A 103,604-nucleotide genomic window follows, 5' to 3' on the forward strand; every position below is an offset into this window, starting at 1 on the left:
CGTCGAAAACGTGCCGGAAGGTGCCGACGCCGAGCGGGTCATCCGCAACATGGCCAAGGGCGGCTACGACCTGGTGTTTGCCACCTCGTTCGGCTACATGAACCCGACTGCCAAGGTCGCCAGGCAGTTCCCCAAGGTCACCTTCGAACACGCCACCGGCTACAAGCAGGACAAGAACCTCGGCACCTACCTGGCCACCTCCTATGAAGGCCGCTACGTCGGCGGTTACCTCGCCGCGAAAATGACCAAGAGCAAGAAGGTCGGCTACGTCGCCTCTTTCCCGATCCCGGAAGTGCTGCGTGACATCAATGCCATCCAGCTGGCGCTGGACAAGTACAACCCCGGCACCGAGATCAAGGTGGTGTGGGTCAACTCCTGGTTCGACCCGGGCAAGGAAGCCGATGCGGCCAACGCCCTGATCGACCAGGGCGTCGATGTGCTGTTCCAGCACACCGACAGCCCGGCGCCGATTCAGACCGCCGAGCGCCGTGGCATCTACGCGGTGGGCTACGCCTCGGACATGGCCCACTTCGGGCCCAAGGCGGTGCTGACCTCGATCGTCAACAACTGGGGCCCGCATTACATCAAGAGCACCCAGGCGGTCATGGACGGCAACTGGAAGCCGCAGGACTACTGGGGTGGCCTGGCCGACGGCACCGTCGAGCTGCCGATCAGCGACCTGGTGCCGGCCGACGTGAAAAGTGGCGCCGAGCAGATTATCGCCAGCATCAAGGATGGCTCGTTCCACCCGTTCACCGGGCCGATTCTTGACCAGAGTGGTGCAGTGAAGATTCCTGAGGGCGCCGTGGCCAGCAATGCCGAACTGGCGGGGATGAACTACTACGTCAAGGGCATCACTGCACAGCTGCCCAAGTAAGGCCAGCGCTGTCTCTGTGGGAGCGGCCTTGCGTCGCGAAAGGGCCGCAACGCGGCCCCAGAGAATCAGCACAGATGCACAGATTGCCGGGGCTGCTTTGCAGCCCTTTCGCGACGCAAGGCCGCTCCCACAAGAGCCGTCTGCAACTCACTTTACCGGAGGCCGGATGAACACACTGCCCATCATCGACATCGCCCCGCTGTACCAGCACGACCCCGCCGCCCGCCAGGCGGTGGCCCGGCAGATCGACGCCGCCTGCCGGCAATGGGGCTTCTACTACATCAAGGGGCACCCGATCCCGGCTGCGCGCATTGCCGAACTGAAAGCCGCCGCCGAAGACTTCTTCGCCCGCCCGGCCGAGGAAAAGCTGCGCATCGACATCACCCGCAGCGCCCACCACCGCGGTTATGGCGCCATCGCCACCGAGCAGCTCGACCCGAGCCGGCCGAGTGACCTGAAGGAAACCTTCGACATGGGTTTCCACATGAGCGCCGAGCACCCCGATGTGCTCGCGGCAAAACCACTGCGCGGCCCCAATCGCCACCCCGCCATCCCCGGCTGGGAAGCGCTGCTGCAACAGCACTACCAGGACATGCACGCCCTGTCCCTGACCCTGCTGCGGGCCATGGCCGAGGCGCTGGGCATCGAAGAGGACTTTTTCGACCAACGCTTTGCCGAGCCGATCAGCGTGTTCCGCATGATCCATTACCCGCCACGCCAGACCGCCAGCAGCGCCGACCAGCAAGGCGCCGGCGCACACACCGACTACGGCTGCGTGACCTTGCTGTACCAGGATGCCGCTGGCGGCTTGCAGGTGCAGAACGTGAATGGCGAATGGATCGACGCGCCACCCATCGAAGGCACCTTTGTGGTGAACATCGGCGACATGATGGCGCGCTGGAGCAACGACCGTTACACGTCCACACCGCACCGGGTGATCAGCCCGCTGGGCGTGGACCGCTACTCGATGCCATTCTTCGCCGAACCGCACCCGGACACCGAGATCAGCTGCCTGCCCAACTGCTCCAGCGCGGACAACCCGGCCAGGTACCCGGCCGTGTCGTGCAGCGCCTACATGCTGTCGCGCTTTGCCGAGACCTATGCCTATCGCCGCGAAGCGGCCGAGGCCTGAGCGGCCTCAGTCGGGCACGTCCATCAGCGGCGTGCTCGACAGCTTCACCGCGCCGTCTGCGGTGATCAGCAACTGCTCCTCCAGCTTGACGCCCTCGGCGCCGCCTTGTTCGCCGATGTAGCTCTCGACCGAGATCACCATGTTCTCCTGGAACACCCCGTCGTAGCCCCACGCTTCGAAGTCGACGGCATAGGCCACGCTGGGGTATTCATCGGCCAGGCCACAGCCGTGGACCATCATCATGTAGCGGTTGTGCTCGTACTGCCTGGGTACCGGCCAGCAGCGCTCGGCGAACTCGCGGAAGGTCAGGCCCGGGCGGATCAGGTCGATGTTGTGGCACAGCTGGTCGGATGCCGTGCGCAGCAGGTCGCGCTGGTAGGCGGTCGGTGCCTTGCCCGGGCAGATGAAGCTGCGCGAGATGTCCGAGAGGTAACCGCCCGGCCCGATCATGTCGGTGTCGAAGCCGACCATCTCGCCCGGCTGGATCACCTTGTCGGTGGCGTCCTGGAACCAGGGGTTGGTCCTTTGCCCCGACGTCAGCAGGCGCGCCTCGGCCCACTCGCCGCCGTGGGCCACGTTGGTCGAGTGCATGATGCTCCACAACTGGTTTTCGCTGATGCCCGGCACCAGGTTCTGGCGCATGCGCGCCACGCCCAGGTCGCACACCGCCATGGACACGCGATGGCTGGCGATTTCCTCGGCGGACTTGATCAGCCGCGCCTGCTCCATCAACGGCTGGGCGTCGAACAGCGTGATGCCCTGGGCCTTGAGCCTATCGGCGCCCCACGGGTCGCAGCGGTCGACCGCCAGGCGGGTATTGGTGCCGCCATGGGTCTTGATCAGGTCGGCCATCTCCCGCGCCCACAGCTCGGCCTTTTCATCGACCCGGGGGCCGGCCAGGAAGTAGATCCACGGCGTGGTCGGGCGAATCTCGTCGATGGTCTCGACATGCTCGCTGTTGTGCTTGCTGCTGGTGAAGTCGAACAGCACCACCGGCCCGTCCGTGGCGATGTACACATAGCGGCTGGGGGCATGCATCACCCAGACGCCCAGGCTCAGGGTATCGGTGGCGTAGCGGATGTTCAGCGGGTCGGCCAGCAGGATGCCGGCGTAGTCATGCTGGCGCAGCTGCTCGCGGATGCGGGCCAGGCGATAGGCCCGCAGGGCCTTGCGGTCGATGGCCGCATAGGCCTGGATGATACTGTCGTCCACCGGTACCAGCGGGTGGGCGCGCACGGCCTCGTCGGCCCTGTAGTTGAGATGGACCTCATCATCGAGCCGGAATTTCTGCGTCGGTGCTTTCTGTGTGGCTACTGTCGCACTCGCCATGACGGTTCCTCGAATGGCTTGCTGTTATGAACAAAGCAATGAACGAAGCAATGAACGAAGACAAACCTCGCAACGCCCTCAACCCAGTACGGCCTTGACCTCCAGATACGCCTCGAAGCCGAACTCGCCGCACTCGCGGCCGTTGCCCGATTGCTTGTAGCCGCCGAAGGGCGCACTGGCGACCCAGGCCGGCTGGTTGATCTGCACCTGCCCCACGCGCAACTCGCCGGCCATGCGCAGCAGCGCCTGGCGGTCGCTGCCTTGCAGGTAGGCAGCCAGGCCATAGGGGGTGTCGTTGGCCATGGCCACGGCATGTTCAGGCGTCTGGTACGGGATCAGGCACACCACCGGGGCGAAGATTTCTTCGCGGGCGATGCGCATGTGCTCGGTAACGTTGGCCAGCACCGTGGGTTTTATGAAGAAGCCTTGCCCGACGCCGTCGGGCAAGCCCAAGCCGCCAGTGACCAGCACGGCACCGTCGGCCAGCGCTTCGGCGATCAACGCCTGGGCGCGGTCATGCTGGGCCTTGTTCATCACCGGGCCGAGGGTGGTACGCGCATCGAACACATCGCCGACCACCACGCTTTGCGCCGCCTCGCGGGCAATCGCCACGGCCTGGTCGTGCAAATGCGCCGGTACCAGCATGCGCCCTGGCGCCGTGCAGGACTGCCCGGCGTTGCGGTAGGCGGCGTGCACGCCGTTGGCCACCGCGCTCGCCAGGTCTGCATCCGCCAGCAGGATATTGGCCGAGTTGCCACCCAGCTCCTGGTGCACGCGCTTGACCGTCGGCGCTGCCAGTTGCGCGACGCTGACCCCGGCCCGGGTGGAGCCCGTGAAAGAGACCATGTCGATATCGGGATGGCTGGACAGCGCCTGCCCCACTCCGGCACCGTCGCCATTGACCAGGTTGAACACCCCGGCGGGCAGTTCGGCCTGGTGCAGCAGCTCGGCCAGCAGCATCGTGCTCAGGGGTGAGTATTCGCTGGGCTTGAGGACCACGGTGCAGCCGGTGGCCAGCGCCGGAATCAGCTTGGTGATGACTTGCAGCACCGGGAAGTTCCACGGCGTGATCAGCCCGCACACGCCGACCGGCTCGAAGCGTAGCTGCACGCCGTCGGACTCGCGCTCGAAGGCAAAGCCCTCGAGAATTTCGATGCCGTTGCGGATATGCGCCAGCGAGCCGGCCACCTGGGCCTGGCGCGAGAAGCTGATCGGCGTGCCCATTTCCAGGGTCATGCGCTGGGCGAGCGCTTCCTGGTGCTCGATGCACAAGGCCTCGAAGCGCTTGAGCACGGCCAGGCGCTGTTCGCGCGGGGTGCGCGACCATGGGCCGAAGGCACGCCGGGCGGCGGCGACCGCCGCGTCGACGTCCTCGGCGTTGCCCAGGGCGATGCTGCCCACCGCCTTGAGGGTGGCGGGGTTGATGACCGGGCGCCGGGTCCGGCCGCTGGCCTCGACGAAACGGCCATCGATGTAGAAGTGATCGAGGTAGTTCAAAGTCTGGCTCCTGGTTACGCTTGGTGAATGTTGAGCCCTGCACGGCAGGCCGCTGCAGGTGGCTGTAGCGCAGGTTTGCCGGCCTGGCCCGGGAGGATCGCCCGGATCACGTCGCGCAGGTGCAGGACCCCTGCCGGGTGGCCCTCGCGCATCACCGCAAAGGCCCGGTCCGGGTCGCCTTCGGCCTGGGCCAGGGCATGCTCCAGGGTCTGTGTCGCGTCGATGCGCTCGAGGCGGCGCAACTCCTCGACAGATGCCGGCTGCGCCAGGCTTTCCACACGCAGCAGGCGGGCGCGGTTGATGTCGTTGACGAAGCGCTCGACGTACTCGTTGGCCGGGTGCAGTACGATGCTCTGCGGGTCACCCTGCTGCACCACCTCGCCATCCTTGAGCATCACGATGTGGTCGGCGATGCGCAGCGCCTCGTCGAGGTCGTGGGTGATGAACACGATGGTCTTGAACAGCTCGCGCTGGAGTTCCAGCAGCAGGTCTTGCATGTCCTTGCGGGTCAGCGGGTCGAGCGCCGAGAACGCCTCATCCATCAGCAGTACGTCGGCATCGGACGACAGCGCGCGGGCGATGCCCACCCGTTGCTGCATGCCGCCGGAGAGCTGGTGCGGGTAGCGGTCCTCGAAACCGGCCAGGCCCAGCCGCGCCAGCCAGCGCCGGGCATCGGCCTCCACCTGCGCAGCCGGCTCGCCACGCACGCGCTTGGCCAGGCAGACGTTCTGCAGCACGGTCTGGTGCGGCATCAGCGCGAAGTTCTGGAACACCATCGAGATGCTCGACCGGCGCACTTCGCGCAGTTCATTCGCCGACAGCGCCGTGAGGTCGACGCCATCGAGCAGGATTTCCCCTGCGGTCGGCGCGATCAGGCCATTGAGGTGACGGATCAGCGTGGACTTGCCAGACCCGGACAGGCCCATGATCACGGTGATCTGCCCGGCACGCATGTCGACGTTGATGTCGCGCAGCCCGCACACATGGGCGTGTTGCTGCAGCAGCTCGGTCTTGCTCATGCCGGCACGCACCCGTTCGACCATCTGCTCTGGTGCGCTGCCGAAGATCTTGTAGCAGCCGCGCACGGCCATCTTTATTGCCTGGTTCATGGGTTGTACCCCTTGCTCTGTGCGCTCAGCCGAGCCATGGAGGCCTTGGTCACGCGATCGAAGGCAATCGCCAGCAGGACGATGGCGAGGCCAGCCACCAGGCCGACGCCCAATTCGAGGTTGTTGATCCCGCGCAGCACCAGCACGCCCAGCCCCGGCGCCGACACCAGCGAGGCGATCACCACCATCGACAGCGCCATCATGATGGTCTGGTTGACCCCGGCCATGATGCTCGGCAACGCCAGCGGCAGCTCGACGCTGGTCAGGCGCTGCCAGCCGCTCATGCCGAACGACTCGGCGGCCTCGCCGACGCTGCCATCGACCTGGCGGATGCCCAGGTCGGTCAGGCGCACCACCGGGACGATGGCGTAGAGGATGATGGCAATACCGTACAGCTTCGGCTCGGTGATGCTGAACAGGAAGATCAGCGGGATCAGGTAAACGAACGATGGCAAGGTCTGCAGCATGTCCAGCACCGGCAAGGCGGCGCTCTTGAAGCGCTCGCTCCTGGACATGAGGATGCCGATGGGCAGCCCGGCGAGTATGCAGATCAAGGTGCAGGTGAACACGATGGCCATGGTCTGCAGCGCGTAATGCAGGTGATCGACCAGGCCCAGGGCCAGCAGGATCGAGCCCGCCAGCGCGGTGATGCGCAACGACCGCGACAACCACCACGTCAGCGCCAGCAGCGCCAGGATCATCAGCCACCAGGGCACCAGGTCGACGACTTTCAGCGACAGCTCCAGCAGCCACGACAGCGGCTGGGTCAGGGGGTCGAGCACCACCTTCAGGCCGTCACGCACCGTCAGGAAGCCATGCTCGATGGCTGACGTCATGTCGCGTGTGCGGGGGATGGCCGGGCAGGCGCTGTTCAGCGCATCCAGCGACGGGAACGGCAGGCTGGCCTCCCCCGCGCCTGCCTGGTTGGCCTTGGCCTTGGCCAGCAGTTGCGCCAGCGTCACCGGCCCGCCCTGCGTGCCTGCACTGCACCAGCCCTGCAGGCCGAGGCTCTCGAATACGGCGTTGTATCCACTCATGGCAATGTCCTCGGCGAAGGCCCGCGCACAGGCGGGGCGCTTCGCCACACAGCGGGTTACTGAATGATGGCGTCCAGCTTGCGGCCGGCCTCGTCTGAGACCCAGGCTTGCCAGACGCTCTTGTGCTGGGTCAGGAAGTAGGCTGCGGTTTCATCCGCGGTGGCCTTGTTGCTCTCCTGCCAGGCCAGCAGCTCGCCCATCTGCGTGTTGGTGAAACTGACCTTGCTCATCAAGGCGACGATGTCCGGATGGCTATCGTGGAAGGCACGGGACATGGTGGTCAGCACGGTCGCCGTCGGCCAGCTGGTCTTGCCCGGGGCTGCGCAGTCGATGCGCGCATTGCACTTGGCCTTGTCGGCATCCAGCGGCCCCATGTCGACGCTGACCATCGGGTACTTGCCCAGCAGCCCGGTGGGTGCCCAGTAGTAGCCGAACCAGGGCTTCTTGCTTTCGTAGGCCGAGGCCAAGGACGCGGCCAGGGTCTCGCCCGAGCCATGGTTGAACACCTTGATGCCATGCTGTTCAAGCTCGAAGGCCTTGATCAGGTTGTCGCTGGACACGCGCCCGCCCCAGCCGCTGGGGCCGTTGTTGAACTGTCCGCCCACCCATTCCGGATGGGCCATGATGCCCGCCAGGGTGGCGGCCTCGGGGTGCTGTTCGACCAGGTACTTCGGCACCCACCAGCCATCCTGGCCGCCGTCGGACAGCACATTGCCGACCCTGACCAGCTTGCCCTGCTTTTCCAGGGTGAAGTAGACGTCCGCCACCGCCGGCCAGATTTCCGTGAGGATGTCGGGTTTGCCGGTTTCGGCCAGAGAGGTCAAGGCCGGCACCGTGGAGGTCGGCACCTTCTGTACCTGGCAGCCGTAGCCCTGCTCGAGCAGGAAGCTGGACACCGCGGTGACCACTGCGCCAGAAGCCCAGTTCATCTCGGTAATGGTGACCTGGCCGCAGTCTGCCTGGGCCGAAGCGTTCAGCGATATCAATGCAGCGGTAACAGCGCCAGCAAGGGACACACGCAATCTCATGAGGTTATTCCTTCTTATGACAACGGGTCAGTGAGTCGAATCGGCAGCGAAAAGCGCGTAATGCCAGGATCACCTCCCGGTCCTTCAGCGGTCATTGCGGCGCCTTGCGGCAACCTCGACTCTTGTTGTAACGCACACGCAAGTGTGGGCAATCGCCCGGTACCGCTACTTTGCAGGTGCGACCTCGGCACGCTTGGCCGGCGCCTGGTGCACCGCCCGCGACACGCCCTGGGCGCGCTGGGCATGGCTGGTGAGGATCATTTCGGCGCCTTTCTCGCCGATGGCCAGGCTGATCGCGTTGAGGTTGCCGCTAGGGATCTGCGGAATGATCGACGAGTCCACCACCCGCAGGCGCTGCACGCCGATAACCTGCAGCTGCGGGGTCACCACGGCGGCAGCGTCGACGCCCATCTTGCAGGTGCCGCAGGGGTGGTAACTCTGGCTGGCGTTCTCCTTGAGGTAGGCATGCCACTCATCATCGCTCTGCACGTCCTTGCCGGGTTTGCACTCGCCCAGCACATAGGGCGCGAACGCCTTCGACTGCAAGGCCCGACGCGCCATGCGCCCGCCACGGATCAGGGTGGCGACGTCGTAAGGGTCGCTGAGCATGTTGAACTGGATGCGCGGCGGCGCCAGCGGGTCTGCCGAGCGCAATTGCAGGTAACCGCGGCTGCGCGACTGGTTGACGTTGGGTTGCAGGTTGATCGAGGCCTCGTCGAGCAGGCTGATGCCCTGCGGGGTGTAGGCCGACGAGAAGGCGCCGAAGTGGTACTGGATGTCCGGGTACTCAAGCTCGGGCAGCGTGCGCACCAGGCCGAGGCCGCAGTAGGTGAAGGTGGCCTGGCCGGTACGGGTGAGCAGGAACTGCAGGCCATGCTTGAGCATGCCCGGCAGGTTGAACTCCTGATTGGCAGTGCGCACGTTGACGAACGCCTTGACCTGGCAACTGGGATGCTCCTGCAAGTTACGCCCCACGCCAGGGCTGTCCTTGACCACCGGGATTCCCATGGCCTGCAGGTGTTCGGCCGGGCCGATGCCCGACAGCATCAACAGTTTTGGCGAGTTGATGGCGCTGGCACTGAGGACCACCTCACCGTGGCAGCGTTCGCTGCGGGTGACGCCGCGGTGGTCGAATTCCACGCCCACGGCAGTATCGCCTTCGAACAGCACGCGGCGCACCAGGGCCCCGGTGAGGATGGTCAGGTTGCGGCGCTTCTTTATCGGGTCCAGATAACCCTTGGCGGCGCTGAAGCGCAGCCCGCGGTGTTGGGTGGAGTGGAAGATCGCCGCCCCTTCGGTGTCCTCGGCGTTGTAGGAGGGGTTGCGAGGGACGCCGATCTCCTCCATCGCGTCGAGGTAGACGTGGGCCAGTTTCGGCACACCACGGATCTCGGTGATGATGATGGCGCCGTCTTTGCCGTAGGTGTCTGACACGCCATCACGGTTGCTTTCGACCTTGCGAAAGTACGGCAGCAGTTCGTCGTACGACCAGCCGACGTTGCCCAGTTCCGCCCAGTGGTCGTAGTCACCGCGGTTACCGCGCACATACCAGGTGGCATTGATCGAACTCGAACCACCGAGCAAGCGGCCACGTGGCACCACTTCGGCGCGGTTGTTGCGGGTCGGGTCGGGCTCGGCCTGGAACATCCAGTCGGTCTTCGGGTTGCTCATGGCTTTCATCGCCAAGGCCGGGATCTGGATCACCGGGTGCTTGTCGCTGCCGCCGGCCTCCAGCAGCAATACCGTGTGCCGCGGGTTGGCGCTTAGCCGGTTGGCCAGCACGCAGCCCGCCGATCCCGCGCCGATGATGATGAAATCCCAACTCATGCTCCGACCTCTCTTGTCATACGGCCATCTCGCGCAAGGCTTGCCTGTTGTCACGCCATTCGATCATGCATGGGCCACGCCAGCTACTGCCTGGCGGCCGAGCAAGCGGTCCAGGGTGGCCAGGGTGATCTTCAGCTCATGGGCCGAGGTGCCGGCCAGCTGGGCCTTCTGAAAGGCGTGCCAGCGGTCGCGGATGGCGATGCGTGAACGCTCGCCCAACGCGGTCAGGCGCAAGCCGCCGTCGCTGTCGCGCAACAGCATGGCCCTGCGCTGCAACTCGGCCAGGGCATCCTCGACATCGCGCTGGCCGAGGTAGGTTTCCCTGGCCAGTGCCTCGACGCCGACCCCGGGGCGGGCATACAGCGAGGCCAGCACGCGCGCGACCGCGACGCTCACGCCTTCGGCCCGGCGATGCTCCTCGAAAGCTTCCGACAGCGCATGGTGGGCATCGAAGATCGACGACAGCAGGTTGTATTCGGGGCGTGGCTGGCTTCCCGCCGACTCCGGCTCCCCGGACAGGTCCGGGTGCACGTCGGCGATGCTGTACTGGCCCTGGCTGAACAGCAGCGGCGTGCCGGCATAGCGGGCGATGCGGGTGACGCGCCCGACCAGTACCAGGTGGTCGCCACCCTCGAAGGTCTGTTCCAGGGTGCATTCCAGGTGCGCGATGCAGCCGGCCAGCAACGGCGAGCCGTGCATGCCGGGCTGCCATTGCGCGGCGCTGAAGCGGTCTTCCTGCTTGCTGGAAAACAGCTGCGACAGGTGCATCTGGTCGGCGCCCAGCACGTTGATCGCAAAGCTCTGGCACTGGCTGAAGAAGGCGAAGCTGCGCGAGGTGCGGGCAATCGACCAGAGCACCAGTGCCGGCTCCAGCGACAGCGAGGCGAACGAGTTGATGGTCATGCCATTGAGCTGTGCCCCGCTGCTCGCGGTGACCACCGCCACACCCGTGGCGTACTGCCCCAGGCAACGGCGGAACAGCCGCGGGTCTGCGGCAGGATCACCGGTTTCCAGCGCTACCGGGGTCAGTTCGGTTTGAATCTGGGTCTGCGACATGATGATGTCTCTCCGGGCAGGGATCAGGCGAAGCGGCTTTTCGGCACGCTCAGGCCAAGGTTCTCGCGCAGCGTGCTGCCTTCGTATTCCTCGCGGAAACGCCCGCGACGGCGCAGCTCGGGCAGCACGTACTCGACGAAGTCATCGATACCATGGGGCAGGTGCGTGGGTGCGATATTGAAACCGTCGGCGGCTTCTTCATCGATCCAGGCCTCCATCTGGTCGGCCACGTCCTGGCCGGTGCCGACCACGGTCAGGTGCTCCTGGGCCATGCCGATGCGCTTGTACAGCTGGCGAATGCTCAGGCCTTCGCGCTGGGCGGTCTCGTAGTACATCTGCGCGCTGCTGCGCAGCCCTACGTTCTCCAGGTTCGGCGCCGGCACCGGGCCGTCGAGGTCCATCGCCGACAAGTCGCCGAACGAGCGCTTGAGCATCGCCAGCCCCACCAGCGGGTTGATCAGTTCCTGCAACTGTTCGTACTTCTCCTGGGCGTGGGCCCGGCTGGAGCCGACGATGGGGGTCAGGCCGACCATCATCAACAAGTCTTCGCGACGCCGCCCGAAGCCGGCCAGGCGGTCCTTGACCGAGGCGTAGTACTGCTGGGCCGAGCCGATGTGCTGCTTGGCGGCGAACACGATGTCGCAATGCTGCGCGGCAATCTGCTGGCCGACCTCGGAAGTGCCGGCCTGGACCAGGATCGGCCGGCCCTGGGGCGAGCGCTTGACCGACAGCGGGCCACGCACCGAGAAGTGCTTGCCGACGTGGCCGAGCACATGCAGCTTGCCCTCGTCGTAGAACACGCTGCTGTGCTTGTCGTGGACGAAGGCGTCCTGGTCCCAGCTGTCCCACAGGCCGGTGACCACCTCGACGAACTCCTCGGCGCGCTCGTAGCGGGTGTCGTAGTCCAGGTGCTTGGCACGGTTGAAGTTCCAGGCCTCCTGCTCCGACCACGAGGTCACCACGTTCCAGCCAGCGCGCCCGGCGCTGATCATGTCCAGCGAACCGTACTTGCGGGCGATATGGTAAGGCTCGTTGTAGGTGGTCGAGGCGGTCGCGACCAGGCCGATGCGCTGGGTGCAGGCGGCGATGGCCGAGAGCAGGGTCAGCGGTTCGAGCTCGGCATTGTGGCTGGAGCGGCACAGCGAACCGGCCGGCACGTCATCGGCGCGAATGCCGATGCCGTCGGCAAGAAACAACAGGTCGAACTTGTTGCGCTCGGCGGTGCGGGCCACCTCCAGGAACGACTGGAAATCCGACGCCGCGTCGACCTTGAGCTCCGGGTGGCGCCAGGCGCCCACGTGGTAACCCATGTAACGCATGGAAAGGCCGAGTTTGATCTGTTTCTTGCTCATCCGGTGTGCCCCTGCTGGTCTGTTGCAAAATCCAGGCTGAACGGGCCCGCGCAAGGCCACGGATGGCTCACGGGGAAGGTTCGGTTGACTGGACGTTGATTGGGTAACTTCACCCCGGCGCTAACGGCCGGGTGGCTGCGTTTTCAGGTCAAGGGCCGGCGTTGTTCTTTTCCTGATGCGGCATTTCCTGTGAAGGCAGGCTCATCCTGCCGCGATCGTTCAGGCCTGTAAACGTAGGATTTTCAGTGCTGTTTGCGTAAGAAAAACTTAACCAGAAAGGCGCCGCGCACCCTTCCGGTGCACGCTTGGCGACCCCGCTTCATCGGGGTTCGCCGAAGGTCTGCGTGATCCACTCGCCGACCTGCACGGCGGCCGTACTTTCGCGCGCCCGCGCCGGCCTTACCAGATGAAAACCGTGGCACAGCACCGGCTCGGTCTGCAGCGGCTGCACCAGCAGGCGGTTGGACAGGAAGCGCTCCATCAGCGGCGGCCCGATCAGGCCAAAGCCCTGCCCGTCGAGCACGGCCTGGACCAGGTTGGTGTAGGTGTCCACGGTGATGCTGGCTTTCGGCTTGGCCATCGCCACCTGCTTGGAGGCGAACCAGGTCGACCAGCGCGTCAGGCGGTCGTAGGGCCCTTCCAGGTGAATCAGCGGGTGGTCGAACAGCTCCTCGATGCTGCGCGGCGGCTCGCGGTGTTCCAGGTACGCCGCCGAACAGGTCGGGGCGATACTCTGGCGCACCAGCAGGGTCGACTGCCCACCGGCAAACGGCGGGTTGCCGTACGCCACCACCAGGTCGGCGTCGACCTCGTCGACCGAGGTGCGGTCGAGCACGATCAGGCGCAGTTCGACGTGCGGGTGCTGGGCCCTGAGCGTGCCCATGTTGGGCATCAGCCAATAGGTGATGACCCCGGCCGTGGCGCTGACGGTCACCACATGGCTTTCGGGGCGACGGGTCAGCGCCACCGTGGCTTCCAGGGCCATTTCCAGCGAAGCGGCGATCGCGGCGTGGTAGCGGGCGCCCTCGGGGGTAAAGCGGATGGTGCGGTCTAGGCGCTGGAACAGCTTGACCCCGAGGAACCGCTCCAGCCCGTTGATCTGCTGGCTGACCGCGACGCGGGTGACATGCAGTTCGAGCGCTGCGCGGGTGAAGCTCAGGTGTCGCCCCGCCGCTTCGAAGGCGATCAGCATGTTGGGCGGTGGCAACGTGGTCTTGAGCGTACTCATCGGGTCGGGTCCTGGGCAGCGACGGGCGCTATCGGACCCGCAGTGTCCCAACGGCGGCCTGTGGAATCAAGCGCACCGCGCCGCCCGCGACGCCTTCAGCTCTGCCTGCGTCGTACCCTTCACATCTCGACCTGGGTACCCAGTTCGATCACCCGGTTAAGCGGCAGCTGGAAGTACTTGAGGTTGCTGTTGGCATTGCGCAGCAGGAAGGCGAACAGGTGCTCGCGCCAGCGGGCCATGCCCTTCTGCTTGCCGGCGATGACCGTCTCGCGGCTGAGGAAGTAAGTGGTGCGCATCGGGCCGAATTCCAGGTCCGGGTACGGGCAACGGCTCAGGGCCAGCGGCACGTTTGGCTCTTCCATGAAACCGAAGTGCAGGCTCACCCGATAGAAGCCATCGCCGAAGGCCTCGACTGCAAAGCGCTTGCCGGCAGTGACCCGCGGCTCGTCCTCGAACACCACGGTCAGCAGCACCACCTGCTCATGCAGCACCTGGTTATGCAGCAGGTTGTGCAGCAGCGCGTGGGGCACGGCTTCAGGCCGGGCGGACAGGAACACCGCCGTGCCATTCACCCGGTAGGGCGGTTGCGCCTGCAGGCTGGCGATGAACAGCCCCAGCGGCAACGCGCTTTCGTCCAGCCGCTCGACGATGATCGTGCGCCCGCGCTTCCAGGTGGTCATCAGCATGAACAGCGCGACCCCGGCAATCACCGGGAAAGCACCGCCCTGGAAGATCTTCGGGGCGTTGGCAGCAAAGTACAGGCTGTCCACCAGCAGAAACGCCAGCAACATCGGCACTGCCAGCCAGCGGGGCGCCTTCCACAACAACAGCACCACCGCCGAAGCCAGCAAGGTGGTGATCAGCATGGTGCCGGTCACCGCCACACCATAGGCCGCCGCCAGTGCCCCGGACGACTCGAAGCCGACCACCAGCAGCACCACGCCGACCATCAGCGCCCAGTTGACCATACCGATGTAGATCTGCCCCTGCTCCTCGCTGGAGGTGTGCTGGATGAACATGCGCGGCACATAGCCCAGCTGGATGGCCTGGCGGGTCAGGGAGAATGCGCCGGATATCACCGCCTGGGAGGCGATGATGGTCGCCAGCGTGGCCAGCCCGACCATGGGCAGCAGGGCCCAGTCCGGCGCCAGCAGGTAGAACGGGTTGCGCACCGCCTCCGGGTTGCCGAGGATCAAGGCGCCCTGGCCGAAGTAGTTCAGCACCAGCCCCGGCAGCACCAGCAGGAACCAGGCGCGGGCGATCGGCTTGCGGCCGAAATGCCCCATGTCGGCGTACAGCGCTTCGGCGCCGGTCAGCGCCAGCACCACGGCACCGAGAATGGCCACGCCCATGCCGGGGTGGTAGACGAAGAACTTCACCGCCCAGGCCGGGTTGAGCGCCTGCAGCACCTCCGGGCGTTGCACGATGCCGTGTACGCCCAGCGCACCGATTACCACGAACCACAGCACCATGATCGGCCCGAACAGAATGCCGATGCGCGCGGTGCCGTGCTTCTGGATCAGGAACAGCGCCACCAGCAACAGGACTGCCAGGGGCACGACCCAATGCTCGATGCCGTCGAAGGCCAGTTGCAGCCCCTCGACGGCTGACAGCACCGAAACCGCCGGGGTGATCATGCTGTCGCCGTAGAACAGCGCTGCGCCGAACAGGCCGAGCAGCACCAGCATCCTGCTCAGCCGCTTGTAGGGCGCCGCCGCACGGTGTGCCAGCGCGGTCAGGGCCATGATGCCGCCCTCGCCCTGGTTATCGGCGCGCAGGATGAACAGCACGTACTTGAGCGATACCACCCATAGCAGCGACCAGAACACCAGTGACAGGACACCGAGGACACCGGCGGTATTGGCCTGGACGCCGTAGTGCCCGGCGAAGACTTCCTTGAGGGTGTACAGGGGGCTGGTGCCGATGTCGCCATAGACCACGCCGACGGCAGCGACGAGCATGCCGATGGCAGCGGGCTTGCGGGAATGGGGAGGGTTTGCTGCGACGGCGAACTGGCTCACGGAAGGGCTTCTCTGGACTGGCGGGTAGAAGTGCATGCCATCCTTGAGCATCGCGAGATAAGTATCCCTTCGGGCAAGCAGGCCAGTCGTAAAAAGAGCGTAAAAAAATCAGGGGGTCGCCTTGGGAGGTTCGACGCCTGTGAGATCGAGCGCCGCCCGCGCGGCGCATCGCGGATAAATCCGCTCCCACAGTCTGTTTCGGGCCAGTCCCTCCTGTGAGGTCACCACTGTCCGCCTTGTTTGTCCCCTTCGATAACCGAGGTGGACGCAACGGCTTTCCATTGATTTTCAGTCATGCACCAAGGCGGGCAGCGGTAATTGCACAGGACAGCTTGGCCCGAAACAGACTGTGGGAGCGGATTTATCCGCGATGCGCCGCGCGGGCGGTGCTCGATCTCACAGGCGCTGCAAATCTCCCGCCAGGCAAATGTGCTGTATGGTTGTCACAAACGAGTAACCCCCGGAGACCTTCATGTTCCGTGCCTTTGAACGCTGGCTCGACCCCTTCCCGCCCGACGAGGTGCCGCCGCCCCCGGTCGGCCTGCTGCGCTTCCTGTGGGCCTGCACCCGCGGCGCACGTGGCTATATCCTGGCGCTGGCACTGTTCAGTGCCGCGGTCTCGATCTACGAAGCCTGGCTGTTTTCCTTCCTCGGCCAGGTGGTGGACCTGCTCTCCAACTGGCAGGCTGGCGGTGATGTGAGCCCCGAAGAAAGCCGTGTGCTGTGGGGCGTCGGCCTGCTGCTGATCGCCAGTATCGTGCTGGTGGCCTTGCGCACACTGATGCAGCACCAGGTGCTGGCGATCAACCTGCCGCTGCGCCTGCGCTGGGACTTCCACCGGCTGATGCTGCGTCAGAGTCTGTCGTTCTTCTCCGACGAGTTTTCCGGGCGGGTCACCACCAAGGTGATGCAGACCGCGCTGGCCGTGCGTGAAGTGCTGTTCACCCTGATCGAGATCGTGCCGGGCATCGGTGTGTACTTCATCGCCATCATCGCCCTGGCCGGTGGTTTTGCCGCCAAGCTGATGCTGCCGTTCATTGCCTGGCTGGTGCTGTTCGGCCTGGCCATGCTGTACTTCGTTCCGCGCCTGGGCAAGGTCGGCCAGGAACAGGCCCATGCGCGTTCGTCGATGACCGGGCGGGTGTCCGACGCCTACACCAACATCACCACCGTGAAGCTGTTTTCCCACTCCAAGCGCGAGGCGCACTTCGCCCGGGCGGCGATGGAAGACTTCAAGCAGACCGGCTTTCGCCAGATGCGCCTGGTCAGCCAGTTCGAGATCGTCAACCAGGCGCTGGTGGTCGGGCTGATCTTCGGCGCGGGCGGCTACGCCCTGTGGCTGTGGCACCAGGGCCAGGTCGGTACCGGTGCGGTGGCCGCGATCACGGCCATGGCCCTGCGTGTCAACGGCATGTCGCACTGGATCATGTGGCAAATGACCTCGCTGTTCGAGAACATCGGCACCGTGCAGGACGGCATGGCCACCCTCACCCGTGGGCCCAAGGTACAGGACGTGCCGAATGCCGCCGTGCTGGAAACCCGTGGCGGCGCGGTGACCTTCGACAACGTGCGCTTCAACTACAACGGCGAACGCCAGGTGCTCGATGGCCTGAGCCTGAGCATCCGCGCTGGCGAAAAAGTCGGCCTGGTGGGCCGCTCCGGCGCGGGCAAGTCGACGCTGATCAACCTGCTGCTGCGCTTCTATGACGTGGACAGCGGCGAGATCCGCATCGACGGGCAGAACATCGCCCACGTCACCCAGGACAGCCTGCGCAGCGCCATCGGCATGGTCACCCAGGACACCTCGCTGCTGCACCGCTCGATCCGCGACAACATCGCCTACGGCCGCCCGGACGCCACCGAGGCGCAGATCCAGCGCGCCGCCATCAACGCCCAGGCCGATGGTTTCATTCGCCAGCTCAGCGACCGCGACGGCCACAGCGGTTACGACACCCTGGTCGGTGAGCGCGGCATCAAGCTTTCCGGCGGCCAGCGGCAACGCATCGCCATTGCCCGGGTGATGCTCAAGAACGCCCCGATCCTGCTGCTGGACGAAGCCACCAGTGCGCTGGACTCGGAAGTCGAGGTCGCGATTCAGGAGAGCCTGGACGAGATGATGCAGGGCAAGACCGTGATCGCCATCGCCCACCGACTGTCCACCATCGCCGCCATGGACCGGCTGATCGTCATGGATGAAGGGCGCATCATCGAGCAAGGTACGCACAGTGAGTTGCTGGCGAAGAACGGTACTTATGCGCGGCTGTGGCAGCACCAGAGTGGTGGGTTCCTGGGTGAGGATCAGGGGGTGGCCGAGGCAATGGAATAGTCACGCGCTGTCAAGGTAATGACCTTGCTCAGTATCTGAAGGTCGGAGCCATCCTTGCAGGAGCGGATTTATCCGCGATGCGCCGCGCGGGCGGCGCTCGATCTGTGCCCCCCGCATCACTCAGGCAACCCCCTCTGCGCCCTGATGCCATCACCCGACATGCACCTGCAACCAATAAACACGCAGAGCGGGCATTCTTGGGTGCACGGCTTGAGCATCGGATAAGGCTGGAGGGCTTGCCTTGACATGTTCTGCGCTTATGAAATCGAGCGCCGCCCGCGCGGCGCATCGCGGATAAATCCGCTCGTACATTTGTTGCAACGAGCCAGACTTGCTACGCCAGGGTTGCCTGCCTTGGTGCATGACTTGAGCCTTGTAAACGTCTGACAACCATGGCCTCACAGGCATGACCACGTGGCAAAAAATGTAATCGATGGACGCGCTCGCAGAGGCATCACCGTGCCACGGTGGCGTTCAGCGAGACGTCTCGACCTTGAGCACTTCGGTATGCACGGCATCAACGGTCTGCCCCACCTGCAGGTGCGGAATGTATGCCTGCACCTCAGGGTTCTGCACGGTAATGACCTGCTCCTGCCCGTCAGGCTCGAGCACGGTCACCTGGTGGTTCGGCCCGTCGATGTGGGTGATTTGCGAGGTCACCTTGACGGTCCGGTACAACTCACCGCCCGGCATGCTGGCCGGGTCGGCGCGGTTGACCCAGGCATCGTTGCTGACACTCGGCGCACCTTCGAGGCTGGTGTCCAGCACGTAGTCGATCGAACGGGTGATACGCATGTCGACCTTGTCACCGACTTTCAGGTTGCGCGCGGCCTTCGCCTGGTCAGTGAGTTGCAGAACGACCGGCCGCTTGTCCACCCCCTCCAGGGTGACCTGATGCTTGGCCGGGTCGACGGCGAGCACATGGGTTTCAAAGCGCTCGCTCAGCGCATCACTGGCCAATGGCACCTGGGCGGCATGGGCGGTGATGCTGGTGGCGATGACAAGCGCAAAGGCATAGCACGGAAAATGGTCGGGCAACAGTTTCATAGGCCAGCTTCTCCAAGCGAAGTCAATCAGGTGTCAGAATTGCCAGATGGGCCCGTAGGTGCCATAGCAAGCGTTCTCCAGCGCATCGCTGCGCACGCCGTGGCGGGTAACCGCGCCCCATGCGTCGACCTCGAACACCAACTGCGGCTCACGCACCTCGCCATTGCGCAGATGAACACTGTCATAGACCTTGATGCCCTTTCCCGCGCTGGCAACGCGGGTCTCGATCCAGGCGTTGGATTCGTTCTCCTTGTACAGGCGTGCCAGCAGGGCGTTATGCAACGGCAGGTAGCGACCGTCCATGGACCGGCAATCGATATTGATGCTCTGCACCGTACGCTGTGCCTGCGCATCGCTGAAATGCAACCGCGCCGCGAAATCCCGCTGCAGCCGTTGCACATAGGTCAGGCCATCGCCCCCCGCGGTCTTGGTCGGCGAAGTGGTTTCAGGCTTTCGCTGCAAGTCCCGCTGGCACAGCGCGGGTTGCTTGTAATAGCGATGGGCGACGTGCTCGCCAGAGGGTTTGTGTTCGGCAGACAGCACCAGCACCTTGCCTTCCTCGAACAGCATCGAGGTTTCGCGACCGTAGTCACCTGGCGGGTTCCAGACAGACGCCGGCAAGCCGGCATCCAGCTGCACACATTGGGGCCCCGTAGGCGTGGCGCGCAGTTCGTATAACGGTGGCTGAAGGAAGGCTTGCGGCGTTTCAGCGTAGGCTGAACCGGCCAGCGATGCGAAAACTGAAATGCAGGTTGCGGGAATAAAAGAAGTCCAGTTCACGGTGCTCTCATGCGCAATCAGGTCGTCGAGATCAGCATAGAAGGCCTTTACCGTTTCATTGCCTTTTCTTTAGCCGACCCCGGCGGGTCCCCCGGCCTGAGCGTTCCATCAATCATGTTGATGAATACTATCGAGTGTCTCTCCTGTCGAAACGCCGGCGTTATTTCCTACAATCCCTTTCCGTTTTCCCTCTTCCCCTCGTCTGCAACAGGCGACCTCACCTTGGAATCAGGAACATGCCAAGCGTCAGTCAGGCCTCTCACGGCCGTCCCGAACATGATCAACAAAGCGTCAGGCAACAGTGGCTGGCGATTCTCTCAGTCGCCGTCGGTGCCTTCGCCCTGGTCACCAGCGAGTTTCTGCCGGTGGGCGTGCTCAACGATGTAGCCAGTGACCTGGGCATCAGCGCCGGCCATGCCGGGCTGATGGTGACCCTGCCCGGCATCATGGCGGCCCTCGCCGCGCCGCTGCTGTCGGTGGGCATCGGCGCCCTGGACCGGCGCTACCTGCTGATCGGCCTGACGCTGATCATGATCATCGCCAACGCGGTGGTGGCCTACGCCAGCGACTTCAGCCTGCTGCTGTTCGGTCGCGTACTGCTGGGCATCAGCATCGGTGGCTTCTGGGCCACCGCCATTGCCCTCAGCGGCCGCCTCGCGCCCAAGGGGGTGAGCGTGGCCCGCGCCACCTCGATCATCATGGCCGGCGTAACCCTGGCCACCGTGCTGGGCGTGCCCGTGGGCACCTGGCTGAGCGGCCTGATGGGCTGGCGCATGACCTTCCTGGCCACCGCGCTGCTCGGCGTACCGGTACTGGTGGCGCAGCTGTTGCTGCTGCCGCGGCTCAACCCGGACAAGGCGATCCGTGTCAGTGACCTGCCGGCGCTGTTCATCAACCCGCAAGCCCGGGTCGGCTTGATCGCCGTGCTGCTGATCGGCCTGGCGCACTTTGCCGCGTACACCTATGTCGCGCCGTTCTTCAAGCAGAGTTCCGGCTTCGATGGCTCGACCATCGGTTCCCTGCTGCTGCTCTACGGCGCAGCCGGGGTGATCGGCAACCTGTTCGCCGGCTATGCCGCCAACCAGAGCGTGCGCCACACGCTGTTGCTGGTGGCGGTGATGATTGGCGTCAGCACCGCGCTGTTCCCCTACTTCGCCACCGGCCTCACCGGCGCGGCGATGCTGATCGCGCTCTGGGGCTTCGCCTTTGGTGCGTTCCCGGCCTGCGCCAGCATCTGGATGTTCGTCGTGGCACCCAAGGACGTCGAGCGCGGCATGCCGCTGTTCGTGGCCATGTTCCAGGTGATCATCGCCCTGGGCTCATTCTTCGGTGGGCGCATCGTCGACCAGCTGGGCAGCTCGGTGCTGCTGAGCCTGGCCACGGCACTGGTGGGCTGCGGGTTCGTCACGGTATGGGTGCTGGGGCGCAAGGTCAGCAACAGCCTGGCGGCGCAGGCTGGTTGAGGGGATGACCGTTCGCGATGGATCGCGGGACTCTAGCAGGCGTCGGGGACTTGATGCAGATTCATCTCCAGCCAGTCGGCAAGCGCGGCGACATGGGTCGCCGCTTGCTCACCCAAAGGCGTCAGATCGTACTCGACATGCGGCGGTATCACCGGATAGGCAGTCCGGCGCACCAGACCATCGCCTTCCAGCCGCTGCAGGGTCTGCGACAACATCTTTTCGCTGACGCCGTTCACTTTGCGGCGCAGTTCACTGTAACGCAGCGTGCCGTCAAGTAACGCCATGAGGCATAGCATGCCCCACAGACTCGTCACGTGAGACAGCACTTCCCTGGCCTTGCATTTGCCAGTGAACACGTCGCCGCGCCTGAGCTTGGCCGTCAGTGTGCGCTCATCAGGTGCTGATGGATTCTGGGCTTGGGCGGCGTTCAAGCGAGTGTGCATGATACTAACCAAAAGGTGCGTACTTCCGTGGGTGGGCGTAGCGAACTTATAGTGCGCGTCGAGAACCGGTCAAGCTCAGGTGAACGACTTGCAACGTCCCACATTCAACAAAAGCTGGATGCCCGTCCTGGCCATCGCGTTCATCGTCGCAGCCTTGGCACTGTCATTGGTCTGGGCCGCAGGGCTGCTTGGCGGCCGCACGACCACCCGGACATTCCTCGGCGACTCGCTGGACCACTTCGAACCGGGCTATCGCCGGGCGCATGGCAAGGGGATCTGTTTCGCGGGGGTCTTTCATAGCAGCAAAGCGGCGGCGACGCTCTCGACGGCCCGGGTATTCGCTCAGGATCAAGTCCCGGCCGTCGGGCGCTTCTCCATCGGGACCGCAGACCCCCATGCCGCGGACACGTCTACCACGACCGTGAGCATGGCCTTGTTGTTGAGTGCCGACGACAAGTCTCAATGGCGGATGAAGCTGAACAACGCCCCCTACTTCCCTACGCGTGATGCCGAGGGGTTCCTCGCGCAAAGGCGCGCTTTCGAGCCGGACCCGGCAACTGGGCAGCCTGATCCCGCGCGTGTCGCGGCGTTCTTCGAAAAGTACCCCGAGGCTCGCAAGGCAGTCGAGTACAAGGCGACAGCGCCTGGGCCGAGCAGCTTTGCGCAGGCCCAGTACAACGTCATCAACGCCTTCATCCTGCTCGCGGCAGATGGCAAACGCCAGCCAGTGCGCTGGTTCATGCGGCCGCATGCCCCGTTCCATGGCCTCTCCGTGGAAGACCGGGCGCGACTCGGCCATGACGTTCTGTTCGACGAGATCAAGCAGCGGGTGGCGCGAGAGCCCGTCTACTGGGACTTGGTACTGCAATTGGCGCAGGCGGGGGATCCGGTCGATGACCCGTCACAACCCTGGCCCGCCGAGCGACAGCAAGTGGTCGCCGGTACGCTGGAGGTGACGCGTGTTCGCGACCAGGCCGAAGGTGGCTGTCGCGATATCAACTTCGACCCGACCCTGGTGCCGTCCGGTATCGCGCTTTCCGACGATCCTGTGCTGGCAGCGCGGGCGGGTATCTACTCGCACTCCTACAATGCACGCCTGCGCGAAATCGCGTTCGGCAAGGCCACCGACGCCATTGGCAAGAAGGATGACCAGTGATGCAAGACGCACCCACCCCCCGCAGGCGCCCCCCCCGGCATTTCAATCTGACCGCCAGGCTGCTGCACTGGGTGATGGCGGTCGCCATCCTGGCCATGCTGTTCATCGGCGTCACCATGATGAGCTCACTGACCCTTCGCCCCGTGCTGATCGATTTGCATCAACCTTTGGGGGTCGCCATCCTCTGCCTGGCACTGGTGCGCCTGGCCAATCGTCTATGCCGGCCGGTGCCGGCACTGCCCGCCAGCATCCCGCGCTGGCAAGCCGCAGCCGCGCATCTGTCGCACGGCGTGCTCTACCTGTTGATGCTCGGGTTGCCATTGCTCGGCTGGGCGGTGCGTTCGGCAGGCAACTGGCCCGTCATCCTTGTGGGCGACTGGCGCTTGCCCGCGATCATCCCGGAAAACCCGCTGCTCTATGCATGGCTCCGGCTGGCGCATGGCGCGCTGGCATGGCTGCTGTTCGCGATCATCCTGGGGCACCTGGGTGCCGCACTGATGCACGCCTGGGTTCTCAGAGACGGTGTCTTTTCCAGCATGGCCCGGGGTAACAGCAAAGCACCCACCAAGCCTGAATCCGGCTCAAGGCCAACGTCTTGAATCGATGGCGGTCAGCTGTCACTGACCGCCATCGGCTTGCGCGAGGCAGCCTCAGATGCCGAAGAAGCCCCGAGCGTTGTCCGCACAGATGCGCGCCTTCTCCTGATCGCTCAGCCGAGGATGTTCCAGCACACCGGCGCCAATGGCCTGTTCACCCAGCGGGAAGGGAGCATCGGAACCGAGCATGACGCGATCCGCCCCCATGACATCCACCAGCAAACGCAGCGCACCCGGGTCGAAGACTGCCGAGTCGACGAAGAAACGTTTGACATAGCTGGACGGCAATTGCGGGCAATCTTCGCGAACAATGTCCCGATGGCGCCAGGCGTTATCGACACGCCCCAGCAGGAAGGCGAAGCCGCCCCCGCCATGGGCGAAACAGATGCGCAGGGACGCCGGCAAGCGTTCGAAAGCGCCAGACAGGATCAGCGACAGGATACCCAGCTGGGTTTCCGCCGGCATCGCGACCAGCCAGGGCAACATCCATTTCTTCATGCGCTCGCCGCCCATCATTTCCCACGGGTGCACCAGCAACGGGATATTTTCCACCGCGCAGTGGTGCAGGAAGGTGATCAGGCCCGCTTCGTCCAGATCGTGGTTGCCCACGTGATTGCCGATTTGCACCCCGACATGGCCACAGGCCTTGGCCCGGCTGGCCTCGAGGCACGCCGCCTCGATATCTTGCAGAGGTACCTGGGCCAGCACCTTGAGGCGACCGGGTGACAGGGCCGTCATCTCCAGGGCCCGATCGTTCATCATCTGTGCCCACGGCAGCGCCTGCGCGATGGGTTGGTCATAGCCGAACATCACCGGCGTCGCGCACATCACTTGCACGTCCAGGCCCTGCTCATCCAGGTGTTCGATGCGGCGCTGCGGATCCCACAGCACATCATGTACCGGACGGAACGGTTTATCGCCGAGCATGATCTGCCCCTGGCGCCCCTCAGTGTGCAGCCAAGGGCCACGCTGAGGACTCAGGCGGGCGGCCTCGGCTTGCGTAATGCGGGGGAAAAAATGCGAGTGGATATCGATTTTCATAAGCCGTGGACCTCACGCAGCGTCGTGTGCCAGGTCTGCCAGTCGCGGCCTGGGTGGATTTCGCCGCAACCAGGGCAACGACGCTCTTCATCGGTGGTGGTATAGAACTGGTCGTATACCGGTGGAAGATCGGCAACGATGCTCTTGAGCCTCAACTCATAGCGCCGGACCACGGTGCCGCAGTGCGCACAGGACCACTGCAAGGCGTCGGACTGCCCTTGCGGGCGGCGATGCTCCACCACCAGGCACAGACTGCCGGGCTCAGGACGCTGCGGCGAATGGATGACGTGGGGGGCCATCAGGTAGATGTCGCCTTCCTTGAGGTCGACACGCTCGTAGCGACCTCGGTCCCAGACGTTCAGGTAGGCATTGCCCTTGAACTGGTAGAAAAACTCCTCCACCGGGTCGTCATGGAAGTCGGTGCGCTGATTAGGCCCACCCACCACGGTGACCATGTAATCGCTGTCCTGCCAGATCTGCTGGTTGTTCACCGGCGGCTTGAGCAGGTGCGCGTGCTCCTCGATCCAACGGTTGAAGTTGAACGGGGCGCTGAAGTGATGCTTGTCCATGGTTGTTTTCTCCCAGCGGTTCAGCGACGACGCGGCGCGTACGCTATGGCCTTGATCTCGATACGTAGATGGGGGTGTGGCAACTGGTGTACGGCTACGGTGGTGCGGGTCGGGCCGCTTTCGTCAAAGTATTCGGCGTAGACGTCGTTGTAGCCGCCGAAGTCGTTCATATCGACGAGGAAGCTGCTGATCTCCACCACGTCTGCAAGGCTTGCACCTGCAGAGGCGAGGATGTCGCGCATGTTCTCGATCACGGCGCGGGTCTGCGTCCGAATGTCCAGCCGGGTGGTGCCCATGGCATCCACCTCGACGCCGACAAAACTGTTGTCCGGGCGCCGTGAGCTGGTACCGGAGACGAACAGGAAGTCACCCGCTCGCTTGATATGCGGGAAGCGCCCGCGCGGTGTGGCCTTGCCGGCGACGACCGTGGCCTTGACGTCACTCATGGCTGTTTCCTCGGTTATCGCCGCGAACGCTGAAACTGCTCTGTCCCAGGCCCTGGACTTCAACACTGACATGCCCCCCTGGGTACAACGCCACCGCCGCACTGGCGGCGCCTGCCATCACCAGGCTACCCGCCGGCAGTTCGAGTTCGGCGGCGTGCAGCAGACGCGAGGCTTGCACCAGGCTGCGCAGCGGATTGCCGAGGATCGCGGCAGTGGAGCTGGCCTGCGCCACACGGCCATCCAGGCGCAGCACCACACCGGCATTGTCCAGCCCAGAGAAGTTGCGCGACCAGGGGCCAAGGGTGAGGCCGGCCGAGGAGCAGTTGTCCGCCACCACATCCTCCAGGCTGAACCTGAACGCCTGGTAGCGTGAATCGATGATTTCCAGTGCCGGCGCCACCGCCTCGACATGGTTGGCCGCTTCCAGCAGGGTCAGCGGGCGATCGATCGCACGGCGGGTGAGAAAGCAGACCTCTGGCTCGACACGCGGGTGAATGTAGCGCGCCAGGTCGACCAGGCCGCCGTCCTCTTCCACCATGGTGTTGCTGAGCCACCCCCAGATCAGGCTATCGACCCCCATTTGCTCCATCTTCGCGCGGCTGGTGAAGCCCAGCTTGATGCCGATGCTGTGCTCACCATCGGCATAACGACGCTGCATGGAAGCGCGCTGGATGCGGTAGGCGTCATCCAGGGAAAAGGCGGTGCTGCCACTGAACTGCGCCAGTGGTTCGGCGCTTCGCGCCGCCCGGTCAAGGGCTTCGGCGATACGAGCAATATCGGTATTCATGCACGCTTCTCCAGCGATGGCTTCAATAGGTCGAGTGCGACGTCAACGATCATGTCCTCCTGGCCACCGACCATCCGCCGCTTGCCCAGCTCGACGAGGATGTCCACGGCCTTGATGCCATAGCGGGCAGCCGCCACTTCGGCATGGCGCAGGAAGCTCGAATAGACCCCGGCGTAGCCCAGGGCCAGGGTTTCACGGTCCACCCGTACCGGGCGGTCCTGCAGCGGGCGCACCAGGTCGTCGGCGGCATCCATCAACGCGTACAGGTCGGTACCGTGCTGCCAGCCGAGCTTGTCGGCAGCGGCGATGAACACTTCCAACGGTGCGTTGCCGGCGCCGGCACCCATGCCGGCGAGGCTGGCATCGATGCGGTCGCAGCCCTCCTCCACGGCGGCGATGGAGTTGGCCACGCCCAGGCTGAGGTTATGGTGGGCATGGATACCGGTGTGGGTGGCCGGGTCGAGTACGGCCTTGACCGCACGGAAGCGCGCGCGGATGTCGTCCATGTTCATCGCCCCGCCCGAATCCACCACATAGATGCAGGTGGCGCCGTAGCCCTCCATCAACTTGGCCTGCTGCGCCAGCCCTTCAGGCGTTTGCATGTGGCTCATCATCAGGAAGCCGACGGTGTCCATGCCCAGCGTACGGGCATACTCGATGTGCTGGCGCGAAACGTCCGCCTCGGTGCAGTGGGTGGCCACGCGGACAATGCGGGCCCCGGCGTCGTAGGCGTTCTTCAGGTCATGGAGGGTGCCGATCCCTGGCAGCAGCAGCGTGGCGATCTTGGCGTGGTTGACCGCGTCGGCCGCTGCTTCGATCCATTCGAGGTCGGTGTGGGCACCGAAACCGTAGTTGAAGCTGGAACCCTGCAGGCCATCGCCATGGGCGACTTCGATGGCGTCGACCTTGGCGCGATCCAGCGCCGTGGCGATGGCGCGCACGTCGTCCAGCGAATACTGGTGGCGGATGGCGTGCATGCCGTCGCGCAGGGTTACGTCACTGATATAGAGTTTCTTGCCGTTCATGCCGAGGCCCCCATTGCTTGCGCCATGCGCTCGGCGGTGGCCAGCGCGGCGGAGGTCATGATGTCGAGATTGCCGGCGTAGGCCGGCAGGTAATGGGCGGCGCCTTCGACTTCGAGGAACATGGAGATCTTGAGGCCGGTGAAGGTGCCCTGCCCCGGCAACTTCAGGCCGCACACCTGTTCGAACTGCACCTGCTGTTTGAGGCGGTAGCCCGGCACGTAGGCCTGCACCGCGGCAGCCATTTCCTCGATGCTCGCCGCCAGTCGCTGTTGGTCGGCGGTTTCGCTGAGCACGTACACCGTGTCACGCATCATCAGCGGCGGCTCAGCGGGGTTCATGATGATGATCGCCTTGCCCTTGGTCGCGCCGCCGATCACTTCGATGGCCTTGCTGGTGGTCTCGGTGAATTCGTCGATGTTGGCGCGGGTGCCGGGGCCGGCGGACTTGCTGGCAATCGAGGCAACGATCTCGGCGTAGTGCACCTTGGCTACCCGCGATACCGCCGCGACCATGGGGATGGTCGCCTGGCCACCGCAGGTGACCATGTTGACGTTGGTCGCCTGCAGGTGCTGCTCGAGGTTGACCACCGGCACGCAATACGGGCCGATGGCCGCCGGGGTCAGGTCGATCATGCGCAGGTCGGCCTTGTGCTGGCGCAGCAAGGCGTCGTTGGTCACGTGGGCACCGGCGCTGGTGGCGTCGAAGACGAAATCAATGTCCTTGAACACCGGCAGGCGCGTCAGGCCCTGCACGCCTTCGTGGGTGGTGGCTACGCCCAGGCGAGCGGCACGGGCCAGGCCGTCTGAGGCCGGGTCGATGCCGACCATTGCGGCCATCTCCAGGTGCTTGGCGTTGCGCAGGATCTTGATCATCAGGTCGGTGCCGATGTTGCCGGAACCGATGATGGCAACTTTGCGTTTCTGGCTCATTCAGGCCTCCTTACTCGGCTTGCGCAAAGGACGCGGTGACGCGGCCCAAGCCCTGGATCTCAGCGGTAAACACATCGCCCGGGCTCACCGGCACCATCGGCCCCAGGGCACCGGTCAACACCACGTCACCCGCACGCAGTGGCTCGCCGAGACGAACCATGGTGTTGGCCAGCCACAGCGCCGCATTCAAGGGGTTTTCCAGGCAGGCTGCGCCGGCGCCGACCGATACGGGTTCGCCGCGCAAGCTCAGGCGCATGCCACAATTGACCAGGTCCAGTTGCCCGAGGGACACCGGCTGGCTGCCGAGCACGAACAGCCCGGACGAAGCGTTGTCGGCGACGGTGTCGAGCAAACTGATGTCCCAGTTGGCAATACGGCTCCCAACGATTTCGATGGCTGGCAAGGCGAAGGCCGTGGCACGGATGATGTCAGCCAGGGTGTGCTGCTCAAGGCACAGATCACGCTCCAGAACCAGGGCGATCTCTGCCTCGGCCTTGGGCTGCTGGCAGTCACTCCAGCGGATCGACTGGCCATCACCTCGCGCCATCTGCGCGAACAGCCGACCGAAGTCTGGCTGGTCCACCCCCAACTGGCGCTGGACCACGCGGGAGGTCAAGCCGATCTTGTGACCTACCGGGTTCCAGCCAGCGGCAATGTCGGCGGCGTGGTTGTACTGCTGCACGGCGTAAGCCTGCTGGAGTGCGGGTCCCTCTTGCTCGGCGGCCGCACGCTCGATGAGGTCGCGTACTGGCGCACAGGGCCTGCCCTGTTCACGAGCCTGACGCAGACACGCTGCTGCTTCGGCGATTGCTGGATGCATGGCGTACTCCTGTCCTTACGGATTGACACAAATGGTGGTGAGCTCGGAATAGAAATCCAGCGAGTGGCGACCACCTTCGCGGCCAAGCCCGGACAGGCGTGCACCACCAAAGGGCGTACGCAGGTCACGCAGGAACCAGGTATTGACCCACACCATGCCAACATGGATACGTCGAGAGAAACGGTGAGCCCGCCTCAGGTCGCGGGTCCACAGCGAAGCGGCCAGGCCGTAGGCCGAATCATTGACGCGCTGCAGCACGTCCTCATCGCTGTCGAAGGGGGCGATGTGGCAGACAGGACCGAACACTTCTTCGCGCATGCAGCGCGCATCATCGGCAAGCCCGGTCCAGATGGTCGGCTGGACAAAAGCCCCGTGGTCGCGCTCGTCACCGAATTCCGGCACACCGCCACCACTGACCACCGTGGCGCCCTCGGTCAGCGCCAACTGGAAGTAGCCCAACACCTTGTCGCGGTGCTTATGGGAAATCAGCGAGCCCATGTTCACGCCGTCTTCGTCGGGATAGCCGATTTTCAGCTTCTCGGCCCCTGCTTTGAGCGCCGCGACAAAGCGCTGGTAGATCGACCGCTCGACATAGACCCGCTCGGTGCACAGGCAGACCTGGCCAGAATTGGTGAAACTGGAACGCAGCACACCGGCAACTGCCGCGTCAAAGTCGCAATCGGCGAAAACCACTGCGGCATTCTTGCCACCCAACTCGAAGGACACTTCGCGTACGCCCTCGGCAGCGGCGCGCATGATGGTCGAGCCGGTGCGCGACTCACCGGTGAAGGTAATGGCATCGACCTCAGGGTGGCGGGTCAGGAACTCGCCGGCAGAGGCAGGACCGAAGCCATGCACAAGGTTGAATACCCCCGCCGGCACACCGGCCTCGTGCATGACCTCGGCCAGCAGCGTGGCACTGGAAGGCGTATCTTCCGACGGCTTGACCACCACGCAATTACCACAGGCCAATGCTGGCGCGACTTTCCAGGTGAGCAGCAACAGCGGCAGGTTCCACGGCGAGATGATGGCCACCACGCCGTGCGGCTTGCGCACGGTGTAACTGAACACATCCGTGCCGTCGCCAGTGCGCATTTCAAAGAGTTCGCTGCCGCCTTGTCGCACCAGATCCGCGAAGGTACGGAAGTTCTGCACGCCCCGTGCAACATCCAGGCTGCGCGCCTGATGCACGGGCCGGCCGGTATCAGCGACTTCGGCAGCCACGAACTCATCGAAGCGACGCTCGATGCCGTCGGCGATACGCCCGAGCAACTCGGCTCGCTGGGCAGCGCTGAAGCCTCCCCAGGGCCCCGACTGGGCGAGTTTCGCCGCTTCGACGGCAGCATTCACTTCATGTTCGCCAGCTTCACACACCTGGCCCAAGACGCGCCCGTTGACCGGCGAGACATTGTCGAACTTACGCTTACTGTCAACGAAAGTTCCCGCAATATAGTGACGATATAAAAGATTGGACACAGCAACCCCCTGAACAGGATGTTTTCCGTTTGTCGTTGAAGATCGCCTATACATCAGATTGAAAGATCTTCAACTTTGTATAAGAAGCAGGCGCGACTATTCTCAAGTCGCAAACTTGTCAGACATGTTTTCAGCCATTGCGCGCCAACATGAACTTGGCGCAAACAACGTGTTAATCCGAATGCGTGATTATCCGGAGCCGCTCACAAGTAGCGGGCGAAATCGGCCTGTACCGTTGTCCGATCAACCGCGAGCTTCTGCGCCACCTGCAGCGCCATGGGGTCTGGATAGACTTCAACGGCACCGCTGGCCAACCCCGTCACGATCGCTTCGGCCACTTCCCGGGGGCTGGCCTTGGCCCCCGCGACGCCATGGCTCATCGCCGTATCGATCACACCGGGGAGCACGGCCATCACGTGCACCCGGCCGGCCAGCTCGGCCCGAGCGGCCTCGGTCAGGCGCAACGCGGCCGCCTTGGACGCGCACAGCGACCCCATTGCTGGCAAGGCCACCCGCGCCAGGATCGACAGGACGTTGACCATCGCGCCCGCTCGCTCGATAAGGGTCGGAGCAAAGGCACGCATCATCGCCAGCGTGGCGAAATAGTTGACGGCCATCTCCTGGTCGGCGGCTTCGGGTTCGTCGGTACCCAGCAACCGCTGCTGCCGATTGACGCCAGCGTTGTTCACCAGGATATCGATCCCGATCCGCCCCGCGACCTGTGCTACCTGCTGCGGCTGCGTCACGTCCAGAGACACGGCTTCTACCTGCGGGTGATCGAACAGCAGACGCTCAGGGTTGCGGCAGGCGGCGTAGACACGCCGTGCCCCGGCGGCCAGAAAGGCCTCGATCAAGGCAAGGCCCAGCCCGCCGTTGGCGCCGGTGATCAGCACCTCCTTGCCCATGGCAGTGGTAGCGTTCACAGGTGCTCGCTCGTGGCCCAGCGGGCCATCAGCGTGTTCGAGGGCAGCGATTCATCCAGCAATTTCTTGGCCGTTTCGATACCCGCCACCGGCAACCCTTCGGGATCGAGCAGGCCGATCTGGACCAGCACCGACGCCTGGTCCCAGTAGATATGCTCGTGATAAAGCTTGTCGCCGCGGAAGTTGACCACCGCCACCATGGGGATTTCTACGTATTTGCCGGTGGGTGCTATCCCGGGCAGCATGTAGTCCATTTCGCAGGTGTGGGTGAAGGACATGATGAATTCGTCGACGACCTGGTAGGCGCCGACCGTGCGGGAAATCGGAATCATCTTGGTGTCCTCGGGGTTGGCGTGGACAAAGTGATGCTGATAGAAGCGCCCGAGTTGCTGGCTGCCCACCCCACCGGTCAGGGTCGGAATGTGGTTCACGTAAGGCTCGGCGACCATGGTCGCCAGGGTAGCCGGTACGTCTCGGGTAACGAACTCATGGTGGATGTGCTCGTCCCACAGGTCTGAGAGGTTGTAGGCCGGCCCGATGCACTTCTTCAAGGCTGCGATGGTGCGCCCATGGGCCATGAGCGCCGAGGGTTTGTGGAAGTGATCGCTGCCCAGCCGGGCGAACGCATGGTCGGCCCCTTCGTAGGTATACAGCTCTACGCCTGGGCGGCCACGCAGCACCTCGGCGATCTGCGCACGGGTCGCGGCGTCGCACATGCCATCGAGTTCGCCATGGTGCAGGACCAGGCCGCCGCTCAGGCCATCGGCTTCATCCAGGTACTTCTCGATGCCCATCCCGTAGTAGCCCACCGCAACAGCGACATCGGTACGGGCGGCGGTGAGGTAGGCCAGCTTGCCCCCCAGGCAGTAACCGACGAAGCCCAGGGCCGGCCCGGTGACCTGGTCAAGGGCCCGCAGCGTGTCGAAGGCAGCTGCGATGTCGTCCACGGCCTTGTTCAGGTCCAGTGCGGTGTAGAGGCCCAAGGCCTTGTCGAAGTCAGCGGGGGTGTAGCCCAGGTCGATACCTGGCTCCAACCGCCAGAACAAGTCCGGCACCAGGACCACATAGCCTTCCTCGGCATACATCTGCGCCACCTCACGCATGTTGGCGTTGACGCCGAAGATCTCCTGGCCCAACACGATGCCGGGGCCTTTGCCCTCAGGCGGCAACGCCAGATAACCCTTGAAACTTCCAGCCTGGTCTCGCGCCAGAATATCGATGTATTGGCTCATCTCATTGCTCCTTTTACGGTAAGCGGATCAGGTTTTGCCCTGCAGGAATCTTTTGCCGAAGCAGCCGTTGTCGAAGCGCTGCCAACGGCGCGCTTTACAGCAACTTGAAAGGTAATTCGGTGATCAGGCGAATCTCGTCCATGTCACCGCGTGGCTCGGCCGAGTTACCGCGGTGCACGCCGTAGCGCGCCCTCAGGCTGAGGTTTTTTGCCGGCCCGCTTTGCACCACATATTGCAACTCGATATTGCGTTCCCAGTGGCGCCCGCCATCCTGAAAGCCGAGTGAAGCGTAGGAACTCTCCGGCACGATATTGGAGCCCTTGCCACCCTGCCCCTGGATGTAGCGAATCATGCACTTCAGGCCAGGCACGCCACGCGCGGTGAAGTCATAGTCGTAGCGAACCTGCCAGGACCGATCGTTGGGCGCGTTGAAGTCACTGAGCTGCACGTTGTTCGCCAGGTGCGCCACGGTGGTTTGCCCGTCACGGAACGCCAGGTAGTCGAAGGGCGTGTCACCCTGCACCTTCTGGTAGGCAAGCATGATGGAGTGAGCACCAAACTTGACGCCCGGGGCCAAGGACCAGGTCAGGTTGTCGATGGGCCCGCCATGGGCGGCACCGATGTCGACCGTGCGGTACAGGCTGAAATTCACGGTCGGGGTCAGCCCCTCGACCAGGGCAGGCAAGTAGCGAAACCCCAGGTAATCCTGGCGCCAAAGGTCTTCGGCACGTTGAGTGCCGAGGTAGCCTTTGACTGCGCCCTGCTCGTAATTCAGGCTCAGGTAATCGACCGTATCGGTCTGCGTGGCGCCGTACAGCGAGCGCAACGTGCTGTCGTTGCGGTTTTCCGACGGCGCCTTGCCGGCAGTGATGTGGGCGGCATCGAAGGTCAGCGGCTGCAGGTCACGGCTGGTGAGCTGCCATGCCGTCACCGTTTGCGGCAACAGGCGCCCGGAGCCACCGTCGGTCATGAATACCGGGGAGGTGCGCAATTCCATGGACCCGTACTTGAGCACCGTTTCACCGACCTTGAGCTTGAGCGCACCACCGCCCACGCTGTACTCATCCGCCACCTCCCCGTCGTTCTTGACGTGCAGCAGGTTGGTGCCGGTCCTGCCACGGCCACTGTCCAGTTTCAGCCCCCCGTACACATGCGCATCGAACCCCAGGCCGACAAGGCCAGGCGTGAACGCGGAGGTGTAGTCAAGGGTCAAGCCTTGGGCCCACTCGGCGCGGTAACCGTTGACGGTGCCGGGTCGGCGGTTGGCACCGCCGTTGCGAAAGTCGCGGTTGAGGTAAAAGTTGCGGGTAACACCGCTCAGGGCACCCTGCTGCAAATACCGTGCGGCATCGGCCCATGGGTCATCCGCCAAGGCCTGCTGGCAGGCCAGCGCCAGCCCCAGGCTGGACGCGAGCCGGTAATCGATTGCTGAAGGCATAACCACACTCCTGGGTACTCGTGTACACCACGCGCAAGGCCCTGGGGCCGTGCATGGTCAGTGGTTGACTGGCTGAACGCAGGCCGACGGCGCCCGCTTCGGCGGGCGAAGTCGGCTCGACCGTGTGGGTTACACGTCGCGGCAGGCCGGCTGGGCTACGATTCGCCGGTGCTCATCGATGGCGACGTCGACCAGGGTGCCGGGGGGCAAAGGCCCTGAAGTCTGGGCAATGACCACGGGGCCTTCGAGCAGCTCGACACTGGCCAGGTGCAGGAGCTCTGCGCCCGCCATGCCGACCCGCGCGCGCACCACGGTGGCCTGGGCAACCCGGCCGACCTGGGCAGAGACGTCCTGCCACTGCGCCTCACCGCAGCGCGGGCAGCTGTAACGCGGCGGGAAACTGGCCTGGCCGCAACCGACACATTGCTGGATCATGAACGCCATGCCACACCCCCTTGCCACCGTTCGAGCACCACCGCGTTGGCGCACATGCCGTAGCGGTACTGGACCATGCCATAGCCGGTCACCACCGCCAGGCGCGCATCGCTGACCTGGCGTTGACCGGCGTCGCCAAGCAGCTGGGTAATGGCTTCGACCAGCCCATGCATGCCCCCCGCCGCGCCCGCCTGGCCGGCCGAGAGCTGCCCGCCCGAGGTATTGACCGGCAGTTCGAAACGGCCTATCCGCCGCAGCACTCGCCGGTAATCGTCGTCGGGGACGAAGCCCAGGTCGGCAAGCTGGATCAGGGCCATGACCGGATAGTCGTCATACACGCACGCCAGGTCCATGGCCTCAGGCCCGGTATTGGCGCGGTCCCACAGTGTGTCGGCAATCTTTGCCAGCGGCGTCTGCAGGCCATCACCAGCCTGGTGGTCATCGTTGTGCAGCGCCTTTACTGCACGCACCGCCACGTTGACCCTGTTGCGGGCGAGGTCGGCGCGGGTCAGCAGGATGGCGTTGGCGCCATTGACTACTGGTACGCAATCAAACCGGCACAGCGGGTCGGCCACCATGGGCGCATCAAGGTACTGCTCGAGGGTCAGCGGCTCGCGGTAGACCGCCAGCGGGTTGCGCTGCGCCCAGGCTCGCTGGGCAATGCACAACTGTGCATAGTCTTCGCGGCCAAGGCCGGTGCGTTGCGCATGGCGCTGGGTGAGCATCGCGAACACCCCATTGGGCCCGCCGTGCTGAAGCGGCTTGAGGTACTCCTCGGTGGTGCGGTTGTAATGGTCGACCAGGTTCCTGAAATCCTCCGGAGTGAACGTATCGCCGGCCACCAGCACGATCACGTTGGCATCACCGTGCTGGATGGCACGCACGGCATGCTGCAGCATATTGATCGCGCTAGCCCCGCCATTGCGGTCATCCATGCACCAGGTCAGGGTCAGCCCGAGGCGCCACGCCAGATCGATGGCGTTGTCCGGCCGGTGGGTGAAGGATGCCACGCCCAGGCCGTCGACCTCATGCGCTGCCACGCCTGCCTGGCGCAGCAATTGCTGCACCGCCCTGCCGAGCAGTTGCGACGTCGACTCGCCCGTGCCGCGCCGGTTGTAAGGTACCTCCAGGGCCCCGGCGATCAGCGCCACGGCGTCATTGCTTGCTGACCGGTTCATGACCGCCCTCCCTTGGCCCGCACGCGGGTCTCCTTGGTGAAACACAGAGAGATGACCGTGACCAGCCCCAGCGCCATCATCATCAGCGACACTGGCCAACTGGCCTGGTAATGCGCCAGCAATGCGGTCGCGATCATCGGCGACAGGCCGCCGGAGAACACCGAGGCCACTTCGTGCCCCAGCGCCATGCCGGAATAGCGCACTTCAGTGCTGAACAGTTCCCCCATGAGGCTGGGCTGGGTACCGATCATGGCGCCATGGCAGATGGCATTGCCGATCACAAAGGCCAGCCAGATCCAGGCAGGCTCTCGGGTCTCGAGCAACCAGAAGAACGGAAATGCCATCAGCACCATCCCTACCGCGCCCACCATGTACACCGGCTTGCGACCTACGCGGTCCGACAGGCGCCCCCAGAACAACATGGTCACCAGTTCCACGCAGGTGGATACCGTGACCCCCGCCAGCATCACGCTATTGGGTACGCCGAGAAACTTGCCGTAGACCAGGGCGAACGCCAGCATGAGGTAGGAGCCGCCGTTTTCAGCCACCCGCAAGCCCATGGCCATCAGCACTTCGCGTGGATGTTTGCGCAGCACATCCAGCACCGGCATGTGCGACGTCTTGCCGGTGGCCTCGGCGCGCTGGAAATCCTGGCTTTCGGGCAAGGAACGGCGGATGTACACGCCCAGGCCGAATATGACGATCGAGACCAGAAAGGGAATGCGCCAGCCCCAGCTGTGGAAATCCTGCTCCGGCAACAGCTGGACCACATAGAACGCCCCGGCGGACAAGACAAACCCACCGCCCACGCCGATCTGACTGATCGACGCGAAGAAGCCGCGGCGCTCGGGCGGTGCCGACTCACTGATCATCAGCACGCCACCGCCCCACTCACCGCCCGCCGCGATGCCCTGCAGGACACGTAACAGCAGCAACAACACAGGTGCCCACACCCCCGCCTGAGCGTAGGTGGGCAACAGCCCGATCAGGAAGGTTGCGCCGCCCATGATCGAAAGCGTCAATACCAAGGCTTTCTTGCGCCCGTACTTGTCGCCGATATGACCGAAGATCACGCCACCGAAAGGCCGGGCGAGAAAACCCAGGGCGAACCCGGCCAGGGCCGCGATCGTACCGACCAGCGGATCGGTGCCCTTGGGAAAAAACAGTTCGCCGAAGATGAGCGCCGCCGCGGTGCTGTAGAGAAAGAAGTCGTACCACTCCAGCGCGTTGCCTGTGACCGAAGCCAAGACAATCTTGCGAAAGGTTTTGCTGTCGATCGGTGCGCGGTTATCAACCCCTGCGCCAACATGACTCTGCACTGACTGGGTGTCAGAAAGTTCAAGCGAATGCGTGCCCGTCATGGCGGTCTCCGTCAATGACTGAATAATTATGAACGCTGTTGTTATTGTTGTTGCATCGTTTGTTATTGCACGGCAGTCAAAGCCAAGTAATCAGGCGCGTTTAAGCCTATAACCGGAGCCCTCTAGGTCCCACGCAGTGGCGGTAACACCGAGTGCTCTCAATTTATATTTCTGCACTTTGCCGTTTTCGGTTTTCGGCAATTCGACAACAAAGTCCAAATAACGCGGCACGGCGAAGTACGCCAGCCGGGATTCGCAATATTGCGTCAGTTCCAGTGGGTCGAGCCGCGCGCCTGCCTTGATGACGATCGCGGCCATGACTTCATCTTCGGCCAGCTCCGACTTCACCGCATAGACCGCTGCCAGTTCCACTGCCGGGTGGCTCAACAGCACCTGCTCCACCTCGAAAGACGAAATGTTCTCGCCGCGGCGCCGGATCGCGTCCTTCAAGCGGTCGACAAAGCGGAAATAGCCGTCGCCATCGCGCACCACCCGGTCGCCGGTGTGATACCACAGGTTGCGCCAGGCTTCGACGGTCTTTTCCGGCATACCGAAGTAACCGCAGGCGAACGCGAAGGGCTGCTCGGCGCGCAGCAGCAGCTCCCCCGGCTCGCCATCGGCTACCGGCCGATCCTGGCTGTCCACCACGCGGGCACTGAAGCCTTTGGCCAATCGGCCCATGAAACCAGGCCGCTGCAGCGCCAGTGGCCCGCCAATAACGGCATTGGTTTCGGTGGCGCCATAGCCATCGATCAGGCCGATACCGGTGCGTTGGATAAACGGCGCGTGGAACTGCTCCGGTACCCCTGGCGCCAGCGCGACACGCACGTTGTGGGCGTGCTCTTGCTCATGGTGCGGGCGGCTGAGCAGGATAGGCACCATGGCGCCCAGCAGGTAGGTCACCGTCGCCCCTGTCTGCGCCAGCGCCTGGTAAAAGCCGCTGGCGGAAAAGCGTTTGTCCACCACCAGCTGGGCGTCGTGCAGCAATGCCTGGAAAAAGGCGTTCAACGCATTGGTATGGAACAACGGCAGGCAGGTGTACAGCACATCGCCGGGCACCACCTGCAGGTCGCCACCGGTATTGATGCCCCACCAGTAGAACTGCGCGTGAGGACAGATCACTCCCTTGGACAGCCCGGAGGTGCCGGAGGTGTAGAGGATAACCAGCGGGTCGCCATCCTCCAGCACGGCAGGTGCAGCCCTGGACGCACTGGCGGGCGGCATCGACTGCACGCGCAGACGCCCCTGCCATACCGCGTCAACAGCGCACTGGGGCGAAACGACCCACAGGGTATCGACAGCAAGCGTTGTGTAATCCTGCGCCGCGAGCACCTCCAGGTGGGCTTCTTCGCTGACCAGCAAGCGCGCCCCGCTATTGGCCAGCACATGAGTCAGCTGCATGCCGCGACAAGCCGTGTTGACAGGCACCGCAATCGCCCCCAGCCAGCCGCACGCCAACAGCACCTCGAGGAACTCGGCGCGGTTGGCGCACATCAACGCCACCCGGTCGCCACGTTGAATGCCATGTTCCACCAGGGTTGCCGCCCGCCTGGCTATCGCATCGACAAGTTGCGCCGCGCTCCAGGTGCAACTGCGGTCGGAAAAAAGTGCAGTGTCAGGGCTGCGTTCAATACGCGTGGACAACAACACCGGAAGTGTAAGTGCGCCGCCACTTGCTAGTTGCTTGCAAAAACTTTCGTCCATTACCCAACGCCTCGAATTGTTGTATCACCTCGTTGTTGTTCCGAAGTCTATGAACCTGTAACCTATAAGTCAAATTCATGACTATTATATAGTTAATAAACAGGATTTATTCGAATGCGCCATTTGAATGACGTTGATCTGAACTTGCTCAGGGTGTTCCAAGCCATCATGGAGGAACGCAGTCTGACCCTCGCGGCGGGTCGCCTGGCGATTACCCAACCGGCTGTCAGTTATGCCTTGGGGCGTCTTCGCAAGCTGTTTGATGACGCGCTGTTCGTGCGCACGCCGGAGGGCATGATGCCGACCCAGACCGCCGAGCGCATTGCCCTGCCGATCGGGCGGGCACTGACGGCCGTACGCGACGCCCTGAACGAAACCGAACCTTTCGAGCCTGGCACCAGCGACCGAGAGTTTCGTTTGTGTATGTCGGACATTGGCGAACAGGTTTTCCTGCCGGCACTGTGCGAACGGCTTCAGACCCTCGCGCCGCAGATCAAGCTGTCATCCGAGCTGGTACCTGTCGCCATGGTGGTCGAACGCATGCGCATGGGGCAGCTGGACTTTGCCATCGGCAACCTGCCCACGCTGAAGACGACTACCCGCTACACATCCCTGTTTCATGAGCAGTACGCCTGCATGACGCGCAAACGCGAGGGGCTTCCAGCAGGGAATATCAGCGTGGAGCAGTTCCTTGCCCTCTCCCACGTCAGTATCACGTCCACCGACAGCAGCCACGTGGCCATCGAGGAAAACCTGGCTGCGCGCGGCCTGAACCGCCACATCGCGTTGAGGGTTCCGCATTTCACCGTGGTGCCGCAGATCCTCAGGCATACCGGCTGGATGGTCACCCTCCCCGAGGGCGTGGCCCGTGCGCTCAACCATTCCGAAGACTTCGTCATCTACCCCTTGCCGGTGGAGATGCCGGGGGTCGAATCCACGGTTCACTGGCATGCTGCCTACGATGCCGATGCCGGCAATCGGTGGTTCAGGACATTTCTATTCGAGACCTTGCGCAGGTAGGGTGAGGTTCACCTGCGCGGCGGGGTCCACTGGGTCAGGAGACTTTGATGACGACTTTGCCGAAGGCGCCCCTCGCCAGGTGTTCGAACGCGTGGTGCACCTCGTTGAAGGAATAGACCCGATCGATCACTGGCCGAATCGCGTGTTCGTTGAGGAATGCGTTCATGCGGTCGAACGACGAGCGCGGCGCCACGGCGATGCCACGAATCGTGGTCTGGCGAAAGATGAGCGGCATGAGCGCCAAGGAGGTGGATTGCCCCGTCAGAAAACCAATCTGGGCGATTTTGCCGGCGGCCTTGGTTGCCAGAATGGACTGGTTCAGGCCCTCCCCACCTGCCACATCCAGAAGCAAGTCGACGCCTTTGCCGGCGGTGAGTTTCAGGGCTTCCTCCTCCCAGCGCGGGTTGGTCCGATAGTTGATGCCAGCCACCGCGCCGAGCTTTTTCACCGCCTCCAGGTTCGCATCGCTGCTGGAGGTGACGATCACCTTGGCCCCCAGTGCAGTGGCCAACTGAACGGCAAAAATCGATACCCCGCCGGTGCCCTGCACCAGCACCGTCTGGCCGGGCTGGACCTGGCCATAGTCGACCAACGAATACCATGCGGTCAGTGCCGCAATCGGCAGCGTCGACGCTTCTTCGTCGGACAGGTTGTCCGGCGCCCGTACCGCGCTTTGCTCATCAATGATCATGAATTCGGCCAGGCCACCTGGCAGCGGCATGCCGAAGCAGTAGGCCGGTTCGTCAGGCCCTGGCTCGCCGTCGATCCAGCGCGAGTAAAGATGCGAATTGACACGGTCGCCCACCTTGAACCTGCTGACGCCCTCCCCCACGGCAACCACTGTGCCCGACGCATCGCTGACCGGTATCAATGGCTTGGGTACCAGGTGAGGTTCGTAAAAGCCATCGACGATGGCCTTATCACGATAGTTGAGCGAAACAGCGCCGATCTTGACCAGCAACTCGCCTGCCTTGGGGGTGGGTGTGTCGACTTCGCCGAGTGCCAGATTATCCAGCCCGAAATCGTTCAAAAGCCATGCTTTCATGTGCCTGTCTCCAGTTGGTGTGTGCCACTGACGGCATCTTCCCAACGAAGTGAGGCTCGATAAATGCCACGCCAGGCAAAGGATTGTTATTTCCAGAGGCAACAATCACACTTTGCACATCATCCAAACCGGCAACAGACAATCGACCTGAGAAGACGCGATGGAACTGCTCCAGTCCATGCAAGTGTTCACCCGGCTAGCCGAACTCGGCAGTTTTACCCGCGCAGCGGACGCCATGCAGATTGGCCGTCCGCAAGTCACCCGGGCAATCCAGGCATTGGAAACCTCGCTGGGGGTGAGGCTGTTCCAACGCACCACCCGTGCAGTCAGGCTCACCCCCGAGGGAGAAAAGTATTACGCGCGCGCTACGCAGATTCTTGCAGACGTGGCGGCTGCTTCGACGATGTTCTCATCGCCAGGTTCGACCTTGCGCGGTCGATTGCGGGTTGATATCCCCACCGCGTTTTCGCAGCCTGCGCTGATAGAGCGATTGAAAGCCTTTTCAGATTTGCATCCTGCCATCGAGTTGGCGCTTGGGGTCACGGACAGGACCGTCGACCTGGTCGCAGAAGGCGTAGACTGCGTGCTTCGAATCGGGCCATTGCCCAGCTCCAGCCTGGTGGCCGCCCGTATCGGCATGGCTACCATGGTGACGTGCGCAGCGCCGCGCTACCTGCGCGAACATGGCGAGCCGAAAAGCCTGGAGGAGCTGAGCGCGCACCTCGGTGTGACCTTTATTTCCGGTCAGAACCAACGCCCACTGCCATGGCACTTCATGGATGGCGGTCAGGAGCATTCCTACATCAGCCGTCAGGGCGTCACGGTCAACGAATCCAATGCCTATGTTCAATGTGGCGTAGCGGGCTTCGGCTTGCTTCAGGCCCCTGGCATCGTGCTGGACCGTTTTCTGGCAGACGGCACGCTGACGGAGGTGTTGCAAGCCTATCGGCCGCCGCCCAGACCCGTATCAGTGCTGTACCCCAGCCGATCGCACCTGGCGCCGCAGGTCGAGGCGTTTGTTTGCTGGGTACGTGAACAATTGCCCAGACTGTATGGGCAGTGGCTCGAGCTTTAGCCAGCTCAACGAGATGCACCAACACGTTGTATAACTGCTGCGGTTCGCTTCGACTCCACGGTATTCTTGCTGCATGCCAGGAATGGCTATGTGCCATGGCCTTCCGCCATTGAGCGCCAACGTCGAAATCCGGACTTCTCTCAGGTACTAACGTGAAGCGTGACATTCACCTCGTTGTCCTTTTGCTAACGGTCATTGGTTGCTCGCTCGCTTCGTTGACGCTATGGAAGGTCATGGCTTCTCGTGAACAGGCACTGGAAGACATCAACACCCATGGCCTGAACCTCACCCAGGCGCTTTCCACCTATTCCGAAGGCATCGTGCGGCAAAGTTCGATGATCCTGCTCGGCCTGGTGGAACGCCTGGAGACCGAAGGCAGCGGGCCGGCACAGATCGAACGGCTGAGCCAGCTGATCAACCGGCAACAATCGCTGATGCCACAGATGAGCGGTATCACCATCTACGGGCAGGACGGGCGCTGGCTGATGTCGTCCAATCGCCCGATCCCGGTCGGTGCCAACAGCAGTGACCGGGCCTACTTCATCCATCACCGCGACGACCCTTCGCGCGAGTCGTTCATCGGTCCGCCCATCCGCAGCCGCGCCAACCAGGAATGGGTCATTACCATCAGTCGTCGCTTCAATGATGCCAACGGCGATTTCGCCGGCGTGGTGGCAGTCACGCTGGGGATCGAGAACTTTCTGCACCTGTTCGGCCAGATCGACGTCGGCCGGGATGGCGCCATCGGGCTGACCTATACCGACGGCACATTGCTGGTGCGCTACCCGTTTCGCGAGCAGGACATGGGGCGCAACTTCTCCCAATCGCCGATCTACACCAAGTACCTGGTCGACAAAACGGTCGGTACCGCCTCGTTCACCTCCAGCCTGGACGGTGTCGAGCGCCTGTATGCGTTTCGCAGGAGCGACCAGCTGCCGCTAGTGACAACCGTCGCCCTGGGGCAGCATGAAGCCCTGGCAGCCTGGCGGATGGAGGCACAACTGTCGGTGCTGGTGGTGTGCGCGCTGCTGGGCCTGACCGGCACCATCGGCTGGCTGCTGATCCGCGCCATGCGCCGACGCAACCTGGCCGAGGATGACCTGCGGGTGGCCCAGCAACAGCTGCTCGACAGCAACCAGCAGCTTGAACGCCTGGCCATGCACGACCCCTTGACCGGGCTGGCCAACCGCCGCAGTTTCGACCAGGCCCTGGCCCAGGAGGCAGGCAGGGCCCAGCGCAGCGCTGGCTCGCTGAGCCTGCTGATGATCGATATCGACCACTTCAAACGCTACAACGACACCTACGGCCACCCGGCGGGTGATGCCTGCCTGCAACAGGTGGCCAAACGGCTGGCAGCCTGCATGCGTCGCCCGCCCGATCTGCTGGCCCGTTATGGCGGCGAGGAACTCGCGGCGATCTTGCCGGGCACCGACAGCGCTGGCGCGGCCGTTGTTGCCCAGGCAATGCTCGAATGCCTGAGCAATGAGCCTATCGCTCACCAGCAAAGCCCGTTTGCCCGGGTCACCGTAAGCATTGGCATCGCCTGCACCCAGGGTGGTGAACTGCACAGCTACCACGACCTGCTCGTGCGCGCCGACCAGGCGCTGTACCAGGCCAAAGGTGCAGGCCGCAATGGTGTGCACATCGGCTGAAACCGGCAGCCAAGGTCAACGGCTCGCCGGTCGCCGGGAGAACACGCTTGGCTCGGCTGCGGGTTTCACAGGCGCAACAGGTGCACCGCCAGGCCTGCCAGTGCGCAGGCGAACAGCACCTGGATCACACCGCGCCCGAACCTGAACAAAGCAATCGCAGCGCTGAGCGCAATCACTGCGGATGGCCAGTCGAACGCCCCATTGAAGCCCGTTGGCCAAAGCACGTGGTAGCCGAAGAACAGGGCGAGGTTGAGGATCACCCCCACTACGGCCGCCGTGATGCCTGTCAGCGGTGCAGTGAACTTCATCTCGTTGTGGGTCGATTCCACCACCGGGCCTCCGGCAAGGATGAAGATGAACGACGGCAGGAAGGTGAACCAGGTGACGAGGCTCGCCGCGACTGCACCGGCAAGGAACGGGTGCTGCGCACCGAACATCGGATGCACGTACCCACCGATGAAGCCGACGAAGGCGACCACCATGATCAGTGGCCCTGGCGTCGTTTCGCCCAAAGCGAGGCCATCGATCATCTGGGTGGGGGTCAACCAGCCGTAATGCCCCACCGCTCCCTGATAAACATAGGGCAGCACCGCGTAGGCGCCGCCAAAGGTCAGCAGTGCGGCCTTGGTGAAGAACCAGCCCATCTGCGTCAGGGTGCCGTCCCAGCCAAACGACAGCGTCAGCAACCCCATGGGCAACACCCACAGCCCTGCGCCGACCAGCAGCAGGCGTACCAAATGAGCCCATCTGAAACGTGCATGTTCCGGCGTTGGGGTGTCGTCATCGATCAGCGCCGGGCCATAACTGTCTTTTGCCGCACCATGACCGCCACCGGTCACGAATTTGCCTGGGGCGAAGCGACCACCCACATAGCCGATGATGCCGGCCACCAGCACGATCAGCGGGAACGGCACGTTGAGCGCGAAGATCGCCACGAACGAGGCGCCGGCCATGGCCCACAGCCAGCCATTCTTCAGGGCTCGTGAACCAATCCGGTGGGCGGCATGGACGACAATCGCGGTGACCGCGGGTTTGATGCCATAGAAGATCCCTGCAACGACCGGCACCTCGCCGAAGGCAACGTAGACCCAGGACAGGCCGATCAGGATGAACAGCGAAGGCAGCACGAACAATGCGCCGGCAATCACCCCGCCCCAGCTGCGGTGCATGAGCCAACCGATATAGGTGGCGAGCTGCTGGGCCTCGGGGCCAGGCAACAACATGCAGTAGTTCAGCGCGTGCAGAAAACGCTTCTCGCTGATCCAGCGCCTGCGTTCGACCAGCTCCTGGTGCATGATCGAGATCTGCCCGGCAGGCCCGCCAAAGCTGATGAAGCCTAACTTGAGCCAGAACAGGAAGGCTTCATACAGGCCGATCGGCTGCCGGGTCGCTTGCGATGGCGGCTGCTCGCTTACTGCTGAGGGGGTGTCAACCATTTTGCGATTCCTCACTTGCAAAAGCCGCCAGCAGGCCATCGAAGATGCCCCCGGCGACCACGGTCAGTTGATCGTCATCGTCAATGCTCGCTCTCAAGCCTGCGAGGACACGCTCGATACCGGCGGCCTCGGCAGGTTGATTGCCGCCTGCATCCAGGTAATGAATGACGCCGGCCAGGCGTGCCAGGCCTGGCTGCTGCACGGCAAAGCTCTCGATGAGGGTTTCGAAGGAAACCCGCTGGCCCACGTGGCTGAACCTGGCCCCATCAAAATCGAAGCCCAGTGCATCGCTTGGGCAGTCGCCGGGATGGTTCAACCAGATGAATTGGGCGTCAGCGTCGATGAAGCGACGGATCAGCCAGGCACAGGCCAACCGATCCACCCAGGGGCGTTTTCGGGTTGCCCATCGTCGTCCCTGGTAGTCGGTGCGGCTGAGTCGAGTGATGGCTTCGTCGTGCGCACGCGGCTCATCGGCGGACAGCGCCCGGCTGATAGCGGTCTCAAGGTCTTGCAGGGCCGCGTCGGCATGAGCCTTGAGCAGGCCCGGGAAGAAATCGATTGCTGCCAACTGGCCAAAGGCCTTTCTGAGCTTGCGTGCCTGCCGTGCAACGTGAAGCGCATTATCCGGCGTCAGCTCAGCCCGGCTGCCGGCAACGTCTTCCATCAGCCTGGTGTACTCATCGCTCCTGTCGAACAGCCCGCTGAAGCGTTCCTCAGGTTCAGACAGCGAGAACAGAAACGCTGTGCCGTTGCTGGCCAGTACATCACGCTCCACGGCTTCGAAGGTTTCTCGGCCCACGTGAGTTTCTGGCAGCAGGTATACGCCATCGCGCAGCACTGCTGCGCCAGAGGCTTTAAGGGTTCTCCAGGCACGCATTCGCTCGGTGGCGTTGGCCGTCGGCAACCCAAGGATCAATAGCGACCACTGGAGCATGTAGAGTATTCAACAAAAAATGTACTTACTTCTACATTAATACAGGTTTATCCAAAAGCAACGTTTATTCTTGGAGCGTGCTGAAAACAGGGACGCTACTTCTGATTTGTCCGCAGACCGGGCGTGGGATGCCGGCTACCGGGGGCGTCAGATCGGTGAGAACATTGCCGCCGGCCAAGGGTCCCCGAGCAGGCGATGGCCGGCTGGCTGGCCAGCCCTGGGCATTGTGCCAACCTGAAGAACCTGATGTTCACCCAGGTTGGCGCGGCCTTTGTCGCGAATGCGAGCAGTGATGAGGGGGTGTACTGGACGATGCTGTTCGGCGCGCCTTGAACGGGGCGCCAACCTCGGCGCCGATCAGTCGTCGTCGCGCCAGTCGCGGTGATGTTTGCGCCAGCCATAGTGATGACCGCGGTCATGATGGTGACGGCGCCAGCCACGGTCGTCGTCATCATCGTCATAGTCGCGACCACCGCCGCGATGACCACTTTCATCGTCGTATTCGCGGCCCATGTGGTTACCCAGGGCACCGCCCAGGCCGCCACCGGCTGCTGCACCGATCATGCTGCCTGTAGTGCCACCCATCTGCCGACCCACCACGTTGCCGCCGGCGGCGCCCAGTGCGCCGCCAATGGCCGCTTCGCCACGGCTGTGCTTGTTGGCCCCCACCGCACCGCCGGCCGCGCCACCCAAGCCTGCGCCGATTGCCGAGCCGGTGCTGCCGCCGATCGACTGACCGACCACCGAGCCCAGTACCCCGCCCAGCGCGCCGCCTATGCCTGCTTCGGTATTGCCGCCTGCCGAAGCGACGCCGCTCAACAGGCCAAGTGACAACAAGAGAATCGAGGAGTACTTCATGGATGAGAGCCTCAAGGGAATGCCGAGGCGATCCTGAGGCTCTGCACGGAGGCTTTCAACGGAAATCCGACCAGTAACACGGCTTGCAAAAATTCTCTAAGTTACTGTTTTTCGGGTGAAACTTTGCGACATTTTGACGGTCTTTGGCTACTTGGCACTCAGCAGTTCAAAGCCCGCCAGCGCCTGACGCAGCTGCTGCTCGTCGACAAAGCGCACGGCTTGCATCCCCTGCGCTTTCGCCGCATCCACGTTCTTCTGCACGTCGTCGATAAACAGCGTGCGCGACGGATCGAGTTCATACCGGCGAAGCAGCAACTGGAAAATCTCCGGTTCGGGCTTCATCAGGTTTTCCCTGCCCGACACCAGCACCCCTTCGAATTTCTCGAGAAACGCGAAACGCTGCTCGGCATGCGGAAAGGTCTCTGCCGACCAGTTGGTCAAGGCAAGCAGCCTTACACCGGCAGCGTGCAGTTCGTCCAGCACCTGGACCGTGCCGTCCATGGAACCGGCCAGCATTTCCTCCCAACGCTCGCGATACGCCCTGATGTGCGCCTCGTGCGCCGGGTGCTCGGCAATGGTCTCCTCGATCGCGGCCGCCCATGACCGGCCGCGGTCCTGGCGCTCGTTCCAGGCCGTGTTGCAGACGTTGGCCAGAAACGCCTCCATCGCCGCTTCGTCATCCACGAAGATCTTGCGAAACAGATACCGTGGGTTCCAGTCGACCAGCACGCCGCCCAGATCGAATACCACCGTATCGATGCCGTTGACAGTTTCATGCATCCATCGATTCCTCCCTGGCTGGGCCTGAAGGGGCTTCAGGCAAAATGCCGCAGTGCGCTGTCATCCCATTCGTGGCCTGCATGCGACCAGCCATTGTCCATCGGCAACGGGAACCCGGTACGGCAATGCCCCTGCTTGGCTTCGAAGTCGAAGACTGCGTGGGGGTAGTCGTTGATCAGCAGCAGCGCCTTGCGGTGGTCTTCTGACCAGGCAATCTTGACCTCCGAGGGCTTGTCACGATCCGAGACGCTTTCCACGTCGTAGATGTGCAGCGCATTCTGGATCGGGTTGCCGGCACCTGAGGTATCCAAGGCGTAGAAATAACCGGTGTCCTCATCGTCCTCGAACACCACGACGAAGGGCCCTTCCGCGGCCGGCGCCTCGACTACCAGGCCGTCCCCTACGAGCAATTCGTTCTGCGCAGCAAGATAGGCAGGCATGTTGGCGATCCTTTCCTTTGAGAGAAGACCTGATCATGCCCAGCAACGGATACCCGCTGCAAGCAAAACCGGGCTGCACTGGTTTGGGGTCATCCAGGCACCTTCCTTTCACCCTCCCAACCACCTCCCAAGGCCGCCATCAGCCCGATCCGCGCCTCCAGCTGGCGGGTCTGCAGATCCTGAAGCTTCTGCTTCTCCTGCAACGCATCGAGCTGAGCGGTCAGCACATCCAGCAGGCTGACCGCGCCCTGCCGATAACTGTCCATGGCAATCTGCTCGGCGCTGCCTGACGCCTGCGCCGCTTGCCGCACATCATCCGCTTCCCGGGCAAGGTCGTGCACCTGCGCCAGGTTGTCTTCGACCTCGCGCACGGCCAGCAGCACCTTGCCGTGATAAGCCGCCGCCGCCGCCTCGAACTCGGCCTGGGCCCGGCGCTCCTCGGCCGAACGACGGCCGCCGTCGAACAGCGGCAGCTGCAGCACCGGGCCGATGGCCCAGTAGCGATTGGCTGCCGCCAGCAGGTTGCCGCTACCCTGCGTCTGCCCACCCACCAGCCCCACCAGGCTGAAGTCCGGGTACCAAGCGGCACGGGCCACGCCGATCGTGGCGTTGGCGGCAAATACGCGACGCTCGGCGGCGGCCACATCCGGCCTGCGCAATAGCAACGAGCCGGGCAACTGCGCGGGTACTTGCGGTACGTTGAGCGGTGCAGCGTCCGCTGCCAGCGCGAACTCGCCCGGCAAGGCGCCGACCAGCTCGGCAATGGCATGTTGCGCCAGGGTGCGCTGGGCGACCACGTCATCCACGGCAGCCTTGGCCTCGGACAGCCTGGCGGCCGCCCGATCGAGGTCAAGCTCCGAGGCGATATTGCCGTTGAAGCGCTGCTGAATCAGCGCCTGCAACCGGGCACGGTCGGCCACGGCGCGGTCGAGCAACTGGCGTTGCGCGTCCAGGCCTCGCGCACGAACGTAGAGCACCGCCAGTTGCCGCTGCAGGCTCAGGCGCGCATCGGCCAGGTCGTCCGCCGAGGCCTGCGCTGAAGCATCCCCCGCTGCCACCTGGTTGCGCAGCCGGCCCCACAGGTCTAAATCAAGATTCAGGCTCAGGCCGACGGTGTCGCTGTCGTAAATCGAGGGCTGGGTAGCACCGCGCAGCGGCCGGCGATCCGACTGGCGCTGGCGTACCGGTGTAGCACTTGCGCGGGCTTCGGGCCACAGCCCGCCATGCAGGCCCTGGGCGTAGGCTGCGGCGGCATCGTAGTGCGCCACCGCCGCGGCCAGGTTCGGGTTGGATGCCTCAAGCTGTGCCTGCAGCGCGTCGAGACGTTGGTCATCGAACAGCTTCCACCATTGCTCGGGCAACTGCCCTTGCTCACCCACCCTCTGCCAGGCACATGAGCGCTCGCCGTAATGCGCCGGTAACTGCACCACAGGCGCCTGGTAATGGGGTGCCAGCGAGCAGCCTTGCAGGGCCAGGCACAGCAACAACCCGCCACGCTCAAACCGAAGGCGCATGCCCACCTCCCGGTGTTACGCTGCGCACCGCATCATTGTCACGCAGGGCATCGGGCGGGTTGTCCACCACCAGGTCCTTCAGGCCCAGGCCGCCATCGACGATCAGCGTGCTGCCCAGGTCCTGGGCAATGTGAATGCTGCGCAGGTGCGCGTGGCTTTGCCCATCGAGCACCGCCACCTGCGGCCCCTGGGCCCTGAAGATCAGCGCACTGGCGGGAATGCTCACGGCCTGGGGATTGCTGTGCAGGGTGAGGTGGGCGTTGGCGTAGTCGCCCGGCAGCAACGCCGCGCTGCTGTTATCCACTGCGTACTGCGCGAGCAGCGTGCCCGACCCCTGGTCGACAGCGGTCGAGGTGCCCAGCAACGCGGCCATGAAGTGCTCGCCGGGCCGCTCGGGCACCGACAACTGCACCTGCATGCCGGGCAGAATCTGGCTGGCGTAGTTCTGCGGCACCGGCACGTACAGGCGCAGGCGGCGCGTGTCGGCGATGTCGAACAGCGAGGTGGCACTCTCGCTGTCGGCCTTGATCAACTGGCCGACCTGCGCGTGGCGGGCGGTAATGGTGCCGGAGAACGGTGCCCGGATGACCTTGTACGCCGCCAGGTCCTTCAGCCGCGCATAATCCGCTTCGGCGGCCTGCGCATCGGCGCTGGCGACCGCGGCAGCAGCTACCTTCTCGTCGACTTCCTGGCGCGATACCGAATGGCTGGCCAACAAGTGCTGCCAACGCGCGGCAGTGCTCTGCGCCAGCGCCGCACTGGCCTGATGCTGCGCCAGCCTGGCCTTGGCCTGGGCCAGTTGCTGGTCGAGTTCGGGACTGTCGATTTCAGCGAGCGGCTGGCCGGCCTTGACCGCCGTGCCGATGTCCACCTGCCAATGCTTCAGATAGCCGCTGACCCGGGCGTTGACCCGCGCCATGTTCCAGGCCTGCAGGTGGGCCGGCAGGCTGAGGACCTGGCTGGCGGCATTCATCGAAGGCGTAAAGGTGACCACGGCAGGCGTTGCCCGGCTCTCGGTCCACGCCTGCACCGCAGCGGCCTGGTGCTGCCGGGCATACACCCCCAGTGCAACCACCAGGGCAGCGAGACCCAGGCCGGCGCCCCCCAGGCGTTTCAAGCGCCGGCGATCAGTGATGGAACGGCTAGGCATGCAGGTTTTCTCCAACGACAGCGTGAGGGGTTGAGCGGCGGTGGGCCAGGCTGAACACGACGGGGACAAACAACAGGGTCGCGCAGGTGGCGACCACCAGGCCGCCAATCACCGCCCGGCCCAGTGGTGCGTTCTGCTCTTGGGACAAGGCCAGCGGCAGCATGCCGATGATCATCGCCAGGGCGGTCATCAGCACTGGCCGGAAGCGGGTGAAACCGGCTTCCATGGCAGCCTTCACGGCATCGCCGTGCACCGCCAGGCGCTCGCGGCAGAAGCTCACCACCAGCACCGAGTTGGCCGTGGCGACACCCATGCACAGGATCGCGCCGGTGAGCGCCGGTACCGACAGCGTGGTGCCGGTGACGAACAGCATCCAGACGATCCCGGCCAGCGCGGCGGGTAAGGCGGTAATGATCACCAACGGGTCGATCCAGGACTGGAAGTTGACCACGATCAGCAGGTAGATCAGCACCACGGCCCCCAGCAGGCCCAGGCTCAGGCCGTGGAAGGCCTCATGCAACGCGCTGACCTGGCCGTGCAGGCTCACGGTCGCGCCTTTGGGCCGCAGCTGGGCGGTGTCGTCGATGACGTGCTGGATGTCTGCGGCGATGCCGCCCAGGTCACGGCCCTGGACGTTGGCATACAGGTCCAGGGTCGGGGTGATGTTGTAGTGGCTGACCACGTCGGCGGTGTGGGTCCGCGCCAGGCTGGCGATGCCGCCGAGCACGGCGGTATGCCCATTGCTGCCGGTGATCGGCAGGGCCTCCAGCTGGGCGATGCTGCTCATCTGGTACTGCGGGGTGGCGCCAACCACGGAGTACGACACACCGTTGGCCGGGTTGAGCCAGTAGGTCGGCGCCGTCTGCGAGGTGCCGGCCAGCGAAGCGCCCAGGCTGGCCGTGACATCGCGCTCGGTGATGCCCAGCTCGGCGGCGCGCTTGCGGTCGACGTTGACCTGCAGCGACGGGTAGCTTTCCGACTGCTGCAGACGCAGGTCGGCGATGCCCGCAACGTGCTGCAGGCGGCGCATCACTTCGGCGGCGTAGGCGCGGTTGGCAGCATCGTTGGGGCCCGAAATCTTCACGTCGAGCGGTGCTGGCGAGCCGAAATTGAGGATCTGGCTGCTGATGTCTGCCGGCAGGAAGGCAAAGGTGGTGCCGGGGAAGCTGTCCGGCAGTATCTCGCGCAGGCGCCTCACGTAATCGGCGGTCGGGCCTTGGCCGGCCTTGAGCGCAATCTGGATGTCACCGTCCTGCGGCCCGACCGTGCCGCTGGTGTTGTAGGCCATGTCGATGCCGCTGATGGGCAGGCCGATGTTGTCGATGATCGACGCCACCGCCTCTGCCGGCAGCACTTCGCGGATGCGGCTTTCGATGCGGTCGAAGGCCGCCGCGCTTTCTTCGATGCGCGTACCCAGCGGCAGGCGCACATGCAGTGCCATCGCCCCGGCATCGGTCTCGGGGAAGAAGTCTTCACCTAACGTCGGCAGCAGGGCAAAGCTGGCCAGCACGCAGCCGAGGAAGCCAAGCAGGAAGCGCTTGCGGTTTGCGAGTGCCAGTTCGAGCCACCCTTGGTAGCCGTCACGCAGCCGCGAAAAGCCCACTTCGAAACCGGCTTGCAGGCGCACCAGCGGGTTGGCCGCCTGGTCGCCTTCATGGTGATTGAGATACGCGTCCTCGGGGTGCCGCCCTTCGCCCTGCTCCACCCGGTGCGGCTTCAGCAGGAACATGGCCAGGGTCGGCACCAACGTGCGCGACAGAATAAAAGAGCTCCCCATGGCGAACATCACTGCCAATGCCATGGGCCGGAACAGGTATCCGGCGATGCCCTGGAGCATGAACATCGGAACAAATACAACGCAGATGCACAACAAGGCCACGAAGGCAGGGCCGACGATCTGCCTGGCGCCATCGAGAATGGCCTGGCGCACCGACTTGCCCTGCTCCAGGTGCCAGTTGATGTTTTCGATGGTCACCGTCGCGTCGTCGACCAGGATGCCCACGGCCAGCGCCAGGCCGCCGAGGGTCATCACGTTGAGGGTCTGCCCGCTGAGCGCCAGCAAGGCGATGGCCGACAGCACCGCCAGCGGAATGGACGCGGCGATGATCAGGGTCGAGCGCCAGCTGCCGAGAAACAGCAGGATCATCGCGCTGGTCAGCAAGGCGGCGATGAGGCCTTCGCGGGCCACGCTGCCGACCGCTTGCTTGACCACCGTGGAGGCATCGCCGAGCAGCGAGGTCTTGAGCTCCGGCGGCAGGGTTTCATTGATGCGCGGCAGCATGCCGCGGATGCCGTCGACGATCGACAGGGTCGAGTTGTTGCCGTTCTTCAACGCCGGCATCAGCACCGCACGGCGGCCGTCGACACGCACGATATTGGTCTGTGGCGGCGCCCCGTCACGCACGTGGGCTACCTGGCCGATGGTGATCTGCGCGCCGTCGACGACCTTGACCGGCAACGCGTTGAGCTGGTCGATGGCCGTCGGGCTGTTGTTCAGCAGGACGGTGAATTCGTTGCGGCCGATTTTCGCCGTGCCCACCGGGATGATCTGGTTCTGCGCGGCCAGCGCATTGGCCACGTCCTCGGCGGACAAGCCCTTGGCTGCCAGAGCCTGGGGGTCGAGGTCGAGGGTGATCTGGCGCTGCTTGCCTCCCATCGGGGTCGGCATCGACAGGCCGGGTACCGAAGTCAACGGCAGGCGGATGCTGTTCTGCACCAGGTCGCGAATGCGCGCTTCAGACAGCGTCGGGCTGGAGAAGGCCATCTGCAGGATCGGCACGGTCGAGGCGCTGTAGTTGAGGATCAGCGGCGGCGTGATGCCCGCCGGCATCTGCTTGAGCACGGTCTGCGAAACCGCAGTGACCTGCGCGTTGGCGGTGCGGATGTCGACACTGGGCTGGAAGAAGATCTTGACGATGCCCATGCCCGGCAATGACTGCGATTCGATGTGTTCGATGTCGTTGACCGTGGTGCTCAGTGCCCGCTCATAGGTGTAGATGACCCGCCCCGACATGGCGTCCGGGGCCAGCCCTGCGTATTGCCACACCACGGCAATTACCGGTATGCCGATATCGGGAAACACATCACTGGGCGTGCGCACTGCCGCCAACGGACCGACGATGCAGATCACAATTGCCAACACCAGAAACGTGTAGGGTTTGTGAAGTGCCGTTTTGACCAGACCGAGCATACCCTGCCCCCGAAAGTTGAACGGGGCGCAGTCTTCCACGGACTTTCAGGTGCGTCGGTTAAACCTGCATTAACGTTTTTTAAGCAAAATCCAGGGCCATATTCATTTGCAGCGAAGCGGCTTGGTGACCATCCTGTGCGAATCATTCGCAGCTGCAATCAGAGGTCGTAGATGGGTACAAGATGGCGGGTAGTGATACCTCTACTGGGAGCACTCGGGGTGCTGGGTGGCTGTGCCGGGCCAATGCCCAAGGCCGCTCCAGACGAGGCATGGGTGAGCCTGCGCGAAGAGCCGACGACCACCCTCATGGCCGAGACACTGGATGGCAAGCGGCTGGCTGACGGGCGCTTTTTCGAGGTCCCCAAGGGCCAGCATACGCTGGGCAGCACACTGTATGTCGAGGGTGATGGGGACAGTAACGGCAGTGCCTGCAATGCCAACATTACTTATAAGGACTTCAAAGCCGGCAAACATTACACCTTGGTGGAAAGTAGCCTTGGGCAACAATACATGCTGACACTTTACAGCAGCACCCATCGTCCATTGGCCCAAACTTCGGATATAGACTGCATGGCCGGATAGTTGATCGGCCTCAAACTTTCAGCGCACGGGAATGTTCAATCCAGCACCGGTTTGAGCAACCCCTGCGCCTCATACAACGTCGCCAGGTAGCGCAGGCGCATCTCGTCAATGCTCAACCGCGACGCATGGGTGGTAATCGTCAAGGTCGCCTTCAATTGGCCGCTGCGGTCGAGCAGCGGCACGCCCAGCACACGCATGCCGATTTCATATTCCTGATCGACGATGCTGTAGCCTTGCGCCCTCACCCGCTGCAACTCCGCCTCCAGCAATACCCTGTCGGTCTGCGTGTAAGGCGTCAGCGCCTGCAGCGGGTTGCGCGCGAAATATTCCTCGCGCTGCTGCGCCTCCAACCACGCCAGCCAGACCCTGCCACTTGCCGTGCAATACATCGGCACCCGCGACCCGGGGCGGATCGACAACGAAGCGATGTGGCTGTAGCGGCTGCGCACCAGGTGAATGATCTCGTCGCCATCACGGCTGCCCACCGACACATGTTCCTGGGTCTGCCGCGCCACCTGCTCGACGATCGGCCGCAACATGCGTGGCAACTGCGCCGAGTCGACATAGGCCTGGCCGAGGCGCAGGGCCTTGGGCGTCAGCCAGTAATGGCGGTTGTCGGTCTCGGCAAAGCCTTCGTGCACCAGCGTCAGCAGAAAGCGCCGGGCGGCACTGGGGGTCAAGCCGGACAGCCTGGCCGCCTGAGGCACGCTCAGGCGCGGGTGTTCGGCGCTGAACAGCTGCATGAGCGCCAAGCCTTTTTGCAGGCCGGCGATCAGGTCGCGGAGGTGGATCTCGGTCTGGGACATGAGTTCGGCTCGTGGAAAGTGGCTATTGATGCGATTACCGAAAGATGACTGCGATTATCGCATCTAATGCCCGATAAGCGCATTGTCGATGAAATCGCCTCGCCACAAGCTTGCCTCCACAACAACAGTCATGAAGGAGGTCAGCATGATCCGAGGTTCAACCGAACTGGTCGCCATCGTCGGTTCGCCTATTGCTCAGGTGAAGTCGCCGGAAAACTTCAATACCTGGTTCGCCAACAACGCCCGCGACCTGGCGATGCTTCCCATCGACCTGCAGGAAGCCGCGCTGGATGCCTTCGTCGACACCCTGCGCGGTTGGCGCAATGTACGCGGCTGCGTGGTCACCGTGCCGTACAAGCAAGCCCTGGCCGCGCGACTGGACAGGCTCAGCGCACGCGCCCAGGCACTGGGTTCGGTCAACGTGATCCGCCGCGAAGGTGACGGGCGCCTGGTTGGCGACAACGTCGATGGCGCGGGTTTCCTCGGCGCTGCCCGCCAACAAGGCTTTGTGGCCAACGGCAAGCGTGCGCTGGTGGTGGGCTGTGGCGGGGTCGGCAGTGCCATTGCCTATGCGCTGGGTGAAGCGGGCCTTGGCCAGATCACCCTCAGCGACCCGTGCGCCGAACGCGTCGGAGCGCTGGGAGAAGTGCTCGGCAGTGCCTTCCCGGCACTGGCAATCGCCACCGAATACCACTCGCTGGAGGACTTCAACCTGGTCGTCAACGCCTCGCCCGTCGGCATGGGCAACAGCGGCGATCTGCCGCTGCCGGTGACACTGCTGGAGACCCTGAAAGCCAGCACGCTGGTGGCCGACGTGGTCACTTCGCCAGAAATTACCCCGCTGCTGCACAAGGCGCGTGAACGCGGCTGCCCGATCCAGACCGGCGCCCAGATGGCCTTCGCCCAACTGGGCCACCTTGGCGCCTTCATGGGCGCCACCCCGCTGGAGATCTGAAACCATGAACACTAGCGAACAAGCCGTGTTCGACCTGGTGGTGCTCGGCAGCGGTGCCGGAGGGTTCGCCACGGCCGCCACGGCTGCCCGCCACGGGCTGAAGGTGCTGGTGGTGGAAAAGGCCGAGCACTTCGGCGGCACCTCGGCAATCTCCGGCGGTGCGGTGTGGATCTACGGCAGCGATCAGGCACGGGCCGCCGGGGCCAAGGATTCCCCCGAGGCCCTGCGCACCTACCTGAAGGCCATCATCGGCGCAGGTTACAACCCCGCGCTGGTGGACGCCTTCATCGACCGGGGCCAGCAGGCCCTGCGCTGGCTGGAGCACCACACCGAACTGCGTTACAGCCTGCGCCCGCATTCGCCCGACTACTACCCCGACGCGCCTGGCGCTACCGAGTTCGGCCGCGCCCTGGAAATGGTCGAGTACGACGGACGCCATCTCGGTCCGCGCTTCAAGGACCTGAAAATGCCGCCGCCGGGCATGTTGTTGTTCGGTGGCATGATGGTCAACCGCGTCGACATCCAGCACTTTCTCAACCTGCGCCGCTCGCCCGCCTCGCTGTGGCACTGCCTGAAGCTGATGGCACGCTACGCACGGGATCGCCTGAAGCACCCGCGGGGGACCCGCCTGACCACCGGCAACGCCCTGATCGCCCGCCTGGCCAGCAGTGCCTTCGCCGACGGCACGACACTTTGGCTGCGCAGCGAAGCACAAGCGCTGATCGTCGAACGCGGCGTGGTAACCGGCGTGATCGTGCAGCGCGAGGGCCGACGGATACGGGTGCAGGCCCGCGGTGGGGTGGTCTGTGCCATGGGCGGCTTTGCTGCCGGGCAGCTGGCGGCAGGTTACCGTCCGGATACCTCAGCGCCACACCTGAGCATGTCGCCGCCCACCAACGACGGCGCCGCGCTGCGCCTTGGCGAGGCGGTGTCGGCAGCCCAGGGCGAAGGCCTGGCGGCCAATTTCTTCTGGGCGCCAGTGTCCGAGCTGCAGCATGCCAATGGCCAACACGAGCGCTTTCCGCACTTGGTCACCGACCGTGCCAAGCCTGGGGTGATCGCGGTCGACCCGGCCGGGCGGCGCTTCGTCAACGAAGCCAACTCCTATCACCACTTCGTGCAGACCCTGTTCGCCAACGGCATCGGCCATTGCTGGCTGATCTGCGACGCCGAGGCGATGAACCGTTACGGCCTGGGCCTGGCGCGGCCCAAGCCGGTGGACAATTCGGCACTGATTGCCGCCGGCTACCTGCTGCGCGCCGACAGCGTGCCCGCCCTGGCTGCGGCCATCAGCGTCGATGCGCAAGCGTTGCTGCAGACACTTGAGCACTTCAATGCCGACGCGCGCAACGGCATCGACCGTGCATTCGGCAAAGGCGGCAACAGCTACAACCGCTACATGGGCGACCCTCAGCACCAGCCCAACCCGTGCCTGGCTCCGCTGACCAAGGCGCCGTACTACGCCATCCGCCTCCATACCGGCGACCTCGGCTCGGCGCGCGGCCTGGTGACCGACGCCAATGCCAACGTGCTGAACCGCAGCGGCGCACCGATTGCCGGGCTGTATGCGGTGGGCAACGACATGAATTCAATGATGAACGGCACCTACCCCGGCCCCGGAATCACCCTGGGCCCCGCCCTGACCTTCGGCTGGATCGCTGCCAGCCATATCGTCGAGCGCCTGCAGGCGCCAGCCAGCCACCAGGAGAAACCCGCATGTACTACGAACTGAGAACCTACACCCTCGACCCGCTGAAGATGGCCGACTGGCTGGCGCTGTACCAGAGCCATGCGCTGGCGGTGCAGCGCGAGCACCTGGGCAACCTGGTGGGCTTCTTCACCAGCGAATTCGGCGAGGTCAACCAGGTGGTGCACCTGTGGGCCTATCCCAGCCTCGACGAGCGCATGGCACGCCGTGCCGCAATGGCCGCCGACCCGCGCTGGGCGGAGTTCTCGCGGCGCAATCGGGAGCTGGGCGCGGTGCTGCAGCTGCACTCGCGGCTGCTGCGCCCTACCGGCTTTTCACCGCTGCAATGAATGACCCCTTCCCTAACCTGAGCGGGCCCCCAGCATGCAACCCCTCGATTGTGACGTACTTGTCATCGGCTCCGGTGCCTCTGGCCTGGCAGCTGCCGTTACCGCCGCGCATCACGGCCTGCGGGTGATTGTCGCGGAAAAGGCCAGCCAGCTTGGCGGCACCAGCGCGTGGTCGGGGGGCTGGCTGTGGATTCCACGCAACCCGCTGGCGGTTGCCGAAGGCATCGTCGAAGGCGACGACGCCCCGGAACGCTACCTGCGTGCCCAGACCCACGTCACCGAACTGGACCCTCGCCAGCAAGCCTTCCTGCGCCATGGCCCGGAAATGGTGGCGTTCTTCCAGCAGCACACTGCCGTGCAGTTCCAGTCCGGCAGCAAGATGCCCGACATGCAGGGAGGCGATGGCAGCGCGAGCGGCGGGCGCTCGCTGTGCGCGCTGCCGTTCGACGGTCGGTTGCTTGGCCCATGGCTACACACGCTGCGCCCGCCGCTGGACATCGTCAGCCTGGCGGGCATGGGCATCGCCGGGGGTGCCGACATGGCCGCCTTCTTCAATGCCCGCCGCTCGCCGCGAGCGGCCTTGCACGTTGCCAAGCGCCTGCTGCGCCATGGTCGCGACCTGCTGCTGCATCGGCGCGGCCTGCAGCTGGTCAACGGCAACGCCCTGGTTGCCCGCCTGTTGCGCAGTGCCCTGGACCTTGGCGTGACAGTGCTCACCGACAAAGCGGCTGTCCGCTTGCTCGGCGATGGGCGCATCGACGGCGCGCAGTTCGCCGATGGCTGGGTGGTCCGGGCACGCCGTGGCGTGGTCCTGGCCTGTGGCGGGTTTGCCCATGATCGCCGACGCATCGCCCAGCTGATGCCCCACGCGCCCGATGGCACACAGCATCACTCGGCGGCGCCGCCAGAGAACAGCGGTGATGGCCTGAACCTCGGCGAACAGGCCGGGGCCCAGCTCGGCACGCTGGTGCAGGCAGGCGCCTGGGCACCGGTTTCCCGGGTGCCACGCCGTGACGGCAGCGTTGGCCACTTCCCGCACCTGATCGACCGCGCCAAGCCTGGCTTCATCGCCGTGCGCCGCAATGGCCGACGTTTCGTCAACGAAGCGGACTGCTACCACGATTTCATGAATGCGCTGTTTGCCGCCACGCCAGCGGGCGAAGCGCACGAAGCCTGGCTGATCTGCGACCATGCCGCACAGCGACGCTACGGTATCGGCTGGGCCAAGCCGTTCCCTTTCCCGACAGGCTTCTATCGGCGCCGCGGCTACCTGTTCAGCGGCCAGTCCCTGGCAGAACTGGCGCAGCGCTGCGGTATCGATGCCACGCAACTGCAGCGCACCGTGGCCGACTTCAATCGGCACGCCGCGCTCGGCGAAGACCCGGCCTTCCAGCGCGGCGCCTCGGCCTACAACAAAGCCCAGGGCGAACCGCTGCATGGGCCAAACCCTTCGCTGCGCCCCTTGCTGTACGGTCCTTTTCATGCGGTGAAACTGCTACCTGGCAGCCTCGGTACCTTTGTCGGCCTGTGCACCGATGCCTCGGCACGCGTGCTCGATCATACGCAACAGCCGATACCCGGCCTGTTCGCGGTCGGCAACGACATGCACAGCGTGATGGCCGGGCATTATCCTAGTGGCGGTATCACCTTGGGGCCGGGCATGACCTTCGGCTACTTGGCGGGCAAGGCGCTGAGCTGCCCGTGAGCACGCGCTATTGTTCGGTTACCGAACAATAGCCCCCTCCCCTGAATTGACGCTCGCCGATTCACTGCTCACCATGCACCGGCCTTGCGTGTACCCCCTGCCTGGGGCCAGGTCACGTTCGAGAAAAAGCCGTCCATTACAATTTCAAGAAACGACCCGGATATGAATCACTCCAAGCTCACAACCGCCAGCTCACGGCTGCCCTGCGCCGGCATCGGCGACAAGATCCGTGGCGCCTTCGCCGTCGGCAAGACCCGTTGGGGCATGCTCGCCCTGGTGTTCTTCGCTACCACCCTGAACTACATCGACCGCGCCGCGCTCGGCATCATGCAGCCGGAACTGGCCAAGGCCATGAGCTGGACGGCGATGGACTATGCCAACATCAACTTCTGGTTCCAGGTCGGCTATGCCGTCGGCTTCGTGCTGCAGGGCCGGCTGATCGACAAGGTCGGCGTCAAGCGTGCCTTCTTCGCCGCCGTGCTGCTGTGGAGCCTGGCCACCGGTGCCCACGGCCTGGCCACCTCGGCGGCCGGTTTCATGGTCTGCCGCTTCATCCTCGGCCTGACCGAAGCGGCCAACTACCCGGCCTGCGTGAAGACCGTGCGCCTGTGGTTCCCTGCCGGCGAACGCGCCATCGCCACCGGGCTGTTCAACGCAGGCACCAACGTCGGCGCCATGGTCACTCCGGCCCTGCTGCCGCTGATCCTCACAGTCTGGGGCTGGCAGGCCGCATTCATTGCCATGGGTTGCCTGGGCCTGGTCTGGCTGGTGTTCTGGGGCCTGAAGTACTTCAACCCGGAAGAACACCCCAGCGTGCGCCAGAGCGAACTCGACTACATCCTGCAAGACGTTGAGCCGCAAGTCGCGCGTTTGCCCTTCAGCCGTATCCTCGGCATGCGTGGCACCTGGGCCTTCGCCGTGGCTTATGCGATCACCGCGCCGGTGTTCTGGTTCTACCTGTACTGGCTGCCACCGTTTCTCAACCAGCAATACAGCCTGGGCATCAGCGTCACCCAGATGGGCATCCCGCTGATGTTGATCTGGCTGACCGCGGACTTCGGCAGTATCGGCGGCGGCATCCTTTCCTCGTGGCTGATCGGCCGCGGCGTGCGCGCCACCACGGCACGCCTGGTGTCGATGCTGATCTTCGCCTGCACCATGGTCAGCGTGACCTTTGCCGCCCATGCCAGCGGCCTGTGGATCGCGGTGCTGGCCATCGCCCTGGCAGTCGGCGCGCACCAGGCCTGGACCGCCAACATCTGGAGCCTGGTGATGGATTACACACCCAAGCACCTGATCAGCACGGTGTTCGGCTTCGCCAGCATGTGCGCAGCGATAGGCGGGATGTTCATGACGCAGATCGTCGGCAGTGTGCTGATGGCGACGAACAATAACTATGCCGTGCTGTTCACCATGATCCCGGCCATGTACTTCCTGGCGCTGACCTGGATGTACTTCATGGCACCGCGCAAGGTCGAAGCCCGATAAGGGCGGGTTTCACTGACCTCGAAGGGGCCTTGGCGGGCCCCTTTTTCATGCCTGCCCGGTTAGCGCAGGTATCGAACCCGGGCGAACCGGTACCCAGCCCTGAACCGGGCAAGCGGCGTCAGACCGCCGTTCGTCGTGATTAACTGATTTACATACAACCTTCATGCTCCGGACCTCCTTCTAACTCAGCACAACAAAACATTCGGCAACAATTACGGGACCGGGCGCATGGTAAAGGGAACTTCCACAGCCGCACGACTCATCGGGCTGCTGATGCTGGGCATCATCACGCTACAGCTTACGGGCTGCGATATGGTGCTGTTCAACCCAAAGGGCCAGGTCGGGCTGGAACAACGCAATCTGATCATCCTGGCCACGCTGTTGATGCTGCTGGTGGTCGTCCCGGTCATGGTCATGGCGCTGGTGTTTTCCGTGCATTACCGCGCCTCCAACGAAAAGGCGCGCTATACGCCCGAATGGAGCCACTCGCGCGCAATCGAGGCCGTGGTCTGGGGCGTGCCGCTGGTCATTATCATCGTGCTCGGGGTCGTCACCTGGCGCTCGACCCACGCGCTCGACCCGTACCGCCCACTCGATGCCGACAAGGCGCCGGTCAAGGTGCAGGTCATCGCCACGGACTGGAAGTGGCTGTTCGTCTACCCCGAACTGGGTATCGCCACGGTCAATGAAATGGCCATGCCGGTGGACACACCCGTGGATTTCCGGGTGACCTCCGATGGCGCCATTACCTCGTTCTTCATCCCTGCACTGGGTGGGCAGATCTACGCGATGGCCGGCATGCAGACCCAGCTGCACCTGATTGCCAACGCGCCGGGGCGCTACACCGGTATCGCCGCCAACTACAACGGCCCCGGCTTCTCCGACATGCACTTCAATGCCCTTGCACTCGACCAGGCCGGTTTCGATGCCTGGGTGGCCAAGGTGCGCAGCTCGCAACGCCAGCTCGATCAGAGCCGCTATGCGCAGCTGGCCAAACCCAGCGTCGCTCACCCGGTAGAGCATTACGCTGCGGTCGATGCCGGGCTGTTCCAGTCGCTGATCGACAAGTACCAGGGTGTCAACCGGTCCCGCGAGGTCGAGGAGCGCCTGGGCGCCCCTCAGGGTCAATCGCCGCAAGGCAGCAAGGAGTGAGGCACATGTTCGGAAAACTGACCTGGGATGCCATCCCCCTCGGCGAGCCCATCATCATGTATACCCTTGCGGTGGTCGGGCTGATCGGCTTCGGCGGGGTCGCAGCCATCACCTTCAAGCGCAAATGGACCTACCTGTGGAAGGAGTGGTTTACCTCGGTCGACCACAAGCGCATCGGCGTGATGTACATCGTCGTCGCCCTGGTGATGCTGCTGCGCGGTTTCGCCGACGCGTTGATGATGCGTACCCAGCAGGCCATGGCTTCGGACGGTTCGCCCGGCTATCTGCCGCCAGAGCACTATGACCAGATCTTCACCGCCCACGGCGTGATCATGATCTTCTTCATGGCCATGCCGTTCGTGGTCGGCCTGATGAACATTGTGGTGCCGTTGCAGATCGGCGCCCGCGACGTGGCCTACCCGTTCCTCAACGCGGTGAGCTTCTGGCTGTTCGTTTCCGGCGCGGTGCTGGTCAACCTCTCACTGGGCATTGGTGAGTTCGCCCGCACCGGCTGGGTCGCCTATCCGCCTTTATCCGGCATCGCCTACAGCCCCGGAGTGGGCGTGGACTACTACATCTGGTCACTGCAGATATCGGGGATAGGCACCTTGCTGACGGGGCTCAATTTCTTGGTCACCATCCTCAAGATGCGTACCACGGGCATGACGCTGTTCCGCATGCCGGTGTTCACCTGGACGGTGCTGTGCACCTCGATCCTGATTCTGGCCGCATTCCCCATCCTGACCGCCACCTTGTTCATGCTCAGCCTCGATCGCTACCTGGGGATGCATTTTTTCACCAACGAGCTGGGCGGCAACCCGATGATGTACATCAACCTCATCTGGGCCTGGGGCCACCCCGAGGTGTATATCCTGATTCTGCCGGCGTTTGGCATCTTCTCGGAAGTCGCCTCGACCTTCTCGCGCAAGCGGCTGTTCGGCTATTACTCGCTGGTATGGGCGACCATCGTCATCACCGTGCTGTCGTTCATCGTCTGGGTGCATCACTTCTTCACCATGGGTGCCGGGCCGAACGTGAACGCATTCTTCGGCATCATGACCATGATCATCGCCGTACCCACGGGGGTGAAGATCTTCACCTGGCTGTTCACCATGTACCGCGGGCGGGTGCGCTTCGAGACACCGATGCTGTGGACCGTCGGCTTCATCGTCACCTTCAGCATCGGCGGCATGACCGGCGTGCTGCTGGCCGTGCCAGGCGCCGACTTCCTGTTACACAACAGCCTGTTCCTGATCGCGCACTTTCATAACGTGATCATCGGTGGCGCAGTATTCGGCTACATGTGCGGGCTGACCTACTGGTTCCCCAAGGCGTTCGGCTTCAAACTCTACGACCCGCTGGGGCGCGCTGCGTTCTGGTGCTGGCTGGTGGGGTTCTATTTCGCTTTCATGCCGTCGTACTTTCTCGGCTTCATGGGCATGACCCGGCGCCTGAACCATTTCAACGTGCCCGAGTGGCGGCCGTTCCTGCTACTGGAGATGGTCGGCGTGCTGATCATCCTCTGCGGCGTGGCCTGCCAGCTGATGCAGCTGGTCGTGAGCATCCGCAAGCGCCACGAAAACCGCGACCACACCGGCGACCCCTGGGACGGCCGCACGCTGGAATGGGCCACTGCGTCACCGCCGCCGTTCTACAACTTCGCCGAGCAACCGGTAGTACACGGCATCGACGCCTATTGGGGCATGAAGGAACGCGGGGTCAAGACCCTGATCGAGGCGGATTTCCGCAAGATTCACATGCCCTGCAACACCAGCTTGGGGGTGGTGATCGGCGCGTTGAGCACGGTGCTGGGCTTCGCCTTGGTCTGGCACATCTGGTGGCTGGTGATCGCCAGCCTGCTGGCCACGGTGGCAGCATTGATCGTGCGCAGCTACGACCAGCATACCGAGTACTACGTGACAGCCGAGGAAGTCGAACGCGTGGAAACCGAACGGCGCCAACTGATGGCGGAGGCCTGATCCATGTCGCATATCGTCCTGAACGAAACCGCCCATCAGCAAGAGCAAGGTTACGAGGATGCGGGTTCCCTGAGCCTGTTTGGCTTCTGGATCTACCTGCTGACCGACTGCATCCTGTTCGCCACGCTGTTCGCCACCTACGCCGTGCTGGGCCAGTCGGTGGCAGGCGGCCCGGGTGCGGCAGACATCTTCGAATTACCCTACGTGCTCGCTGAAACCAGCCTGCTGCTGTTCAGCAGCGTCACCTACGGCTATGCCATGCTCGCCAATCACCGCAAGGACAAACGCCGCGTGTTGCAGTGGCTGGGTGTCACCTTCGCGCTGGGCCTGGGCTTCATCGCCATGGAGGTGAACGAGTTCCATCACCTGATCGCCGAGGGCTACGGGCCGCAGCGCAGCGCGTTCCTCACCGGCTTCTTCACCCTGGTCGGCACCCACGGCCTGCACGTGCTGACAGGCCTGGTGTGGATGGCCCTGCTGATGATTCAGGTGCAGCAGCGCGGCCTGTGCTGCGTCATTTCCACACGGCTGAGCTGCCTGAGCCTGTTCTGGCACTTCCTCGACATTGTGTGGGTGTGCGTGTTTACCGTCGTTTACTTGTTCGGGGTGATCCGATGAGCAGCGAAAGCCAGGTTCATAGCAGCGCAGGGGCCAGCCAGTCCAGCCACAAGTCCTACAACGTCGGCTTTGTGCTGGCTGCATTGCTGACGCTCGTCCCCTTCGGGCTGGCCATGTATCCCAGCTTGTCGCGCAGCGCCACGTTCCTGCTGGTGCTGGCCTGCGCGGTGATGCAGATTCTGGTGCACATGGTGTTCTTTCTGCACCTGACCACCGCACGCGAGCAGCGCTGGAGCCTGGTGGCGCTTGTTTTCACCATAGTGATCATCGTGCTGCTGGTGGGGTTGTCGCTTTGGATCATGTACTACGTGCATTACAACATGCTCGGTTTGTGACAGCTGACCGGCCTGTGGCCAGGTCGCCGAGCGGTAATGCTTGACACGCCAACAGGCCTTGAAGAATCCGCGCCCGCCAGGCTGTGGCTCTTTGACTCCAAAAAAAGGCCCGCACTGGGCGGGCCGAAGACCTGACGTGGAGAGTCGAACGAACTCTACAACTGTTTTGATGGACGTCTTCGTCGAGGGTTTTTTCCTGTTTGCAGAGCCCCGACGGACGGATGGATCGTGTTTGCAGCTTAAGAGCGGATCTCAGGTGAACGACCTTGGCCGCTGTGCCGCTCGCACTCGGCAAGCGAGTCCGAACGCCTCGAAAATGGCGCGATATTGTGGATGGAACATCACCTGCCACTCAGGATGCCACTGCACGCCGAGGGCGAAGGAGCGGCTACCTTCCACCGACAATGCTTCAACGAGGCCATCCATGGCCACAGCCTCGATGCGCAGACCTTCCCCGACCCGTTCTATCCCCTGCCCATGTACCGAGTTGACTTCGATCACTTCGGGAAACCCCAGCCCATGTAACACGCCATCTGGTCGAACCGTAAGCCTGTGGGCGGGTGCGTACTGGTCTTCAAGCGGTTCGTTGCTTGGCGGCTCATGCTCTATGCCAGGTTGATGGAGCTGCTGGACGAGCGTGCCGCCAAAGGCCACATTCATTTCCTGGAAGCCCCGGCACACGCCTAGCACCGGCAGCCCTGCTTCTACGGCCGCTCGCCACAGCGGTAGCGTGAGGTGATCACGAGCGGCATCTTTTTGCGTACCGGGTGGACTCGGTGGACCGTCGTAGTGGTGAGGCTCGATATTGGAAGGTGAACCGGTGAAAAGCAGACCATCCAGTCCATCGATGATGTCTGCTATGTTCAGCAACTCTGGAAACATCGGTAAGATCAACGGCAATCCATGGGCAGCAGTGGCCACTGCGCGGGCGTTTTTATCGTCATTCAATTGAACTGCATGCGGGCCGACCTTGTAGCTACAGGCCGTCACCCCGATTATTGGCAGCCGCAATGTCTTCTCCCCCTCGCCAAGCCGCTTGTCGCTGTAGCCCCAGTCATCAAAACCAGCGATTGCCTCGAGGAAAGTACAGGTATCCGACCCTATGAAATTCCCGAGGCAGATGAAGCGCGAATCTACTGGGTTGAACCTGACGCAGTCGCATCGGTTCACCCCGATTGACGGTTGGCATATCCACAACGGTTCAATACGCCAGGCAGGCCCCCATGAGCGACATTGAAGTACTGTCCGTCTCTCCAGACGGCCGCTACCAGGTCCAGGCGACCCCGTGGGAAGCAGGCAACTCGCACTGGGTGTTTCCGCCGCAGATCATGGACCTACGTAGCGGGCACGTGGTGTTCGGCTTTAAAGACCCTCTGTGGTCGGCAGACCTCAGCAACTGGACAAGCCCGACCCAAGTCGAACTCACGCTGCGCAAATACCCCGGCCATCGAGCACCTCGGGGGCTCAAGGTAATCATTGAATGTGCGCTGGGGACCGCAGAGTATGGCGACGGCATGCACATCGAACTGGCCCGTCTGGAAAGCACCCTTGAGCGGATGCTCGATCTGCTCGGCTGAACTGTACCTCTGCCAGCGACTTGGCCAAGGCTCAAGCGGTAAATCACGCTGCCCAGGTTTCATGGAGATGGCGCCACAGAACGCGGTCTCCCTGAAGGCTGAACAGCGCCGTCGAGCGCCGTGTCGTCGCGTCCTGACCGGGCAACCGATGGGTCTCTTGATAGCGGACCATTGCACCCTCCGGCCATTGCGCCAAGGTTTCCAAGCCAGAGAGCTCGATGGTCAACCCCGGCTGGCTACCAGCACGCGTGGCGAACAGGTTGGCGACATCCTGCAGGCACACCTGCAAGCCAGTTGGCGTGATCATGGAGAACTCCGCCGTGAAGCGCTCGACCATGGCCTCGACCTGGCCCTCTCCTCTGGCGAAGAGCGCCTCGATCAACACGTGCAGGTCGATGACTTCCTGTAGATACGGATTCATGGTGTTTCAGTCCTGGTTCGATAGTTGCGAGCCTACTTTTCACTCACTTTTTCTAAAGCGGCAAGTAACTCTCGGTTGCTTCCCCCAAGCAGGCCTGTCGCCTGGGCGGCACGCTTCAACACCATCAATCGAGCCGCTTGCAGCTGATCCTTGTTGAACCGCTCGGATGGGCCCGACAGCGTCAAAGCACCTTTGAACTCGTGGGCGACGCCGAACACAGGGGCCGAGATCGACGATGTATCGGGGTCGCGCTCACCAAATGAGGTCGCCCAGAACTGCTCCCTGACCTCAGCCAAAGCGCGATCTGCTGGCGGGCCAAATGCCCTGAGGATCTTTCCGGAAGCGCCGGCATGCAGCGGGAATCGGTCGCCCTCATGGATGCTGAAGCGCACTGCTCGCTTGGGTTCCACCCGGAATAGTACAACTCGGATATCGTTCTCGATCACGTAGAACGACGAGGTCTCCCCGCTCTCTTCGGTAAGTGCCTCGAGCACCGGGTAAATCGTATCGCGTAGACGGAAGGAGGATTGGTAAATCTGAGCCAACCGCAGGGGCTCATGGCCCACAGCGTACTGCCCGTCAGCCAGGCGCCTGACAAATCCAGCCCTTTCCAGGGAGCTCATGAGTCGAAGGATGGTGCTTTTGTACAAACCCGTGCGACGAGCGATTTCCGCTAACGGTAGCGTGCTTCGATCAGGCTCGAAAGCCCCGAGGATCGCAAAGGCCCGATCAACCGCTGCCACCCCTCCGTCAGCATTGTTCTTGGAAGCTTCAGCTACCGCTGGCTCATTTTTTGGCGACATCGGACTTCATCTCGACACTCTCGTGAAAAAGCGGCCCCTTGCAGGGGCCGTTCAGATGGCTGATACCTTACCTGTGAGCACGGTCAGCAGCTAGTCCATTGTCCAGAACAACGTTCTGCATTACCGACACCAAGCGTCAGGCATCCCGCATGAACAGTCGCAGGGTCAATGCCATGATGGCGGCAAAGAACAGGATGCATCCCATGACCACCAGGCCCGCCGTGAAGGAATGGGTGTAATCCTTCAGGAAGCCCATCAGATAGGGCCCGACGAATCCACCGAACGCACCGATGGAGTTGATCAGGGCGATACCCCCTGCTGCAGCCTGGCCACTCAGGAACTTCGCCGGCAGCGTGTAGAAGATCGTCTTCGCCGAGATCGTCCCCACCAGGGCCAAGGTGATGCCTGCCAATGCGGGTATCAGAGCATTCATGTTTACCGCAAAGATCAATGCCATACCGGCCAATACCAGCGCGATGATGAGGTTCAGAATGCCGCGTCCGCTTCGATCAACATGCTTGGCCCAGAACAGCAAGCCAACCGTCGAGAAGAAGTAAGGTACCGCAGCGACCCAACCAATCAGGCTCACTTCGACACCCTGGGCCTTCAGCATCTGCGGCAACCAGATACCGATGCCGTAGGTGCCGATGGTGAAGCTGAAGGTGATGGCGCTCAGGATCCAGACGCGCGGATCCTTGAGTGCTGCACCTAGACCGTGGCTCTTTTGGGTGCCGGCCTTTTCCTTCTCCAGCATTGCGGTAAGCGCATCCTGCTCTTCCTGGGACAGCCACTTGGCCTGCGCAGGCCGGTTGGCCAGTACCTTCAACGTGATGAGCCCCAGGATGCAAGCTGGCAAACCTTCAATGATGAACATCCACTGCCAACCCGCCAGCCCCCAGGCACCATGCATCTGAAGCAGGTAGATGGAAAGCGGGCCTCCAACAAGGAATGAGATCGGCGTTGCAACCGTGAACCATGCCAGCACCCGCGTACGATATTGGGCAGGAAACCAGAGGGTGAGGAAGAAGATCACGCCAGGGAAGAAGCCCGCCTCGGCTACCCCCAAAAGGAACCGAACAGCATAGAAGCTGTAGGGGCCGATCACGAAGGCAGTGGCCGCTGCGGCAAGCCCCCAGGTGATCATGATGCGGGCCATCCAGAGGCGCGCACCGAACCGGTACATGGCGAGGTTGCTCGGGACTTCGCAGAGGCAATAGCCCACGAACATGATCCCTGCACCCAGGCCAAACTGCGCTGCGGTGAGCCCTAACTGATCAGTCATCTGCAGAGCCGCGTAACCGACGCTGGTGCGGTCCAGGTAGTTGAAGAAATAGGCCAGCGCCAACAATGGGATAAGGCGCCAAGCGGCCTTCTTCATCGCGCGTTGCTGCAAGGCAGACGTGGCTTCAGGCTGTGGCAGGGGAAAATGGGTATCCGGGGTCGTGACATTAGCCATGACTGTGTCCTCGGTTTTGTTGTTATGAATACCGTGGCTGGATCGGCCATCGGAGCGCGCAGACCGTGGTACGTCCCATACCTTGAGTGCTGCTGATTTCGCCCGAGAGTCAGTTCGTGCTGGGCGTAAAACTCATCGGGAGCGGGCCGTCAAAGGAGACCCGCCCCAATCTGATCAAACGGTTTTGATCGTGCCGCTGGATTCGAGCTGACTGATCTCGTCGTCGCCATAACCCAGCTGTGCGAGCACCTCTCTCGAATGGCTGCCCAGGGCCGGGACATTGAGACGAGCACCGAATCGCTGGCCGTTCATCTCGATAGGCAGCATCGGCACCTTCACCTGCTCACCATCAGGCAATGTCAGCTCTGCCATACCGCCAGACTGATTGAGGTGCTCATCCTCAAACATGTCTTCCGGTCGCTGGATAGGGGAAAACGGCAAGCCGGCTTTTTCACAGAGCGCCATCACGGTCTGCTTATCCATGCCACACAAGCGCTCTCGCACCATGGGAATGATTCGGTCGCGTGCCTGAACGCGCAGATTGTTCCGACTCAGTTCGGCGTCACTTCCCAGTTCAGGGAAGTCGAAGGTTTCGCAGAAGGCGACCCACTGACTGTCGCTGACGACACCCATGAAGACCTGCTCACCTTCCTGGGCAGTCTCGAACACGTCATAGATGGCCCAAGCCGAAATCCGGCTTGGCATGGGTGCAGCCGCTTTACCGGTTACGGCTTTCTGCATCATGTGCTGAGCGACCAGGAAGGCCGAGTTTTCAAACAGACCGGTCTGTACGAACTGACCGCGACCCGTCTCTTTGCGCTGCAGCAGGGCGGCAAGAATCGAGACAGTGCTGAACATACCGCCCATCACATCGTTGACAGAGGCTCCGGCGCGCAACGGGCGCCCGACAGGCCCCGTCATGTAGGCCAAGCCCGTCATCATCTGCACCACCTCATCCAGCGCCGTGCGCGTCTCGTAGGGGCCTGGCAGAAAGCCTTTCATCGAGCTGTAAATGATGTCCGGCTTGATGGCCTTGACCTGCTCATAGCCCAGGCCCAGTTTCTCCATGGCCCCAGGGCGGAAGTTCTCTGTGACGACATCTGCCGTGGCCAGCAACTTCTTCACGGCAGCCATGCCTTCTGCGGACTTGATGTCCACCGCAAAGCTCTTCTTGTTGCGGTTGTAGGTCATCCAGTAGCCGGCACCGGACCCCATCAGACGGCGCGTGTTATCACCCTCCGGAACGGGTTCCACCTTGATGACCTCAGCGCCGAGATCGGCAAGCAGTAATCCGCAGGTCGGGCCCATCACCATGTGCACAAACTCGACCACGCGAATGCCTGCCAGGGGCAGAGACTGCTCTTCACGCTGGCTCATACGGCCTCCTTCGCGTAGATGAAATTCTTGCCAACACCGGCATCTGGGATGAAGCCATAAACAGGCTCTCCCGGCAGCCCACGGCGAAGCACTTCACGCGCCGCAACGAGGCGATCGATGTCTACGCCGGTTTTCAGGCCCATGGACTCGAGCAGATACACCAGGTCTTCGGTGACGATGTTGCCCGAAGCACCCGGCGCGTAGGGGCAGCCGCCCAAGCCGCCTTGCGAACCATCGAACGTCTTCACGCCAGCTTCCAGTGCAGCGACGACGTTGGCCAGCCCTTGGCCGCGCGTGTTGTGGAAATGGGCGCTGCCTGCGAGCGGGCCGAGCTCTTGGAACAGGCGAGTGAAAAGTCGACGCACTTGAACCGGGTTGGCGTAGCCGACCGTGTCTGAAAGGCCGACCTCGTCGACCCCCAGTTCGGCCATTTTCAAGGCAATCGCCAGGGTCTCGTCGTCGGTCACGACGCCTTGAAGTGTGCATCCGAAGGCAGTCGAAACGCCCGCTTCGATCAGGACGTTCGGGAAGCGTTCATTACGCAAGGCAACCACCGCCTGAACCTCATCGAAGACTTGAGCGTGTGTCTTGCGGATGTTCGAGATCGAGTGCTGCTCGCTTACGGAGATGGGCAGCGTGATCTTGTGCACGCCAGCGTTGAAAGCAGCTTCGGCCCCCTTGAGATTCGGCACCAAAGCAGTGACGTAAAGATCTGGCAGCGTCAGGGCATGGGCTACTACCTGGGCAGTATCTGCCATTTGCGGCAGCAGCTTTGGCGATACAAAGGATCCGACCTCGATTTCTCTCAAACCGGCGCCCGCCAGAGCCGAAATCCACTCCAGCTTCAACGCGGTGGGCATGGTGGCCTTGACGCTCTGCAAGCCATCTCTGGGCCCGACTTCGCTGACGAGGATATCGATATCTGTCGCTTCTTTCACGGAGGTTCTCCTGTAGCTGGGGAGAGCCTGTCCGAACATTCACTCAGTGCGGCTGCGATGCGGAGCGCTGTTTTTATGATTGTTCTGTCAGGCAGAATTACGTTCTGATTTAGTATCTACCCACATTTTCACGCCTGTCAATGACGCTGACGATGAACGGATGCGGTTGCCTTTTCAGCTGGCTATCGAGCGATAGGCAGAGTTTCGAGCGAGACTTGACAGCAAAGAAAATAGCCCGGAAAGTGTTCTATCAAGAGCAATTATGTTCTATTAGGCAGAACTACCGCTCGAAACAAAAAGATATCCCAGGCAACGTACACTGATGAGATTGGCCCAGACTCTGCCGTTTGAGCCTCAGCGTCGTGTGTCTGTTTTCACATGGAGATTTGCCATGAGCCTGTATGCCCCTCCCGAAGACCGCCCAACCGAAGTGTTCAGCAGACTGCCGAAAGCGTTTTGGCGTGATGGTGATTCCGACTGGGTCAGAGCCAACAAGCCTGGCCAGCAAGTTGCGAGCTTCCTGGAAGGGCCCTCCTTCGACCAGGCCGGCAATCTCTATGTTACGGATATCCCGTACGGCCGAATCTTTCGCGTTTCCCCTCAGGGAGACTGGGATCTGGTTGTTGAATACGACGGCTGGCCTAACGGCTTGAAAATCCATCGTGACGGGCGGGTCTTCATTGCCGACTACAAGAACGGGATCCTCGTTCTTGACCCGATCAGCAAACGCATCGAGCCGTTCCTGACGCATCGCCGTAGTGAAAGCTTCAAGGGTGTCAATGATCTGTTCTTTGACCGACAGGGGCGCCTCTTCTTCACCGATCAAGGTCAGACAGGCATGCATGATCCAACGGGTCGGGTTTTCCGCTACGACCTGGAGCAACAACGCCTGGATTGTTTGCTGGATAACGGCCCTAGCCCTAATGGCTTGGTGATGGATCTTGAGGAGAAAGCCCTGCTGGTAGCGATGACTCGCGCAAACGCAGTATGGCGACTCCCGCTGCAACCCGATGGCACTACTTCCAAAGTGGGTGTGTTCACCGCTATGGCCGGGGGTGTGAGTGGCGCAGACGGCATGGCTCTGGATGAGTCTGGGAATCTCTATGTCTGCGATGCAGGCAATGGATGCGTATGGGCATTCGACGCCCATGCCGTGCCACTCTATCGATTCAAATCGTGTACCGAGGGCCGCACGTTGACCAATCTCGCCTTTGGCGGTGAGGGCAATCGTGGCCTCTACATCACCGACTCGTCGACCGGACACATCCTGAGAGCTGAGCCCGGTCACGCCGGGAAGCTGATGTTCTCGCACGCCCCAGCTTAACGACTGCTTGCGACAGCCCTGTGCACATGGCGCACGGGGCCTGCTCGGCCCTGGAAAAGCCTGGCGATTCTTACGACTCATACAAAACAGATAATAAGAGGGCTACATGCTCACACTCTTGAGCTACACAATGATCGTCTGCTTCATGTATCTGGTCATGAGCAAACGCCTGTCACCACTGGTTGCCCTGATTCTGGTGCCGGTTGCATTTGCCAGTCTGGGAGGCTTTGCCACCCAGCTCGGCCCCATGATGTTCGATGGCGTGAAGATGCTGGCCCCGACAGGGATCATGCTGACCTTCGCGATACTCTACTTCTGCATGATGACCGATGCAGGCTTGTTCAACCCGCTAATCAAGCTGATCCTCAAATGCGTGAAAGGCGACCCACTGAGGATTGTCATTGGCACCGCTGTGCTCGGATTCTGCGTGGGCCTGGATGGCGACGGTGCCACGACCTATATCATCACCACAGCAGCACTTCTTCCGCTATACCGGCGTACAGGCATGAGCCTGCAGGTTTTGGCCACCGTGCTGTTGCTGACCAACGGGGTGATGAACATCCTCCCTTGGGCAGGGCCCTTTTCGCGTGCGGCAAGCGCCATGCACGTAGACATCACTGAACTGTTCATCGAGATGCTGCCGCTGATGATCGCTGGAGCGGGTTGGGTGATTTTCGCGGCGGTCTTTCTGGGGGGCCGGGAGCGCCGTCGTCTGGGTGTCGTGCAGCTCGATCATGACGAGGGCATGAGCCATTTCACGGCGTTCAAACTGACCGACTGGCGCTTCCTCTTCAACGCGGTACTCACCATCACGCTGATCAGCATGATGATGCTCAGCCTCATGCCCCTGCCGATCCTCTTCATGCTCGCGTTCGGCCTGGGCGTCCTGGTGAACTTCCCAAGTGTCAAAGACCAAAAGGAAGTCATCGGAAAATACGCCGACAATGTCATGGCGGTCACCCTGCTGATTTTCGCCGCTGGCATCTTCGTCGGGATCATGTCCGGCACTGGAATGATCAAGGCAATCTCGGAAAGCCTGATCCATGTGATCCCTGAATCCGCTGGCCATTTCATGTCGGTCATCACAGCCTTTCTCAGCATGCCTTTCACCTACGTGCTGACCAACGATGCTTTCTATTTCGGGATCCTCCCCATTCTGGCCGAGACTGCGAGCCACTACGGTATCGGCGCCAAAGAGATGGCCATTGCCGGTTTGATCGGGCAGCCAGTGCATCTGCTCAGCCCGCTGGTTGCCTCAACTTACCTGCTCTGTGGACTGCTTGACCTGGACTACGGAGACAACCAGCGAGCGTCCATCGGCTGGAGCATCGGTACGTGCATGGTGATGTTCGTTGCGGCTGTCACGATTGGAACCATCGACATTCTCAACTGAGGGCATTCCTCCACCTGGCCATTCACAGGTGGGCAAGCTCATCGGTTGTTGAAGTGGGCTGGGGGCGTCGTTCTTGGAGAAGTTGCGAGGGTTTAGGGACTGACATAGGCTGCACCTTCATGAGTGGATGCTACTGACGCTGGAGAAACAATGATGGGATTACAAGGATGTGCAGCGTTTCACGGTCTGGCGTGCTGCCCTGTCGGGCCTTCTGACGCCGAAATGATCTGCACGCATCGCGAGCAGATGTTCCTCGAAGCGGGTGGTATTGCTGAAGATCTGCGCGTCATGACTGAGCACTTTCGCCCATGGCTGGAGGAGCGGCTGGGAGACGGTCGGTATTACGGATTCAAACTCCTGGATGGCGAACACGTGGTCGCCGCGATTGGCCTGATGAGCATCGATTGGCCACCCCATCCCTCGCACCCAACCCTCGACAAGCGTGGCTATGTGTTGAATGTGTACGTCCAGCCGCCCTACCGCCGCCGGGGCCTGGCTTCGTCCTTGATGAAAGCGGCTGAAGCCGAGTTCGCTCGCCGAGGCATCACCTTCGCTGTGCTGCATGCCACTGAGGCGGGCAAACCGGTGTATGAGCAAGGCGGTTGGGCTGGAACGGCGGAAATGGCCAAATCCATTGCTGTGCAGTGATCACTTTCGAGCCTTTGCAGACCCTCGGCCTTGAGGCCGACGGAGGTCCATTTGGCTAGGCCGGGGGTGTTGGCCTTGTCGCGGCAACAGGCGCGCAGGCAGGCGGAGGATTTGAGGCCCCCTGGTAGTGCTCCTGATAGGACATTTGGCTGGGCAGTCCAGGCCGCCGCTATGCAATACCCGCCAACGAGCGGACCGGATGCACCGAAAGGAATAAATTCGTTTCGCCTGCCACGGGCGGCTGCTAACGACCTATGCGCGCTCGTGACCGTCCGCTTACGACCCTTAGCTGCCTTTCGTTCGGGGCAGCAAACGGCCAGAATCGGGCATAGAGGCCTGAGAATCTATAGCGCCGAAACAGCCTCTTGGAGCGTAAAAGATGAGCAAACTCACCGCACTAATTGCAGAAGCACAGGCAGGACTTTCAATCTAGGAGAGAATTCCTGAGGAGAAATGGAAGGCAATTGCCGCGCAATGTGGGGCTGTAGAGGTAGCAGAAATCATGGAGCGGATAGCACGGCTCAAAGCCGAACTCGAAACCACTGAAGATTGGGATGGTGACACTAGGGATGACATACACGCCGCTATTTACCGCTTTTCCCAACTACTGAGGGGCACCGCCGGCTAGCTCGACAAGCTCCCGATCATACCTACCTGAGGAAGTCCGCTATGGGTCGGAAGCAGCCGCTCACCAGCGGCCGATTTCGACCCTGAGCGGTCATACATATCCGTTTTCCGCATGCGGGACAAAGTCATTATGTCCTGAAATCCAACCCTAAACGACGTACCGCCTTGGACAACGAACCGTCAGGATTGGACCACACCAAACCAAGGAGCAGGCCCGATGTCCACCTCGATCAAAAGCGCTGAAGCAGAAACGCGTTTCATTGATGTCAGCAATCGCCGACTCGCTTACCGCACGATAGGCAATGGCAAGCCCTTGCTCTTGCTGGTTCGCTATAGAGGCACGATGGATGACTGGGATCCCCTGTTTCTCGATAGTCTGGTCACGCAAGGCTTTCAAGTAACAGTCTTCGACTACACCGGTCTGGGCCAGTCAACAGGTGAGGCGAGCTATAACCCAGGCTCTCTGGCAAAGGATGCCATCGAGCTGATTCACGCCCTTGGCCTGGGCCGCGTCGTGATTGGAGGGTGGTCGCTTGGCGGCATTGCTGCACAAGTTGTTCTGACGCAAGCACCACAACTGGTGAGCCACGCGGTTCTGCTGGGCACAACGCCTCCTGGCCAGTTGGTGAAAACGGGCGAGCCGCAATTTTATGAGCTTGCACGCCGTGAAAACGACTTCGAAGATTTTGTGAAACTGTTCTTCAAGCCAGCCTCGGATCAGAGTCGAACAGCGGCTGAACTCGCCTGGTCGCGACTGGCGTCCAGAACCCAGAATCGTAGTCCGCAGGTGCCAGTTGCCTGGGCTGCACAGCAACTCGGCGACGCTCCCAAGAACCCGGTATTCCCCGTAGAAGCAGTACTGCAGGCCCTCAAGACCACCAACATCCCGGTTCTGCACATAGGCGGTGATCACGACATCGTATTCCCTGTCGAGAACTGGCAGGCGCTGACCCAACAACTTCCATCGCTGACCCAACTCAGCTTGCCGAATACCGGGCATGGCCCTCACATGCAATACCCCATCGCCACTGCCCGGCACATCGGGGCATTCGTCGCGCAGTAGCGACCAGTAGCCGCACATTGAAAAGGCCACTTTACGTGGCCTTTTCTACTTTTCTACCAGCGTCATACCTTAGCGCCACCACTCATCATCCTGTAGACCGCTACGAATGAAAGGCTCATTACCAGCACGGCGAACACTATTGCGGTTTCGAAGATGCCGTAGCCGCTAGCTACCGCATACCCAGCGATCATCGCCGGAACACCCATACCGAGGTAGCAACAGAGGAAGACAACGGACAACCACTCCTTCGTCAGTTTCGACCACGTCCTAAAACATGACGATATGCGTCGTTTAAGACAAATCTGTTTTTTTGCATCATGGCTCCACACCCAAACAACGGAGCTGGACCATGACTCAGGAATACAAAAGGCACCGCCCTGATCACAGGCGCATGCACCGGCATCGCAGCAATTTTCGCAGACCGCCTGGCTCAACGTGGCTATGACCTGATACTGGTCGCCCGCAATCGTGATCGCCTGAACGCGCTTGCCAGCCATATCACCAACGAGACTCAGCAGAGCGTTGAAGTGCTCCAAGCGACCTGGTGGATGGCGCCCTTCAAGACTTCGACAACGGTGTCCTGATCTCCATCCCTTCCATGCAGGACATACAGCATTTCGAGCTGTACGAAAGCAGCCGCAAGGCGCTGTTCGGACATCTCTCCAGCAACAAACTCGCTCCGCGTTACGACGTTCAATCAATCAATTGAAAGGATACAAATCATGAAAACGAGCGCAAACACCATCTTCATCACTGGCGGCACCTCGGGCATCGGCCGCGCCTTGGCCGAAGCGTTCCACCAGCGTGGAAACAAAGTCATCATCGCGGGCCGGCGCCAATCGCTGCTGGATGAAATCGCCAGCTCCAATCCCGGCATCGACACCGTTCAGCTTGATATCAATGATCACCAGCAGATCAAGGATGTCGCACAAGAGGTTATCCGTCGCCATCCCTCGCTGAACGTCATCATCAACAATGCCGGCATCATGCCTTTCGACAACCCAGGCTCAGGCGATTATGACGATGAGCAGGCGGTAGGGCTGCTGCAAACCAACCTGCTGGGCCCGGTGCGTGTCAGCGCAGCGTTTGTAGAGCATCTCAAGCGCCAACCCGATGCCTACATCATCAACAACAGCTCGGTACTGGCCTATCTGCCACTGGCCGCGACAGCCCTCTATTCGGCGACCAAAGCTGCGATTCACTCCTACTCGCTGTCGCAACGTTTTGCCCTGCGCGATACCAGCGTCAAGGTTCTGGAAATCGCACCGCCATGGGTAGACACCGATCTGATCCACAAAAGTGGTGATGAACGCGCCATGCCGCTGGACGATTTCATCCAGGAAACCCTGGAAAAACTGGAGACAGCGACAACCGAAGTCCTGGTTGACCGCGTCGTCCCAGTGCGCGCCAACCAAGGGCCAAACGAGCATGAACTGATCAACCAGTTCAACCAGGCTCTGGCCGAAAACCCTATCCCTGTCGCCTGAACAGAAACACATTGGACAACCTGGAAGGAAGCATAATCATGACCCGAATTGCTGCTTTGACCCTTGACCAAGCTCCAGCCGCTGCGCGCACTGCCCTTCAGGGCATTGAAAAAGGCTTGGGTTTCATTCCTAACGCTTTCGCTACCCTGGCTCACTCGCCAGCGGCCTTGGGAGGATATCTCGCTCTGGCACAGGCGCTGAGCAAGAACAGTCTGACACCTGCCGAACGTGAAGTAGCGGCACTGGCGGCCTCGGAAGTTAACGGATGCGATTATTGCGTCGCGGCTCACAGCTTCTTCGGAGGGAAGACCGGACTGAGCGCTGATGATCTGCTGGCAGCGCGCGCTGGCACGCTGAACGGAGTCGCTGCACTGGCTCGGGCTGTCACGCTCAGCCGCGGGCAAGTGAGTGACGAGCATCTCTCAAGCGCACGGGAAGCTGGGTTGGACGATGCAAAAATCGTCGACGTCATCGCGCAGGTCTCGCTGCTGACCTTGACGAACTACCTGAACAACGTGGCGAAAACAGACATCGACTTCCCACCGAAAGCGATCTGAACCGACGCCTGACTTTGAGCGACGTGTGCGCTCCTTCCGAGAGCATCAGCCATTCCTCGAATGGCTGATCGCCTCAACCTTCAGCGAAACGGCGAAAGTCTTCCTCGGGTTAGCTGGTTTTTGAGGCTCACGAAGGGAGTTAGCCTGGCATCACTCTCTGACCTGTAAAGGACAACCTCATATGAAAGCCGTAGTTTTCCAAGAAGCTGGTTTGCCAATCCAGAACGCTCGTTCCCTGTTCGAAACGGACCTGCCGAAGCCCACCCCAGGTGCTCGAGATCTGCTTGTCGAAGTGAAGGCGATTGCGGTAAACCCGGTGGATACCAAGGTGCGAGCCCGCAGTACCAGCCAAGAGGTCCAAGTGCTGGGTTGGGATACCGTTGGTATCGTCCGTGAAGTGGGCAGCGACGTTTCATTGTTCGAAGTTGGCGACGAAGTATTTTACGCCGGCGCGATCGATCGCCCTGGTAGCTACAGCGAATTTCACTTGGTGGATGAGCGCATCGTCGGCCAGAAACCACGTAGCCTGGACAATGCCAGTGCCGCAGCCTTGCCGCTGACCTCCATTACTGCCTGGGAGCTGTTGTTCGATCGACTGGGGGTTCAGGAGAACGGTGGTAAAGGACAAAGCCTGCTGGTCATCGGCGCCGGTGGTGGGGTTGGCTCGATCCTGGTCCAGCTGGCGCGCAAACTTACCCAACTCACCGTCATCGGTACAGCGTCGCGGCCAGAGACGCAGTCTTGGGTACAGGAACTGGGCGCCCACCATGTGATCGATCACTCCGCCTCGATCCCGCTGCAGCTTGAAAACCTGAAACTCAACCCGGTCGACTACGTTATCAGCCTGACCCATACCGAAACCTACCTGCCCCAGATCGTTGAAGTGCTTCGCCCACAAGGCAAACTGGCGCTGATTGATGACCCAGCACAACTGGACGTCATGCCACTCAAGCGCAAATCGCTTTCGCTGCATTGGGAACTCATGTTCACGCGTTCTCTGTATCAAACCGCAGACATGATCAAACAGCATGAGTTGCTGAACAGAATTTCCGAGCTGGTCGATAACGGCGTCATCCAGACCACCATTGGGGAACACTTCGGCAAAATCGGCGCAGATAACCTGAAGCGCGCCCATGCTCTGATCGAGAGCGGCAAAGCCAAAGGCAAGATCGTTCTCGAAGGCTTCTAACCCGCTGATACGCTCAAGGACAAGCATATGAAAGCTTTCTTCCAAGCCACTGGCCTGGCTGTCGCGGTCTCGCTCAGCGCAATGGCCATGGCCGATACCGCCTCGGGCACAGGCGCCAACCCCGAACGTGTGTTCGCTTTCAATGGCGCCATGCCTACAGGCGTGACCGTCACCGAAACGGGTCGGATCTTCATCAACTTCCCTCGTTGGGGAGATGACGTACCCTACACCGTGGCGGAGATCAAACAGGGCCATTTGGTTCCTTATCCGGACCTGAAAACGAATGTGGAAAACGCCAAGGATCCGGCCGCCGGGTTCATCAGCGTGCAGAGCGTCGTCGCTGACGGTCAAGGGCGTGTCTGGGTATTGGATACAGCCGCTCCCGCCTTCTCCGAGCCTAAGGCAGGTGGAGCCAAGCTGATCGCAATCGACTTGAGCACCAACAAGATCGTGAAAACTGTTGTGTTCCCGCGTGAAGTGATTCTGCCAGCTACCTATGTGAATGACGTACGTTTTGATTTTCGCGTAGGTAAAGAAGGCACCGCTTACGTCACCGATTCGTCGGTAAAAGGGCCAGGCGGAATTATCGTCCTGGACCTGGCCAGCGGTACGGCAACCCGTCGCCTTAGCGGGGCCAAATCAACTTCCGTAGACCCTGAGTTCCGCCCTGTCATCGAAGGGAAACCCGCACTCATCACCCGCGACGCGCAGGGTAAATCAGGACTGCTGACCGTAGCCTCGGACGGCATCGCCCTGTCGAGCGATGGCAAGACGCTGTACTTCTGCCCGCTTTCGAGTCGACACCTGTATGCGGTGCCAACGGCTTTGTTGCGAGACCCCAATGTAAGCGAAGCCGAACTTGAACGAGCCGTTGTGGACCTGGGTGAAAAAGGCGCCTCCGACGGTCTTGAGGCTGATGCTGACGGTACAGTCTATGCGGGCGATTATGAGCACAACTCCATCCGCAAACGCCTTGCCGATGGCACTTGGCAAACCGTGGTCGAGGATTCGCGAGTCCTTTGGCCGGATACCTTGTCGATCGGCCCAGACGGGTATCTGTACTTCACTGCCAACCAGCTGCATCGCTCACCTGGCTTCAACGATGGCCAGGACAAACGGGTGAAGCCTTACAGCCTGATGCGCGTCAAGATCGACGCCAAGCCTGCGCCAACGCATTGATAAGGAAATGACATGCAAAAGCACATTCGCTTGGGCTACATCGACCTCAGCTTCCATGCCGCTAGCGCAGCGCTTGTGCAGCGCACGCTAGAGCGACATGGTTATCTGGTGGAAGTCAGCACAGCGCCTCATGAGGAAATGTTCCGGTTGTACAGCGAAGGACTGGTAGAGATGCTCGTATCAGCCTGGCTGCCAGCCAGCCACGGTGCCTACCTGGCAGCTTGCAAGAATCCGAGCACTTCCCTTGGAGTTCTTTACAACCCATTCTGCATTTGGGGTGTGCCTGATTATGTACCGGAGGATCAGGTCGCTACGATTGCAGACCTGCTGAGGCCGGATGTTGCCCAACGGATGAGCCGCCGCATCCAAGGCATAAACCCTGGTGCTGGTATCAGTCGCTTTTCCAAAGCCATGGTGACGCAATACGAGTTGGATGCTGAAGGCTACTTTTTTGCGCAAGGCACCGAGGCTGATTGCTTCAATCGTTATGAGCAATCCTATGCCGAGCGGGAATGGTTTGTCGTGCCGCTGTGGCATCCTCAATATTTGCACCATGCCTACAAAATCCGAGCCCTGGATGAACCGCTCGGGCTGCTGGGTGGTGAGGATCAAGCAACGCTCATTGCCGCCAGTGACGTTGTGCAAGAGATGCCGAAAGAACTGATTGAGGACCTGGTCTCGCTACAACCTGGCAATGCTGCGGTCAGTGAGCTTGATTTTCTTATCCGTCACAAAAATCTCTCAGCCTTGCAAGCTGCAGACATTTGGCTCGCACGTCAGTCGGCACCGGCGCAAGCTTGAATCAGTAGCGGGGCCCCGTGCCCCGCCCCGACTAGCTTTCGAAACGTTTTGCCAGAAAGGCTCTAAGCGATTGGATGGCCGGCGTGAGCGATGTGCGATGGGCACAAACCAGCTGAAGCGGTGCCGGCTGCCCATAGCTTTCCGGGAATAGCTCAACCAGGCGGCCGCTACGAAGATCCTCGGCAACATCGAGCCTGGACTTGTAAACGATCCCCAATCCGGCGACAGCCCAGCGTCGAACAATATCGGCATCATCGCTGATTCGATCACCTGTCACCTGAACCGTCCGCACGCCCTGTGGGAAGTTGAAGCTCCAACGCTCGTAGGTTTGCTCGCCCATCACATATCTCAGGCAATTATGCCCGCTCAACGCTTCAGGAGATTCCGGCATACCATGACGCGCGAGATACGCCGGCGAGGCGCAGACTGTTCTGCGGTTCATCGGTGCAAGTGCCAGGGACACCAGGCCCGAGTCACTCAACTGCCCATACCTGATACTAGCGTCCAGATGTTCGCCCACCAGATCGGCCACCTGATCACTGACCCGCAATTGCAGGCGTACCATGGGGTGCGTTTGCTGAAACTCATCAAGCCACGGAAGCAACACATTCCTGCCGATATCAGATGGCATTGACAAGCGAATAGTGCCAGCGATCTCGTCACGGCCCTGGGTCAACGCCACCTCGCCATTATCAAGTGCTTCCAAGGCTTGGCGCGCGTGCGGCAAGTAGCGCTCGCCATCATCGGATAATCTCAACCGCCGCGTCGAGCGAACAAACAATCTCGCGCCCAGGTTGCTTTCCAGACGCTGAATGGCACCGCTCGCCAAGGCGGGCGAGATGTCGAGCAACCGCGCCGCGGCGGAGAAACTACCCGCAGCAGCCGTCGATACGAAGACCTGCAGATCATCGATTCGTATGATTTTCTTCACTTTGACGAAATGCTTTACGTGATGGCGAGGTTTTTCAGCGTAATGGGAAAAATGATCATTGCCCAGCCCTTCAAACAGGAACTTGCAATGACCTTCCCTAAACGATTTGTACTAACAGCTCTGATGGCAGGCTTTATCGGTGTAGCCCACGCCGAGCTGCCGCCAACCCTTCACGTGGTAGCCCAATCGGCAAATGCTGTATGGAATGCGGTGGCCGTGGACAGCGCCGGAAGCCTATACGTATCGGGCCCAAAATGGACTGGCTCAGCGGGGCCATCCGTATCGAAGCTAGACCAAGCTGGCCAGCCCCATCCCTTTCCCAATGAGCGATGGAATAGCAATGACGCGACCATTCCAGCCGAACAGCGCTTCGTCAATGTCAATGCCATGCGCGTTGATGACAATAGCCGGCTGTGGATTGTCGATGCAGGCGTAACTGACTTCGGCGGCAAAGTCATTCCAGGTGGTGCAAAGGTCGTGGTCGTTGACCTAAAAAGCGGCGAAGTGATCAAGGTCATCCCATTCGACAGCAGCATCGCTCAAGAACATAGCTACATCGACGATATCCGCCTCAATGGCAAGCATGCCTACCTGACGGACGCTGGCGTTCCTGGCATCGTTGTCTTGGACTTCGAAACCAACAAAGCCCGGCGCGTCTTAACGACCAGTCCTGCTGTACGCGCGCCCAAGAACCGCGACATTATCCTGAGCGGCAAAGTAGTCAGAGCGCCAGATGGGACAGCATTGAGGGTGCATTCCGATCCCCTTGAGGTATCCCCGGACGGGAAATGGCTCTACTTCGCACCGTTGGAAGGCCCTTGGCACAAGATTGAAACGCGCTGGCTGGATGATGCCAACTTGCCTGAAGTTGAGCTCATCAAACATGTCGAGTTCTGGCGAGATCTGCCGCCGGTCGGTGGGACAGTCATGGACAGCAAGGGCAATTTCTACTTCAGTGACCTAGCTGAAGATAGCGTCAAGCGAATCGCCACTGACGGCACCATTCAGACCATTGCAAAGGACACTCGCCTGCACTGGGTCGATGCACCTGCGTTCGACAACCAGGGCAGATTGTACTTGCCGGCAGCGCAAGTCGATCGAGTAGGCTTGTTCAACGATGGCGCATCGAAGGTCGTGCGACCACTGAGCGTCTATCGCATAGACCCTAAGTAACCTCACTGCACCCGTTTCAGAGCTAATGCCTTACGCATTGCGAGCTCTGAAACGGGTTTATCGAAAAGCCTCCGCCAAACTTTATGGTTTAGGTCCGGCGGGAACGCGAAGCTAATGCAGAGACCACGACCCCCAAAACCACCAGGCCGAGCCCGGCAAGGAACATGGTGGAAACGGTCGCACCAAAAGCCAAGCAAGAGAACACTGTTCCAATCAGAGGTACCCCAAGGGTGAAATTTGACATGCCAAACGTCGAAATTCGCCGTCCGTACTCCGCAGAAATCACAAAGCACGCCGATGTCGCAATCGGCCCGATGAAGAACAATTCCTCAGCTAGTTTCCTATCCAAGACAAGGGATGTTGGTGAGCCTTCGCTGACATATGCTGCAATCGCCAACGGTATGGTAGCCAAGAGCATCTGCCACGGGGCAAGCGCCAGAGGCGGGGTCACCCACCGATGACGTTTCACATGAAGGATGACAATTGCCCAGCTGACTGCTGCAAGAAGCAGGAATATTGCCCCCAACACTGTTTCCTGATTTGTCCATTCGAGCTCTACTGGGGAGCACACAGCCGCGACTCCTGACATCCCTATGACAAGCCCTGCAACCTGCAACCTAGAGGGCATTTCACGGAACATGACCCAGGCGACAACCACACACCACAGTGGCGTTGTGTATGCCAAGAGCACAGCGCGGCTAGTGTCGACATGAACCATCGCCACCATACCCAGACCTGTGAAAGCCATCATCTGCAACAAACCCACGCTTGCGATGATTGGCACATCCTCTCTAACGGGAAGCTTGAGCTGTCCTCTCGCGACCAGATAGGCAAAAAGACAAACCGCAGCACTGGCGAAACGAATGGTAGCCAACCAGAGCGGAGGCACGTCATGCAATGCAAGCTTGGTAACCGGCCAGCTACTTCCCCACAGAAGCACCATGACACCAAGCCAGACGTAAGTCGAAGATATCCCGAAATTTTTGGAGCGAGTCTTAAACACTTGCTGAGTTGAAGCGCGCATGGTGCCACCTCGTTGCAATCTAGTTACGTAGCACCATGATATTTTTGGGCAAGCGAAAAAACGTACCTATCTCTTCCTCAGAAGTAGAAATACCGGTACATTTCATTGGAAAGCTCTCATGCAGAGGAAAAATTTACCATGAGCCGCTCGAAGCTCGATGACGCTAGCCTGCGCATCCTTGATGCACTCCAAGAAAATGCGGAGTTAAGCAATGCCGAACTCGCTGAAATGGTAGGGCTTTCAACTTCGCCGTGCTGGCGACGTGTCTCAGAGATGAAGGAAAGTGGGGTCTTACGAGGCGCCGTAACGCTAGTTGATCCTGCAGCGCTCGGCCTTGCAATAAATGTATTCGTACACGTGTCGCTCAAACTCCAGGACAAGCAGTCTCTAGAAGTATTTACGAACGCAATCAGGGAGCGCCCAGAGGTGATGGAGTGCTATTTGATGAGCGGCGAGGCGGACTTTATGCTGAGGGTGGTAAGCGAAGACCTGACAAAGTATCAGGCGCTACTGCTTGACTGCTTGACCACCATACCCGTTGTGGCAAGCATCAAGTCGAGTTTCGCACTTAGCCAAGTTAAATATACGACTGCACTGCCCACGAATCATTTGAGAGGGCGCGCTTCAACGGGCAACAACTAACGTTCATCCTTTCTTTCACTCCTCAACCGAGGAGTGAAAGGTAGTTTCTGATTGGTAGAGCTTGCTCGTGCCGCCTGCTCACCAAGCCTAGCCAAGACACTTCCTCCAAACCATTAACGGGGCGGAAGGTAACTCCAGGTAGACTCACTGCGACGGCTGCCGATTTCGGCACGATAGAAACCCCTTGTCCCAGTGCCACCAGAGCCAATACCGCGACTAAGCTCCCGGGCTGGGGCCCAAGCTTTGGGACGAACGCGCCCAAACTGCCGGCTGTGATCGTCCCGGAGACCTGCTCTGGCAATATGAACAACTCATCACCCAGATCACCAGGATCGATGCAATGACGAGAGGTGAGCGGATGCGAGCAAGGTAACGCAAGCACATAACCTTCTTCATCTAGATGCGCGACCTTCAACTCAGCCGGAAGTACCATGGGCGCTCGCACGTAGGCGAGATCAATGCGCCCCTCCGCCACTAGCCGAGGAAGCTCTAACATAGGATATTCGCGCAAGGACAATTGCACGCCGGGGAAAGCCTTCTTAAACGTCGTCGTATGCCTCTGCAATGCTCCGTTGAACACTGCCGAGGCAACATATCCTATTTCGATGTGCCCATTTTCACCCCGCCCGGCGCGTTGCGCTTGCTCTTGAGCGATATCAAATCGATAGACAACATTACGAGCCTCTGTAAGCAACGCCTTACCCGCTTCGGTCAAAGTCGCTTGGCGCTGTGCTCGGACGAAAAGTTGAACTCCTAACTCTTCCTCCATTTCCTTGATCTGTCGACTCAGCGTTGGAACGGCGATATTTAGGCGAAATGCGGCCCTAGTAAAATGACTGGCTTCAGCGACCGCCAAAAAATACTTAAAATGTCTGATTTCCACTACTTTATGTTTCACCTGAGAACCGAACAAGTCCGAAACCAAACTTAGCCGTTACGTTAGCTTAAAGCTCATGGCAAACCGTTTCCAAGCCAGAAGTTTGGGCTTACAACAGACTCCACCTGTATAGCAGAAGCAGCTGGAGCCAAGCGGTAAACCTGTACACTCGCTTTGCCGTCGATAGCCGCACTTAAATTTTTAAACGCCTCACCGATTGTATGTTGAGTCAGCGCATCATCATTTTGCCAAAGCTCAAGCATGGTCCAGTGGCCTTGAGTGTCCATGTTTTCAAAAAGACGATAATGAAGACACCCGTGCTCTGACTGCGTTGCTTCGACAGCTATTAGCAGGGCGCTGTGAACCTCTGCTACTGATGATGGATCTGCGGTGATATGCGCTACAACGGTAATCGTACTAGTCATGGCGAGCACTCAGTGTGTTGATGCCTTAGCTTGATCACTTCCACTAGCACGTGAAACCCAAAGGGTAGTGAAACAGTTTCAACAAATTGACGAAAGTCCCGGAAACCCTTTTAGCGCGGGCCAGCGCACAGCCGCCATACCTGCGTTAGTTTTTAGCTAACGAAATCGTTCATCGATGAGAGATCTTGATCGATTGCTGCCAGATAAAATCGAGGACTGACCATCCAGGAATGCGAAAATTGGCTAGCGAACCGACCTACAAAAATCCAGGATTGATCCTCGCAACGGCATCCGCGGTATGTGCGCTTATCATCCTCGACACGAACATTGTCGCGGTGAGCTTACCGACCATTGCTCGCGAGCTGAATGCCACCCTTACCGACATTGAATGGGTTGTAAGCGCGTACCTACTGAGCTTCGCAGCTCTTTTGTTGCCTGCAGGAAGCCTGGCCGACAGGTTCGGTCGAAAAAGAACGCTTCAGATTGGTCTGACAATCTTCGCCGCGGCATCGGCTGCCTGTGCAGCTGCTCCGACTTTGTTGCTCCTGGATGTAGCCCGCGCTTTCAAGGGTGTAGGAGCTGCCTTACTCCTAACGTCTGCACTGGCAAGCATCGGCCATTGCTTCCCCAACGAACCAGCTCGTGCCAAAGCATGGGCATTTTGGGGAACCACAATGGGGATCGTCATTACTAGCGCTCCGCTCCTTGGTGGACTCATCACCACTACGATCGGATGGCGATGGATTTTCTGGCTGAACGTTCCGGTGAGCTTGTTGCTCATGTGGGCAGTGCATCGCCTGATTCCAGAGTCTGGCAACAAAAAGGCGTCACGACTTGATCCAGTTGGAGCGTTGCTGTTCAGCGCCTCCTTGGCTTGCATCATGTGGGGCCTCATTGAAGCCAACCGCGCGGGGTGGCAATCAACAGCAACTACCCTGCGCTTGACTGCAGGGCTACTGCTGATGGTGCTGTTCGTAATTTTCGAGAAGCGTCATCCACGCCCCATGGTCGACTTCGACCTGATGAAGCATGCCCGCTTTAACGCTGCGCTGCTGGGCATGTTTTCGTATGCCGCGTGCGCGCAGGTCATGATGACCCTCCTGCCCTTCTACCTGCAGGCTGGCCTAGGGTTTTCGGCCATAAACTCGGGACTCGGGATGCTGCCATTTGCTCTGGCCATGTTCCTGATGCCGCGAGTAGGTGCCTATTTGCCGAAGAACATTCACCCCGCCACGATCATGAGCATAGGCCTGCTGCTGGTGGGCCTGGGTAACGTTCTTTGCGCCATGGTAGCCACCTCCGGTAGCTATCTCCTCTTCGCGATGGCAAGCACGGTGATTGGTGCCGGTGCTGGGTTGTTGAACGGCGACACTCAGAAAAACATCATGGCTTGTATCCCTCCAGATCGCCTAGGCATGGGTTCAGGCATGAGCACAACAATGCGATTCTCGGCCATCAGTCTTGCCATTGGGGTCTATGGAGCACTGCTCGTAGTGTTCACGAGGGATGCACTCAAGGACTCGCTCAGGACGATAGCCCCTCAACTGTCCCTTGAAGCAGAAAGGCTTGCGTTGAGCACCGCAGCAGGTGATTTGCACAGTGCCTTAGAAACCATTCCGGAAGCATCCAAGGCAGTTATCCGCGTCGCTGCCGAACTCGCTTTCATGCAAGGCTTTTCCCAGATGCTATTCGTGGCCGGAATTCTGGGAATGCTTGCTGCGTTGATCGTTGGCATCTACCTACGCCGGCCGCTGCCAAACTCTGGCGTCATGCCAACTCTGAACATGAAACCAAACCAATGATTCCAATCATATCCTCCGACAGCTGATTTCTCGACCGAGAGCAAAAGGACTATCAAAAATGATCCGGAGACTGACTGTGGTTGCTGCAGCTCTTGCAGCTTCCGGCGTGCTTGCAGAACCGACAACAGCCCCCACTACAAAGCCGACCCTTAGCTTAGCGGAAGCCAAGCAGCTATCTGCCGCAGCCCAGGCCTATGCCGCCCAGCATGGATGGCCGTGTTCCATCGCGATCGTTGACGACGGTGGATGGCCGATCCTCACCGCAAGAATGGATGGTGCTCCAGTAGTAGCCGGGATAGAACTGGCCCAAGGAAAGGCAAAGACTGCGGCAATCTTCAAGCGCTCTTCAGGTGACTTGGAAACCAGCGTGAATAGCGGTCGGGCGGCAGCGATCACCTCAGGTTTCGTCATGATGAAGGGAGGTCTACCAGTTAAATCCAATGGAGTCGTCGTAGGTGCTATAGGCGTTAGCGGCGACACACCTGAGCATGACATCAGAATCGCCATGGCCGCTCTAGAGCAGTGAAAGCGAACACTCCCAAGGGCGAAAGCGGCTCAGTGCCGCTTTAATCACAGGCTCCTAAGCACGGAGGTACCAAAGCCGGATCACATTTCAATCAATGTGACTTGCATAATGAAAGTCACAGTGGAATAGTGTCTTCAAACAGCCGGTCACGCTCGGGGCGCAACATGAAAAAAGCCAGCTTCCAGTCGATGCCATGCCCAGTGGCACGCGCACTCGAACTCATCGGCGACGGTTGGAGCCTGTTGCTGCTCAGGGACGCGTTTTATGGTCTGCGTCGCTTCGATGAGTTCCAGCACAGCCTGGGCATCGCCAGCAACACGCTAACCCGACGGTTGAGCGATCTGGTCGCCGCAGGCTTGCTTGAGCGCCGGCCTTATCAAAACAATCCCCCCCGCTTCGAGTACCTTCTGACAGAGGCGGGGCGTGATCTTCGCCCGGTGATCCTGACCTTGATGACGTGGGGTGCCAAACATGCAGAAGGCTCGAAAAAGGTCTATCTGGCCGATGTAGCAACTGGCGAGCCAGTCGCCCTGACGTTGACGGACAGCAACACGGGCAAGTCGATTACCGTTGAAGACCACCGCCTGCATATTTCGCCCGATGCAGACCCCCTTACGCATTGGCGCGTGGAAGCCGGTGAAGGGTATCGGCACGAAAAACTTTGGGTCAGCCCCTTCCCGCAACCAGACTCGACCAGGAGCGGACAGCAATGAACGCTTCCGTCGACTCCCCAATCGAGAGCGCGCAGGCCGCGTCCCCCACCGGCAAGAGGGCAAAAGTCAGCAAAAAGCTGCTCAAGCTGGCCGCCTTGGTGTTTGCCATTGCTTTGGCGATAGCCTTCTTTAGCCACTGGTGGGCGATCGGCCGCTTCCTTCAAAGTACTGACGATGCCTACGTCGGCGCGGACGTGACAGTGATCAGTGCAAAGGTACCGGGCTACATCAAGGACGTAGCCGTAGCGGACAACCAGTTCGTGAAAGCCGGAGATCTGCTGGTTCGTATCGATGCCAGCGATTTCAGAGCTGCTCTGGCAAAAGCCGAGGGTGCAGTTGCAGCACAGCGTGCCAGCCTGGCCAACTTGAACGCTACGGAACAGCTCCAGCACTCCCTGATCAGCCAAGCCAAGGCGCAGCTTCAGGCGCGCCAGGCGGAAACTGAACGAGCTCTGCAAGACAAATCCCGGGCTCAAGTCCTGCTGAACAGCCACGCGGTTTCACTGGAGAATGCTCAGCATACCAATGCCATCTGGAAGACAGCCCAGGCCGAGCAGAACCATGCCGCAGCCGGGGTATTGGCGGCACAGCAGCAACTCGTCGTCATCGAGACTCAGCGCGAGCAAGCCAGAGCCGCTCTGGCACAGGCGGAGGCTGCCCGCGAGCAGGCCGAGCTGGACGTTGGCTACACCGAACTACGCTCGCCGATAGAGGGTTACATCGGCAATCGCAGGGCCAAAGTGGGCGCCTATGCCGCAGCCGGCAGCCAGGTGGTGTCGGTGGTGCCTGCTCGGGGTTTGTGGGTGGATGCGAATTTCAAGGAAGATCAGCTGGCACGTTTGCGCGTGGGACAACCGGCACGCATCGAGGCCGATATTCTGCCCGGGCGGGTGTTCCATGGGCGCGTCGAGAGCATCGCCCCCGCCACGGGTGCGCAGTTCAGCATCCTTCCACCCGAGAACGCGACTGGCAACTTCACCAAGATCGTTCAACGTGTACCGGTAAGAATTCTGCTTCAGGATCGCGATGCCGAGTTCGGTGTACTGCGTCCCGGCTTGTCGGTGATCACCGAGGTCGACACCCACGCCGACAGCCTCGCACCTGCGGTACCTGATGCCGCACGCGAACGCGTAGGCGCCCTGTGAGCAGCGGGCTGCCAGCATCAAGCACGCCACAGAAGGTCGTCGCCTTTGCGTGCATGTGCGTGGGGATGTTCATTGCCTTGATTGACATCCAGATAGTCTCGGCTTCGCTGAAGGACATTGGCGGAGGCTTGTCGGCAGGTGCGGATGACACGGCCTGGTTACAGACGGCTTACCTGATCGCCGAGATCATCGTCATCCCGCTCTCAGGGTGGTTGTCCCAAGTGATGAGCACTCGCTGGCTGTTCGCCGCCTCGGCCGCCGGTTTCACCCTTACCAGCCTTCTGTGCGCTCTGGCTTGGGACATCCAGAGCATGATCGTCTTCAGAGTCCTGCAAGGTTTCATGGGCGGCTCGATGATCCCGCTGGTGTTCACCACGGCATTCATCTACTTCACAGGCAAGCAGCGCGTGATCGCCGCCTCGGTGATCGGCGCGGTGGCATCGTTGGCGCCCACCCTCGGGCCCGCGGTGGGAGGCTGGATCACCGACGCCCTCTCGTGGCATTGGCTGTTCTACCTCAATTTGCTCCCGGGCATCTTCGTCACCATTGCCGTGCCCTTGCTGGTCAAGGTGGACCACCCCAATCCAGGCTTGTTGAAAGGCGCCGATTACCTGGGGATCGTATTGATGGCACTGTTCCTCGGGTGCCTCGAATACACGCTTGAAGAAGGCGCGCGATGGAATTGGTTCAGTGACCGCACCATAGTGTTCACGTCCTGGGTCGCGGGCATCAGCGGTGCCTTGTTTGTGTGGCGTTGCTTGACCATCGAGGCTCCGATCGTTGACCTGCGCGCGCTACGGGACCGCAACTTCGCGTTGGGGTGCCTGTTCTCCTTCATCACAGGGATAGGGATATTCGCCACGGTCTATCTGACGCCTTTGTTCCTTGGCCGGGTCCGCGGTTATGGCGCGCTGGACATCGGACTGGCGATTTTTTCCACGGGGGTGTTTCAGCTGCTGGCCATCCCGGTGTACGCCTTCCTGGCTAACCGAATCGACCTGCGCTGGGTAATGATGCTGGGGCTCGCGCTGTTCGCCATCTCCATGTGGGACTTCTCGCCCATCACCCATGACTGGGGGGCCAAGGAGCTGCTGCTACCACAAGCCATTCGCGGCTTCGCTCAGCAACTGACCGTGCCGCCCACGGTAACGTTGACGCTTGGCGCGTTGCCGCCCGCACGGCTCAAGCTCGCTGCGGGGCTATTCAACCTGATGAGAAATCTCGGAGGCGCGATCGGCATTGCGGCCTGCGCTACCCTGCTCAACGATCGGACCAACCTTCACTTCCTGCGTCTTGCGGAGCACCTGAACGTACGCAATGAAAACTTGACCATCTGGCTGGAGCAGCTTCAGGAAAATGCCCAGGCCCATGGCCAGAACAGCGTTGATGCGAACCCGTACGTACTGCATCAGCTGTGGGCACTGACCTGGCGTGAAGCGCAAACGCTGTCCTACGCCGACGCGTTCCTGGCGATCATGCTTTGCTTCGTTGTCGCGGTCACTCTGGTACCCCTCATGCGCAAAATCGTCCCACCGGCGCAACCATCAGCAGATCATTGAAGCGCAGGTCGGCAAGGGCTGCATAGCAGCCCTTGCGGCTTAATGCCTGGTTGGCAGCCAGTTGAGGAGAAAATCGGTGACTACCTGTGGATTCTCCAGGTTGGAGATGTGGCCAGCGCCAGGTATCTGCGCTGCCAGGCAACTGATGGTACGCGCCATGAGATTTGCTTCTTCTGGCGGCCGAGGGATGTCCTGATCACCACACAGGACGATCGTTCGATCGCTCTGCAGGTCGGCAATTGCCGATAGAAGATCTGGCCGTCCAAATATGATCCGTCCCATTGGATCAAGGCTATCGCGAATACGCTCGGCGCTGCTGGCCTTGAGGGATGCACGGAAATCCTCGCGCACATCCGGCACTGTCTCTCCACCTGCGTGGAAGAAGATCGGTACAACCACGTCTAGCAAGGCGTCGGGAAAGCCCCCTGCCGCACTGGCAGCATCCAGCAAGCCGAAGTATTTCAGTCGAGTTTCTTCGGGCTCTGCACCCAGAAAGGTATCCATCAGTACCAGGCGGTCGACGCGCTCGGGATGCTCAAGGGCCAACTGAGCGCCCCACATGCCGCCGACCGACAAGCCGACCAGGTGACATTGTTCAATGTCCAGGGCATCAAGCAGGGCGACGTGCTGACGGACCAGAGCGCTCATGTCTACCGTTCGCGGAGGAGGAGCGTCCGAGTGGCCGTGTCCCCAGAGCTCCGGGACGACCACCCGAAAATGTCGGGAAAGAGCCTCAATCTGGGGCTGCCACATGTCAGCAGACCAGAGAAAGCTATGGCCAAGTACAACCGGAAAACCTTGGCCTACGTCAACGTAGCTCATCCTGGCACCGTCTACTTCAATGAAACGTCTATGCATGGCTAGCGGGTCTCCATTTTCGCTGCGTCAATAATGAGCCGACATCGTGCCGCTCATCAACTGATCCAAAAATGACAAAAAAGGACAGGTTTCCAGACACTCCGGAAGATCGGACTTATCGACAAAGCGGTGTGCTGGCCTACCTGAGATGGGATAGAGCACGACGTTTACTACAAACGCGTCGCTGAAACTCATCAAGACAGCTGACATACGATTTGGTGACTGGCCCGTCGCAATGCGCCGGGCCCACCGCGAAGTCAATCCGCATCCTTCGCCAGCCTAGCCTCCACTTCACCCAGCTTTCGCCCTCGCCGATATTGTCCAGGGGTCTGCCCCAGAACATCCTTGAAGACTTTGCTGAATGACGCCTGCGTTTGGTACCCCACCCTCGCGCTGTTCGTCATGCCGCCAGCGGCAAACTACTCCAGCGAACACAACGCGTGAACGCGGGCCAGCACAGCCTTGGCCTTGTCCAGCGCCATGCGCGCCCGCTGCTCTCCACTGATGCCCTGCTCCAGCAACTGCCGGGTAGGAATTTCCAGGCTCAATGGCACCGTCGCCGGCAAGCCACGCAACAGCCCGACCAGGTCGGCGTCGCCCTCCCCCGGGAAGCGCCGTTCATTGCGCGCCTGGCGCAGGATCTCGTCCATCTCGGCCGGCACCGGGCCGGCGACGTCGCACAACTGGGCATAACGCATGCGCTGCGCTGGTAGCGTCGCCAGGTCGTCCAGCGAGGAACGCGAGCGGTTGAAGTGGAAGGCATCGACCAGCACGCAACCATTGGCCCGCTCGGCATTGGCCACGACACGCATGGCCTGGCGCAGGTCGCGCACGTCGGTCCAGGGCATGAACTCCAGGTGCGGGTGGATGCCATAGCCGGCGGCCAGATCGCAGAGTTCGGCAAAGCGCGCGGTGAGGCGCGCTTCATTCGGATCGTTGCCGGCCACCAGCAGCTCGGTGCCGCCCAGTTCGGCGCCGACCGCCAGGATCGGTTCGAAATCGGCCACGCACGTGTCAGCCTTGAGGCGGAGGATTTCCAGGTCGAGCACCTTGATGCCGGTGTCGCGCAGGCGCGCCTGGGTCTGCCGGCGCAGGGTGGGGTCAGCCAACAGCGGGAAGTGCTGTTCCTGCTCGGTGGCCGGCACCAGGCGCAGACCGACATGGCTGTAACCGGCGCGGGCGGCGGCTTCCACCATGTCTGGCGGCGACAGTTCGAGCACCGTCAGGGCGGCGAGGGAAAAGATTCGGTCGGTCATGTCATTCACCAAAGGTCGAGAAATCAGGCGATCCTTTCGGGCGCGCAGGCCCGGCCCGTTTCGGCGGCCTGGCGGATCGCTTCGATCAGGGCCAGGGTACGGCCAGCGTCGGCTGCATCGATCATTGGCGCTTCAATGCCCTGGACGACGCGGATGAAGTGTTGCAGTTGCAAGGTCAACGCCTCGCCTGCGGGGATGGCCTCCTCGCTCTGCAGCAACGGTGTGTGCCAGCCGGAACCAGCCTCGGCGTAATGCCAGCGCTTGAGCTGCGGAATGCTCAGCGCACCCTGGGTACCCGCCAGCAGGTAGCAGGGCTGACCGTCCTGGCGCGGGTAGATCGGGCTCTCACCGGAGTCCAGCTCCCAGCTCCACGGCGCGGCGACCGCGTCGGAGCCGGTCAGGCTACCCAGTGCGCCGTTGGCGAACTGCAACAGCACCGCCGCGCTGTCTTCGTTGGCAAAGCCGCGCACGTCGTTGCGGGTGAATGCCTGCACCTGCACCACCTCGCCGCACAGGTGGCGCAGCAGGTCGAGGTCGTGAATCAGGTTGGTGAGCAGAAAGCCCGCCCCCGGCTCGCGGCGCCAAGGCGTCTCGAAGTAGCTGTCGGGCTTCTGCAGCTGCCACAACGCGGTGACGTTGATCAGCCGGCCCAGTTTGCCATCGGCGATGACCTGGTGGGCCTTGGCGATCAGCGGGTTATGGCGCCGATGATGGCCGACCAGCACCGGCACGCCACGACGGCGCGACGCCTCGACCAACGCACGCACTTCATCCAGGTGCACGCCCACTGGTTTTTCCAGCAGCACCGGTACGCCAGCCTCGATGCAATCCAGGGCGGTGGCGACGTGCAAGTTGTTGGGGTTGGCGACGATCACCGCATCGGGGCGGGCCTGGTCGAGCATCTGCCGATGATCGGCGAAGCAGGCTACCCCGCATTCTGCGGCAAACGCCTCGGTCTGCGGGCCCGGGTCTGCCACGGCACACAGCTGGGCTTGCGGCAGCCTGCGCAGATGCTGGTAATGCTGGCGGCCCATGATGCCGGCACCAATCAGGGCGATGCGTAGGGGTGCGTTCAACATGCTGTCCTCTTGTCGTTATTGTGCTACCGATTGTGAAACCAGGTTCCAGAATAGACAGATGCACAATGTAGAACCAAGTTCAGCTTTACAGAACGACCTGTCATACAGACTGTGCGATTACCGACCAGAAACGCATCTCAGGCGAATAATTCGCTCGCTCGGCTGGCCGCTGACAGCTCTTCTGCCGCCGCCAGCAGCAACGGCGCCAGTTCTTCCAGGCGAGTGTGCGCCAGGCGAGCGCTGGGGCCGGCAACGCTGAGCACACCAATGACCTCGTCGCTTTGCGGGCGTCGCACTACGGCGGCAAGGGCCGATGTGCCGATGGCCGACGTCTGCTCGACCCAGGCATAGCCGCGCTCGCGGGCGCGGTGCAGGTAGGCCAGCAGGTCATCAGTGGAGCGCGGCGCGTTGGGGCCGAACTGGGCGGGATCGGCAATGCCTTGGCGCAACACCATCTGCAGCGCCTCTTCATCGCTCAGGCTGGCCAGCCAGGCATGCCCGGAGGCGGTGTAGAACAGGGGCGCATCACGCCCCATGTCCGGGTCGTAGCGCAAACCGGAACGAGCCCCTTGAGACTTGGCGATCCAGGTCTGGCGATGGCCCTCGATCACCCCCAGGCGTACCAGCTCGCCGCTGTCCTGGGCCAGGCGATCGAGAATGGGCTGAATGATGTCCGCACCGCTGCTGGACAGGTAGCGAAAGCCCATCGCCACCAGCTTGGCGGATAATTGATAGCGGCTGTTGTCGCGGTTCTGGCGCACGTAGCCCAGGCGCACCAGTTCGGTAAGCATGCGGTGGGCCGCGCTCTTGGGAATGTCCAGGCGCTCGGCCAGGGTTTGCAGCGGCAAGCCGTGCGGCTCGCCGGTAAGGCTTTCTACAAGATTGAAGGCGCGTTCGATCTGACTACCAGCCATGACACGTATCCCCGAAAATTTGCCCGATTCTAGAAGATGATTCCATGCCGTCGGCAACCAGTGCAGCCTGCGCGTATTGAAGTGTCCGGTTATCGACCAGTTGTTGGCGCCCGGCCTTGCAGTGCTACGGCCTGCAAAGGAATATTGTGGAACCATGTTCCAATAATAATGCAGGAGATACCGCAATGCCCGCCGAACCCTTCCCAAGCGACTGCGACGTACTGGTCATAGGCTCCGGCGCGGCCGGCCTGGCAGCGGCAGTCACGGCCGCCTGGCACGGGCAGAAGGTCATCCTGGTAGAAAAAGACCCGGTGCTCGGCGGTGCCACCGCCTGGTCCGGTGGCTGGGCCTGGGTGCCGCGCAACCCGCTGGCCCGGCGCGCCGGGATCATCGAGGACATCGAGCAGCCGCGCACCTACCTGCGCCACGAACTGGGCAGCCACTACGACGCCGAGCGCGTCGACGCCTTCCTCGAAGCCTGCCCGCACATGGTCGCCTTCTTCGAACAGCACACAACCCTGCAGTTCGCCGACGGCAATGGCATCCCCGACATGCATGGCGACACGCCCGGCGCCGCGCTCGGTGGCCACCAGGTGATTGCCGCGCCTTACGATGCCCGCCAGCTGGGCGCGCTGCTGCCGCGCCTGCGCAAGACCCTGCGCGAAACCTCGTTCATGGGCATGCCGATCATGGCCGGTGCCGACCTTGCCGCCTTCCTCAACATGACCCGCTCGGCGCGCGCCTTGCTGCATGTGGGCAAACGCTTCGCCTGCCACCTCTACCACCTGGCCCGCCATGGCCGGGCGATGCACCTGGTCAACGGGGTGGCGCTGGTGGCACGACTGGCAAAGTCGGCGGACGACTTGGGCGTGCGGATGATCGAGTCGACCGCAGCCCAGGGCCTGCTGATGGAGGACGGCAAGGTGCTGGGGGCTTTGCTTGCCACCGCGCAAGGCGAGCGGGCGATCCGTGCCAAGGCCGTGGTGCTGGCGGCAGGCGGCTTCCCCAACGATACGGCCAGGCGCCGGCAGCTGTTCCCGCGCGATGCCAGCGGCCACGACAACCTCGCCCTGCCCCCGCAGTCCTGCTCCGGTGATGGCCTGCGCCTGGGTGAGTCGGCCGGTGGCGTGGTGGCCACCGACCTCAAGTCGCCGGTGGCCTGGGCGCCGGTGTCGAAAGTGCCGCACCGCGACGGCAGCGTCGGCCACTTCCCGCACATCATCGAGCGCGGCAAGCCGGGCATCATCGGTGTGCTCGCCAACGGCAAGCGCTTCGTCAACGAGGCACACGGCTATTACGACTATGTATCGGCCATGGTTGCCGCCGTGCCGCAGGGCCAGGAGGTCTGCTCATGGCTGGTCTGCGACCACCACTTCCTGCGCCGCTACGGCCTCGGCCATGCGCGCCCGGCGCCCCTGCCGGTAAGGCCGCACCTGCGCAGCGGCTACCTGAAACGCGGCACCACCCTGGCGCAACTGGCCCAGGTTTGCGGCATCGACCCCGCTGGGCTGGCCGCCACCGTTGCCGAATTCAACCGGCATGCGCGCCAAGGCCAGGACCCAGCCTTTGGCCGTGGCTCGACGCCGTTCAACCGCAAACAGGGCGACCCGTTGCACAAGGGGCCGAACCCCTGCGTGGCGCCCATCGAGCATGGGCCGTTCTACGCGGTGAAGGTGCAACCTGGCTGCTTCGGCACCTTCGCCGGCCTGCGCACCGATGGCCACGCCCGCGTGCTGAACGACGCCGGCCAGCCAATCAGCGGCCTGTACGCGGCCGGGACCGACATGGCCAGCGTGTTCGGCGGCTGGTACCCGTCTGGCGGCATCAACCTCGGGCCGGCGCTGACCTTCGGCTATGTCGCCGCGCGGCATATCAGCGGCGTCACGGCATACGAATAATGGCAGCGGTTGGCAAACCATGGACATTGGCGGGGTTTGCCACTCAAACTGGGCCGGTGCCAAAAAGAGTGCCCACCGACCTTACCCGAGGAGGACGACTGCCCTTGAACAAGAACACCGAGCACTCACGCGGCTGGCTGGCCAGCAAACTGCTTGCCGATGGCCAGGAACCGGACCCGCGCTTCACCCTGGCCAACGAGCGCACCTTCCTGGCCTGGATCAGGACCGCGCTGGCACTGCTGGCCAGCGGCATCGCCGTGGACATGTTCACGGCCGAAATCTTCAGCGCCGGCACCCGCCGCCTGCTGGCAGTGGCATTGATCAGCCTGGCCTTGCTCCTGAGCTTGCCGGCCTTCGTCCGCTGGCTCAATGTGGAGCGGGCGATGCGCCAGAAGCGCCCGCTGCCGTTCCCGCTGATCGCCCCGGCGCTGTCGATTGGTGTGTCACTGGTGATGGCGTTCTTTGCCTACGCGGTGTTCTTCCATGCCTGACCCACGACTCGCCAACGTCGATGAGGGGTTGCAGCCAGAGCGCACGCTGTTGGCGTGGCGCCGGACCATCCTGGCGATGGTCGTGTGCAGTTGTTTCTTCCTGCGCTGGGTGCCGCACCATCGCTGGCTGGCGGTGGCACCGGCGGTGCTTTGCCTGCTGGCAGCCGGCGCCGCCTGGCTGCGCTTGCGGCGCAGCTACCTGCGCAATGTGACTGGCCTGCAGGCCGAGATCATTGCCTCTGGCATCACCGTGAACCTGTTGCTGGCGGTATGCGTTACCGCCCTGTGCGCCGTCGAACTGGCCGCGATCCTGGCCTGGTGAGTCAGTGCCCCTAGAACTGCGTCAGCCAGTACGTCACATCCACCTCGTCGATCTGGTCCTCTCGCAGGAAGCGCGCGGCATATTCCCTATGCACACCGCTGCTCAAGAACAGCCGCAGCAGCTGCCCATCGATGTGGTTGTCGCGGGCCATGGCGACCAGGATCTTCACCGACTCCGACAAGCTCTTCGCCGCCTTGTACGGCCTGTCCGCAGCCGTCAGCGCCTCGAAGATATCGGCAATGGCCATCACCCGCTCGGCAATGCTCAGGTCATCCTTGCCCAGCCGCCGCGGGTAACCGCCACCATCCATCTTCTCGTGGTGGTTGCCGGCGATATCCGGCACCCGCCGCAACTGGCGGGGGAACGGCAGCGCGTTCAGCATGATGATGGTCTGCACGATATGTTCGTTGATCTTGAAGCGTTCTTCATCGTTGAGCGTGCCACGGCGGATCGACAGGTTGTACAGCTCGCCGTGGTTGCTGGCATTGGCCGGCAGGCGCATGTCAAAGCCCCAGACATTGCGCGGGTCGTCCTTGGCCACTGGTGGCTTGCGCGAGCCCCAAGGCACCTGGTGGTCAGGCCGATCGGCCAGCAATGATTCAGCCACCGGCAACGGCGCCGGCGGGGCACCTGCATGGCGCTGCGCCTCCTCGTGGGAAATGCCCAGACGGTTGTCGAAATGCCGCAGCCAGCGGCGCTGGCCGATACGCTGCAGGCGCTCGACGTCATCATCCTGCATGAATTCGCCACCGATATTGGCCTTGGCGACGAAGGCGAAGTCGTCCTGCAGTTCGCCATGGCAGTGCGCCAGGGTTCTTTGCAGCACCGTTTTATCCTCGCCCGCCGCCAGGCCTTGCCAATAGGCCAGTTCGGCGTCGCGCCAGAGCACCTCGAAGCGCGTGCGGACTTCATGGATGCGGTTGTACAGGGTCTCCAGCTTGGTTGCCTTGTCCACCACGTATTCCGGGCTGGTGACCTTGCCGCAATCGTGCAGCCAGGCGGCAATGCGGAATTCGTAGCGCTCGGCCTCGCTCATGCTGAAGTCGGCGTAGGGGCCACTGTCGGCCTGCATGGCCTTGTCCAGCAGCATCTGCGCCAATTGCGGCACGCGCTCGCAGTGACCGCCGGTGTAAGGGCTCTTGGCATCGATGGCGTCAGCCAGCAGCTTGATCATCGCGTCCAGCAGGCGCTTCTGGGCTTCGACCAGCTGACGCGTCTCGATGGCCACGGCAGCGGCACCGGACAGCTCCTCGACGAAGCGACGGAACGGCGCGCCGACTTCGGCGGGCGTTTGCTGCAATTCAAGAACAAGAATACCTAGCAGCTCATGACCACGGTCCTTGAGCACCAGCGCCAGGCTGCGCCCGCCCAGCCCGAGGGCCTGGGTTACCGTAGCGGCCAGCTGAAGGTGCTCGGCTTCGCCAATGGCCAGCGCCTCAGGGTAGCCACTGCCCCGGCAAGCGGCCGCCAGGCGCAGCTGGGCGCGCTGTTCATCGAACAGGTACACCGCGCCCGCACTGACCCCGGCAGCGTCCACCAGATGGCTCAACACCCCATCGAGCATGCGTTCCAGCTGGCTCTCCCGGCTCAGCGTCAGGGTAATTGCCTGGAAGCTGCGGATGGTGCCGGACATGCGGCTGAGCACTCGGCTCAGTTCCTTTACCTCAGACACCCGCGATGCCACCCCCACTGCGCGGCTGAAATCGAAATCGGCCAGGCCGCGTACCTGTTCGGCCAGCTGATGCAGCGGGCGCCCGATGCGCTGGCCGAGCCAGCCACCCAGCAGCATTAACACGGCCATCAGCATGGCCGTCCACAGCATCTGCCGGAACAGCACCTTGCGTGCGCTTGCCAGCAACTCCTGCGCCGGCACGGCAATCAGCACCTGCAGGTCCTGCCCGGCCAGATTGGTCAACTGCACGCGCATGCCGTACCAGGTGGTGCCGTCCACCTCGTACACCTCGGGTCGAGTGCCTTGGGGCAAACGGTTGTAGACCTGCTGCAAGCTGGGGATGCCCAGTTCGGCCACCCGCGACAGGCGCACCGCTTCGCCGTCATGCACGATGACCCGCTGCAGGTCCGGGTAGGCGACGACGCTGCCTTGGTCATCGATCACGGCGATCTCGGTACCGGGGGTCATGCGCAGGTCGCGGGTCTCGTTGGCCAGGTCATCGACCGAGACATCCATGCCGATGACCGACGCCCCATCGACGCTGCGCTGGGCCATGGTCATGCCGATTTCACGGGTGGTGAAGAACGCGTAGGGCCGGGTCAGCACCGTGCTGGCCTGCGCCGAGGCGTCAGCGAACCAGGGCCGCGTGCGCGGATCGTAGTGATAGTCCGGCATGGCCTGGCGTTTGAGCAGGGTCAGCGCCGGGTCATAAAAGCGCCACTCGCCTACCCTCGCCCCACCCTCGCCCAGGCTGACACTCTGCACCAGGAAGCGGGTGCCGGGCGGCGCGGCAAAGCGCTCCAGCAGCTGCGGGTCGCGCAAGCGGCGCACCAGCAGGAATTCACCATTGGGGTAGCCGACATAGGCGGCGCTGAGCATCTTGTTGGCTTTCAGGCTCTCGACCAGTTGCGGCAGCCGCTCCAGGCGCTGGTCCAGGTTGACGGCAACCGGGTTGAAGGCCAGCAGGCGGATGCTGCTCTGCGCCGGGTCGACCAGGCGCCGGGCCCGTTCGTCGATGGTCTTGCCAACTTGCTGCGCGGCATCGCCGGCGGCGGCCACCAAAGCCTGGCTGATACCGCGGTAGCCCTGCCAGGCCAAGCCGGCGCCGAGCAGCAGCATGCCCAGCATGATGGCCATCGCCACCAGCAGTTGCAGGGGAACACCGCGACCGGCGTTGCTCATGGCTGGCTGCTCCACGAACGCCCGATGCACACCCTGCTCGCCCACAGGCGACCTGCCGACCCGGCAGCACGACCCAGCAACACGCAGACCATCCGCGGCATTCCTTGTGTGGCGACTTAAAGAGTGTAATCAGTCAAAACGAACATGCCGGGCGGAGGCAGCTAGGCATGCGTGATAGTGGCACGCCGATATCGCCGAATTCAATGTTCATGCATGCCCGGCTTTGCCTTTTTGGAGCGGCCTTACCCGGGTACCGGACCGCTCGGAAAGGGCTGCGCAGCCGACCCTGCAATCGTAATTAAAGCAGGAATTACTGAAGCTAACTCATGCAAGCGATTGTTTGCCACCCATTTATTGCTCGAACTATGTAGCTTTGAAACATGCCGGCTCAAACAACAGAAAACTTAATATTTAGGTAACTTTTCCTACAACATTTTAGGACGTATAAAGTTTCACAACGAAGTAGTTCCTCGCTAGTGTTCCGGCTTCAGCTTAGTTTCAACGACTGACTATGAATACTAATCAGAATTGCAGCTCGAACGTCACCAGCTGTTAGACGAGGACTTTCCATGAGCATCACGCAAGATATTGCCGACGCCGTCGACGAAGTCGAATTCCTCCTGACCCCGTGCAAAGCCTGCCAGCGCCAGGGCCTGCCCATCCTCCCCCTGCGCCGCGCCGTGGTCCCCGATACCCGCCCCGGCCGCGACCCCGCCACGCAAACCCGCATCGGCCTGCGCACCTTGCGCAGCGGTTATCTCTACGTACTGCTCGACCAACGCATCTGGCACGCCTATGAAGTCACCGCGCAAGGCCACCTGCGCCGCTTTCTTCCCTACGAGCCAAACCCGGGGCC

The 103,604-nt window shown here is 62.1% G+C and carries 95 protein-coding genes and 1 pseudogene (1 of these 96 running past the window's edge); 43 read left to right on the plus strand and 53 right to left on the minus strand.

All coding sequences use genetic code 11. The annotated features are described in order from the left end of the window. Both L6D64_RS20575 and L6D64_RS20580 read left to right on the plus strand, forming a co-directional pair. A protein-coding gene (locus L6D64_RS20575; RefSeq protein WP_176509301.1) for a BMP family ABC transporter substrate-binding protein crosses the window boundary here: on the plus strand, positions 1-877 show its 3' portion. 206 nt of this gene lie to the left of the window's left edge; 877 of the gene's 1,083 nt are visible here — the last part of the coding sequence; the start codon falls outside the window, past its left edge; the stop codon is at positions 875-877. 166 nt (positions 878-1,043) lie between these two features. Further along, on the plus strand, positions 1,044-2,009 hold the full coding sequence (locus L6D64_RS20580) for a 2-oxoglutarate and iron-dependent oxygenase domain-containing protein (RefSeq protein ID WP_176509299.1): 966 nt from the start codon (positions 1,044-1,046) through the stop codon (positions 2,007-2,009). Between the two features lie 6 nt (positions 2,010-2,015). Here L6D64_RS20580 and L6D64_RS20585 read toward each other — a convergent pair whose 3' ends face one another. From L6D64_RS20585 to L6D64_RS20630, 10 genes are all read right to left on the minus strand, one after another. After that, positions 2,016-3,338 carry a M24 family metallopeptidase gene (locus tag L6D64_RS20585; protein ID WP_176509297.1) on the minus strand — a complete coding sequence of 441 codons (1,323 nt, stop codon included), beginning with the start codon at positions 3,336-3,338 and terminating at the stop codon, positions 2,016-2,018. A 78-nt stretch (positions 3,339-3,416) separates the two neighbouring features. After that, on the minus strand, positions 3,417-4,835 hold the full coding sequence (locus L6D64_RS20590) for an aldehyde dehydrogenase family protein (protein ID WP_176509296.1): 1,419 nt from the start codon (positions 4,833-4,835) through the stop codon (positions 3,417-3,419). A gap of 14 nt (positions 4,836-4,849) precedes the next feature. Beyond that, positions 4,850-5,944 carry a quaternary amine ABC transporter ATP-binding protein gene (locus L6D64_RS20595; RefSeq protein ID WP_176509295.1) on the minus strand — a complete coding sequence of 365 codons (1,095 nt, stop codon included), beginning with the start codon at positions 5,942-5,944 and terminating at the stop codon, positions 4,850-4,852. Continuing rightward, positions 5,941-6,981, minus strand: coding sequence for an ABC transporter permease (locus L6D64_RS20600; protein WP_176509294.1), 1,041 nt, complete (start codon positions 6,979-6,981; stop codon positions 5,941-5,943). Before L6D64_RS20600 ends, L6D64_RS20595 begins: the two co-directional genes overlap by 4 nt. Before the next feature lie 56 nt (positions 6,982-7,037). Next, positions 7,038-8,009, minus strand: coding sequence for an ABC transporter substrate-binding protein (locus L6D64_RS20605; protein ID WP_176509292.1), 972 nt, complete (start codon positions 8,007-8,009; stop codon positions 7,038-7,040). 165 nt (positions 8,010-8,174) lie between these two features. Then, a complete protein-coding gene (locus L6D64_RS20610) occupies positions 8,175-9,836 on the minus strand; it encodes a GMC family oxidoreductase (protein WP_176509290.1) in 1,662 nt (553 codons plus the stop codon). Positions 9,837-9,899: 63 nt separating this feature from the next. Then, complete coding sequence (locus tag L6D64_RS20615) at positions 9,900-10,892, minus strand: flavin reductase (protein WP_219824765.1); 993 nt, start codon at positions 10,890-10,892, stop codon at positions 9,900-9,902. A 23-nt stretch (positions 10,893-10,915) separates the two neighbouring features. After that, positions 10,916-12,244, minus strand: a complete 1,329-nt coding sequence (locus tag L6D64_RS20620) for an LLM class flavin-dependent oxidoreductase (protein ID WP_176509288.1) — start codon at positions 12,242-12,244, stop codon at positions 10,916-10,918. Positions 12,245-12,563: 319 nt separating this feature from the next. Beyond that, a complete protein-coding gene (locus L6D64_RS20625; RefSeq protein WP_176509287.1) occupies positions 12,564-13,472 on the minus strand; it encodes a LysR substrate-binding domain-containing protein in 909 nt (302 codons plus the stop codon). Positions 13,473-13,591: 119 nt separating this feature from the next. Further along, entirely contained in the window at positions 13,592-15,433 is a 1,842-nt protein-coding gene (locus L6D64_RS20630; RefSeq protein WP_236192555.1) for a potassium transporter Kup, read from the minus strand. A gap of 532 nt (positions 15,434-15,965) precedes the next feature. On the opposite strand from L6D64_RS20630, the gene L6D64_RS20635 reads away from it, so the two are divergent. Next, a complete protein-coding gene (locus L6D64_RS20635) occupies positions 15,966-17,819 on the plus strand; it encodes an ABC transporter ATP-binding protein (RefSeq protein WP_176509283.1) in 1,854 nt (617 codons plus the stop codon). A 474-nt stretch (positions 17,820-18,293) separates the two neighbouring features. Here L6D64_RS20635 and L6D64_RS20640 read toward each other — a convergent pair whose 3' ends face one another. Both L6D64_RS20640 and L6D64_RS20645 read right to left on the minus strand, forming a co-directional pair. Further along, the gene (locus L6D64_RS20640) at positions 18,294-18,866 is read right to left on the minus strand and encodes a hypothetical protein (protein ID WP_176509282.1); all 573 of its coding nucleotides are present in this window, start codon (positions 18,864-18,866) and stop codon (positions 18,294-18,296) included. A 33-nt stretch (positions 18,867-18,899) separates the two neighbouring features. Next, complete coding sequence (locus L6D64_RS20645; protein ID WP_176509280.1) at positions 18,900-19,487, minus strand: hypothetical protein; 588 nt, start codon at positions 19,485-19,487, stop codon at positions 18,900-18,902. Between the two features lie 395 nt (positions 19,488-19,882). Here L6D64_RS20645 and L6D64_RS20650 point away from each other — a divergent pair, with 395 nt between their 5' ends. Continuing rightward, positions 19,883-21,109, plus strand: coding sequence for an MFS transporter (locus L6D64_RS20650; protein WP_176509279.1), 1,227 nt, complete (start codon positions 19,883-19,885; stop codon positions 21,107-21,109). A 32-nt stretch (positions 21,110-21,141) separates the two neighbouring features. On the opposite strand, the gene L6D64_RS20655 is transcribed toward L6D64_RS20650, so the two are convergent. After that, the gene (locus L6D64_RS20655) at positions 21,142-21,552 is read right to left on the minus strand and encodes a winged helix-turn-helix transcriptional regulator (protein ID WP_176509277.1); all 411 of its coding nucleotides are present in this window, start codon (positions 21,550-21,552) and stop codon (positions 21,142-21,144) included. An 88-nt stretch (positions 21,553-21,640) separates the two neighbouring features. Here L6D64_RS20655 and L6D64_RS20660 point away from each other — a divergent pair, with 88 nt between their 5' ends. After that, positions 21,641-22,708: a catalase family peroxidase gene (locus L6D64_RS20660; RefSeq protein ID WP_236192540.1), complete on the plus strand. Its 1,068-nt coding sequence runs from the start codon at positions 21,641-21,643 to the stop codon at positions 22,706-22,708. Beyond that, positions 22,708-23,307, plus strand: coding sequence for a cytochrome b (locus tag L6D64_RS20665; protein WP_176509276.1), 600 nt, complete (start codon positions 22,708-22,710; stop codon positions 23,305-23,307). The genes L6D64_RS20660 and L6D64_RS20665 overlap by 1 nt, the downstream gene beginning before the upstream one ends. A gap of 51 nt (positions 23,308-23,358) precedes the next feature. On the opposite strand, the gene L6D64_RS20670 is transcribed toward L6D64_RS20665, so the two are convergent. The 15 genes from L6D64_RS20670 to L6D64_RS20740 all read right to left on the minus strand — a co-directional run bounded on the left by L6D64_RS20670 (position 23,359) and on the right by L6D64_RS20740 (position 38,668). Beyond that, positions 23,359-24,345, minus strand: coding sequence for an amidohydrolase family protein (locus L6D64_RS20670; RefSeq protein ID WP_176509274.1), 987 nt, complete (start codon positions 24,343-24,345; stop codon positions 23,359-23,361). Continuing rightward, positions 24,342-24,914: a 3-hydroxyanthranilate 3,4-dioxygenase gene (locus L6D64_RS20675; RefSeq protein WP_176509273.1), complete on the minus strand. Its 573-nt coding sequence runs from the start codon at positions 24,912-24,914 to the stop codon at positions 24,342-24,344. Before L6D64_RS20675 ends, L6D64_RS20670 begins: the two co-directional genes overlap by 4 nt. Positions 24,915-24,934: 20 nt before the next feature. After that, positions 24,935-25,360 (minus strand): RidA family protein, encoded by a 426-nt coding sequence (locus L6D64_RS20680; protein WP_176509272.1) that lies wholly within the window; start codon positions 25,358-25,360, stop codon positions 24,935-24,937. Next, the gene (locus L6D64_RS20685) at positions 25,353-26,147 is read right to left on the minus strand and encodes a 2-keto-4-pentenoate hydratase (RefSeq protein ID WP_176509271.1); all 795 of its coding nucleotides are present in this window, start codon (positions 26,145-26,147) and stop codon (positions 25,353-25,355) included. The genes L6D64_RS20680 and L6D64_RS20685 overlap by 8 nt, the downstream gene beginning before the upstream one ends. Further along, positions 26,144-27,172: a 4-hydroxy-2-oxovalerate aldolase gene (mhpE, locus tag L6D64_RS20690; protein WP_176509270.1), complete on the minus strand. Its 1,029-nt coding sequence runs from the start codon at positions 27,170-27,172 to the stop codon at positions 26,144-26,146. The genes L6D64_RS20685 and mhpE overlap by 4 nt, the downstream gene beginning before the upstream one ends. Beyond that, positions 27,169-28,101, minus strand: coding sequence for an acetaldehyde dehydrogenase (acetylating) (locus tag L6D64_RS20695; protein ID WP_176509269.1), 933 nt, complete (start codon positions 28,099-28,101; stop codon positions 27,169-27,171). The genes mhpE and L6D64_RS20695 overlap by 4 nt, the downstream gene beginning before the upstream one ends. Before the next feature lie 10 nt (positions 28,102-28,111). Further along, on the minus strand, positions 28,112-28,921 hold the full coding sequence (locus L6D64_RS20700) for a 2-keto-4-pentenoate hydratase (RefSeq protein ID WP_176509268.1): 810 nt from the start codon (positions 28,919-28,921) through the stop codon (positions 28,112-28,114). 15 nt (positions 28,922-28,936) lie between these two features. Further along, positions 28,937-30,397 carry a 2-hydroxymuconic semialdehyde dehydrogenase gene (locus L6D64_RS20705; protein WP_176509267.1) on the minus strand — a complete coding sequence of 487 codons (1,461 nt, stop codon included), beginning with the start codon at positions 30,395-30,397 and terminating at the stop codon, positions 28,937-28,939. A gap of 203 nt (positions 30,398-30,600) precedes the next feature. After that, the gene (locus tag L6D64_RS20710) at positions 30,601-31,320 is read right to left on the minus strand and encodes an SDR family NAD(P)-dependent oxidoreductase (protein ID WP_219824763.1); all 720 of its coding nucleotides are present in this window, start codon (positions 31,318-31,320) and stop codon (positions 30,601-30,603) included. After that, the gene (locus L6D64_RS20715; RefSeq protein WP_176509266.1) at positions 31,317-32,552 is read right to left on the minus strand and encodes a dienelactone hydrolase family protein; all 1,236 of its coding nucleotides are present in this window, start codon (positions 32,550-32,552) and stop codon (positions 31,317-31,319) included. The genes L6D64_RS20710 and L6D64_RS20715 overlap by 4 nt, the downstream gene beginning before the upstream one ends. A 94-nt stretch (positions 32,553-32,646) precedes the next feature. Then, positions 32,647-33,990 (minus strand): OprD family outer membrane porin, encoded by a 1,344-nt coding sequence (locus L6D64_RS20720; protein ID WP_176509264.1) that lies wholly within the window; start codon positions 33,988-33,990, stop codon positions 32,647-32,649. A gap of 129 nt (positions 33,991-34,119) precedes the next feature. Then, positions 34,120-34,434 carry a Zn-ribbon domain-containing OB-fold protein gene (locus L6D64_RS20725; protein ID WP_176509262.1) on the minus strand — a complete coding sequence of 105 codons (315 nt, stop codon included), beginning with the start codon at positions 34,432-34,434 and terminating at the stop codon, positions 34,120-34,122. Next, positions 34,422-35,603: a thiolase family protein gene (locus L6D64_RS20730; protein WP_176509260.1), complete on the minus strand. Its 1,182-nt coding sequence runs from the start codon at positions 35,601-35,603 to the stop codon at positions 34,422-34,424. Before L6D64_RS20730 ends, L6D64_RS20725 begins: the two co-directional genes overlap by 13 nt. Further along, on the minus strand, positions 35,600-36,850 hold the full coding sequence (locus L6D64_RS20735) for an MFS transporter (protein ID WP_236192541.1): 1,251 nt from the start codon (positions 36,848-36,850) through the stop codon (positions 35,600-35,602). Before L6D64_RS20735 ends, L6D64_RS20730 begins: the two co-directional genes overlap by 4 nt. A 204-nt stretch (positions 36,851-37,054) precedes the next feature. Beyond that, positions 37,055-38,668: an ATP-dependent acyl-CoA ligase gene (locus tag L6D64_RS20740; protein ID WP_176509257.1), complete on the minus strand. Its 1,614-nt coding sequence runs from the start codon at positions 38,666-38,668 to the stop codon at positions 37,055-37,057. 114 nt (positions 38,669-38,782) lie between these two features. Here L6D64_RS20740 and L6D64_RS20745 point away from each other — a divergent pair, with 114 nt between their 5' ends. After that, positions 38,783-39,688, plus strand: coding sequence for a LysR family transcriptional regulator (locus L6D64_RS20745; protein ID WP_176509256.1), 906 nt, complete (start codon positions 38,783-38,785; stop codon positions 39,686-39,688). A gap of 34 nt (positions 39,689-39,722) precedes the next feature. On the opposite strand, the gene L6D64_RS20750 is transcribed toward L6D64_RS20745, so the two are convergent. Beyond that, on the minus strand, positions 39,723-40,733 hold the full coding sequence (locus L6D64_RS20750) for a zinc-dependent alcohol dehydrogenase family protein (RefSeq protein WP_176509255.1): 1,011 nt from the start codon (positions 40,731-40,733) through the stop codon (positions 39,723-39,725). 160 nt (positions 40,734-40,893) lie between these two features. Here L6D64_RS20750 and L6D64_RS20755 point away from each other — a divergent pair, with 160 nt between their 5' ends. Together L6D64_RS20755 and L6D64_RS20760 are read left to right on the plus strand one after the other, a co-directional pair. After that, complete coding sequence (locus L6D64_RS20755; RefSeq protein WP_236192542.1) at positions 40,894-41,808, plus strand: LysR family transcriptional regulator; 915 nt, start codon at positions 40,894-40,896, stop codon at positions 41,806-41,808. Positions 41,809-41,960: 152 nt separating this feature from the next. Beyond that, positions 41,961-43,460, plus strand: coding sequence for a sensor domain-containing diguanylate cyclase (locus tag L6D64_RS20760; protein ID WP_176509254.1), 1,500 nt, complete (start codon positions 41,961-41,963; stop codon positions 43,458-43,460). Positions 43,461-43,525: 65 nt separating this feature from the next. Here L6D64_RS20760 and chrA read toward each other — a convergent pair whose 3' ends face one another. Both chrA and L6D64_RS20770 read right to left on the minus strand, forming a co-directional pair. Further along, a complete protein-coding gene (chrA, locus tag L6D64_RS20765) occupies positions 43,526-44,896 on the minus strand; it encodes a chromate efflux transporter (RefSeq protein ID WP_176509253.1) in 1,371 nt (456 codons plus the stop codon). Then, positions 44,889-45,830 (minus strand): chromate resistance protein ChrB domain-containing protein, encoded by a 942-nt coding sequence (locus L6D64_RS20770; protein WP_176509252.1) that lies wholly within the window; start codon positions 45,828-45,830, stop codon positions 44,889-44,891. The genes chrA and L6D64_RS20770 overlap by 8 nt, the downstream gene beginning before the upstream one ends. Before the next feature lie 103 nt (positions 45,831-45,933). Between L6D64_RS20770 and L6D64_RS20775 the strand changes: the two are divergent. Further along, positions 45,934-46,163 (plus strand): annotated as a pseudogene (locus L6D64_RS20775) (CAP domain-containing protein); the annotation flags it as partial. A 24-nt stretch (positions 46,164-46,187) separates the two neighbouring features. On the opposite strand, the gene L6D64_RS20780 reads toward L6D64_RS20775, so the two are convergent. The 6 genes from L6D64_RS20780 to L6D64_RS20805 all read right to left on the minus strand — a co-directional run bounded on the left by L6D64_RS20780 (position 46,188) and on the right by L6D64_RS20805 (position 53,762). Continuing rightward, positions 46,188-46,688 (minus strand): glycine zipper domain-containing protein, encoded by a 501-nt coding sequence (locus L6D64_RS20780; RefSeq protein WP_176509251.1) that lies wholly within the window; start codon positions 46,686-46,688, stop codon positions 46,188-46,190. A 147-nt stretch (positions 46,689-46,835) separates the two neighbouring features. Beyond that, positions 46,836-47,468, minus strand: coding sequence for an HAD family hydrolase (locus tag L6D64_RS20785; protein WP_176509250.1), 633 nt, complete (start codon positions 47,466-47,468; stop codon positions 46,836-46,838). Positions 47,469-47,503: 35 nt separating this feature from the next. Continuing rightward, complete coding sequence (locus tag L6D64_RS20790) at positions 47,504-47,908, minus strand: DUF2251 domain-containing protein (protein WP_176509249.1); 405 nt, start codon at positions 47,906-47,908, stop codon at positions 47,504-47,506. An 89-nt stretch (positions 47,909-47,997) separates the two neighbouring features. Then, positions 47,998-49,422: an efflux transporter outer membrane subunit gene (locus L6D64_RS20795; RefSeq protein WP_176509248.1), complete on the minus strand. Its 1,425-nt coding sequence runs from the start codon at positions 49,420-49,422 to the stop codon at positions 47,998-48,000. Next, a complete protein-coding gene (locus L6D64_RS20800; protein WP_176509247.1) occupies positions 49,406-50,572 on the minus strand; it encodes an efflux RND transporter periplasmic adaptor subunit in 1,167 nt (388 codons plus the stop codon). Before L6D64_RS20800 ends, L6D64_RS20795 begins: the two co-directional genes overlap by 17 nt. Then, positions 50,565-53,762 (minus strand): efflux RND transporter permease subunit, encoded by a 3,198-nt coding sequence (locus L6D64_RS20805; protein WP_176509246.1) that lies wholly within the window; start codon positions 53,760-53,762, stop codon positions 50,565-50,567. Before L6D64_RS20805 ends, L6D64_RS20800 begins: the two co-directional genes overlap by 8 nt. 171 nt (positions 53,763-53,933) lie before the next feature. Here L6D64_RS20805 and L6D64_RS20810 point away from each other — a divergent pair, with 171 nt between their 5' ends. Then, positions 53,934-54,344 carry a PA0061/PA0062 family lipoprotein gene (locus L6D64_RS20810; protein ID WP_176509245.1) on the plus strand — a complete coding sequence of 137 codons (411 nt, stop codon included), beginning with the start codon at positions 53,934-53,936 and terminating at the stop codon, positions 54,342-54,344. A gap of 35 nt (positions 54,345-54,379) precedes the next feature. On the opposite strand, the gene L6D64_RS20815 is transcribed toward L6D64_RS20810, so the two are convergent. After that, entirely contained in the window at positions 54,380-55,150 is a 771-nt protein-coding gene (locus L6D64_RS20815) for an IclR family transcriptional regulator domain-containing protein (RefSeq protein ID WP_176509244.1), read from the minus strand. Positions 55,151-55,295: 145 nt separating this feature from the next. Between L6D64_RS20815 and L6D64_RS20820 the strand changes: the two genes are divergently transcribed. From L6D64_RS20820 to cyoD, 9 genes are all read left to right on the plus strand, one after another. Next, on the plus strand, positions 55,296-56,105 hold the full coding sequence (locus tag L6D64_RS20820; RefSeq protein ID WP_176509243.1) for a shikimate dehydrogenase family protein: 810 nt from the start codon (positions 55,296-55,298) through the stop codon (positions 56,103-56,105). Between the two features lie 4 nt (positions 56,106-56,109). After that, positions 56,110-57,837: an FAD-dependent oxidoreductase gene (locus L6D64_RS20825; RefSeq protein ID WP_176509242.1), complete on the plus strand. Its 1,728-nt coding sequence runs from the start codon at positions 56,110-56,112 to the stop codon at positions 57,835-57,837. Next, a complete protein-coding gene (locus tag L6D64_RS20830) occupies positions 57,822-58,142 on the plus strand; it encodes an NIPSNAP family protein (RefSeq protein ID WP_176509241.1) in 321 nt (106 codons plus the stop codon). The genes L6D64_RS20825 and L6D64_RS20830 overlap by 16 nt, the downstream gene beginning before the upstream one ends. 34 nt (positions 58,143-58,176) lie before the next feature. After that, positions 58,177-59,847, plus strand: coding sequence for an FAD-dependent oxidoreductase (locus tag L6D64_RS20835; RefSeq protein WP_176509240.1), 1,671 nt, complete (start codon positions 58,177-58,179; stop codon positions 59,845-59,847). Between the two features lie 162 nt (positions 59,848-60,009). Then, complete coding sequence (locus L6D64_RS20840) at positions 60,010-61,335, plus strand: MFS transporter (protein ID WP_176509239.1); 1,326 nt, start codon at positions 60,010-60,012, stop codon at positions 61,333-61,335. 228 nt (positions 61,336-61,563) lie between these two features. After that, positions 61,564-62,487, plus strand: a complete 924-nt coding sequence (gene cyoA / locus L6D64_RS20845; RefSeq protein ID WP_176509238.1) for a ubiquinol oxidase subunit II — start codon at positions 61,564-61,566, stop codon at positions 62,485-62,487. 5 nt (positions 62,488-62,492) lie between these two features. Then, the gene (gene cyoB, locus L6D64_RS20850; protein ID WP_176509237.1) at positions 62,493-64,466 is read left to right on the plus strand and encodes a cytochrome o ubiquinol oxidase subunit I; all 1,974 of its coding nucleotides are present in this window, start codon (positions 62,493-62,495) and stop codon (positions 64,464-64,466) included. Between the two features lie 3 nt (positions 64,467-64,469). Further along, positions 64,470-65,084 carry a cytochrome o ubiquinol oxidase subunit III gene (cyoC, locus tag L6D64_RS20855; RefSeq protein WP_176509236.1) on the plus strand — a complete coding sequence of 205 codons (615 nt, stop codon included), beginning with the start codon at positions 64,470-64,472 and terminating at the stop codon, positions 65,082-65,084. After that, positions 65,081-65,419, plus strand: coding sequence for a cytochrome o ubiquinol oxidase subunit IV (gene cyoD, locus L6D64_RS20860; protein WP_054883828.1), 339 nt, complete (start codon positions 65,081-65,083; stop codon positions 65,417-65,419). The genes cyoC and cyoD overlap by 4 nt, the downstream gene beginning before the upstream one ends. A gap of 252 nt (positions 65,420-65,671) precedes the next feature. On the opposite strand, the gene L6D64_RS20865 is transcribed toward cyoD, so the two are convergent. After that, positions 65,672-66,430, minus strand: a complete 759-nt coding sequence (locus L6D64_RS20865) for a gamma-glutamyl-gamma-aminobutyrate hydrolase family protein (RefSeq protein ID WP_236192558.1) — start codon at positions 66,428-66,430, stop codon at positions 65,672-65,674. Between the two features lie 212 nt (positions 66,431-66,642). Here L6D64_RS20865 and L6D64_RS20870 point away from each other — a divergent pair, with 212 nt between their 5' ends. Next, positions 66,643-66,996: a hypothetical protein gene (locus L6D64_RS20870; RefSeq protein WP_176509235.1), complete on the plus strand. Its 354-nt coding sequence runs from the start codon at positions 66,643-66,645 to the stop codon at positions 66,994-66,996. Positions 66,997-67,039: 43 nt separating this feature from the next. Here L6D64_RS20870 and L6D64_RS20875 read toward each other — a convergent pair whose 3' ends face one another. The 5 genes from L6D64_RS20875 to L6D64_RS20895 all read right to left on the minus strand — a co-directional run bounded on the left by L6D64_RS20875 (position 67,040) and on the right by L6D64_RS20895 (position 71,991). Next, on the minus strand, positions 67,040-67,417 hold the full coding sequence (locus L6D64_RS20875; protein WP_176509234.1) for a DUF4440 domain-containing protein: 378 nt from the start codon (positions 67,415-67,417) through the stop codon (positions 67,040-67,042). A 32-nt stretch (positions 67,418-67,449) separates the two neighbouring features. Then, the gene (locus L6D64_RS20880) at positions 67,450-68,220 is read right to left on the minus strand and encodes an IclR family transcriptional regulator (RefSeq protein WP_176509233.1); all 771 of its coding nucleotides are present in this window, start codon (positions 68,218-68,220) and stop codon (positions 67,450-67,452) included. A gap of 136 nt (positions 68,221-68,356) precedes the next feature. Next, positions 68,357-69,676, minus strand: a complete 1,320-nt coding sequence (locus tag L6D64_RS20885) for an MFS transporter (protein ID WP_236192544.1) — start codon at positions 69,674-69,676, stop codon at positions 68,357-68,359. 174 nt (positions 69,677-69,850) lie between these two features. Further along, the gene (locus L6D64_RS20890) at positions 69,851-71,053 is read right to left on the minus strand and encodes a CaiB/BaiF CoA transferase family protein (protein WP_176509232.1); all 1,203 of its coding nucleotides are present in this window, start codon (positions 71,051-71,053) and stop codon (positions 69,851-69,853) included. Further along, entirely contained in the window at positions 71,050-71,991 is a 942-nt protein-coding gene (locus L6D64_RS20895; RefSeq protein WP_176509231.1) for a hydroxymethylglutaryl-CoA lyase, read from the minus strand. Before L6D64_RS20895 ends, L6D64_RS20890 begins: the two co-directional genes overlap by 4 nt. Before the next feature lie 391 nt (positions 71,992-72,382). Between L6D64_RS20895 and L6D64_RS20900 the strand changes: the two genes are divergently transcribed. From L6D64_RS20900 to L6D64_RS20945, 11 genes are all read left to right on the plus strand, one after another. Beyond that, positions 72,383-73,315 (plus strand): SMP-30/gluconolactonase/LRE family protein, encoded by a 933-nt coding sequence (locus L6D64_RS20900; protein ID WP_176509230.1) that lies wholly within the window; start codon positions 72,383-72,385, stop codon positions 73,313-73,315. A gap of 106 nt (positions 73,316-73,421) precedes the next feature. Continuing rightward, positions 73,422-74,708, plus strand: coding sequence for a CitMHS family transporter (locus tag L6D64_RS20905; protein WP_176509229.1), 1,287 nt, complete (start codon positions 73,422-73,424; stop codon positions 74,706-74,708). Positions 74,709-74,858: 150 nt separating this feature from the next. After that, positions 74,859-75,356, plus strand: a complete 498-nt coding sequence (locus L6D64_RS20910; RefSeq protein WP_371870322.1) for a GNAT family N-acetyltransferase — start codon at positions 74,859-74,861, stop codon at positions 75,354-75,356. An 844-nt stretch (positions 75,357-76,200) separates the two neighbouring features. Beyond that, positions 76,201-77,046: an alpha/beta fold hydrolase gene (locus L6D64_RS20915; RefSeq protein WP_176509228.1), complete on the plus strand. Its 846-nt coding sequence runs from the start codon at positions 76,201-76,203 to the stop codon at positions 77,044-77,046. A gap of 425 nt (positions 77,047-77,471) precedes the next feature. After that, on the plus strand, positions 77,472-77,630 hold the full coding sequence (locus tag L6D64_RS28650; RefSeq protein WP_445009276.1) for a hypothetical protein: 159 nt from the start codon (positions 77,472-77,474) through the stop codon (positions 77,628-77,630). Beyond that, positions 77,591-77,755 carry a hypothetical protein gene (locus L6D64_RS28655; RefSeq protein ID WP_176509227.1) on the plus strand — a complete coding sequence of 55 codons (165 nt, stop codon included), beginning with the start codon at positions 77,591-77,593 and terminating at the stop codon, positions 77,753-77,755. Before L6D64_RS28650 ends, L6D64_RS28655 begins: the two co-directional genes overlap by 40 nt. A 13-nt stretch (positions 77,756-77,768) precedes the next feature. After that, on the plus strand, positions 77,769-78,533 hold the full coding sequence (locus L6D64_RS20925; RefSeq protein WP_176509226.1) for an SDR family oxidoreductase: 765 nt from the start codon (positions 77,769-77,771) through the stop codon (positions 78,531-78,533). Between the two features lie 38 nt (positions 78,534-78,571). Next, positions 78,572-79,090 (plus strand): carboxymuconolactone decarboxylase family protein, encoded by a 519-nt coding sequence (locus L6D64_RS20930; RefSeq protein WP_176509225.1) that lies wholly within the window; start codon positions 78,572-78,574, stop codon positions 79,088-79,090. Positions 79,091-79,271: 181 nt separating this feature from the next. Beyond that, positions 79,272-80,279, plus strand: a complete 1,008-nt coding sequence (locus L6D64_RS20935; protein WP_176509224.1) for a zinc-binding alcohol dehydrogenase family protein — start codon at positions 79,272-79,274, stop codon at positions 80,277-80,279. Positions 80,280-80,360: 81 nt separating this feature from the next. Further along, positions 80,361-81,458 carry a major royal jelly family protein gene (locus tag L6D64_RS20940; protein ID WP_236192562.1) on the plus strand — a complete coding sequence of 366 codons (1,098 nt, stop codon included), beginning with the start codon at positions 80,361-80,363 and terminating at the stop codon, positions 81,456-81,458. Positions 81,459-81,470: 12 nt separating this feature from the next. Continuing rightward, positions 81,471-82,259 (plus strand): glycine betaine ABC transporter substrate-binding protein, encoded by a 789-nt coding sequence (locus L6D64_RS20945; protein ID WP_176509222.1) that lies wholly within the window; start codon positions 81,471-81,473, stop codon positions 82,257-82,259. 31 nt (positions 82,260-82,290) lie between these two features. Here L6D64_RS20945 and L6D64_RS20950 read toward each other — a convergent pair whose 3' ends face one another. Continuing rightward, entirely contained in the window at positions 82,291-83,181 is an 891-nt protein-coding gene (locus tag L6D64_RS20950) for a LysR family transcriptional regulator (protein ID WP_112899535.1), read from the minus strand. Positions 83,182-83,232: 51 nt separating this feature from the next. Here L6D64_RS20950 and L6D64_RS20955 point away from each other — a divergent pair, with 51 nt between their 5' ends. After that, complete coding sequence (locus tag L6D64_RS20955; protein WP_219824761.1) at positions 83,233-84,363, plus strand: L-dopachrome tautomerase-related protein; 1,131 nt, start codon at positions 83,233-83,235, stop codon at positions 84,361-84,363. Positions 84,364-84,451: 88 nt separating this feature from the next. Here the strand turns inward: L6D64_RS20955 and L6D64_RS20960 are convergent, their stop codons facing one another. After that, positions 84,452-85,387, minus strand: coding sequence for a DMT family transporter (locus L6D64_RS20960; RefSeq protein WP_176509221.1), 936 nt, complete (start codon positions 85,385-85,387; stop codon positions 84,452-84,454). Between the two features lie 138 nt (positions 85,388-85,525). On the opposite strand from L6D64_RS20960, the gene L6D64_RS20965 reads away from it, so the two are divergent. Further along, a complete protein-coding gene (locus L6D64_RS20965; protein WP_176509220.1) occupies positions 85,526-86,029 on the plus strand; it encodes an Lrp/AsnC family transcriptional regulator in 504 nt (167 codons plus the stop codon). Between the two features lie 22 nt (positions 86,030-86,051). Here L6D64_RS20965 and L6D64_RS20970 read toward each other — a convergent pair whose 3' ends face one another. Together L6D64_RS20970 and L6D64_RS20975 are read right to left on the minus strand one after the other, a co-directional pair. Beyond that, entirely contained in the window at positions 86,052-86,912 is an 861-nt protein-coding gene (locus tag L6D64_RS20970; protein WP_176509369.1) for a LysR family transcriptional regulator, read from the minus strand. A gap of 68 nt (positions 86,913-86,980) precedes the next feature. Further along, positions 86,981-87,331, minus strand: coding sequence for a putative quinol monooxygenase (locus L6D64_RS20975; protein ID WP_176509219.1), 351 nt, complete (start codon positions 87,329-87,331; stop codon positions 86,981-86,983). Between the two features lie 239 nt (positions 87,332-87,570). Here L6D64_RS20975 and L6D64_RS20980 point away from each other — a divergent pair, with 239 nt between their 5' ends. The 5 genes from L6D64_RS20980 to L6D64_RS21000 all read left to right on the plus strand — a co-directional run bounded on the left by L6D64_RS20980 (position 87,571) and on the right by L6D64_RS21000 (position 93,076). Continuing rightward, on the plus strand, positions 87,571-89,133 hold the full coding sequence (locus L6D64_RS20980) for an MFS transporter (protein WP_236192545.1): 1,563 nt from the start codon (positions 87,571-87,573) through the stop codon (positions 89,131-89,133). A 58-nt stretch (positions 89,134-89,191) separates the two neighbouring features. Beyond that, positions 89,192-89,659: a GlcG/HbpS family heme-binding protein gene (locus L6D64_RS20985; protein WP_176509218.1), complete on the plus strand. Its 468-nt coding sequence runs from the start codon at positions 89,192-89,194 to the stop codon at positions 89,657-89,659. Positions 89,660-89,823: 164 nt separating this feature from the next. Further along, complete coding sequence (locus tag L6D64_RS20990; protein ID WP_176509217.1) at positions 89,824-90,372, plus strand: winged helix-turn-helix transcriptional regulator; 549 nt, start codon at positions 89,824-89,826, stop codon at positions 90,370-90,372. After that, the gene (locus tag L6D64_RS20995; protein WP_176509216.1) at positions 90,369-91,517 is read left to right on the plus strand and encodes an HlyD family secretion protein; all 1,149 of its coding nucleotides are present in this window, start codon (positions 90,369-90,371) and stop codon (positions 91,515-91,517) included. The genes L6D64_RS20990 and L6D64_RS20995 overlap by 4 nt, the downstream gene beginning before the upstream one ends. Before the next feature lie 53 nt (positions 91,518-91,570). Then, entirely contained in the window at positions 91,571-93,076 is a 1,506-nt protein-coding gene (locus tag L6D64_RS21000; RefSeq protein ID WP_176509367.1) for a DHA2 family efflux MFS transporter permease subunit, read from the plus strand. A gap of 39 nt (positions 93,077-93,115) precedes the next feature. Here the strand turns inward: L6D64_RS21000 and L6D64_RS21005 are convergent, their stop codons facing one another. The 4 genes from L6D64_RS21005 to L6D64_RS21020 all read right to left on the minus strand — a co-directional run bounded on the left by L6D64_RS21005 (position 93,116) and on the right by L6D64_RS21020 (position 97,183). Next, positions 93,116-93,934, minus strand: a complete 819-nt coding sequence (locus L6D64_RS21005) for an alpha/beta fold hydrolase (RefSeq protein ID WP_176509215.1) — start codon at positions 93,932-93,934, stop codon at positions 93,116-93,118. Between the two features lie 419 nt (positions 93,935-94,353). After that, entirely contained in the window at positions 94,354-95,190 is an 837-nt protein-coding gene (locus L6D64_RS21010; protein ID WP_176509213.1) for a sugar phosphate isomerase/epimerase family protein, read from the minus strand. Positions 95,191-95,213: 23 nt separating this feature from the next. Then, a complete protein-coding gene (locus tag L6D64_RS21015) occupies positions 95,214-96,266 on the minus strand; it encodes a Gfo/Idh/MocA family protein (protein WP_176509366.1) in 1,053 nt (350 codons plus the stop codon). Positions 96,267-96,406: 140 nt separating this feature from the next. Continuing rightward, on the minus strand, positions 96,407-97,183 hold the full coding sequence (locus L6D64_RS21020; protein WP_176509212.1) for an IclR family transcriptional regulator: 777 nt from the start codon (positions 97,181-97,183) through the stop codon (positions 96,407-96,409). A gap of 185 nt (positions 97,184-97,368) precedes the next feature. On the opposite strand from L6D64_RS21020, the gene L6D64_RS21025 reads away from it, so the two are divergent. From L6D64_RS21025 to L6D64_RS21035, 3 genes are all read left to right on the plus strand, one after another. Beyond that, positions 97,369-99,081 (plus strand): FAD-dependent oxidoreductase, encoded by a 1,713-nt coding sequence (locus L6D64_RS21025; protein ID WP_176509211.1) that lies wholly within the window; start codon positions 97,369-97,371, stop codon positions 99,079-99,081. Between the two features lie 104 nt (positions 99,082-99,185). Beyond that, a complete protein-coding gene (locus L6D64_RS21030) occupies positions 99,186-99,572 on the plus strand; it encodes a YidH family protein (RefSeq protein WP_225923498.1) in 387 nt (128 codons plus the stop codon). After that, positions 99,565-99,894 (plus strand): DUF202 domain-containing protein, encoded by a 330-nt coding sequence (locus L6D64_RS21035; protein WP_176509209.1) that lies wholly within the window; start codon positions 99,565-99,567, stop codon positions 99,892-99,894. Before L6D64_RS21030 ends, L6D64_RS21035 begins: the two co-directional genes overlap by 8 nt. 10 nt (positions 99,895-99,904) lie before the next feature. Here L6D64_RS21035 and L6D64_RS21040 read toward each other — a convergent pair whose 3' ends face one another. Further along, complete coding sequence (locus tag L6D64_RS21040; RefSeq protein WP_176509208.1) at positions 99,905-102,748, minus strand: HD domain-containing phosphohydrolase; 2,844 nt, start codon at positions 102,746-102,748, stop codon at positions 99,905-99,907. A gap of 569 nt (positions 102,749-103,317) precedes the next feature. Between L6D64_RS21040 and L6D64_RS21045 the strand changes: the two genes are divergently transcribed. Next, positions 103,318-103,604: toxin VasX (locus L6D64_RS21045; RefSeq protein WP_236192547.1), on the plus strand; the 287-nt coding region annotated here is incomplete at its 3' end.

This window comes from Pseudomonas urethralis (assembly GCF_021602465.1).
GTDB classification, from domain to species: domain Bacteria; phylum Pseudomonadota; class Gammaproteobacteria; order Pseudomonadales; family Pseudomonadaceae; genus Aquipseudomonas; species Aquipseudomonas vlassakiae.

Bases quoted from the DNA above. Each gene is read 5' to 3' on its own strand.
- L6D64_RS20810 (WP_176509245.1), top strand. From the start codon at position 53,934: ATGGGTACAAGATGGCGGGTAGTGATACCTCTACTGGGAGCACTCGGG.
- L6D64_RS20635 (WP_176509283.1), top strand. From the start codon at position 15,966: ATGTTCCGTGCCTTTGAACGCTGGCTCGACCCCTTCCCGCCCGACGAG.
- L6D64_RS20840 (WP_176509239.1), top strand. From the start codon at position 60,010: ATGAATCACTCCAAGCTCACAACCGCCAGCTCACGGCTGCCCTGCGCC.
- L6D64_RS20680 (WP_176509272.1), bottom strand. From the start codon at position 25,360: ATGAGTGACGTCAAGGCCACGGTCGTCGCCGGCAAGGCCACACCGCGC.
- cyoB (WP_176509237.1), top strand. From the start codon at position 62,493: ATGTTCGGAAAACTGACCTGGGATGCCATCCCCCTCGGCGAGCCCATC.
- chrA (WP_176509253.1), bottom strand. From the start codon at position 44,896: ATGGTTGACACCCCCTCAGCAGTAAGCGAGCAGCCGCCATCGCAAGCG.
- cyoC (WP_176509236.1), top strand. From the start codon at position 64,470: ATGTCGCATATCGTCCTGAACGAAACCGCCCATCAGCAAGAGCAAGGT.
- L6D64_RS20675 (WP_176509273.1), bottom strand. From the start codon at position 24,914: ATGGACAAGCATCACTTCAGCGCCCCGTTCAACTTCAACCGTTGGATC.
- L6D64_RS20640 (WP_176509282.1), bottom strand. From the start codon at position 18,866: ATGAAACTGTTGCCCGACCATTTTCCGTGCTATGCCTTTGCGCTTGTC.
- L6D64_RS20630 (WP_236192555.1), bottom strand. From the start codon at position 15,433: ATGCTCGTCGCTGCCGTCGGCGTGGTCTATGGCGACATCGGCACCAGC.
- L6D64_RS20820 (WP_176509243.1), top strand. From the start codon at position 55,296: ATGATCCGAGGTTCAACCGAACTGGTCGCCATCGTCGGTTCGCCTATT.
- L6D64_RS21000 (WP_176509367.1), top strand. From the start codon at position 91,571: ATGTGCGTGGGGATGTTCATTGCCTTGATTGACATCCAGATAGTCTCG.
- L6D64_RS20670 (WP_176509274.1), bottom strand. From the start codon at position 24,345: ATGAAAATCGATATCCACTCGCATTTTTTCCCCCGCATTACGCAAGCC.
- L6D64_RS20975 (WP_176509219.1), bottom strand. From the start codon at position 87,331: ATGACTAGTACGATTACCGTTGTAGCGCATATCACCGCAGATCCATCA.
- L6D64_RS20985 (WP_176509218.1), top strand. From the start codon at position 89,192: ATGATCCGGAGACTGACTGTGGTTGCTGCAGCTCTTGCAGCTTCCGGC.
- L6D64_RS20915 (WP_176509228.1), top strand. From the start codon at position 76,201: ATGTCCACCTCGATCAAAAGCGCTGAAGCAGAAACGCGTTTCATTGAT.
- L6D64_RS20900 (WP_176509230.1), top strand. From the start codon at position 72,383: ATGAGCCTGTATGCCCCTCCCGAAGACCGCCCAACCGAAGTGTTCAGC.
- L6D64_RS20595 (WP_176509295.1), bottom strand. From the start codon at position 5,944: ATGAACCAGGCAATAAAGATGGCCGTGCGCGGCTGCTACAAGATCTTC.
- L6D64_RS20995 (WP_176509216.1), top strand. From the start codon at position 90,369: ATGAACGCTTCCGTCGACTCCCCAATCGAGAGCGCGCAGGCCGCGTCC.
- L6D64_RS20725 (WP_176509262.1), bottom strand. From the start codon at position 34,434: ATGGCGTTCATGATCCAGCAATGTGTCGGTTGCGGCCAGGCCAGTTTC.
- L6D64_RS21005 (WP_176509215.1), bottom strand. From the start codon at position 93,934: ATGCATAGACGTTTCATTGAAGTAGACGGTGCCAGGATGAGCTACGTT.
- cyoA (WP_176509238.1), top strand. From the start codon at position 61,564: ATGGTAAAGGGAACTTCCACAGCCGCACGACTCATCGGGCTGCTGATG.
- L6D64_RS20700 (WP_176509268.1), bottom strand. From the start codon at position 28,921: ATGCATCCAGCAATCGCCGAAGCAGCAGCGTGTCTGCGTCAGGCTCGT.
- L6D64_RS20695 (WP_176509269.1), bottom strand. From the start codon at position 28,101: ATGAGCCAGAAACGCAAAGTTGCCATCATCGGTTCCGGCAACATCGGC.
- L6D64_RS21020 (WP_176509212.1), bottom strand. From the start codon at position 97,183: ATGGCTGGTAGTCAGATCGAACGCGCCTTCAATCTTGTAGAAAGCCTT.
- L6D64_RS20835 (WP_176509240.1), top strand. From the start codon at position 58,177: ATGCAACCCCTCGATTGTGACGTACTTGTCATCGGCTCCGGTGCCTCT.
- L6D64_RS20905 (WP_176509229.1), top strand. From the start codon at position 73,422: ATGCTCACACTCTTGAGCTACACAATGATCGTCTGCTTCATGTATCTG.
- L6D64_RS20580 (WP_176509299.1), top strand. From the start codon at position 1,044: ATGAACACACTGCCCATCATCGACATCGCCCCGCTGTACCAGCACGAC.
- L6D64_RS20615 (WP_219824765.1), bottom strand. From the start codon at position 10,892: ATGTCGCAGACCCAGATTCAAACCGAACTGACCCCGGTAGCGCTGGAA.
- L6D64_RS20830 (WP_176509241.1), top strand. From the start codon at position 57,822: ATGTACTACGAACTGAGAACCTACACCCTCGACCCGCTGAAGATGGCC.
- L6D64_RS20960 (WP_176509221.1), bottom strand. From the start codon at position 85,387: ATGCGCGCTTCAACTCAGCAAGTGTTTAAGACTCGCTCCAAAAATTTC.
- L6D64_RS20825 (WP_176509242.1), top strand. From the start codon at position 56,110: ATGAACACTAGCGAACAAGCCGTGTTCGACCTGGTGGTGCTCGGCAGC.
- L6D64_RS20625 (WP_176509287.1), bottom strand. From the start codon at position 13,472: ATGAGTACGCTCAAGACCACGTTGCCACCGCCCAACATGCTGATCGCC.
- L6D64_RS20890 (WP_176509232.1), bottom strand. From the start codon at position 71,053: ATGAGCCAGCGTGAAGAGCAGTCTCTGCCCCTGGCAGGCATTCGCGTG.
- L6D64_RS21010 (WP_176509213.1), bottom strand. From the start codon at position 95,190: ATGACCGACCGAATCTTTTCCCTCGCCGCCCTGACGGTGCTCGAACTG.
- L6D64_RS20745 (WP_176509256.1), top strand. From the start codon at position 38,783: ATGCGCCATTTGAATGACGTTGATCTGAACTTGCTCAGGGTGTTCCAA.
- L6D64_RS20805 (WP_176509246.1), bottom strand. From the start codon at position 53,762: ATGCTCGGTCTGGTCAAAACGGCACTTCACAAACCCTACACGTTTCTG.
- L6D64_RS20770 (WP_176509252.1), bottom strand. From the start codon at position 45,830: ATGCTCCAGTGGTCGCTATTGATCCTTGGGTTGCCGACGGCCAACGCC.
- L6D64_RS20715 (WP_176509266.1), bottom strand. From the start codon at position 32,552: ATGAGCCAATACATCGATATTCTGGCGCGAGACCAGGCTGGAAGTTTC.
- L6D64_RS20870 (WP_176509235.1), top strand. From the start codon at position 66,643: ATGAGCGACATTGAAGTACTGTCCGTCTCTCCAGACGGCCGCTACCAG.
- L6D64_RS20740 (WP_176509257.1), bottom strand. From the start codon at position 38,668: ATGGACGAAAGTTTTTGCAAGCAACTAGCAAGTGGCGGCGCACTTACA.
- L6D64_RS20930 (WP_176509225.1), top strand. From the start codon at position 78,572: ATGACCCGAATTGCTGCTTTGACCCTTGACCAAGCTCCAGCCGCTGCG.
- L6D64_RS21025 (WP_176509211.1), top strand. From the start codon at position 97,369: ATGCCCGCCGAACCCTTCCCAAGCGACTGCGACGTACTGGTCATAGGC.
- L6D64_RS20880 (WP_176509233.1), bottom strand. From the start codon at position 68,220: ATGTCGCCAAAAAATGAGCCAGCGGTAGCTGAAGCTTCCAAGAACAAT.
- L6D64_RS21040 (WP_176509208.1), bottom strand. From the start codon at position 102,748: ATGAGCAACGCCGGTCGCGGTGTTCCCCTGCAACTGCTGGTGGCGATG.
- L6D64_RS20620 (WP_176509288.1), bottom strand. From the start codon at position 12,244: ATGAGCAAGAAACAGATCAAACTCGGCCTTTCCATGCGTTACATGGGT.
- L6D64_RS20720 (WP_176509264.1), bottom strand. From the start codon at position 33,990: ATGCCTTCAGCAATCGATTACCGGCTCGCGTCCAGCCTGGGGCTGGCG.
- L6D64_RS20910 (WP_371870322.1), top strand. From the start codon at position 74,859: ATGATGGGATTACAAGGATGTGCAGCGTTTCACGGTCTGGCGTGCTGC.
- L6D64_RS20790 (WP_176509249.1), bottom strand. From the start codon at position 47,908: ATGCCTGCCTATCTTGCTGCGCAGAACGAATTGCTCGTAGGGGACGGC.
- L6D64_RS20875 (WP_176509234.1), bottom strand. From the start codon at position 67,417: ATGAATCCGTATCTACAGGAAGTCATCGACCTGCACGTGTTGATCGAG.
- L6D64_RS21035 (WP_176509209.1), top strand. From the start codon at position 99,565: ATGCCTGACCCACGACTCGCCAACGTCGATGAGGGGTTGCAGCCAGAG.
- L6D64_RS20605 (WP_176509292.1), bottom strand. From the start codon at position 8,009: ATGAGATTGCGTGTGTCCCTTGCTGGCGCTGTTACCGCTGCATTGATA.
- L6D64_RS20990 (WP_176509217.1), top strand. From the start codon at position 89,824: ATGAAAAAAGCCAGCTTCCAGTCGATGCCATGCCCAGTGGCACGCGCA.
- L6D64_RS20945 (WP_176509222.1), top strand. From the start codon at position 81,471: ATGCAAAAGCACATTCGCTTGGGCTACATCGACCTCAGCTTCCATGCC.
- cyoD (WP_054883828.1), top strand. From the start codon at position 65,081: ATGAGCAGCGAAAGCCAGGTTCATAGCAGCGCAGGGGCCAGCCAGTCC.
- L6D64_RS20650 (WP_176509279.1), top strand. From the start codon at position 19,883: ATGCCAAGCGTCAGTCAGGCCTCTCACGGCCGTCCCGAACATGATCAA.
- L6D64_RS20795 (WP_176509248.1), bottom strand. From the start codon at position 49,422: ATGCGCCTTCGGTTTGAGCGTGGCGGGTTGTTGCTGTGCCTGGCCCTG.
- L6D64_RS20750 (WP_176509255.1), bottom strand. From the start codon at position 40,733: ATGAAAGCATGGCTTTTGAACGATTTCGGGCTGGATAATCTGGCACTC.
- L6D64_RS20780 (WP_176509251.1), bottom strand. From the start codon at position 46,688: ATGAAGTACTCCTCGATTCTCTTGTTGTCACTTGGCCTGTTGAGCGGC.
- L6D64_RS20610 (WP_176509290.1), bottom strand. From the start codon at position 9,836: ATGAGTTGGGATTTCATCATCATCGGCGCGGGATCGGCGGGCTGCGTG.
- L6D64_RS20665 (WP_176509276.1), top strand. From the start codon at position 22,708: ATGCAAGACGCACCCACCCCCCGCAGGCGCCCCCCCCGGCATTTCAAT.
- L6D64_RS20685 (WP_176509271.1), bottom strand. From the start codon at position 26,147: ATGAATACCGATATTGCTCGTATCGCCGAAGCCCTTGACCGGGCGGCG.
- mhpE (WP_176509270.1), bottom strand. From the start codon at position 27,172: ATGAACGGCAAGAAACTCTATATCAGTGACGTAACCCTGCGCGACGGC.
- L6D64_RS20815 (WP_176509244.1), bottom strand. From the start codon at position 55,150: ATGTCCCAGACCGAGATCCACCTCCGCGACCTGATCGCCGGCCTGCAA.
- L6D64_RS20755 (WP_236192542.1), top strand. From the start codon at position 40,894: ATGGAACTGCTCCAGTCCATGCAAGTGTTCACCCGGCTAGCCGAACTC.
- L6D64_RS20955 (WP_219824761.1), top strand. From the start codon at position 83,233: ATGGGAAAAATGATCATTGCCCAGCCCTTCAAACAGGAACTTGCAATG.
- L6D64_RS20935 (WP_176509224.1), top strand. From the start codon at position 79,272: ATGAAAGCCGTAGTTTTCCAAGAAGCTGGTTTGCCAATCCAGAACGCT.
- L6D64_RS20585 (WP_176509297.1), bottom strand. From the start codon at position 3,338: ATGGCGAGTGCGACAGTAGCCACACAGAAAGCACCGACGCAGAAATTC.
- L6D64_RS20965 (WP_176509220.1), top strand. From the start codon at position 85,526: ATGAGCCGCTCGAAGCTCGATGACGCTAGCCTGCGCATCCTTGATGCA.
- L6D64_RS20885 (WP_236192544.1), bottom strand. From the start codon at position 69,676: ATGGCTAATGTCACGACCCCGGATACCCATTTTCCCCTGCCACAGCCT.
- L6D64_RS20730 (WP_176509260.1), bottom strand. From the start codon at position 35,603: ATGAACCGGTCAGCAAGCAATGACGCCGTGGCGCTGATCGCCGGGGCC.
- L6D64_RS20655 (WP_176509277.1), bottom strand. From the start codon at position 21,552: ATGCACACTCGCTTGAACGCCGCCCAAGCCCAGAATCCATCAGCACCT.
- L6D64_RS20600 (WP_176509294.1), bottom strand. From the start codon at position 6,981: ATGAGTGGATACAACGCCGTATTCGAGAGCCTCGGCCTGCAGGGCTGG.
- L6D64_RS20940 (WP_236192562.1), top strand. From the start codon at position 80,361: ATGGCCATGGCCGATACCGCCTCGGGCACAGGCGCCAACCCCGAACGT.
- L6D64_RS20925 (WP_176509226.1), top strand. From the start codon at position 77,769: ATGAAAACGAGCGCAAACACCATCTTCATCACTGGCGGCACCTCGGGC.
- L6D64_RS20800 (WP_176509247.1), bottom strand. From the start codon at position 50,572: ATGCCTAGCCGTTCCATCACTGATCGCCGGCGCTTGAAACGCCTGGGG.
- L6D64_RS20785 (WP_176509250.1), bottom strand. From the start codon at position 47,468: ATGCATGAAACTGTCAACGGCATCGATACGGTGGTATTCGATCTGGGC.